Origin of the sequence: Arthrobacter ruber (genome assembly GCF_002954225.1) — a bacterium.
GTDB lineage: Bacteria > Actinomycetota > Actinomycetes > Actinomycetales > Micrococcaceae > Arthrobacter_D > Arthrobacter_D ruber.
In genome coordinates, this window is the sequence record NZ_PPTH01000016.1 from 54761 (window position 1) to 166515 (window position 111755).

General features: G+C 69.2%; 109 protein-coding genes, 1 tRNA gene, 1 pseudogene and 1 riboswitch. Of the genes and pseudogenes, 41 read left to right on the forward strand and 70 right to left on the reverse strand.

Annotation, left to right across the window (positions count from 1 at the left end):
- Positions 1–60: 60 nt before the first annotated feature.
- From mnhG to CI785_RS08820, 6 genes and pseudogenes are all read right to left on the reverse strand, one after another.
- Positions 61–411 (reverse strand): annotated as a pseudogene (gene mnhG / locus CI785_RS08795) (monovalent cation/H(+) antiporter subunit G); the annotation flags it as partial.
- A gap of 4 nt (positions 412–415) precedes the next feature.
- On the reverse strand, positions 416–661 hold the full coding sequence (locus tag CI785_RS08800; RefSeq protein ID WP_420808231.1) for an MrpF/PhaF family protein: 246 nt from the start codon (positions 659–661) through the stop codon (positions 416–418).
- Positions 662–669: 8 nt separating this feature from the next.
- The gene (locus CI785_RS08805) at positions 670–1218 is read right to left on the reverse strand and encodes a Na+/H+ antiporter subunit E (protein WP_105031733.1); all 549 of its coding nucleotides are present in this window, start codon (positions 1216–1218) and stop codon (positions 670–672) included.
- Positions 1215–2825: a Na+/H+ antiporter subunit D gene (locus CI785_RS08810; RefSeq protein WP_105031734.1), complete on the reverse strand. Its 1611-nt coding sequence runs from the start codon at positions 2823–2825 to the stop codon at positions 1215–1217. The genes CI785_RS08805 and CI785_RS08810 overlap by 4 nt, the downstream gene beginning before the upstream one ends.
- The gene (locus tag CI785_RS08815) at positions 2822–3316 is read right to left on the reverse strand and encodes a Na(+)/H(+) antiporter subunit C (RefSeq protein ID WP_105031735.1); all 495 of its coding nucleotides are present in this window, start codon (positions 3314–3316) and stop codon (positions 2822–2824) included. The genes CI785_RS08810 and CI785_RS08815 overlap by 4 nt, the downstream gene beginning before the upstream one ends.
- Positions 3313–6309, reverse strand: a complete 2997-nt coding sequence (locus CI785_RS08820; RefSeq protein WP_105031736.1) for a Na+/H+ antiporter subunit A — start codon at positions 6307–6309, stop codon at positions 3313–3315. The genes CI785_RS08815 and CI785_RS08820 overlap by 4 nt, the downstream gene beginning before the upstream one ends.
- Positions 6310–6464: 155 nt before the next feature.
- Between CI785_RS08820 and CI785_RS08825 the strand changes: the two genes are divergently transcribed.
- A complete protein-coding gene (locus tag CI785_RS08825; RefSeq protein ID WP_105031737.1) occupies positions 6465–7853 on the forward strand; it encodes an MFS transporter in 1389 nt (462 codons plus the stop codon).
- Positions 7854–7857: 4 nt separating this feature from the next.
- Here the strand turns inward: CI785_RS08825 and dcd are convergent, their stop codons facing one another.
- Both dcd and CI785_RS08835 read right to left on the reverse strand, forming a co-directional pair.
- Entirely contained in the window at positions 7858–8433 is a 576-nt protein-coding gene (gene dcd / locus CI785_RS08830) for a dCTP deaminase (RefSeq protein ID WP_105031738.1), read from the reverse strand.
- Between the two features lie 32 nt (positions 8434–8465).
- Positions 8466–9320 (reverse strand): tryptophan 2,3-dioxygenase, encoded by an 855-nt coding sequence (locus CI785_RS08835; RefSeq protein ID WP_105031739.1) that lies wholly within the window; start codon positions 9318–9320, stop codon positions 8466–8468.
- Positions 9321–9411: 91 nt separating this feature from the next.
- Between CI785_RS08835 and CI785_RS08840 the strand changes: the two genes are divergently transcribed.
- The 11 genes from CI785_RS08840 (at position 9412) to CI785_RS08890 (ending at position 19508) form a co-directional block, all read left to right on the forward strand.
- Positions 9412–10458: a M4 family metallopeptidase gene (locus tag CI785_RS08840; RefSeq protein ID WP_105031740.1), complete on the forward strand. Its 1047-nt coding sequence runs from the start codon at positions 9412–9414 to the stop codon at positions 10456–10458.
- Positions 10455–10886: a protealysin inhibitor emfourin gene (locus CI785_RS08845; RefSeq protein WP_105031741.1), complete on the forward strand. Its 432-nt coding sequence runs from the start codon at positions 10455–10457 to the stop codon at positions 10884–10886. The genes CI785_RS08840 and CI785_RS08845 overlap by 4 nt, the downstream gene beginning before the upstream one ends.
- 25 nt (positions 10887–10911) lie before the next feature.
- Positions 10912–10982 (forward strand) — tRNA-Gly (locus tag CI785_RS08850).
- 90 nt (positions 10983–11072) lie between these two features.
- Positions 11073–11501 (forward strand): aspartate 1-decarboxylase, encoded by a 429-nt coding sequence (gene panD, locus CI785_RS08855; protein WP_205753591.1) that lies wholly within the window; start codon positions 11073–11075, stop codon positions 11499–11501.
- A gap of 160 nt (positions 11502–11661) precedes the next feature.
- Positions 11662–12981, forward strand: coding sequence for an extracellular solute-binding protein (locus CI785_RS08860; RefSeq protein ID WP_105031743.1), 1320 nt, complete (start codon positions 11662–11664; stop codon positions 12979–12981).
- Entirely contained in the window at positions 12978–13994 is a 1017-nt protein-coding gene (locus CI785_RS08865; RefSeq protein WP_240615098.1) for a carbohydrate ABC transporter permease, read from the forward strand. Before CI785_RS08860 ends, CI785_RS08865 begins: the two co-directional genes overlap by 4 nt.
- A complete protein-coding gene (locus tag CI785_RS08870) occupies positions 13994–14842 on the forward strand; it encodes a carbohydrate ABC transporter permease (protein WP_105031744.1) in 849 nt (282 codons plus the stop codon). Before CI785_RS08865 ends, CI785_RS08870 begins: the two co-directional genes overlap by 1 nt.
- Before the next feature lie 38 nt (positions 14843–14880).
- Positions 14881–16260 carry an ABC transporter ATP-binding protein gene (locus CI785_RS08875; protein WP_105031745.1) on the forward strand — a complete coding sequence of 460 codons (1380 nt, stop codon included), beginning with the start codon at positions 14881–14883 and terminating at the stop codon, positions 16258–16260.
- 89 nt (positions 16261–16349) lie between these two features.
- Positions 16350–18074: a helicase HerA-like domain-containing protein gene (locus tag CI785_RS08880; protein ID WP_105031746.1), complete on the forward strand. Its 1725-nt coding sequence runs from the start codon at positions 16350–16352 to the stop codon at positions 18072–18074.
- 37 nt (positions 18075–18111) lie between these two features.
- Positions 18112–18498 carry a DUF3592 domain-containing protein gene (locus CI785_RS08885; protein WP_105031747.1) on the forward strand — a complete coding sequence of 129 codons (387 nt, stop codon included), beginning with the start codon at positions 18112–18114 and terminating at the stop codon, positions 18496–18498.
- A gap of 26 nt (positions 18499–18524) precedes the next feature.
- Positions 18525–19508, forward strand: coding sequence for a hypothetical protein (locus CI785_RS08890; protein ID WP_105031748.1), 984 nt, complete (start codon positions 18525–18527; stop codon positions 19506–19508).
- A 75-nt stretch (positions 19509–19583) separates the two neighbouring features.
- Here CI785_RS08890 and CI785_RS08895 read toward each other — a convergent pair whose 3' ends face one another.
- The 12 genes from CI785_RS08895 to CI785_RS08950 form a co-directional block, all read right to left on the reverse strand.
- Positions 19584–20675, reverse strand: a complete 1092-nt coding sequence (locus CI785_RS08895; RefSeq protein WP_105031749.1) for an SDR family oxidoreductase — start codon at positions 20673–20675, stop codon at positions 19584–19586.
- Between the two features lie 70 nt (positions 20676–20745).
- The gene (locus CI785_RS08900; protein ID WP_105031750.1) at positions 20746–22728 is read right to left on the reverse strand and encodes an NHL domain-containing thioredoxin family protein; all 1983 of its coding nucleotides are present in this window, start codon (positions 22726–22728) and stop codon (positions 20746–20748) included.
- A complete protein-coding gene (locus CI785_RS08905) occupies positions 22725–24866 on the reverse strand; it encodes a bifunctional copper resistance protein CopD/cytochrome c oxidase assembly protein (protein WP_420808223.1) in 2142 nt (713 codons plus the stop codon). The genes CI785_RS08900 and CI785_RS08905 overlap by 4 nt, the downstream gene beginning before the upstream one ends.
- 130 nt (positions 24867–24996) lie before the next feature.
- The gene (locus CI785_RS08910; protein WP_104051767.1) at positions 24997–25275 is read right to left on the reverse strand and encodes an HU family DNA-binding protein; all 279 of its coding nucleotides are present in this window, start codon (positions 25273–25275) and stop codon (positions 24997–24999) included.
- Positions 25276–25525: 250 nt separating this feature from the next.
- A complete protein-coding gene (gene rpsN, locus CI785_RS08915) occupies positions 25526–25831 on the reverse strand; it encodes a 30S ribosomal protein S14 (RefSeq protein ID WP_026545363.1) in 306 nt (101 codons plus the stop codon).
- 3 nt (positions 25832–25834) lie between these two features.
- Positions 25835–26002: a 50S ribosomal protein L33 gene (gene rpmG / locus CI785_RS08920; RefSeq protein WP_019481734.1), complete on the reverse strand. Its 168-nt coding sequence runs from the start codon at positions 26000–26002 to the stop codon at positions 25835–25837.
- On the reverse strand, positions 26002–26238 hold the full coding sequence (gene rpmB / locus CI785_RS08925; protein WP_043441573.1) for a 50S ribosomal protein L28: 237 nt from the start codon (positions 26236–26238) through the stop codon (positions 26002–26004). Before rpmB ends, rpmG begins: the two co-directional genes overlap by 1 nt.
- Positions 26239–26542: 304 nt before the next feature.
- Complete coding sequence (locus CI785_RS08930; RefSeq protein WP_105031752.1) at positions 26543–27685, reverse strand: glucose-1-phosphate adenylyltransferase family protein; 1143 nt, start codon at positions 27683–27685, stop codon at positions 26543–26545.
- Between the two features lie 22 nt (positions 27686–27707).
- On the reverse strand, positions 27708–28280 hold the full coding sequence (locus CI785_RS08935; RefSeq protein WP_105031753.1) for a MarR family transcriptional regulator: 573 nt from the start codon (positions 28278–28280) through the stop codon (positions 27708–27710).
- A 178-nt stretch (positions 28281–28458) separates the two neighbouring features.
- The gene (locus tag CI785_RS08940; RefSeq protein WP_105031754.1) at positions 28459–29115 is read right to left on the reverse strand and encodes a M23 family metallopeptidase; all 657 of its coding nucleotides are present in this window, start codon (positions 29113–29115) and stop codon (positions 28459–28461) included.
- The gene (locus CI785_RS08945) at positions 29108–29623 is read right to left on the reverse strand and encodes a putative immunity protein (protein WP_105031755.1); all 516 of its coding nucleotides are present in this window, start codon (positions 29621–29623) and stop codon (positions 29108–29110) included. Before CI785_RS08945 ends, CI785_RS08940 begins: the two co-directional genes overlap by 8 nt.
- A 169-nt stretch (positions 29624–29792) precedes the next feature.
- On the reverse strand, positions 29793–30575 hold the full coding sequence (locus CI785_RS08950) for an SGNH/GDSL hydrolase family protein (protein WP_105031756.1): 783 nt from the start codon (positions 30573–30575) through the stop codon (positions 29793–29795).
- Between the two features lie 83 nt (positions 30576–30658).
- On the opposite strand from CI785_RS08950, the gene CI785_RS08955 reads away from it, so the two are divergent.
- The gene (locus tag CI785_RS08955) at positions 30659–31657 is read left to right on the forward strand and encodes a diacylglycerol/lipid kinase family protein (RefSeq protein ID WP_105032128.1); all 999 of its coding nucleotides are present in this window, start codon (positions 30659–30661) and stop codon (positions 31655–31657) included.
- 28 nt (positions 31658–31685) lie between these two features.
- Here CI785_RS08955 and CI785_RS08960 read toward each other — a convergent pair whose 3' ends face one another.
- The 7 genes from CI785_RS08960 to CI785_RS08990 form a co-directional block, all read right to left on the reverse strand.
- A complete protein-coding gene (locus tag CI785_RS08960; protein ID WP_240615099.1) occupies positions 31686–32654 on the reverse strand; it encodes a M23 family metallopeptidase in 969 nt (322 codons plus the stop codon).
- 385 nt (positions 32655–33039) lie between these two features.
- A complete protein-coding gene (locus tag CI785_RS08965; protein ID WP_240615100.1) occupies positions 33040–34092 on the reverse strand; it encodes a siderophore-interacting protein in 1053 nt (350 codons plus the stop codon).
- Positions 34089–35012: an ABC transporter ATP-binding protein gene (locus CI785_RS08970; protein ID WP_276308021.1), complete on the reverse strand. Its 924-nt coding sequence runs from the start codon at positions 35010–35012 to the stop codon at positions 34089–34091. The genes CI785_RS08965 and CI785_RS08970 overlap by 4 nt, the downstream gene beginning before the upstream one ends.
- Positions 35012–35977, reverse strand: a complete 966-nt coding sequence (locus CI785_RS08975; RefSeq protein ID WP_240615146.1) for a FecCD family ABC transporter permease — start codon at positions 35975–35977, stop codon at positions 35012–35014. The genes CI785_RS08970 and CI785_RS08975 overlap by 1 nt, the downstream gene beginning before the upstream one ends.
- Positions 35978–36081: 104 nt before the next feature.
- Positions 36082–37143, reverse strand: a complete 1062-nt coding sequence (locus CI785_RS08980) for a FecCD family ABC transporter permease (protein ID WP_105031758.1) — start codon at positions 37141–37143, stop codon at positions 36082–36084.
- A gap of 136 nt (positions 37144–37279) precedes the next feature.
- Complete coding sequence (locus tag CI785_RS08985) at positions 37280–38290, reverse strand: glutathione S-transferase family protein (protein WP_105031759.1); 1011 nt, start codon at positions 38288–38290, stop codon at positions 37280–37282.
- Between the two features lie 80 nt (positions 38291–38370).
- Positions 38371–39462, reverse strand: a complete 1092-nt coding sequence (locus tag CI785_RS08990) for a YihY/virulence factor BrkB family protein (RefSeq protein ID WP_240615101.1) — start codon at positions 39460–39462, stop codon at positions 38371–38373.
- A gap of 147 nt (positions 39463–39609) precedes the next feature.
- Between CI785_RS08990 and CI785_RS08995 the strand changes: the two genes are divergently transcribed.
- The gene (locus CI785_RS08995; RefSeq protein WP_105031761.1) at positions 39610–40692 is read left to right on the forward strand and encodes an NAD-dependent epimerase/dehydratase family protein; all 1083 of its coding nucleotides are present in this window, start codon (positions 39610–39612) and stop codon (positions 40690–40692) included.
- Positions 40693–40702: 10 nt separating this feature from the next.
- Here CI785_RS08995 and CI785_RS09000 read toward each other — a convergent pair whose 3' ends face one another.
- The 3 genes from CI785_RS09000 to CI785_RS09010 all read right to left on the reverse strand — a co-directional run bounded on the left by CI785_RS09000 (position 40703) and on the right by CI785_RS09010 (position 44981).
- Complete coding sequence (locus CI785_RS09000) at positions 40703–42772, reverse strand: sensor histidine kinase (protein WP_105031762.1); 2070 nt, start codon at positions 42770–42772, stop codon at positions 40703–40705.
- A 242-nt stretch (positions 42773–43014) separates the two neighbouring features.
- Positions 43015–44058, reverse strand: coding sequence for an NAD(P)-dependent alcohol dehydrogenase (locus CI785_RS09005; protein ID WP_105031763.1), 1044 nt, complete (start codon positions 44056–44058; stop codon positions 43015–43017).
- Between the two features lie 173 nt (positions 44059–44231).
- Positions 44232–44981, reverse strand: coding sequence for a DUF7793 family protein (locus CI785_RS09010; protein WP_157940213.1), 750 nt, complete (start codon positions 44979–44981; stop codon positions 44232–44234).
- 149 nt (positions 44982–45130) lie between these two features.
- Here CI785_RS09010 and CI785_RS09015 point away from each other — a divergent pair, with 149 nt between their 5' ends.
- Positions 45131–46501 carry a dihydrolipoyl dehydrogenase family protein gene (locus CI785_RS09015; protein WP_105031765.1) on the forward strand — a complete coding sequence of 457 codons (1371 nt, stop codon included), beginning with the start codon at positions 45131–45133 and terminating at the stop codon, positions 46499–46501.
- Positions 46502–46570: 69 nt separating this feature from the next.
- Here CI785_RS09015 and CI785_RS09020 read toward each other — a convergent pair whose 3' ends face one another.
- A complete protein-coding gene (locus CI785_RS09020) occupies positions 46571–47182 on the reverse strand; it encodes a GNAT family N-acetyltransferase (RefSeq protein ID WP_105031766.1) in 612 nt (203 codons plus the stop codon).
- A 239-nt stretch (positions 47183–47421) separates the two neighbouring features.
- Between CI785_RS09020 and CI785_RS09025 the strand changes: the two genes are divergently transcribed.
- Entirely contained in the window at positions 47422–47775 is a 354-nt protein-coding gene (locus tag CI785_RS09025) for a hypothetical protein (protein ID WP_157940214.1), read from the forward strand.
- Between the two features lie 95 nt (positions 47776–47870).
- Positions 47871–48140 (forward strand): DUF6480 family protein, encoded by a 270-nt coding sequence (locus CI785_RS09030; RefSeq protein ID WP_105031768.1) that lies wholly within the window; start codon positions 47871–47873, stop codon positions 48138–48140.
- A gap of 79 nt (positions 48141–48219) precedes the next feature.
- Here CI785_RS09030 and CI785_RS09035 read toward each other — a convergent pair whose 3' ends face one another.
- From CI785_RS09035 to CI785_RS09050, 4 genes are all read right to left on the reverse strand, one after another.
- Positions 48220–48549, reverse strand: a complete 330-nt coding sequence (locus tag CI785_RS09035; RefSeq protein WP_105031769.1) for a PRC-barrel domain-containing protein — start codon at positions 48547–48549, stop codon at positions 48220–48222.
- A gap of 78 nt (positions 48550–48627) precedes the next feature.
- Positions 48628–49680, reverse strand: a complete 1053-nt coding sequence (locus tag CI785_RS09040; RefSeq protein WP_105031770.1) for an iron-siderophore ABC transporter substrate-binding protein — start codon at positions 49678–49680, stop codon at positions 48628–48630.
- Between the two features lie 111 nt (positions 49681–49791).
- Entirely contained in the window at positions 49792–50214 is a 423-nt protein-coding gene (locus CI785_RS09045) for a ChaB family protein (protein ID WP_105031771.1), read from the reverse strand.
- 220 nt (positions 50215–50434) lie between these two features.
- Entirely contained in the window at positions 50435–51382 is a 948-nt protein-coding gene (locus CI785_RS09050) for an ATP-grasp domain-containing protein (RefSeq protein WP_105031772.1), read from the reverse strand.
- 232 nt (positions 51383–51614) lie between these two features.
- Between CI785_RS09050 and CI785_RS09055 the strand changes: the two genes are divergently transcribed.
- A complete protein-coding gene (locus CI785_RS09055; protein ID WP_105031773.1) occupies positions 51615–52175 on the forward strand; it encodes a dihydrofolate reductase family protein in 561 nt (186 codons plus the stop codon).
- A 34-nt stretch (positions 52176–52209) separates the two neighbouring features.
- Here CI785_RS09055 and CI785_RS09060 read toward each other — a convergent pair whose 3' ends face one another.
- Together CI785_RS09060 and CI785_RS09065 are read right to left on the reverse strand one after the other, a co-directional pair.
- Complete coding sequence (locus CI785_RS09060) at positions 52210–53778, reverse strand: AbgT family transporter (protein ID WP_105031774.1); 1569 nt, start codon at positions 53776–53778, stop codon at positions 52210–52212.
- Between the two features lie 50 nt (positions 53779–53828).
- Positions 53829–55148 carry a M20 family metallopeptidase gene (locus CI785_RS09065; protein ID WP_105031775.1) on the reverse strand — a complete coding sequence of 440 codons (1320 nt, stop codon included), beginning with the start codon at positions 55146–55148 and terminating at the stop codon, positions 53829–53831.
- Positions 55149–55328: 180 nt separating this feature from the next.
- On the opposite strand from CI785_RS09065, the gene CI785_RS09070 reads away from it, so the two are divergent.
- The 3 genes from CI785_RS09070 to CI785_RS09080 all read left to right on the forward strand — a co-directional run bounded on the left by CI785_RS09070 (position 55329) and on the right by CI785_RS09080 (position 57804).
- Complete coding sequence (locus tag CI785_RS09070) at positions 55329–55544, forward strand: hypothetical protein (RefSeq protein WP_105031776.1); 216 nt, start codon at positions 55329–55331, stop codon at positions 55542–55544.
- A 166-nt stretch (positions 55545–55710) separates the two neighbouring features.
- A complete protein-coding gene (locus CI785_RS09075) occupies positions 55711–57348 on the forward strand; it encodes an ABC-F family ATP-binding cassette domain-containing protein (RefSeq protein ID WP_105031777.1) in 1638 nt (545 codons plus the stop codon).
- Positions 57349–57412: 64 nt separating this feature from the next.
- Positions 57413–57480: riboswitch (guanidine-III (ykkC-III) riboswitch) on the forward strand.
- Between the two features lie 9 nt (positions 57481–57489).
- Positions 57490–57804: a DMT family transporter gene (locus tag CI785_RS09080; protein WP_105031778.1), complete on the forward strand. Its 315-nt coding sequence runs from the start codon at positions 57490–57492 to the stop codon at positions 57802–57804.
- On the opposite strand, the gene CI785_RS09085 is transcribed toward CI785_RS09080, so the two are convergent.
- Positions 57794–58612, reverse strand: a complete 819-nt coding sequence (locus CI785_RS09085) for a GAF domain-containing protein (protein ID WP_105031779.1) — start codon at positions 58610–58612, stop codon at positions 57794–57796. The genes CI785_RS09080 and CI785_RS09085 overlap by 11 nt on opposite strands.
- 232 nt (positions 58613–58844) lie before the next feature.
- On the opposite strand from CI785_RS09085, the gene CI785_RS09090 reads away from it, so the two are divergent.
- Positions 58845–59372: a hypothetical protein gene (locus tag CI785_RS09090; RefSeq protein WP_105031780.1), complete on the forward strand. Its 528-nt coding sequence runs from the start codon at positions 58845–58847 to the stop codon at positions 59370–59372.
- Between the two features lie 2 nt (positions 59373–59374).
- Here the strand turns inward: CI785_RS09090 and CI785_RS09095 are convergent, their stop codons facing one another.
- Positions 59375–60571, reverse strand: coding sequence for a TerC family protein (locus CI785_RS09095; protein ID WP_105031781.1), 1197 nt, complete (start codon positions 60569–60571; stop codon positions 59375–59377).
- Between the two features lie 148 nt (positions 60572–60719).
- Here CI785_RS09095 and CI785_RS09100 point away from each other — a divergent pair, with 148 nt between their 5' ends.
- The 3 genes from CI785_RS09100 (at position 60720) to CI785_RS09110 (ending at position 64535) form a co-directional block, all read left to right on the forward strand.
- On the forward strand, positions 60720–61838 hold the full coding sequence (locus CI785_RS09100) for an alcohol dehydrogenase catalytic domain-containing protein (RefSeq protein ID WP_105032132.1): 1119 nt from the start codon (positions 60720–60722) through the stop codon (positions 61836–61838).
- A gap of 75 nt (positions 61839–61913) precedes the next feature.
- Positions 61914–62777 (forward strand): aldo/keto reductase, encoded by an 864-nt coding sequence (locus CI785_RS09105; protein WP_105031782.1) that lies wholly within the window; start codon positions 61914–61916, stop codon positions 62775–62777.
- 192 nt (positions 62778–62969) lie between these two features.
- Positions 62970–64535: an amino acid permease gene (locus CI785_RS09110; protein WP_105031783.1), complete on the forward strand. Its 1566-nt coding sequence runs from the start codon at positions 62970–62972 to the stop codon at positions 64533–64535.
- Between the two features lie 87 nt (positions 64536–64622).
- On the opposite strand, the gene CI785_RS09115 is transcribed toward CI785_RS09110, so the two are convergent.
- From CI785_RS09115 to CI785_RS09125, 3 genes are read right to left on the reverse strand one after another with little or no spacing between them, the layout of a single operon-like run.
- The gene (locus CI785_RS09115; RefSeq protein WP_105031784.1) at positions 64623–65276 is read right to left on the reverse strand and encodes a cyclase family protein; all 654 of its coding nucleotides are present in this window, start codon (positions 65274–65276) and stop codon (positions 64623–64625) included.
- The gene (locus tag CI785_RS09120) at positions 65263–66678 is read right to left on the reverse strand and encodes a purine-cytosine permease family protein (RefSeq protein WP_105031785.1); all 1416 of its coding nucleotides are present in this window, start codon (positions 66676–66678) and stop codon (positions 65263–65265) included. The genes CI785_RS09115 and CI785_RS09120 overlap by 14 nt, the downstream gene beginning before the upstream one ends.
- Entirely contained in the window at positions 66675–67097 is a 423-nt protein-coding gene (locus tag CI785_RS09125) for a nuclear transport factor 2 family protein (RefSeq protein ID WP_105031786.1), read from the reverse strand. The genes CI785_RS09120 and CI785_RS09125 overlap by 4 nt, the downstream gene beginning before the upstream one ends.
- Before the next feature lie 187 nt (positions 67098–67284).
- Between CI785_RS09125 and CI785_RS09130 the strand changes: the two genes are divergently transcribed.
- Positions 67285–67983, forward strand: a complete 699-nt coding sequence (locus CI785_RS09130) for an SDR family oxidoreductase (RefSeq protein ID WP_105031787.1) — start codon at positions 67285–67287, stop codon at positions 67981–67983.
- A gap of 208 nt (positions 67984–68191) precedes the next feature.
- On the opposite strand, the gene CI785_RS09135 is transcribed toward CI785_RS09130, so the two are convergent.
- The 3 genes from CI785_RS09135 to CI785_RS09145 all read right to left on the reverse strand — a co-directional run bounded on the left by CI785_RS09135 (position 68192) and on the right by CI785_RS09145 (position 70577).
- A complete protein-coding gene (locus CI785_RS09135; protein WP_105031788.1) occupies positions 68192–68548 on the reverse strand; it encodes a VOC family protein in 357 nt (118 codons plus the stop codon).
- Between the two features lie 190 nt (positions 68549–68738).
- The gene (locus tag CI785_RS09140) at positions 68739–69419 is read right to left on the reverse strand and encodes a YqjF family protein (RefSeq protein ID WP_105031789.1); all 681 of its coding nucleotides are present in this window, start codon (positions 69417–69419) and stop codon (positions 68739–68741) included.
- 90 nt (positions 69420–69509) lie between these two features.
- A complete protein-coding gene (locus CI785_RS09145) occupies positions 69510–70577 on the reverse strand; it encodes a spore photoproduct lyase family protein (RefSeq protein ID WP_105031790.1) in 1068 nt (355 codons plus the stop codon).
- A gap of 123 nt (positions 70578–70700) precedes the next feature.
- Between CI785_RS09145 and CI785_RS09150 the strand changes: the two genes are divergently transcribed.
- The 3 genes from CI785_RS09150 (at position 70701) to CI785_RS09160 (ending at position 72290) form a co-directional block, all read left to right on the forward strand.
- On the forward strand, positions 70701–71120 hold the full coding sequence (locus CI785_RS09150; RefSeq protein ID WP_105031791.1) for a DUF1801 domain-containing protein: 420 nt from the start codon (positions 70701–70703) through the stop codon (positions 71118–71120).
- Between the two features lie 9 nt (positions 71121–71129).
- Positions 71130–71819 (forward strand): hypothetical protein, encoded by a 690-nt coding sequence (locus CI785_RS09155; RefSeq protein ID WP_105031792.1) that lies wholly within the window; start codon positions 71130–71132, stop codon positions 71817–71819.
- A gap of 147 nt (positions 71820–71966) precedes the next feature.
- The gene (locus tag CI785_RS09160) at positions 71967–72290 is read left to right on the forward strand and encodes a hypothetical protein (RefSeq protein ID WP_157940215.1); all 324 of its coding nucleotides are present in this window, start codon (positions 71967–71969) and stop codon (positions 72288–72290) included.
- A gap of 52 nt (positions 72291–72342) precedes the next feature.
- On the opposite strand, the gene CI785_RS09165 is transcribed toward CI785_RS09160, so the two are convergent.
- The 4 genes from CI785_RS09165 to CI785_RS09185 form a co-directional block, all read right to left on the reverse strand.
- Positions 72343–72975 (reverse strand): uracil-DNA glycosylase family protein, encoded by a 633-nt coding sequence (locus CI785_RS09165; RefSeq protein ID WP_105031794.1) that lies wholly within the window; start codon positions 72973–72975, stop codon positions 72343–72345.
- A 270-nt stretch (positions 72976–73245) separates the two neighbouring features.
- Positions 73246–74292 carry an L-glyceraldehyde 3-phosphate reductase gene (mgrA, locus tag CI785_RS09175; RefSeq protein ID WP_105031796.1) on the reverse strand — a complete coding sequence of 349 codons (1047 nt, stop codon included), beginning with the start codon at positions 74290–74292 and terminating at the stop codon, positions 73246–73248.
- A 130-nt stretch (positions 74293–74422) separates the two neighbouring features.
- Positions 74423–75550, reverse strand: coding sequence for a Gfo/Idh/MocA family protein (locus tag CI785_RS09180; RefSeq protein ID WP_105031797.1), 1128 nt, complete (start codon positions 75548–75550; stop codon positions 74423–74425).
- Entirely contained in the window at positions 75547–76281 is a 735-nt protein-coding gene (locus tag CI785_RS09185) for a sugar phosphate isomerase/epimerase family protein (protein WP_105031798.1), read from the reverse strand. The genes CI785_RS09180 and CI785_RS09185 overlap by 4 nt, the downstream gene beginning before the upstream one ends.
- 111 nt (positions 76282–76392) lie before the next feature.
- Between CI785_RS09185 and CI785_RS09190 the strand changes: the two genes are divergently transcribed.
- A complete protein-coding gene (locus CI785_RS09190) occupies positions 76393–77415 on the forward strand; it encodes a LacI family DNA-binding transcriptional regulator (RefSeq protein WP_105031799.1) in 1023 nt (340 codons plus the stop codon).
- A gap of 25 nt (positions 77416–77440) precedes the next feature.
- On the opposite strand, the gene CI785_RS09195 is transcribed toward CI785_RS09190, so the two are convergent.
- The 3 genes from CI785_RS09195 to CI785_RS09205 form a co-directional block, all read right to left on the reverse strand.
- Positions 77441–77716: a hypothetical protein gene (locus CI785_RS09195; protein ID WP_105031800.1), complete on the reverse strand. Its 276-nt coding sequence runs from the start codon at positions 77714–77716 to the stop codon at positions 77441–77443.
- 243 nt (positions 77717–77959) lie between these two features.
- A complete protein-coding gene (locus CI785_RS09200) occupies positions 77960–78631 on the reverse strand; it encodes a peroxiredoxin-like family protein (protein WP_105031801.1) in 672 nt (223 codons plus the stop codon).
- 119 nt (positions 78632–78750) lie between these two features.
- Positions 78751–79557: a DNA-formamidopyrimidine glycosylase family protein gene (locus CI785_RS09205; protein WP_105031802.1), complete on the reverse strand. Its 807-nt coding sequence runs from the start codon at positions 79555–79557 to the stop codon at positions 78751–78753.
- Positions 79558–79821: 264 nt separating this feature from the next.
- Here CI785_RS09205 and CI785_RS09210 point away from each other — a divergent pair, with 264 nt between their 5' ends.
- Positions 79822–80073 carry a hypothetical protein gene (locus CI785_RS09210; protein ID WP_170068227.1) on the forward strand — a complete coding sequence of 84 codons (252 nt, stop codon included), beginning with the start codon at positions 79822–79824 and terminating at the stop codon, positions 80071–80073.
- 101 nt (positions 80074–80174) lie between these two features.
- The gene (locus tag CI785_RS09215) at positions 80175–80621 is read left to right on the forward strand and encodes a YtxH domain-containing protein (RefSeq protein ID WP_157940216.1); all 447 of its coding nucleotides are present in this window, start codon (positions 80175–80177) and stop codon (positions 80619–80621) included.
- Positions 80622–80746: 125 nt separating this feature from the next.
- Here CI785_RS09215 and CI785_RS09220 read toward each other — a convergent pair whose 3' ends face one another.
- The 4 genes from CI785_RS09220 to CI785_RS09235 all read right to left on the reverse strand — a co-directional run bounded on the left by CI785_RS09220 (position 80747) and on the right by CI785_RS09235 (position 85793).
- Complete coding sequence (locus CI785_RS09220) at positions 80747–81751, reverse strand: NAD(P)/FAD-dependent oxidoreductase (RefSeq protein WP_105031804.1); 1005 nt, start codon at positions 81749–81751, stop codon at positions 80747–80749.
- A gap of 37 nt (positions 81752–81788) precedes the next feature.
- Positions 81789–83939 (reverse strand): 4-alpha-glucanotransferase, encoded by a 2151-nt coding sequence (gene malQ, locus CI785_RS09225; RefSeq protein WP_105031805.1) that lies wholly within the window; start codon positions 83937–83939, stop codon positions 81789–81791.
- 271 nt (positions 83940–84210) lie between these two features.
- Positions 84211–84684, reverse strand: coding sequence for a MarR family winged helix-turn-helix transcriptional regulator (locus CI785_RS09230; RefSeq protein WP_105031806.1), 474 nt, complete (start codon positions 84682–84684; stop codon positions 84211–84213).
- A 68-nt stretch (positions 84685–84752) separates the two neighbouring features.
- A complete protein-coding gene (locus CI785_RS09235; RefSeq protein WP_240615102.1) occupies positions 84753–85793 on the reverse strand; it encodes an MBL fold metallo-hydrolase in 1041 nt (346 codons plus the stop codon).
- 239 nt (positions 85794–86032) lie between these two features.
- Between CI785_RS09235 and CI785_RS09240 the strand changes: the two genes are divergently transcribed.
- A complete protein-coding gene (locus CI785_RS09240) occupies positions 86033–86749 on the forward strand; it encodes an EAL domain-containing protein (protein ID WP_240615103.1) in 717 nt (238 codons plus the stop codon).
- A gap of 173 nt (positions 86750–86922) precedes the next feature.
- On the opposite strand, the gene CI785_RS09245 is transcribed toward CI785_RS09240, so the two are convergent.
- Together CI785_RS09245 and CI785_RS09250 are read right to left on the reverse strand one after the other, a co-directional pair.
- Positions 86923–87693, reverse strand: a complete 771-nt coding sequence (locus CI785_RS09245) for a GAF and ANTAR domain-containing protein (protein WP_240615104.1) — start codon at positions 87691–87693, stop codon at positions 86923–86925.
- Between the two features lie 335 nt (positions 87694–88028).
- Positions 88029–88460 (reverse strand): DUF7793 family protein, encoded by a 432-nt coding sequence (locus CI785_RS09250; RefSeq protein ID WP_105031809.1) that lies wholly within the window; start codon positions 88458–88460, stop codon positions 88029–88031.
- 343 nt (positions 88461–88803) lie between these two features.
- Here CI785_RS09250 and CI785_RS09255 point away from each other — a divergent pair, with 343 nt between their 5' ends.
- Complete coding sequence (locus CI785_RS09255; RefSeq protein WP_105031810.1) at positions 88804–90255, forward strand: glycoside hydrolase family 6 protein; 1452 nt, start codon at positions 88804–88806, stop codon at positions 90253–90255.
- Between the two features lie 147 nt (positions 90256–90402).
- Here CI785_RS09255 and CI785_RS09260 read toward each other — a convergent pair whose 3' ends face one another.
- From CI785_RS09260 to CI785_RS09275, 4 genes are all read right to left on the reverse strand, one after another.
- Positions 90403–91386, reverse strand: a complete 984-nt coding sequence (locus tag CI785_RS09260) for a glycoside hydrolase family protein (RefSeq protein ID WP_105032135.1) — start codon at positions 91384–91386, stop codon at positions 90403–90405.
- Between the two features lie 89 nt (positions 91387–91475).
- On the reverse strand, positions 91476–92156 hold the full coding sequence (locus tag CI785_RS09265; protein WP_105032136.1) for a DUF305 domain-containing protein: 681 nt from the start codon (positions 92154–92156) through the stop codon (positions 91476–91478).
- 160 nt (positions 92157–92316) lie between these two features.
- Positions 92317–92874, reverse strand: coding sequence for a hypothetical protein (locus tag CI785_RS09270; protein ID WP_105031811.1), 558 nt, complete (start codon positions 92872–92874; stop codon positions 92317–92319).
- Positions 92875–92948: 74 nt separating this feature from the next.
- The gene (locus CI785_RS09275; RefSeq protein ID WP_105032137.1) at positions 92949–95183 is read right to left on the reverse strand and encodes a copper-translocating P-type ATPase; all 2235 of its coding nucleotides are present in this window, start codon (positions 95181–95183) and stop codon (positions 92949–92951) included.
- Positions 95184–95759: 576 nt separating this feature from the next.
- Here CI785_RS09275 and CI785_RS09280 point away from each other — a divergent pair.
- The 3 genes from CI785_RS09280 (at position 95760) to CI785_RS09290 (ending at position 98201) form a co-directional block, all read left to right on the forward strand.
- Positions 95760–96104 (forward strand): ArsR/SmtB family transcription factor, encoded by a 345-nt coding sequence (locus CI785_RS09280; protein WP_105031812.1) that lies wholly within the window; start codon positions 95760–95762, stop codon positions 96102–96104.
- Positions 96104–96871: a cation efflux transmembrane domain-containing protein gene (locus CI785_RS09285; protein ID WP_105032138.1), complete on the forward strand. Its 768-nt coding sequence runs from the start codon at positions 96104–96106 to the stop codon at positions 96869–96871. The genes CI785_RS09280 and CI785_RS09285 overlap by 1 nt, the downstream gene beginning before the upstream one ends.
- A gap of 457 nt (positions 96872–97328) precedes the next feature.
- The gene (locus CI785_RS09290; RefSeq protein ID WP_105031813.1) at positions 97329–98201 is read left to right on the forward strand and encodes a GAF domain-containing protein; all 873 of its coding nucleotides are present in this window, start codon (positions 97329–97331) and stop codon (positions 98199–98201) included.
- 110 nt (positions 98202–98311) lie between these two features.
- On the opposite strand, the gene CI785_RS09295 is transcribed toward CI785_RS09290, so the two are convergent.
- The 3 genes from CI785_RS09295 to CI785_RS09305 form a co-directional block, all read right to left on the reverse strand.
- Entirely contained in the window at positions 98312–99349 is a 1038-nt protein-coding gene (locus CI785_RS09295) for a hemolysin family protein (RefSeq protein ID WP_105031814.1), read from the reverse strand.
- Positions 99346–100713: a hemolysin family protein gene (locus CI785_RS09300; RefSeq protein ID WP_105031815.1), complete on the reverse strand. Its 1368-nt coding sequence runs from the start codon at positions 100711–100713 to the stop codon at positions 99346–99348. The genes CI785_RS09295 and CI785_RS09300 overlap by 4 nt, the downstream gene beginning before the upstream one ends.
- Before the next feature lie 142 nt (positions 100714–100855).
- Positions 100856–102073, reverse strand: coding sequence for a beta-ketoacyl-[acyl-carrier-protein] synthase family protein (locus CI785_RS09305; protein ID WP_420808224.1), 1218 nt, complete (start codon positions 102071–102073; stop codon positions 100856–100858).
- Between the two features lie 260 nt (positions 102074–102333).
- On the opposite strand from CI785_RS09305, the gene CI785_RS09310 reads away from it, so the two are divergent.
- Positions 102334–103125: a ZIP family metal transporter gene (locus CI785_RS09310; protein WP_105031816.1), complete on the forward strand. Its 792-nt coding sequence runs from the start codon at positions 102334–102336 to the stop codon at positions 103123–103125.
- Positions 103126–103159: 34 nt separating this feature from the next.
- Here the strand turns inward: CI785_RS09310 and CI785_RS09315 are convergent, their stop codons facing one another.
- Positions 103160–103912: an ANTAR domain-containing protein gene (locus tag CI785_RS09315; protein WP_157940217.1), complete on the reverse strand. Its 753-nt coding sequence runs from the start codon at positions 103910–103912 to the stop codon at positions 103160–103162.
- Between the two features lie 335 nt (positions 103913–104247).
- On the opposite strand from CI785_RS09315, the gene CI785_RS09320 reads away from it, so the two are divergent.
- Positions 104248–104961, forward strand: a complete 714-nt coding sequence (locus tag CI785_RS09320) for a GAF and ANTAR domain-containing protein (RefSeq protein ID WP_105031818.1) — start codon at positions 104248–104250, stop codon at positions 104959–104961.
- Positions 104962–105015: 54 nt separating this feature from the next.
- On the opposite strand, the gene CI785_RS09325 is transcribed toward CI785_RS09320, so the two are convergent.
- The gene (locus CI785_RS09325) at positions 105016–105885 is read right to left on the reverse strand and encodes a GAF domain-containing protein (protein WP_157940218.1); all 870 of its coding nucleotides are present in this window, start codon (positions 105883–105885) and stop codon (positions 105016–105018) included.
- A gap of 784 nt (positions 105886–106669) precedes the next feature.
- Between CI785_RS09325 and CI785_RS09330 the strand changes: the two genes are divergently transcribed.
- Together CI785_RS09330 and CI785_RS09335 are read left to right on the forward strand one after the other, a co-directional pair.
- Positions 106670–106966 carry a hypothetical protein gene (locus CI785_RS09330; RefSeq protein ID WP_105031820.1) on the forward strand — a complete coding sequence of 99 codons (297 nt, stop codon included), beginning with the start codon at positions 106670–106672 and terminating at the stop codon, positions 106964–106966.
- An 86-nt stretch (positions 106967–107052) separates the two neighbouring features.
- Positions 107053–108699, forward strand: a complete 1647-nt coding sequence (locus CI785_RS09335) for an alpha/beta fold hydrolase (RefSeq protein WP_276308022.1) — start codon at positions 107053–107055, stop codon at positions 108697–108699.
- A 61-nt stretch (positions 108700–108760) separates the two neighbouring features.
- Here CI785_RS09335 and CI785_RS09340 read toward each other — a convergent pair whose 3' ends face one another.
- The 3 genes from CI785_RS09340 to gdhA form a co-directional block, all read right to left on the reverse strand.
- Positions 108761–109357: a TetR/AcrR family transcriptional regulator gene (locus CI785_RS09340; RefSeq protein WP_105031822.1), complete on the reverse strand. Its 597-nt coding sequence runs from the start codon at positions 109355–109357 to the stop codon at positions 108761–108763.
- A gap of 352 nt (positions 109358–109709) precedes the next feature.
- Positions 109710–110162, reverse strand: a complete 453-nt coding sequence (locus tag CI785_RS09345) for a DUF7793 family protein (RefSeq protein WP_105031823.1) — start codon at positions 110160–110162, stop codon at positions 109710–109712.
- Positions 110163–110342: 180 nt separating this feature from the next.
- Positions 110343–111683 carry an NADP-specific glutamate dehydrogenase gene (gene gdhA / locus CI785_RS09350; RefSeq protein ID WP_105032140.1) on the reverse strand — a complete coding sequence of 447 codons (1341 nt, stop codon included), beginning with the start codon at positions 111681–111683 and terminating at the stop codon, positions 110343–110345.
- Between the last annotated feature and the right edge of the window lie 72 nt (positions 111684–111755).

The following is a 111755-nucleotide window of genomic DNA, read 5'->3' on the forward strand; positions in this document are numbered from 1 at the left end:
TACCGGGCCGCCGATGGCCGGGGTGCCGGCTGCCGGGTCGGGTTGCGGTGACTCGTGGGCCTCCGCCTCCCCGGCCGCCGCCCGCGCCACGACGTCATCGAGCTCGTCGAGGGTGAGCAGGTCGCGTCGCAGGTGCCGTGTGCGGTAGCCTGCCCGGCCCACCATGTGCGCGGACACCGGACTGGTGAGCAGCTGGAACACCCAGCACAGCACGAGCACGGGTACCAGGAGCCAGGTCCCGTTCTCGACGGCGAGCGCCAGCAGGAAGAGCAGCAGTCCGAGGACCTGCGGCTTCGTGGCGGCATGCATGCGCGAGAGGAGGTCCGGGAAACGTGCGAGGCCGATCCCGGCGGCGAGGGACATGAGGGCCCCGCCGATCATCAGGACGGCGACGACGACGTCGGTGGCCATGGCGCTACTTCCTGTCCGTGACGAAGCGGGCCACCGTGACGGAGCCGATGAAACCGATCAGGGAGATCGTGACGAGCAGGACCAGGTTGTCGAGGTGCCGGTTCGCCACCATGTTCACGACGAGCGCGGCGCCGATGATGGCGAGGACGACGTCGAGCGCCAGCACGCGGTCGAGGATGGACGGGCCCCGGACCGCCCGGAAGAGCGCGAAGGCGAGAGCCACCGCGAGTATTCCTCCTACGACATACATAACGACGGTCATCGGCGCACCCCCTCGGCCCGCAGTGCTGCGAGGTCGTCGCGGCTACCCATGATCCGGATGAGCCATGCCTCCGTGGCGCGGACGTCACGGCGGATCGCGGCGGCGTCGTCGGCCGAGGCGACGTTGAGGCAGTGCAGGTAGAGGGTCGACGTGGAGCGGTCCACCTCCAGGACGAGCGATCCCGGGATGAGGGAGATGGCGTGGCCGGTGGCCGTGACCAGGAAGTCCGAGTGGCTGCGCAGTGTCACGGCGACGACGGCATTGCGGAGTCGCGACCCCCGGGTGAGAGCCAGCCAGAACACCTCGGCGCTGGCCGTGACGAGTTTGAGGAAGAAGCGCCCGAGGAAGGGGATCAGCCACAGGACGTTGAACCGGCCCGTCAGTTCGACGGGCGGCAGGTAGAAGAAGTTCACGACGACGTAGGCGAGGATCGCCCCGAACGCCAGGTTCCCCACCCCGAAGTCCTGCCAGAGGGCGCCCCAGACGAGGACGAGCCAGACGACCAGGGGCAGTTCGGTGATGAGGGGGATGCGCTGGCGGCTCATCGGTCGGCTCCCGGTCCGAGGACTGCCTCGATGTAGGGGGTGCGGTCGAGCATCTCCTGGGCCGCGTCGTCACTGAGGGCGAAGAGCGGGCCGGCAAGGACCGTCAGGGCGAGTCCGAGGACCACCAGGCCGATCGTGGGACCGGTCATGGTGCGGGGCAGCAGGGTGACCGGGTCCTTGCCGGCGAACTTCCCGGTGTCCTCGCCGGTCACGTGGCGGGACGTGCCGATGCTGGTGCCGTCGGCCTTGCTGGCGAGCAGGATGGGGTCCGGGTCGTCGGCATCGGCGGGGCTGCGCCAGAACGCGCGGTTCCAGACGCGCGCCATGACCAGGAGCGTCAGCAGGCTCGTGGCCACCCCACCCGCGACGAGGAGGTAGGCCAGTGGTGTGCCGAGGTCCACGCCGGCCTGGATGAGCCCGAGCTTGCCGAGGAAGCCCGAGAAGGGCGGGATCCCGGCGAGGTTCATGGCGGGCAGGAAGAACAGCACGCCGAGCAGCGGGGAGAGCCGCGCGAGTCCGCCGAGCCGGTCCATGTTCGCGGTCCCACCCCGACGCTCGATGAGTCCCGTGACGAGGAACAGGCTGGTCTGCACGGTGATGTGGTGCGCCACGTAGTAGACGGCCGCCCCGAGCCCGATCCGCGTGGAGATGGCCAGACCGAAGACCATGTACCCGATATGGCTGACGAGCGTGAAGGACAGCAGCCTCTTGATCTCCGACTGCGCGAGGGCGCCGAGGATGCCCACCACCATGGTCAGCAGGGCCACGACCATCAGGAGGGAGTTGATGCGGTCACCGGGGAAGAGCAGCGTCTCGACCCGGACCATCGCGTACACGCCCACCTTGGTCAGCAGGCCCGCGAACACGGCGGTCACCGGCGCCGGCGCCGTCGGGTAGGAGTCCGGGAGCCAGAAGGAGAGCGGGAACACGGCGGCCTTGATGCCGAACGCCACGAGCAGCATCAGGTGGAGCACCATCTGCGTGGCAGGATCGACGTCCTCGAGCTTCACCGCGAGGTCCGCCATGTTGACGGTGCCCGTGGCTCCGTAGATCATCGCGATCGCGATGAGGAACAGCATCGAGGACACCACGCTCACGACGACGTAGGTGACACCCGCGCGGATGCGCGGCGCGGTCCCCCCGAGCGTCATCAGCACGTAGCTCGCGGTCAGGAGGATCTCGAAGCCCACGTACAGGTTGAAGAGGTCGCCGGTGAGGAAGGCGTTGGACACCCCGGCGACCAGGATCAGGTAGGTGGGGTGGAAGATCGAGACCGGGCCGTCCTCGTCACCGTCGGCCATGCCCTGCCCCGCCGCATAGATCAGCACCGAGAGGCTGACGGCGGACGAGACCACGAGCATGAGCGCCGAGAACTGGTCCACCACGAGCACGATCCCGAACGGCGGTTCCCAGCCGCCGAGCTTCACGGCGTGCGTCCCGGCGGCCGGCGCGGCGAGGAGCATGACGACCTCGATCAGCAGGGTGACGCTGAGCGTCGTGATGCTGACGGCCCGCTGGGCGCGCGAATGCCGGATGAGGAGGAAGGTGACGGCGGCCCCGAGGAACGGCAGGACGACGGCGAGCGGCGCGAGGTCGGCGGCGATCACCGGGCGTCCCCGGACCGGTCGGCGGAAACCGCCCCGGAAGAGGGCGCGTCCGATGCGTCAGAGGTGTCCGACCCGTCGTCGGAGAATTCGGTGGTGTCTGCGGCGATGTCGGCGTCGTCCTCGTAGTCGTAGCTGGGCTGGTCCGCGACGCGGCGGTCCTCGGGGTCGTCCTGGACGACGTCCTGCCGCCCGAGCACCCACGACCGGTAGATGATGCCGAGCATGAACGCCGTGACGGCGAACGTGATGACGATCGCCGTCAGGATGAGCGCCTGCGGCAGGCTGTCGGTGTAGTCCTCCGCCGCAATCCCGGAGACGTACAGGGGGGATCTGCCCCCGCCTCCGCTCATCGCGAGCAGGAGGATGTTCGCGCCGTTGCCGAGGAGGATCAGACCGAGCAGCACCCGGGTGAGGCTGCGCTCCAGCAGGAGGTAGATCCCGGCCGCGAAGAAGACGGCCATGAGCACGATCAGGGTGATGTCGACGGTCATGGCCTGACCCCCTCGGTGGCGGGCGGGACGAGGGCATCCGCCCCGGCGTCCTCCTCGACGGGATCGTCCGCCTCGCTGCGCTCGTCGATCTCTGAGCCGAGGCTCCGGAGCACGTCGAGCACCAGGCCGACCACGATGATGTACACGCCGATGTCGAAGATCGTGGACGTCACGAACTTCACGTCCCCGAACACCGGCAGCCAGAACTCGAGGATGTAGCTCTCGAGGACCGCCCCGCCGAGCAGCAGCGGCGCCGCGGCGGTCAGGGACACGATCGCGAGCCCGGCGCCCAGCAGGGCGCCGGCGCTGACGGGGCTCGCCTCGGCGAGTTCGAAGCGGCCTCCCGCGAGGTAGCGGATGGCCAGGGCGATCCCGGCGGTGAGACCTCCGGCGAAGCCTCCACCCGGCAGGTTGTGGCCTGCGACGAGCAGGTAGATCGAGAGCACGATCATGGTGTGGAAGATCAGCCTCGTGACCACCTCGAAGACGATCGAGCGGCGTTCGGGCGCGAGGGTCCGCCCGGCGACGAGCCACGGGTCGCGCGGGACGTCGGCGAAGCGGGCCGCCAGTGCCAGCGCGGCGCCCGACCGCCCGCGGGCGTCGAGGAGTTCCTGTCCCCTGTCCACCGACCCGTCCTCGACGCCGTCGGCCCGGCGCCGGTGGTCGCTGCGCCCGCGGATGAAGATGAGGCTGGCGATGCCGGTCGCGGCGAGGGCCAGGACCGTGATCTCGCCGAAGGTGTCCCAGGCGCGGATGTCCACGAGCAGCACGTTGACGGCGTTCGCGCCACCGCCATCGTCGTAGGCCATCTGCGGGTAGGCGAGCGAGATGGGCGCGGCGTTGCGGGAGGCCATCGCCGACATCGCGATGACGGCCATGATCCCGCCGAACGCGATGCCGAGGACGGCACGCAGCAGGCGGTGCCGGCTCTCGGCCCGGTTCCAGAGGCGGGCCGGCAGCGAGCGCAGCGCGAGCACGAACGCCACCAGCACGATCGTCTCGACGAGCATCTGCGTGAGCGCGAGGTCGGGCGCCCCGTGCAGGGCGAAGACGGCAGCCATACCGTAGCCGGTGATCCCGACCATGAGCACCGCCATGAAGCGCTTGTTCGAGCGCAGCGCGGCGATGATCCCTACGATGATGGCACCCACCACCACGACCTGCGCCGGGGACTGCGCGATCCGGAAGCTCGTGGGCAGCGGGGCGTCGAAGATGATGAGCGCGGTCAGCGGGGTGACGACCGCGGTGGCCAGTATGACGAAGAGGTAGAACGCCAGGGAACCGCGCTGCGTCCGTCCGGTGATCCAGACCGCGACGTCGTCGAGCACACCGATCACCGACCGGTACACCACCTCCGCCTCACGCATCGACGGCAGGCGCTCCTGGAACTGCTCGAAGGGGCGGCGGAGGAGATAGAGCGCCCCTCCCGCCGCCAGCGTGACGCCCGAGAGCAGCAGCGGGAGTCCGAAACCGTGCCACAGGGCCAGGTGCGGGGCGGCGTCGTCGGACGCGAAGAGGGCGGCGTACGGCTGGACGAGTGCATCCAGCGGCCCCGGCCAGACACCGAACACCACGGAGGCGACGGCGAGCACGGCCGGTGCCAGCAGGAACGAGGTCCGCACGCGCGGGAAGGCGGTCCGCGGCCCGCCGTGCTTGAGTGCGAAGGCCCCCCAGACGAACCGGGCGCTGTAGGCGAAGGTGAGGACGGAGCCGACCACGATCCCACCGAGCAGGAGTGTCCCGGCCGCGCCGTCCTCGGCACGATGCGCGAAGGCCTCGAAGACGGATTCCTTGGCGACGAAACCCAGCAGCGGCGGCACGCCGCCCATGGACCCCGCGGCCACGAGGGCGACGGCGAAGAGCACCGGCGACGTGGCTCCCACACCGGACAGGACCCGGAGGTCGCGGGTGCCGGCCTGGTGGTCGATGATGCCGACCACCAGGAAGAGCGTCGCCTTGAAGAAGCCGTGCGCGAGGAGCAGGCCCAGACCGGCCACCGCGCCGTCGCGTCCGCCGAGCCCCACCACCATGGTGAGGAAGCCGAGCTGGCTCACGGTGCCGTAGGCGAGGACGAGCTTGAGATCGAACTGCCGGAGCGCCCGCCACCCTCCGAGCAGCATCGTGGCCATTCCGAGGACGAAGATCACCGGGTGCCAGAAGGCCGTCTCGCTGAAACCGGGGGCGAAGCGCGCCACGAGGAACACCCCGGCCTTCACCATCGCCGCAGCATGGAGGTAGGCGCTGACCGGGGTCGGCGCCGCCATCGCGGCGGGCAGCCAGAAGTGGAAGGGTACGAGCGCCGATTTGGTAACGGCTCCCACCAGCACCAGGGCGATGGCGACGTCGACCAGCGTCCCCCGTGCCGCGAGCGCGTCGGCATCCGCGAGGATCTCCGAGAGGCGGTAGGTCCCGGCCTCCTGCCCGAGCATCACCAGTCCCACGAGCATGGCCAGGCCGCCGAAGGTGGTGATGATGAGGGCCTGCAGCGCGGAACGGCGGGCGGAGAGCCGGTGCCGCGAGTAGCCGATGAGCAGGTAGGACAGGATCGTGGTCAGTTCCCAGAAGATGAACATCAGGATCAGGTCATCGGCGAGGACGAGCCCGAACATCGCGGCGGCGAAGGCGAGGAGCTGCGCCCCGAAGGCCCCGACGTCGGGGTCGTCGTTCTTGAAGTAGCGCGCGCAGTAGAAGAGCACGAGGGCCCCGACGCCGAGGATCAGGATGCAGAGGACGGCTGCCAGGGCATCGAGCCGGAAGGCGAGCTCGAGCTGCAGGCTGGGGATCCAGGGGATGACGAGCGACGGCGGCGCACCGGGCGCACCGTTCGGCGCGGCCTGATCGGCGGCGAGGACGCCGGGGAGTTCGACGAGGAGCCACACGAAGGCCGCCGCCGGGGCTGCGGCGAGGACGAAGAAGGCGGACCTGCCGAGCCGGGAGAAGAGAACGGGCGCCACTAGTGCCAGCGCGAACATCGCGATCAGCACGGTGAGCATGGGAGTCTCGATCTTCCACTGGGGGATGGTCGGGCTCCATCCAGTCTACCGAAGGAATTACTTCAACCTTCCACCGATACGGAGCCGGTCGTCGACCCGACGCTGCCGGAGCGGCCCGGACGTGACGTGCGTCATGCGGCGTTAGCATTTCCCCTATGAGTACGCACCAGCAGCTACCTCCGCCCGCGGAGGCCCCTGCACCGCTGCCGACCGCGGGCTCCGGCCGCATCTTCAGCAAGCCCGTCCTCGCGTGGGCCTCCTGGGACTGGGGCTCGGCTGCGTTCAACGCCATCATGACCACGTTCGTCTTCACGGTCTACCTCACGTCGGAGGCCTTCGGCGGAGAGGAACGGACGTCGCAGGTGCTCGGCTGGGGGCTCGCCGCCGCGGGCCTGCTGATCGCCCTCCTCGCGCCCGTCACCGGCCAGCGTTCGGACAGCGGTGGGCGGCGGAAGCTCTGGCTCGGCGTGAACACCCTCATCGTCGCCGTCCTCACGGCCCTGTGCTTCTTCGTCTTCCCGAGCCCGGGGATGCTGATCCTCGGTGTCGCACTGATCGCCGCCGCGAACATCTTCTTCGAGTTCGCCGGGGTCAACTACAACGCGATGCTGACCCAGATCTCGACGCCGGCGACCATCGGCCGGGTCAGCGGCTTCGGCTGGGCCATGGGCTACGTGGGCGGGATCGCGGCGCTCGTGGTGGTCCTCGTGGTGTTCATCCAGCCCGTGGTCGACTGGGCCGGTGCCTCGAGCGAGGACGGGCTGAACATCCGCCTGGTGGCCGTCTTCTCGGCGCTGTGGTTCGCCGCCTTCGCGCTGCCGGTGATGTTCGCGGTGCCCGAGGTGCCGCGGCGCGCCAGGGCCGCGCAGCTGAACTTCCTGGCCTCCTACGGCCTGCTGGCGCGCCGCGTGAAAACCATCTACCGCGAGAGCCCGCACACCATCTTCTTCCTGCTCGCGAGCGCCATCTTCCGCGACGGACTCGCCGCCGTGTTCACCTTCGGCGGCATCCTCGCGGCGGGCGCCTTCGGCTTCTCGGCGAGCATGGTGATCGTCTTCGCGATCGCCGCCAACGTGGTCGCGGCGATCGGCGCGGTGATCGGCGGCTTCCTGGACGACCGCATCGGGCCGAAGCGCGTCATCATCGCCGCCCTCGTGGGCCTGCTGGTGGCCGGGACGGCGATCCTCCTGCTCGGCACCCGAACGCATTCCTTCTTCGGCATGGAATGGACCTCGGACACCACGTTCTGGGTCTTCGGCCTGCTGCTGACCCTGTTCGTCGGTCCGGCCCAGGCGTCGTCGCGCGCCTACCTCGCGCGCCTCGCCCCGGTGGGGGACGAGGGCGAGCTGTTCGGGCTGTACGCGACGACGGGCCGGGCCGTGAGCTTCCTGGCCCCGACCCTCTTCGCGCTGTGCATCGGGATCTTCGGGTCCCAGCTCTACGGCGTGATCGGCATCCTCGTGGTCCTGCTCGCCGGGCTCCTGGTCCTGCTGCCGGTCAAGCCGCCCGCGCGCGTGACGCGCGCCGTCGTGCCGGAAGCCTGATCCCCTAGATCTCGGTGCGGTGGAAGTTCAGGTGGCTGCGCGACGCCGTCGGCCCCCGCTGGCCCTGGTAGCGGTTCCCGTACTCGCCCGAGCCGTAGGGGTGCACGGCGGGCGAGGTGAGCTTGAAGAAGCACAGCTGCCCGATCTTCGAGCCGGGCCAGAGCTTGATCGGCAGCGTGGCCATGTTGGACAGCTCGAGCGTCACGTGGCCGGAGAACCCCGGGTCGATGAACCCGGCCGTCGAGTGGGTGAGGAGCCCGAGGCGGCCGAGCGAGGACTTGCCCTCGAGGCGCGCTGCGATGTCGTCGGGCAGCGTCACCGTCTCGTAGGTGGAGCCGAGCACGAACTCGCCGGGGTGCAGGATGAACGGCTCGTCGGGGGCCACCTCGACCAGGCGCGTGAGGTCCGGCTGGTCCTCGGCGGGGTCGATGTGCGCGTACTTGTGGTTGTCGAAGAGCCGGAAGTAGCGATCGATGCGCACGTCGACGCTGGAGGGCTGCACCATCGCGGGATCGTGCGGGTCGAGGACGATCCGCTGGGCGTCGAGTTCTGCTCGGATATCGCGGTCTGAGATCAGCACCGTCCCAAGCTACCAGCCCTGCTGGACCCGCCTCAGCGCCCGATCTCGGTGCGCACGGCGAAGAGTTCGGGGAAGAAGGTCAGCTCGAGGGCTCGCTGGAGGAAACCGACGCCGGACGAACCGCCCGTGCCCGCCTTGAACCCGATGGTCCGCGCGACCGTCTTGAGGTGCCGGAACCGCCAGAGCTGGAAGTTGTCCTCGAGGTCCACGAGCTCCTCGCACGCCTCGTAGATGTCCCAGTTCCCCGCGGCGTCCTCGTACACCTGCTTATACACGGCGACCAGCGCGGGCGTGAACTCGTGGGCCACGCCGACATCGCGCCCGAGGAGGTCCGCCGGCACGGCATAGCCGCGCCTCGCCAGCAGAGCGATGAACTCGTCGTACACGCTGCTCTGCCCCAGGAGTTCGATGAGCAGCGCCCGCGCCACCGGATCGGCGTCGAACACCTCGATCATGGCCGCGTTCTTGTTGCCGAGCAGGAACTCCACAGCCCGGTACTGGTAGGACTGGAAACCGCTCGCGGAACCGAGGTCACCGCGGAACTCCGCGTACTCGGACGGCGTGAGGGTGGCCAGCACGGACCACTGCTCCGTCAGCGAGCGCTGGATGTGCTTGATCCGGGCGATCCCCTTCATCGCGGCCCGGAGGTCGTCCGCGCGCAGGTGCAGGCGGACGGCGCGCAGCTCGTGCAGCACGAGCTTCAGCCACAGCTCGGAGGTCTGGTGCTGGATGATGAAGAGCATCTCGTCGTGGTGTTCCGGCGAGCTCACCGGGTGCTGCGCGTCGAGCAGCCTGTCCAGGTCCAGGTACGAGCCGTAGCTCATCCTGTCCGAGAAGTCCCGCTCGATGCCCTGTTCCAGCCTGCGGGTGTTCCGCTCCACGCTCATGCGGCAAGCCTACGTGGGGCGATGATCGGCCGCCCGAACGGCAGAGTGTCGGCCGGCGGGTCTACCTTGGGACCAACCGAAGGAGGCCCTCATGCACATCCGCTGCAGCATCGTCCCGCCGCACCTGCTCACCCGCCTCGCCGCCCTCCGGGATCCGCGGTTGTCCGTCGCCTCGGACGCCGCCCGGCACGCGCTGCTGGAGCTCGATCCCCTCCTGCAGATCCGCGCGGAGGCACTCGGTGCGCCGGTGCGCCGCGGCTCTGCCGTCGTCGGCACCCTGACCCGCCGCGTGTACGACGCCGGCAGCCGTGAGGAGCTCCCGGGGAACCTCGTGCGGGGCGAGGGAGCCCCCGCCACGGGTGACGCCGCCGCGGACGAGGCGTACGACGGCCTCGGTGCCACCTACCGGCTCTTCAGCGAGGAGTACGGGTGGTCGTCGATCGACGGCGCGGGCAAGCCCCTCGAGGCGACCGTGCACTACGGCTCGAACTACGACAACGCCTTCTGGGACGGCGAGCGCATGGTCTTCGGCGACGGCGACGGCGAGATCTTCGGACGCTTCACCGCCTCCCTCACCGTGATCAGCCACGAACTCACCCACGGTTTCACGCAGTACTCCTCCAACCTCGAGTACCAGGGCCAGTCGGGGGCCCTCAACGAGTCGCTGTCGGACGTCTTCGGCGTCCTCGTGGAGCAGCGCGAACTCGGCCAGGACGCCGCGGACGCCTCCTGGCTCGTGGGGGCCGGCATCTTCACGACGGCGGTGGAGGGCACCGCCCTGCGCTCGCTGAAGGCTCCCGGCACGGCCTACGACGACGACATCCTCGGCAGGGACCCCCAACCGGCCACCATGGCGGACTACGTGGAGACGGCCGCGGACAACGGCGGCGTCCACATCAACTCCGGTATCCCCAATCACGCCTTCTACCTCGCGGCCACCACCCTCGGCGGCCCGGCGTGGGAGGGGGCGGGCCGCATCTGGTTCGACGCCGTCCTCGGCGGGGGCATCCCGCCGCAGTGCGATTTCCGCACGTTCGCCGCAGCGACGAACGAGGCGGCCGAGAAGCGCTTCGGGACCGACAGCCGCGAAGCCGGCGCGGTGGCCGAGGCCTGGGTGCAGGTCGGCGTGCTCCCGTGAGGATCGAGATCACCCGTTCGGGCGGCTTCGGCGGCCTCACCCGGACCTGGAGCCTCGAGGTCAGCCGGACGGAGGCCGAGCAGCGCTGGCTCCCGCTCGCGGAGGCCGCGGCGGACGAGGGAGCAGGCGGAGCGCCGTCCGACGGCAGTGCGGCGGGTGGGGGCGCCGGCCCGCGGGGTCGGGGGCCGGCGCGGGACCGCTTCACCTACCGGATCGCGATCGGCTACACGGAGGTCGACCTCCCCGAGAGCCGCCTCGGGGATCCGTGGCGGGAACTGATCGACCGCGCGCGGGCGGCGGGGACGGACGACGGCGCGGGCACGGGCACCGGCACCGGCACCGGCACCGGCACCGGCACCGGCCTGCGTGACGCCGGTCCGGCACGGAGCAGCAGTGCGGATCCCGGGAAGCCGGAAGAACTGTTGTAAGGTGATGGAGCGGTTCAAGCACCGTGCGGGCGTAGCTCAATGGTAGAGCGCTAGCTTCCCAAGCTCGATACGCGGGTTCGATTCCCGTCGCCCGCTCTTGCTCCCCTCGGGGAGGACCATGCGGTGTGCCCAAGGACACCTTCCCCTCCCGGCTCCGGGCGCGGAATCGGCAGTATTCTTGAGGCGATGAATCGCACAATGTTCAAGTCGAAGATCCACCGCGCCACGGTCACCCACGCCGACCTCCACTACGTCGGTTCCGTGACCGTCGACCTCGATCTGCTCGAGGCCGCGGACATCCTGCCCGGCGAGCTCGTCTCGATCGTGGACATCACCAACGGCGCCCGGCTCGAGACCTACACCATCGCCGGCGAGCGCGGCTCCGGTGTCATCGGCATCAACGGCGCCGCCGCGCATCTCGTGCAGCGCGGCGACCTCGTCATCCTCATCACCTACGCGCAGCTGACCACCGAGGAAGCGCGCGCGTTCACGCCCGTCGTCGTGCACGTGGACGCGGACAACCGGATCGTGGAGCTCGGCTCCGATCCCGCGGAGGCCGTGACCGGCGACGTCGAACGCCCCCCGTTCGCCCTGGACAATTCCGCCGTCTCCTGACGTCCTGCCGGCACGCGTCCGCGCGTTGCGGGATCGTAAGCAGCCTGTCTAGCGATTTACCGCGCCAAGGCATAGGGTCGAAAAAGCAAGGTCGCTCAGGCTGACGGCCCGACCGGGGCGTCAGCCGGGTTGTCTACAAAGATGTGGAGGCTCGGTACGAATGCCCAGTAGTCGACGAACACGCACCCCCGTGAGAACCCGTCCGAGAGGCACCGTCCTGGCGGGCCTCGTCATGGGAACGCTGGTCATGAGCGGCTGCGGCCCCGCGGAGGCGGACAACACCCTCACCTGGTACATCAACCCGGACGCCGGCGGCCAGGCGGCCATCGCCGAGAAGTGCAGCGAGGAGTCCGGCGGCCGCTACAGCATCGAGACCTCGCTCCTCCCGAACGACGCCGCCTCGCAGCGTGAACAGCTCGCACGCCGCCTGGCTGCGAGCGACACCTCGCTCGACATCATGAGCCTCGATCCGCCCTTCATCCCCGAACTCGCCGAACCCGGCTTCCTGGCACCGGTGCCCGAGGACGTCGCCGAGGCCACCACGGAGAACGTCGTCGAGGGCGCCATCGCCGGGGCCACCTGGAAGGACGAGCTCGTCACCGTCCCGTTCTGGGCGAACACGCAGATCCTCTGGTACCGGAAATCCGTGGCGCAGGCGGCCGGGATCGACACGACGAATCCCGTGACCTGGGAGCAGGTCATGGAGGCGGCCCGCACCCAGGAGAAGACCCTCGGGGTGCAGGGCGCCCAGGCCGAATCGATGACGGTCTGGCTCAACGCCCTCATCGAATCCGCCGGCGGGTCGATCATCGTGGACCCCGAGGCCACGGCGGACACCGTCGAACTCGGACTGGACACCGACGCCGGCATCGCCGCAGCGGAGGTCATCTCCACGATCGGCAAGGACGGCCTCGGAGGCCCGGGGCTCCCCACGCAGGACGAGAACGCCTCCCTCATCGCCTTCCAGGGGGACACCGGATCCTTCATGGTGAACTGGCCGTTCGTCTACCCCGCCACCGTCGCCGCCGTCGAGGCGGGCACCCTCGACCAGGCGGTCCTCGACGACATCGGCTGGGGCATCTACCCGAGGATGTCGGAGGACCAGGAGGCGGCCCCGCCGCTCGGGGGCATCAACCTCGGCGTGGGAGCGGCGAGCGACAATCCCGAGCTCGCCTACGAGGCGATCGAGTGCATCGTCTCGGTCGAGAACCAGTCGGAGTACTTCGTGACCAACGGCAACCCGCCGGCGAACACCGAGGCCTACGAGGACCCCCGGATCGAGGAGTCCTTCCCCATGGCCGAGACCATCAGGGACTCCCTCCAGGTCGCGGCTCCCCGTCCGCAGACCCCGTTCTACAACGAGGTCTCCACCGGTATCCAGCAGCGCTGGGCGCCACCCGCCGCCGTCGACCCGGACAGCACGCCCGCGTCGTCGAGCGACTTCATCACATCGGTCCTCAGAGGGGAGCAACTCCTGTGACCTCCGCCATCCCAGCGAAGACGACGACGGCGTCACCCGCCGAAGCCGGCCCGCGCCTCGAGGCAGGCAGCGGCAACGGCAACCGCACCAAGACCGGCAGGGCACCGAAGCAGTACAGCGACCGCACGCGTGCGGAGCGGCGGCTCGGCTGGATCCTCGCCGGCCCGGCGTTCATCATCATGCTGCTCGTCACGCTGTACCCGATCCTGCAGGCCATCTACGAGTCGCTGTTCCGCTTCCGGCTGACGGCGCCCGACGAGCGGGCGTTCATCGGCCTCGAGAACTACCTCGTGATCCTGTCGGATCCGGTCTGGTGGTCAGGCCTGTGGACGACGGTCTTCATCACCGTCGTCACCGTCCTCGTGGAGCTCGTGCTCGGGTTCGCCCTCGCGCTCGTGATGCACAAGGCGCTCAAATCGGTCCGGGGGTTGCTGCGCACCGCGATCCTCGTGCCGTACGGCATCATCACGGTGGTCTCCGCGTTCGCCTGGTTCTACGCCTTCGACATCAACTCGGGCTACGTCAACAGCTGGTTCGCCTGGCTGCCGGGCATCGACGAGAACCTCAACTGGTTCGCCCAGGGCCCCACGGCCCTGTTCGTCATCATGGCCTCCGAGATCTGGAAGACCACGCCGTTCATCTCGCTGCTCCTCCTCGCCGGCCTCGCACAGGTTCCGGACGAGCTCAGCGAGGCGGCGAAGGTCGACGGCGCCACCTGGTGGGAGCAGATGCGCAAGGTCATCATCCCCAACATGAAGGCCGCGATCATGGTCGCCGTCCTGTTCAGGGCCCTCGACGCCTTCCGCATCTTCGACAACGTGTTCATCATGACCAACGGTGCCTACGGCACGGAAGTGCTCTCGCTGCTCGCCTACCGGCAGTCCATCAGCAGACTGGAGATCGGACTCGGCTCGGCCGTGTCCGTGCTCCTGTTCCTCTGCGTCCTGCTGATCTGCTTCGTGGCGATCAAGCTGTTCAAGGTCGATCTCGCCGGAACGCAGGGAGGAAAGTAATGACGAACACCAGCACCAGGAACAAGGTCCTCTGGGCGATCGCCACCATCCTCGTCCTCGTCTACGCGCTCTTCCCGGTGGCCTCGATCCTCGCCACGTCCTTCAAGTCCCCGAGCGACCTGACGAGCGGCAAGTTCCTCCCCTCGTCGGGCACGGCCACTACGAGCAACTACGAGCAGATCCTCGTGGGCGACGCCCAGGGACTGTTCCTCTCGGCCCTGCGCAACTCCATCGGCATCTCGCTCATCGCGACGTTCATCGCCGTGGTCCTCGCGACGCTGTGCGCCTACGCGATCGCCCGCCTGGACTTCCCCGGCAAGAAACTCATCCTGACCACGGCGCTGGCCGTGTCGATCTTCCCCGTCATCTCGATCGTGACCCCGCTGTTCAACCTGTGGCGCACCATCGGCCTGTACGACACGTGGCTGGGGCTCATCATCCCGTACCTGTCGCTCACGCTCCCCATCTCCATCTGGACCCTCGCCGCGTTCTTCCGGCAGATCCCCTGGGAACTGGAGCAGGCGGCCCAGGTGGACGGTGCGACGACGTGGCAGGCGTTCCGCAAGGCCATCGTCCCGCTCGCCCTGCCGGGGGTGTTCACGACGGCGATCATCGCGTTCTTCATCGCGTGGAACGACTTCGTGTACGGCATCTCGCTGACGTCCACCGAAGCGGCGCGCCCCGTGCCCGCCGCGCTGGCGTTCTTCACCGGGGCCTCGCAGTTCGAGTCCCCGACCGGAGCCATCTCGGCGGCCGCGATCATCGTCACGATCCCGGTGGTCCTCCTCGTCCTCCTCTTCCAACGCCAGATCGTCTCCGGCCTGACCTCGGGCGCCGTCAAGGGCTGACGGCCCTTCCCGGCGCGCTCAAGAAAAGGAATCGCACCATGGCTTCAATCACCCTCAACCACCTGGTCAAGAAGTACGGCGACGGCTTCCCCGCCGTCAACGACATCAGCATCGACATCGCGGACGGGGAGTTCATCATCCTCGTCGGCCCCTCGGGCTGCGGGAAGTCCACGCTGCTGCGCATGATCGTAGGCCTCGAGGACATCACGGACGGCGACCTGCTCATCGACGGCCAGCGCGTCAACGACAAGGCGCCCCGGGACCGCAACCTGGCGATGGTGTTCCAGAACTACGCCCTGTACCCGCACCTCACGGTGTACGAGAACATCGCCTTCCCCCTGCGCCTGGCCAAGGGCAAGCACTCAGAGGACCAGGTGAACAAGCTCGTCACCGAGGCCGCGGCGACCCTCGAGCTCACCGACCACCTGCAGCGCAAGCCCGCAAACCTCTCCGGCGGCCAGCGGCAGCGCGTCGCGATGGGTCGGGCCATCGTCCGTCAGGCGGACGCGTTCCTCTTCGACGAGCCCCTGTCCAACCTGGACGCCAAGCTGCGCGGGCAGATGCGGTCCGAGATCTCCCAGATGCAGCGGCGCCTCGGCGTCACCTCCGTCTACGTGACGCACGACCAGACCGAGGCCATGACCCTCGGCGACCGCGTGGCCGTGCTCAAGAAGGGCGAGCTGCAGCAGATCGCCTCTCCGCGGGAGCTGTACGAGCAGCCCGTGAACCTCTTCGTCGCAGGCTTCATCGGCTCGCCGTCGATGAACTTCCTGCCGGCGACCCTCGAGGGCACCACCCTCAGGACCGCGCTCGGGGACATCAGCATCCCGGAGGACAAGGCCCGCAAGGCGGCCGGCAAGCGGGTGGTCCTGGTGGGCGTCCGTCCGGAGTTCTTCGAGGACGCCAAGCTCGTGGAGGACAGCAAGCGCTCGCACGGCTCGACGTTCATGGCCACACTGACGCACACCGAGTGGCTGGGCAACGAGCAGTACGGGTACATCAACTTCGACCCGGCACCCGAGATGAGGGAGCTGCTCAACAGTCTCGCCCGCGACATGGATGCCGACGAGCTGCGCCCGCAGGTCGTGGTCACCCTGGACGCCGCGAGCCGCATCCGCGGCGGGCGGGAGGCGGAGATCTGGCTGGACACCCGGAAGCTCCACCTGTTCGACGCGGAGAGCGGCGAGAACCTCACGCGGGACGCGGAGGCCGGGGCGCAGCTGACGCGCGAGGCGGCGGAGGACCGCGCGGAGGAGATCACCACCGCCCAGCAGGCCGACCGCGACGGCGGCAGTGCCTTCGGCAGCAACGGCACCTCCGGCAATGGGACGTCGGCTTCCGGGAACGCCACCGTCGACGCCGGGGCCGGCCGTTCCGGGGGTGCGACAGCCGCGGGCGGCAAGCACGCGGCAGGCTGATCCGGTCCGTCCGGCCGCCCCTTCTGGGCAGCACCGCCAGCAGGACCGGCACCGGTTCAGGTGCCGGTCCTGCTGTGTAGTCTGACCCTATGGTCGAACACGACGGCGGCGCGCAGGTCGCCGACATCACCTCCGGTTACACCTTCGAGGGACCGACCCTGCATCTCGGGGCGGCCCTCGTGGACGGCGCACTGCACGCCGACGCGCAGGTGCGCCTGCCCCTCGCGATGATGAACCGCCACGGTCTGATCGCCGGAGCCACGGGCACCGGCAAGACCGTGACCCTGCAGGTCATGGCGGAGCAGTTGTCGGCCCATGGAGTGCCCGTCTTCCTGTCGGACATCAAGGGTGACCTCACGGGCCTCACCATGCCGGGGACAGCCTCCAACCGACTGACGAAGCGGACCGCGAGCGTCGGCCAGGAGTGGACACCCACCGGTTTCCCCGTGGAGTTCCTCACCCTCGGCGGTGGCGGGATCCCCGTCCGCGCCACCATCTCGTCCTTCGGCCCCCTCCTGCTCAGCCGCGTCCTGGACCTCAACGAGACCCAGGAATCGAGCCTGCAGCTCGTGTTCCACTACGCGGACAGGAACGGGCTGGAGCTCTACGACCTCGCCGACCTCCGCGCCGTCATCGGCTTCCTGACCTCGGACGAGGGCAAGGAGGCCCTCGACTCGCTCGGAGGTCTGTCCAGGGCGACGGCCGGTGTCATCCTGCGCGGACTCGTCACGCTCGAGGCGCAGGGCATGGACGCCTTCTTCGGCGAGCCCGAGTTCGACACCGCAGACCTCCTCCGCACCGCACCGGACGGCCGCGGTGTCATCACGGCGCTGGAACTCGTCGCCCTGCAGCAGAAGCCGCGGCTGTTCTCGACATTCCTGATGTGGCTGCTGGCCGACCTGTTCGCCGAGCTGCCCGAGATCGGCGACGCCGACAAACCCCGGCTCGTGTTCTTCCTCGACGAGGCGCACCTGCTCTTCACCGGCTCCTCGAAGGCCTTCCGCGAGTCCATCCAGACCACCGTCCGGCTCATCCGTTCCAAGGGCGTAGGGATCTTCTTCGTCACCCAGACCCCGAAGGACCTGCCCGGCGAGGTGCTCGGGCAGCTCGCCAACCGTGTCCAGCACGCGCTGCGCGCCTTCACGCCCGACGACGCCAAGGCCCTCCGCGCCACCGTCTCCACCTTCCCCACGAGCGCCTACGACCTGGAGGAGGTGCTGACCTCGGCCGGGATCGGTGAGGCCGTGGTCACCGTGATGAACGAGCACGGCGCCCCGACCCCCGTCGCGTGGACGCGGCTCCGCTCCCCCGAGTCCGTCATGGGCAGGGCGCCCGAGGGCACGGTGTCCGCAGTCGTCGCCTCCTCCCCCCTACTCCCCCGGTACGGCCAGGCCGTGGACAGCCACTCCGCGTTCGAGAAGCTGGGCGGCCGGACCGACGTCGCTCCCCCCACCGGCGCACCGGTCGCGGAGCGTTCGCGGGAGGAACGCGACGCCGAGGCCCGCCGCATCGAGGAGGAGATCCTCGGCGTACCGTCCCGTCCGGCACGGAGGCGTGACCGGCAGGAGAACCCCGGCGCCGCTGGGCGTCCCGCCGGCAGCACGGACGGACGGTACGACGACGTCCCCGCTCCCCGCCCTGAGGACCGTGCCGCTGAGTACGGGGCGGAGTACGGTACCGGCCGGACCACCGGCCAGCGCGGCCCGGGCAGGGACGAGATGGCGGATCTGGCCCTGAAGGCCGCCGGGGTGATCGGCAAGGAGCTGGCGCGCGGCCTCTTCGGCACCAAGCACCGCAAGCGCAGATGGTACTGAGGCTGCGGATTCCGGCTACCGCCGAGGACATTCCCCGATGGTCGTGATCGAGTTCGTCTCGGCGGCCCTGACGGCGCTGGGGGTGGGGCTGCTCCTCGCCGCGCTCGTCATCCGCCTGCTCTACGGGTCGTGGACCCGCACGCAGGCCATCACGTACGACCACGAGGGACATCCCTACCTGCGCTGGCACGACCACCGGTTCCGGATCGTCGAGGCCCTCTGGGCCAGCGGCATCCGGCGGCGGCAGCAGGCCCAGGGCCCGCCGCCGCCCCTCGCACCCGGCAGGGACGTCACGATCTTCTACCACGCCCGCAACCCCACCCGCTGGTCCCTGGAGGAGCCGTACGGAGGCACCCGGGTGGTCGCCGTCGTCGGGTTCGTGTGCGCCGTCGCCGGGGTGCTGCTGGGCTTCCTGCCGGGCTGACCGGGCGCACCCGGTACCGTGGAGGGGTGCGAACCACTCCCGTCGTGAAGGTGATCGCGGCCTGGCTGCTATGCGTCCTGGTGGTCGTGGCCGCGTTCCTCGCCACCGTGTCCTTCCTCAACGGGCGGCTCTACGGCCCCGAACACCAGGTGGGCCTGTACCTCGACGCGCTGCGCGAGGGCGATGGCGGGAAGGCGCTGGGCCTGCTCCACGCCTCCGTGCCCGAGGGTTCCGATCCAACCCTGCTCGACGGGGACGCCCTCCGGCGCGCGAGCGCACCCCTCGAGGACGCGACGGTCGGCGAGGCACGCAGGACAGCGCCCGACCGCGTCGAGGTGCCGGTGACCTACACGCTCGACGGCGCCGAGACCACCACCGTGTTCCCCCTCCAGCGCACCGGCACCGAGTGGGGACTGTTCGACGTGTGGGAGTTCGAGCGGACGGCGTTGCCGACCATCGAGGTCTCGGCGGCGAACAGCGTCCAGGCCGTGGTGAACGGCGTCGACGTCGGGCTCCCGGGCGGTGTCACAGCGCTCGCGTCCTTCTACCCGGCTGCGGTCACCGCGCAGTACCAGGGGAAGTACTTCGCGGCGCCCGAGCAGCACGCGGCGGTGACCGGACGCGAGACACCGCCACCCCTGGCCCTCGCCACCGAAGCCACGCCGGAGCTGACCCGCGCGGTGGACGAGCAGCTGCATACCTTCCTGGACGGCTGCGCGGAGCAGACCGTCTTCCAGCCCAGGAACTGCCCGTTCACCTATCCGACCGACGAGCGGCTGGCCGGCGACATCTCCTGGTCCATCGAGGAGTACCCGTCCGCGTCCATCCCACCCGGCGACGGCGGATGGCTCCTGGGGCCGCTGCGCGGAACGGCCCGCATCGACACGAGGCTCCAGGACTTCTTCTCCGGCGCCGTCCGGAACGTCTCCGAACCCGTCCCCTTCGAGTTCGACGCCGAGCTCACGGTGACCGGGGACGCCATCACCGTCACGCCCGTGGTGCGCTACTAGTCCCCGCGGCGCTGGCCGAGGGCCCCGATACTGCCCGGTTCCGCGTCAGGATCAGGTCCTGGCCCGCGCCCCGCGTCAGGGGATGAGACGCTCGGCCCGGTAGCGGTCGAACAGTGTGAAGAAGGCATCCGGGGTCCTCCGGTATCCGGTGAAACCGGCCACGCGGCTCTTGCCCATGTCGGTGACCACCTCGATGTCCCGTCCGAGGTCGCCGTCGGTGTGCCACCAGGAGGCCATCCTGTCCAGCCGGGGCTCGGAGAGCCCGTGGCGCCGTGCGATCCCGGCCCACTGTTCCTCCCGTCCTGCCATGGCCTGCTCGAGCGGCCGCGGCGCTCCGGCGTACCCCTCCCAGACGACACCGAAGTAGTCGGCCAGCTGCGGCCACATCCAGCGCCACCGGAACATGTCACCGTTGACGATGTTGAAGGCCTCGTCGGCGGCGGCGGGCGTGGTACCGGCCCACAGCATGTGCTCGGCGAGGAGCCCGGCATCGGTCATGTCAGTCAGCCCGTTCCACTGGCTCTCGGACCCGGGGAAGACGAACGGCTCCCCCGCCTCCCGGCAGAGGGTGGCCTGCGTGGCGAGCGTGAGCCCCATGTTCATGGCGTTGCCCACCGCGTGGCCGATCACCGTGTGGGCGCGGTGGACCGACCATGTGAAGCCCTGCTCGGCCGCCGCCGCGAACAGCTCGTCCTCCTGCGCGTAGTAGAAGTTCCGGACCGGCAGGCGCGGTTCCTCCTCGTGGAACGGCGTATCCGCCATCTCCCCGGCGGCGTACGCCTCGAACGGGCCCAGGTAGTGCTTGAGCCCGGTCATGAGGGCCACGTGGGCCACGTCCTTGCCGCGGAGGGCGAGCAGCAGGTCGCGCAGCATGCCGGCGTTGACCTCGATGTTCTCCTCCTCGGTGTCCCGGCGGGACCAGGCGGTGAAGAAGACGTGGGTCGGGTGTTCCGGCGCGAGGACGGCGGCGAGCGCCTCCGCCGATGTCAGGTCCGCGGACAGCCAGCGGACGCCGTCGCGCTCGGCACCGGGCCTGCGGGACAGCGCCAGGACCTGCCACCCCTCCGCGGTGAGCCTGTCGACGAGCGCCGAACCGGCGATGCCGGTGGCTCCCACCACGAGGGCCGTCCCCTGGTCCTGTGCTGCTGCTCCGTCGTCGATCGTCATGGTGCGCTCCTCGTCGTGATGCTGCCGACCGTCCGTCGGCGAAGTCCGTGCCGGGGTGGGACCCGGACCGTCAGTCGAGGCCGCGCAGGTCCAGCGTCAGGGCGGTGTCGCCGTCGGCCGTCACGGACACCGGGATGCCCCAGTCCTGCTGGTACAGGTGGCAGGCCGCGTGGTCGGGGATCTCCCCGCCCGGCTCGCCGTCGCAGGACGCCGCCCGCGCGGTGATGTGCAGGACGCCGTCGCCCGCCTCCGGGGACAGGACGAGCTCCCGGGTCAGGCCCGTGGACGTGCCGCCGCCGGACACGAGCAGGGACTCCGGGGAGGCGCTGATCTTCAGCTGGGTGGGATCACCCCAGCGGTCGTCGAGCTTCTGGCCCTTGGGCGCGGTGAAGCGGACGGTCAGCCCGATGGGCCCCGCGGCCATGGGTGTCTTGGGCCGCTGGGTCTGTGACGCACCCTCGTCGACGGCGAGGGCCTCCTTGGGCAGCGGGACGCGGACGAGCTGGTGCCGGTTCGTCTCGACGACGATCAGCAGCGGGTCGCCGCCGTCGGCCACGGGCGTCATGTCAACCAGGACGTCCGACGGCTCGGACAGGCCGCGCAGCAGCGTGGACACCTGGCGGGTGGCCGGGTCGTAGCGGCGGACGGCACCGTTGTAGGTGTCGGCGACGGCGATGGAGCCGTCGGGCAGGGCCGTGACACCGAGCGGGTGCTGCAGGCGCGCCTGGTCGGCGTCGCCGTCACGGAACCCGAAGTCGAAGAGACCGGTCCCGATGGCCGTCTGCACCTGCACCCGGCTGCGCCCGTTGACCTCGAGGAAGGACAGGAGCCGCACGGAGGACGTCTCGGAGTCCGCGACCCAGATGGTGCCGTTGGCGTCCTCGGCGAGGCCGGAGGACTGGGCGAACCAGGCCGTCGAGGCGTCGCCGTCGAGCAGTCCCTCGAGGCCCGTGCCGGCGAGCACCTCGACCGCGTGGCTGCGGGGGTCGTAGGTGAAGATCTGATGGGTGCCGGCCATGGCGATGACCACGCGGTCCAGCACCGTGGAGTAGAGCACGTCCCACGGCGAGGAGAGCGACACGTTGAGGGCATCGGTGCCGAGCCGGGTCTCCGTCAGGCGCGGGGTCTCGCTCTCGGCGCCCACCTCGTGCGCGTTCTCCTGCCGTCCGGTCTTGGTGTGGTTCCCGGCGTCGAGGAGGCGCTGCGTGCCGTTGCCGGCGAGGGTACGCACCTCCCCCGCGGCGAGGTCCACTCCGCGCAGGCGGTGGTTCACGGAGTCGGCGACGACGACGTCGTACCCCACCTCCGCGGCCAGTGCGGCCGGCAGGAGCGCGACGCCCTGGGGCTCGTTGAACTCGGCCTCGTCGGCGCCGCCGTCGCGGAAGCCCTTCGTACCCGAACCGATGGTGCGGCGCACGGTGACGAGGTCCGCCTCGAGCTCCACAAGCCGGTGGTGTCCGGTGTCGCCGACGAGGAAGGTGCCCGTCGCCGGCAGCGCGAGGAGCTTGCCCGGGAACTTGAGGTCCCCTGCGGTGCTCTCGGCCGGGACATAGGGCCCGTCTCCGCGGTGCAGCGTGCCCTTGGCCTCGTGCTCGGCGACGAGTTCCTCGACGAGCGACGTGAGCCCCGCGGCGTGGCCCTCACCGGAGAGGTGCGCAACGATGTAGCCCTCGGGATCGATGACCACGAGCGTGGGCCAGGCACGCGCCGTGTAGGCCTGCCAGGTGCTGAGCTCGGGGTCGTCGAGGACGGGGTGGTGGATGTCGTAGCGCTCGACGGCGGCCGCGAGGGCCACGGGGTCGGCCTCGTGCTCGAACTTCGGGGAGTGCACGCCGACCGTGACCAGGACGTCCGAGTACTGCTCCTCGAGGGGTCGCAGCTCGTCGAGGACGTGCAGGCAATTGATGCAGCAGAAGGTCCAGAAATCGAGGATGACGATCTTCCCGCGCAGGTCCTCGAGCTGCAGCTGCCTGCCGCCGGTGTTGAGCCAGTTGCGGCCGGTCAGGGCTGAACCGCGCACGCGGTAGCCGGTGCGCACGGTGGTCTCGGTCATTCGGTCTCCCCTGCAGGGTCTCCTGCGGTCGTGGTGGCTCGCGCCGGGGACTGCTGCGCAGGACGGCGTGGGTCGCGCGCAGCGAGGTCGGCGAACATGCTGTTGTAAGCCGTGAGGTCGGCGTCGTTATTCCTGTCCGCCGCGCGGTCCTTGCGCTTCGTCTCCCGGGCGTCCGAGCGCGACCACATGACGGCCACACCGATGGCGAGCAGGAGCGTGGGCAGCTCCCCGACGCCCCAGGTGACGGCGCCGCCCACCTGCTGGTCCGCCAGGGCGGAGGCGCCCCATTCGCGTCCCATGTTGCCGAACCAGGACGCCTCGAGCAGCGACGTGGACCCCATGAGCGTCACACCGAAGAAGGCGTGGAAGGCCATGGTCGCGAACAGGAGCAGGATGCGCAGCGGGTAGGGCGCGCGCAGTGGTACGGGGTCCGTGCCGATCATCGAGAGCACGAAGACGTACCCGGTGAGGAGGAAGTGCGTGATCATGAGCTCGTGGCCCACGTGCTCGCGCAGGGCGAACCCGAACAGCGGTGAGTAGTAGAACACGATGATGGAGGCCACGAAGTTGCCGGCCGCGAAGAGCGGGTGCGTGATGATCCTGGATGGCCGGGAGTGCACGATCACGAGGATCCACTCGCGGATGCCACGTGTTCCGTCGCGCCGTGCGCTGAGCGCCTTGAGTGCCAGGGTGACGGGTGCGCCGAGGACGAGGAACAGCGGCACCACCATGGTCAGGGCCATGTGGTCGATCATGTGGGCGCTGAACAGCACCATGCCGTAGATGGCGGGGGCGCCGGAGGTGAAGTAGGTCAGCAGCGCCAGACCCACGAGCCAGCAGATGAGCTTCAGGGGGGACCACGAGTCGCCGCGGCGGTGCAGCTTCACCATGCCGAGGAGGTAGGCGGTGCCGAGGGTCACGGCGACGGTGATCCAGAGCCAGTCCGGCCGCCATTCGGTGAGCCAGCGGGCCGCGGTGGGCTCCGGCGGGAGGTCGTAGCCGGTCAGGATCCGGGCCGGTCCTGCCTCCGTCGGCAGCTCCTCGGCGCGCGGCGGCGCCGTGCGGCCCAGCGCGCCGGCCACGCCGGAGACCGCGGCCATGATCACGAGTTCCACGGTGATGAGCTGCCACAGCACGCGGCGGGCGGAGAGTTTCGATGCGGCGGTGCCCGCCGGGGCCTGGAGCTGCGGGATGATCCACTGCCGGTGCATCCAGCCGATCCCGCCCAGCAGCAGCGTCGCGATGGTCTTGAACGTGACGAGCAGGCCCCACTGCGAGCTGAGCTGCGCCAGGTCCGTGATCCGGAGGCTGGCGTTCACCACGCCGGAGGCCACCACGAGCAGGAAGGCGAAGCCGGCCAGGGCCGAGAAGCGCTTGAGGACCGCCAGCGCCTGATCGCCCAGCGTGCCGCTGACGACGGCGAGGGAGACGATGCCGCCCACCCACAGGCAGACCCCCACCAGGTGGAGAGCGATCGAATTGACCGCCGCATTGTGGTCGTCGCCGCTCGCGGAGTGGCCGATCAGTGCCATGGGCAGCAGGTTCAGGAGGGCGAGCACCATGGCCAGCGCCAGTCCGGTCTGCGAGCGCACCCCGAACAGGACGGTGGCCAGGACCGCGGAGACGATCGACGTCACGAGCCAGGCGCGCCCCGTGGAGAAGTCGGTGAGGAAGGCGGCGAGCCCCTGCGTGTAGGCGGGGTCGGTGCTGAGCGGGAGCCCTGCGGCGTCGGAATAGGTGAAGACCATGACACCGAGCGCACCGAGCGTCCAGACGACCGCGGAGACGGAGGCGAGGAGCATCACGCGGGTGAAGGCCGGGTGCTCGGCGGCGCCGTCGCGGGGCTTGCGCCCCCCGGTGCCGATCTGCCGTGGCAGCATGACGACGGCGAAGACCAGGGCGCCGATGGTGGAGGCCGCTGCGGTGTTGTTGAGCACCTTCGCCACGGGCAGGCCCCACCGGGTCAGGGCGCCGGGATCCCCGAGCTGGCGGGCTGCCGCGGCTCCCGAGAAGAACAGGGCCACCACGAGGGCGGCGAGGACGGCGACGCCGGCGAGGATCAGCCAGGTGGGGCCGATCGCGCGCTCGGAGGAGACGCCGGCACGCGTCTCGCGCGGGTACTTCGCAGTGGTCGACACGTACACCATTCTCTACCCGCAGTAGAAATAGGGCCAATCTCCGCGTGTCCGGCCCTCCGGACGAGGCATGGGCACATGGACGACGGAGGGCCGCTGCCTTCCCGGCAGCGGCCCTCCGATGATCCGCGAACTACTTGGCGGACGCCTTCAGCTTCGATCCGGCGGTCAGCTTGACGCTGTGGCCGGCTGCGATCTGGATGGTCTCGCCGGTCTGGGGGTTGCGGCCGGTGCGCGCTGCGCGGCTGGTGCGCTCGACGGCGAGCCAGCCGGGGATGGTGATCTTCTCATCCTTGGCGATGGACTCGGCGAAGACGTCGAACAGCGCGTCGAGGACGCTGTTGACTGCGGCCTGGCTGGTGTCAGCCTTCGCTGCTACCTCGGAGACAAGTTCACTACGGTTCTTAGCCAATTTAGGTCCTCCTGGACGTACTCTTCGGAACGAGCTTTCCGCGGTATTCGAAAAGCCTCTGTTCGGAAACCTATCAGCTTGCGTGCCGTGTTCCGCGTGTTTACGCGGCTTTTCGGCCCGAACACGGCAATTTCGGGCCCGTTTCGGCCTCTTCGGGGTCCGTGCGACCACCGGAGAACGCAGAAGCCGGCAACCCGAGGGTTGCCGGCTTCCGACGTGCCGTGCAGAAGGCGCTGAGCGCCGGAGGCTGTTACCAGCTCGACTTCGTCACGCCGGGCAGCTCGCCCCGGTGTGCCATGTCACGGAAGCGGACACGCGAGATGCCGAACTTCTGGAGGGTGCCACGGGGGCGCCCGTCGATCTGGTCGCGGTTGCGCAGGCGCACCGGCGAGGCGTTGCGGGGAAGCTTCTGCAGGCCGAGGCGTGCCGCTTCGCGTGCTTCGTCGGTCGCGTTCTCGTCGACGAGGGTCTTCTTGAGCTCGAGGCGCTTGGCCGCGTAGCGCTCGACGATGACCTTGCGCTGCTCGTTGCGAGCAATCTTTGACTTCTTGGCCATGGTTTAGCGCTCCTCTCGGAATTCGACGTGCTTGCGGATCTTGGGGTCGTACTTCATCAGGACCATGCGGTCCGGATCGTTACGACGGTTCTTGCGCGTCACGTAGGTGTAGCCCGTGCCTGCGGTGGACTTCAGCTTGATGATCGGACGTACGTCCTTGTCCTTTGCCATTAGAGCTTCACTCCCCTCGCGAGGATCGACGCGACGACAGCGTCGATGCCGCGGACGTCGATCGTCTTGATGCCGCGGGCAGAGACCTGCAGCGTCACGTTGCGGCGCAGGGAAGGCACATAGTAGCGCTTCTTCTGAATGTTGGGGTCGAACCGGCGCTTGTTGCGGCGGTGCGAGTGCGAAATGCTGTGTCCAAAGCCGGGCTCGGCTCCGGTCACTTGGCAGTGGGCTGCCATAACTCTCCTCCAGATTAGATGAACGTGACGGAATCACTTGTTGGGCGTCCCGCCACCAGTAATGACACCGTTATTACTGCAGCTTTCCGGAGGTTGGCCTGGCAGGGTGAGAACCTGCCGAAGCGCCTCGCCGCGGGGAAGACGGTGAAGATCAGGCAGCACGACCTCACGGCCGATGCAGCCTGGAATTCCAGGTAGTCGCGGGTAGCAGGGCAGACTCCGTCCCGTCCGGAGAAGGGGCGGCGTCGGCCACAGCCAAACGCCCTACCATACTACCGGCAGGATCAGGCCTGGCCAAAACGGGTCAGTCGCGCATCCGGCCGTCCCGGTCGACGACGGCGGGGTCGTCCGGTCCCGCACCTTCGCACGCTCCGGACACGACGGCGTCCGAGTCGACGATCGCGTGCCGGACCACGGCTCCGGAGGTGACCCGCACCCGGTTCAGCAACACCGAGTCCTCGACCACGGCACCGGCCTCGACCGTGGTCCCGGAGCCGACGACGCTCCTGCGGACGGTGCCGCGCACCGTGGCTCCGGGTGCGATGAGCGCATCGGCCACGACGGCGCCGTCGCCGATGAACCCCGGGTTCAGTTGCGGGGGCTCGGTGAGGATGGGCCAGTGCGGATCTGCGAGGTCGAACCCCGTGCCGGCCAGGAGGTCGAGGTGGGCGCGGAGGTAGTTCACCGGCGTGCCGAGGTCGCGCCAGTACCCTTCGAGCCGGTGCTCCACCACGGTTCCCTTCTCCACGAGGCACGGTACCAGGTGGTGCCCGTAGTCGCCGAGTCCGTCCTCGGTGTCCTGCAGCCGTTCGAGCGTGTCGAGCAGCGCATCGGCCGTGTAGAGGAAGATCTCCGCGGCGACGATGCTCGTGGGCGGGTCCTCGGGCTTGTAGGCGAAGTCGGTGACCCGGCCGTCGTCGCCCACGGTCGCCACCCCGTGATGGGATGCGTCCCCGTCGAAGTCGACCGTGACCATGGTGAGGTCGGCGTCCGTGGCGAGATGGGTGTCGACGACGTCGCGGAAGTCCAGGCGGTACAGGTGGTCGGAGCTCAGCACCAGGACCAGGTCCGGCCCGAAATCCTTGATGAACGACGCCTGGCGGAGCAGGCCGTCCGCGTTCCCGTCGGCGAAGCCCTCGCCCTCGTTGCCGCTGAAGGGTGGCAGCACCAGCAGGCCCCCGCGCGTGCGGTCGAGGTCCCACGGGCGGCCGTTGCGGAGGTGGTCGTTGATGGTCTTCGGCTGGTACTGCTCCATGATCCACACATCGGAGATCCTGCTGTGCTGCAGGTTGGACAGGGCGATGTCGATCAACCTGTAGCTGCCGCCCAGGGGCATGGCCGGCTTGGCCCTGTGCTCGGTGAGGGCACCGAGCCGGCCTCCCGCACCGCCCGCCAGGACGATCGCGAGAACGCGCGGTTGATGCCCGAACTGTCCGTGCCGACCCATCTGCCGTCCTGTCCTGCCCGGGTCAGTGCCCGGTGCTGTAGGTGTGCTGCTTGGAGGATGCCGCTTCGGCCTGTTCGGGTGCACGGGCGGCGGACTCGGCCACGTCCTCACCGGCCACCTCGCCGTCGGACAGGATCCAGTGCGCGCTGTCCATGCCGCGGAGGATCTTGCGGCCCACCCGCTCGAGGTCGGCGACGTCCTGCGCGTCGAGCGGGTCGAAGACCGTGGCCCGCACCTGCGCCACGTGCGACACCGCGAGCCCGGTCAGCGTGTCGAAGCCCGCAGGAGTCAGGGCTGCCGTGGTCACGCGGCCGTCGGAGTCCGACGGGAGCCGGGAGACCCAGCCGCGTCCCTCGAGTTTCTTCACCACGTGGCTCAGGCGCGAGAGCGACGCCGTCGAGCGTGCCGCGAGCTCGCTCATGGGCAGGCGCCGGCCCTGCGACTCGGAGAGCATCGCCAGGACGTGGTAGTCGAACAGGGTGATGCGCGCCTCGCGGAACAGGTGCGCGTCGAGGCTCGCGGGGACCAGGGACGTCAGGGCATACAGGGCCAGCCATGCCCGCCGCTCGTCGGAGTCAAGCCACTGCGCCGCCATGGGCCCATTCTGGCACACGGGTTCCCGGGCGCCGCAGCGCCCGGGCCGGTGCCGGGCCGGTTTGCGGGAGCCCACCGGGTGCTGCTTCCCAGGGAGGTCGACGCCCCCGATGCGAGCCGCCCTGCGGTCCGGGATGTCCGAGGCATCGTCGGTGCTTCCCGGGGCGAGGGGCTGCCCGTCACCGGTGGATGATCTGCGACTCCGCCGGAACCTCGGAGCCCGCGGGGGTCCGGAAGGCCAGGGGCAGGCCCCGTGCGGTGGCCCAGTCGGTGCTGTCCGTGACCTGGAGGTGGACATGGGGCTGGGTGCTGTTTCCGGAGTTCCCGCATCCGCCGATGGGTTGGCCCGCAGCGACGTGCTCCCCCACCCGGACCTGGAGCGAGCCCCTGCGGAGATGGGCGATCAGTACGAACGGTCCGTCCCGGTCGATCGCGATGACCACGTGATTGCCCGCGATCGCGCCCGGCCCGTCCTGCAGTCGGCGCGCCTGGCCCGCCATGTAGGGCAGCAGTGCCAGCTGCGACCTCCGCGCCAGGTGGTCCTCCTCGCCGTCGTGCGCCGTGACGACGATGCCGGGATGCGGTGCAAGGACCGGGGCCCCGAAGCCGACGAACCCCTCGGCCGACTCCGAGGCGACGAGGGTTCGCCAGGTCCTGGCCGCTACGCGGCCCCGGGCGTCCACGGGGACGAGGTCGATGGCGTAGGTGGTGCCCATCAGGTGCGTCCCGTGGCTCGGCACCCGCCGTGCCGGGCTGTTCCGGGCGCGGAAGTGCCCCAGGAGCGGGTACTGCAGCACCACCGGAGGCACGGTCGCACCGGCACCCCCGTCAGTCATCGAACACGTTCCAGCAGATGTCGTTGCGCCGCCGCTGGTCCTCGAGGACGAGGTCCTCGAGGTGCTGGGGCAACCGGGCACGCTGCCAGTCGCGTTCGGTCCTGCCCGCTTCGTGGTGCCGTCCGGCCGGAGCTGCGGCGCGGGCGGCCTGGATGGCGTAGGCCGCGGCACCCAGGTCGTGCTCGGGGACATGGGCGACGCACGCGGCCTGCCCCGCGGCATAGGCGGCGAACCGAGGGGCGCCGCGGAGCGGCCGTGCTGCACCCATGGCGTGCCCGCCCGATGCCCTGCAGCTCATCATCGCGAGCTCGCCGCACGCCCAGGCCCGGGCTGCGTCGATCGCCCGGCGCGGCCGGGCATCGGCGGGCCGGACCTGCTCGAAGGAGGACAGGACGTGCTCGGCGCAGTCCGCGGACCACAGGGCGAGCGCCCGGTGGTCCGCGTCCGTCAGCGAGCCACCCCGCCTGATGGTCACCAGGCGGGGGTCCCGGGTACCCGGCAGGATCATGCGTCCTCCCGCGTGGAATGCGTCATGCCACCATCATGCGCGAGGACGTCGTCGTTCCCATGGATCGCCCGTCACGTGCGCCGAGACACGGCCCCCCGAGGCCCCGGACCGGGAGACCGGGCGAGGTCCCCATGGGAGAGCGGACTGCGGCCCCACGTCGTCGGAAACCTCAGGCGGTGACCGAGGCCCCGCGCGGGTGGACCGGTGTCGGGTACTTAGCGGTCAGCTCGTCACCCGACGAGACGCCGCGCAGCCGTCGTCCCACCCACGGCTTCAGGTACTCCCGCGCCCACTGGGCATCGGCCCGCAGCTGCTCGGTCCGCCTGAGGACGGGCCGGGCCTCGAGCTCGGGCAGGTCGATCCGATGGGATTCCTTCAGGGCCTCCAGCACCCGCGCGGCCATGAGCGTGTGCCCTGCCGTGGACATGTGCATCCGGTCCACGTCCCAGTAGCCCCAGTCCTGGAACTCGCGCAGTCGCCAGTAGTCGACGATCGTGGCCCCGCGCTTGTCCGCGATCTCGCGGACCCATTCGTTGTAGACGGCGGTGCGTCCGCGGGTCTTCCCGAAGACGGCGGAACCGGCTGCATCGAAGCCGGTGAAGAGCACCACGGCGGCGCCCGCCTCGCGGAGCCGCCCGATGCCGTCGTCGTAGTGCTTCATGAGGGCGTCGATGTCGATACGCGGCCGCAGGATGTCGTTGGCACCCGCGTAGACGGTGACAAGGGTCGGCTGCAGCACGAGGGCGGCGTCGATCTGCTCGTCGAGGATCTGGCGCATCTTCTTCCCGCGGATCGCGAGGTTCGCATAGCCCCAGGAGGGGTCAGCGAGGACGAGCTGCTCGGCGACGCGGTCGGCCCAGCCGCGCACACCGTTGGGGGACGCCGGATCCCAGTCACCCACCCCTTCGGTGAAGGAATCGCCGAGGGCCACGTATCGCTGGGGAAAGTTCACGTCCCAAAGATTACCCTCAGCGCCCGGGACCGCCGGGATAAGCTCGACGGAGCCATCCGTTGACACCCCGCACGAAGGACACCATGCCCACCGACGCTACAACCGAAGCGGCCCCCGACACCGTCACGGACGCGGGATCGGGCGGCCGTCGCGCCGCGCTCATCGTCAATCCCATCAAGGCCACCACCGTCGACGTCGAGAGCGCCGTCCGGCGCATCTCCGCCGAGGACGGCTGGGAGGAACCCCTCGTGATCGAGACCACCGCGGATGATCCCGGGCACGGCCAGGCGCGCGAGGCGCTCGCCGCCGGGGTGGACCTGGTGATCGCTGCCGGCGGGGACGGCACGGTCCGTTGCGTGGCCGAGGAGCTCGCGGGGAGCGGGACCATGATGGCCCTCGTCCCGCTGGGCACGGGCAACCTGCTGGCCCGCAACCTGGACATCGCCGTCGATGATCCCGACGCCGCCGTCGAGTCCGCGTTCCGCGGCACCGAGCGGACCATCGACGTCGTCCACGTCACCGTGGATCGCGCGCAGGACGCCCACGTGTTCCTGGTCATGGCGGGTATCGGCTACGACGCTGCGATCATGTCGGACACGCGCGACGACCTGAAGGACAAGGTGGGCTGGCTGGCCTACGTCGACGCCGGGATCAGGAACCTGCCCGGCAGGCCCTCGCGCACCACCATCTCCGTGAACGGGGGCAAGCCCTTCGAGCGCCGCCTGCGCAGCGTGATGGGCGGCAACTGCGGCAAGATCATGGGCGGCCTGGAGATCTTCCCGGGTGCCAGGATCGACGACGGCCTCATGGACCTCATGACGGTGGCGCCGAAGGGCAAGCTGGGGTGGCTGGCTGTCGCCGGCAAGCTGTTCACCCGCGGGAAGGGCAAGGACCCCTCGCTCGAGTACTTCCAGTGCAGGACGGCCGAGGTCACGCTGCGCGAACCGCTCGAGGTTCAGCTCGACGGCGATCCGCTCGGCAAGGCGACGCACATGGCCTTCGAGGTCAAGCCGGATTCGCTCCGACTCAGGATGCCGCTCGGCTACAAGGATCCGGCCGTCGTGAGCGAGCCGCTCCCCTGAGCCGCGTCGGCGCTCGTGACGCCCTCGTCTAGAGCCAGGGCTGCGGGTCGGCCTTCTCGTCGTCGACCAGGACCTCGAAGTGGAGGTGGCAGCCGGTGGAGTTGCCGGTGCTCCCCACGGCGCCGAGGAGCTGGCCGCGCTGCACCGTGGTGCCCGCCGGCACCTCGAGCACGCCCAGGTGGTTGTAGGTGGTCTTCAGTCCGTCGCCGTGGTCGATCACGATGCGCTGCCCTCCGCCGTGGGCGTGCCAGCCCGAGTCGACGACGGTCCCGGCGTCCGCCGCGTTCACCGGGGTACCGCAGGCGCTGGCGTAGTCGAGGCCCGTATGGAGCTCAGATCCGGAACCGCCCATGGGATCGACGCGGTACCCGAAGGTCGAGGCCAGCACGGGGTTCTCCACCGGTACTCTGAACGCCGTGCGTTCCTTCGCCGCCGGTGTGAGGGAGCCCGAGAGGGCCCGCGCGTCGGCGATGCTCGGCGCGATGCCCTCGGTTGCAGGACCGGCGGTCTCCAGCCCGAAGTCCACCGTGACGTTCGCGGGCGCGGTGACGGCCTGTGCGACGCCGGTGGCAACTGTCACCTCGGCCCCGTCCGCTGGGGTGGACGTGGCCGACGGCGCGACGGCGCCCATCAGCAGGCCGGCCGAGGCGAGCACGATGCCCGCGGTGGCCGCGTTGTCCCGCAGGCGCACGAACGGCGTCGGACGGCCGGCTACCCGGTGGACGGCCGAGGGATGCGCCGCCGGTCGCCACCGCATCCGGGGCCGGGGCCGCACGGCGGCGGGGCGGGCACTGCGGCGCGACGGCAGGGCGGCGGCCGCCTCGGCGACGGCGCCCGATGTGGGCCGGGCGATGGTACGGTCCGTACGCGCGTGGTCCGTGCGGAGCGCGCGACGGCCCGGAGGAGGGGTCTGTGCAGAGCGGCGCGGGGCCGGAGGGGTATGCTGCGCGCGATCGTCGGACGCGCGGCGGCGCCCGGACATGACCGTCTGGGTCAACTGACTACCTCTTTCTCGACGCCTGCGTCGTCGGCCGTCGGACTCGAGCGGAAGTCGGCGAGCCCCGTCGGCGCAGCCGTGATCGCGGGAGGACCGCGGGATGGGCAGAGCGGATGGACCCTGCGAGGCACTACCGGCGAGGCAACTGGTGCCGCCGGAACCTGGCTCCTCCACCCCTGTCACTGGGTTGTTCTGGCGGTCCGCTGACAGGGTCAGGCGTGCGGACCTGGATCGGATGAACGAGCGTCGACCGCTCAAACACTAGGCGACGGAATGCGGAGTTACAATTCCGTTATCCTGCCTGTGGATCAGATGTGCGACACTGCCTCCCGCTCCAGAAATCCTTCGGAATGCCCAGCGGGACCTGCGTCTCAGCCCGTCCGCGTCAGGACAGCTCGGCGCGCCCCTTGCGCCAGTAGCCCATGAAGGCGACCTGCTTTCGGTCCACGCCGACGTCACGGACGAGATAGCGGCGCAGCCCCCGCACCACGGCCGCCTCGCCTGCGATCCACGCGTAGAAGGGCTGGGTTCCGGGCGGGCGTCCGGGATTGACGCCGGACTGCACGATCGCCGTCTCGAGCAGCTGCGGGGTCTCCCAGAGGATCGCCCGGTCGATGTCGACCTCCTCGGGCTCGCTCCCGCCGCTGGCAGCACCGCGACCGGAGAGCGAGACCCAGCCCGGCACGCGGATGGCGTTCCGGACGGCCGCTTCGAGCAGTTCCCCGTGGGGGCGCTGCCCGCGGGCGAGCCAGGTGATGGTGACCGCGGAGCGCGTCCTGATGGGCTGGACGTCCTGCCCGTCCGGCACCTCGAGGATCGCGTGGCCGCTCATGTCCGCGGGGAGCGCCTCGAGGATGGCGCTGATCGCCGGCACGGCCGTCTCGTCGCCGGCGAGGAGCACGTGCTGGGCGAGTCCGGGGCTCCACTCGATGCCGCCGTAGGCTCCCGCCGTCGTGCACTGCGCGGCGGAGGAGTTGGGGCCGATGATGCACACGCGATCACCGGGCTGCGCTGCGGCGGCCCATTCGGAGGCAGGTCCGCCGCGGCCGTCGCCGTCGAGGTGCATCACGAAGTCCACGTCGATCTCCGGCTGCGGCCCGGTGCAGCGCGACTCGCGGACGGTGTAGGTGCGCATGGAACCGCGTTCCTCGGCGTCCATGCCGAGCCACAGCTGGTACCAGCTGGACGCGGCGCTGCCGCGCATCATCCCGGCGATGTCCGGGCACGCGCGTCCCGCCGTCGGGATGACGATCTTGATCCGGAGGTCCAGGGTGTCCCCCGCGACGCCGAAGGCCTCAAGGCACGCACCGCCGAAGGTGATGCGGCGGAAGTTCGCCGTGAGGTCCTGCACGGCGGTCACGACGACGTCGAACGCGAGCACCATGGGCTCGGTGTCGGCGGCGGTCCGCCGCGCGCTTCGCTGGGTCACGTCGGTCATGATGCCTCCATGCGTGCGGGAACGGTGTCCTGCGGATTGGGCCGGTAGCCCCGTGCCGCCTCGCGGACGGTCGGGGACGGGTCGGGCGGAACGGCTGCCGGGGCACCGTGGTGCCGGCCGACGGGGATCACCATCGGGGTGCGGGACACCGGGTCCTCGATGACGCGGCAGTCGAGGCCGAAGACCCCGGAGACCGTCTCCTCGGTGACCACGGTGGACGGCGCGCCCTCTGCGACGATGCGGCCCTCGCGCATCGCGATCAGGTGGTCGGCGTAGCGCGCTGCGAGGTTCAGGTCATGCAGCACCATGACGACGGTGGTCCCGGAGCGCCGGTTGAGATCGGTGATGAGGTCCAGCACCTCGATCTGGTGCGTGACATCGAGGAAGGTGGTGGGTTCGTCCAGCAGCAGGATCCCGGTCTGCTGGGCGAGGGCCATGGCGATCCATACGCGCTGGCGCTGCCCACCGCTGAGCTCGTCCACGGTGCGGTCCGCGAGGGCCAGCGTATCGGTGGCCTCCAGGGCGTCGGCCACGGCGCCGTCGTCCTCCGGCGTCCACTGACGGAACCAGCCCTGGTGCGGGTAACGGCCCCGGCCCACGAGATCGGCGACGCTGATGCCGTCGGGAGCGATCGGGGTCTGCGGGAGGAGTCCCAGCACGCGGGCCACTGCCTTCGTGGACTGCGTGGAGATGTCCGCGCCGTTGAGGACCACGGTGCCGGCGACGGGTCTGAGCAGACGTGCGAGCCCCCGCAGCAGCGTCGACTTGCCGCACGCATTGGCGCCGACGATCACCGTGACCTTGCCGGCGGGCAGCTGCACCGTGAGCCCGTCCACCACGGTGCGGTCGTCGTAGGCGAGGGTGAGCCCGGCGGCGGACAGCGTGTCCGGCGTCCTCGGGTCCATGGGCTGGACCATCATCAGCCTCCCTGGCCTGACCGGTTGGCGGTGGCGAGGAGCCACAGCAGGAACGGGGCGCCGAGGGCACCGGTGACGACGCCGACGGGCAGTGAGATCCCGGGGACGAGGTTCGCGGCGGCGAAATCCGCGGCGAGCACGATGACGGCACCCACCAGGGCCGCCATGGCGAGGGACGGCCGGTTGCCGAGCAGCCGGCGGGCGATCGGCCCGGACAGGAACGCGACGGAGGCCACGGGCCCGGCGGCGGCGGTGGCGACGGCGGCGAGGGCGACGGCGGTGGACAGAAGTCCCAGCCGCGACGCCTCGACGCGGACACCGAGGCCGGCGGCGGCGTCATCGCCCAGCTCGAGGCCCTGCAGGCTGCGCGAGAGGACGGCCGCGGCCGGGAGCAGCACCACGAGCGCGAGCGCCAGGACCGTCGCACGATCCCAGCTGCTGGAATTGAGGGACCCGCCGAGCCACAAGACGGCCTCGCTCGCCGTCCGCAGGTCCGTGCGCGTGATGAGGAAGCTCACGAGGGCGTGCAGCACCGCGGCGAAGCCGATCCCGACGAGGATGAGCCGGTAGCCCGCCACTCCCCCGCGCCGCGAGACGAGGTAGATCGCCGCGGCGACGGCCAGGGCTCCGGCGAGCGCCGAGAGGGACACCGCGGCACCCGCGGCCCCGAAGAGCACGATCGCCGTCACCGCGGACGCGCTCGCGCCGTAGCTGATGCCGATGATGTCCGGGCTCGCGAGCGGGTTGCGCAGCATCGTCTGGAACACCGAGCCCGCGATGCCGAAGGCGACCCCGATCAGCACGCCGATCACGGCCCGGGGCAGCTTGTTCTCCAGCACGATGAAACTGGCGCCGGGGATGTCGGCGCCGGCGAGGATGCGGAAGAAGTCGGGGACGGTGACGGTGTAGGAGCCGAGGAGGACGTTCACGGCGAACAGCACGACGACGACGGCTCCCGCCGCGGCCAGTCGCGTGCCAGTGCTCCGGCGGCGGCGTACCCGGACGGCGGCGAGAGCGGTCGCGGGACGAACCGGCAGCCGCGGGGCGGGGCGTGCACCCGTCAACGACGCGCTCACAGCTGCGCCATGGTGCGGCGCCGCACGAGCCAAATGAAGAAGGGGGCACCCACGACGGCGGTCATGATGCCCACCTGCACCTCGCCGGGCGGCAGGACGACACGGCCGAGGATGTCCGCGCCGAGCAGCAGCACGGGTCCCAGGAGTGCGGAGAACGGCAGGATCCAGCGGTAGTCGGCGCCGACGACCAGGCGCACCATGTGCGGGATGACGAGCCCCACGAACGCGATCGGCCCGGCTGCGGCCGTGGCGGCACCACACAGGATCACGACGCCGAGCGCCGTGACGCCGCGGGCCAGCCCCACGTTCTGCCCGAGACCACGGGCCACGTCGTCGCCGAGCGCCAGGCTGTTGAGGACCTTGCCGGTGGCGAGCGTCAGCGCGAGGCCGACCACCAGGAACGGGGCGACGGTGCCGATGACGTCCCAGCCGCGCCCGGACAGCGTGCCGACCTGCCAGAACCGGAAGGCGTCGAGCGTCTCCTGGCTCGAGACCAGGACGGCGTTGGTGAGGCTCGCAAGGCCCGCCGCCAGGGCTGCGCCGGCGAGCGCGAGCTTGACCGGCGTCGCACCCTCCCGTCCGAGGCTGGCCACGGCGTAGACCACGACGGCTGCCGTACCGGCCCCGGCGAACGCGCACCAGATGTAGCCGGAGGCGCCGGTCAGGCCGAAGAGGTGGATACCGACGACGACGGCGAGGGACGCACCGGCATTGATGCCGAGGATGCCGGGGTCGGCCAGCGGATTGCGGGCCACACCCTGCAGGGCGGCCCCGGCGCAGGCCAGCGCCGCGCCGACGAGCAGTCCGATCACGGTCCGCGGGACACGGGAGAGCACCACGGCGTGGTCGCCGTTCGACGGGTCGAAGGCGGTGACGGCGTCGAGCATGGTGCCGACGCCGACGGATCGGGCGCCGATGGTGAGGGACGCGAGGCAGAACGCGAGGAGGACCATCGCTGTGAGGACGAGCTTGGCGAGGGTGCGCGGCGTCGAGGAGCGGCGGCGGGGGCGATCGGGGGCGGCGGGACCAGGGCGCAGGGCGGAGGCCTGGACTGCCATGGTGCCTCCCTCAGACGGACGATCGGTCTGAAGTAAGGCTAGCCTACGTTCCGAGCCATTAAGAAACGACTTTGTTCCCTAATGCGGGGTCCGGGAGGGGCCGGGTGGGAGTGCCCGCCGGGCCCCTCCGGAGCGCCTATGCGGCGGCCGGTGGCGTGCCCTCGCCGAAGGGCCGCCCACCGAGCGCCTCCCGTCCGTGCGCCGTGGTCCACCCTGCGAGGTCCGGACCCTTGGGCACGATCCTGGTGGGGTTGATGTCCTCGTGCACGATGTAGTAGTGCTGCTTGATCTGCTCGAAGTCGACGGTGTCCCCGAAGCCCGGCGTCTGGAACAGGTCCCGTGCGTAGCCCCACAGGGCAGGCATCTCGACGAGCTTGTTCCGGTTGCACTTGAAGTGGCCGTGGTACACGGGGTCGAAGCGGACGAGCGTGGTGAACAGGCGGACGTCGGCCTCCGTGATGGTGTCGCCCACGAGGAATCGCCGGGAGGTCAGTCGCTCCTCGAGCCAGTCGAGCGCCGTGAACAGGCGGTCGTAGGCGGCGTCGTAGGCCTCCTGGGAACCTGCGAATCCGCACCGGTACACGCCGTTGTTGACTTCCGTGAAGACCCGCCGGTTCACGGTGTCGATCTCCTCCCGGAGCGCCTCGGGGTACAGGTCGGGAGCGCCCTCGCGGTGGAAGTCCTTCCACTCGCCGGAGAAGTCCAGGGTGATCTGCGGGAAGTTGTTGGTCACCACGGCGCCCGTGGTGGTGTCCACGACGGCCGGCACGGTGATGCCGCGCGAGTAGTCGGGGTCCCGCTTGAAGAAGGCCTCCTGCAGGCGCTCGATGCCGAGCACCGGATCCCTGCCGTCCGGGTCGAGGTCGAAGGTCCAGGACCGGCTGTGGTGCGTGGGGCCGGGGGTGCCGAGGGAGATGGCGTCCTCGAGGCCGAGCAGTCGGCGCACGATGATGGTCCGGTTGGCCCAGGGACAGGCCCGGGCCGCGATGAGCCGGTAGCGTCCCGCCTCCACGGGGTAGCCGTCGGCGCCGTCACGCGTGATCCGCGTCTCGATGTACTGGGTGTCCCGCGTGAACTCCGCGCCGCCGGTCACGTAGGACCCCTTGGTGCTGTGCTCGGACGTCTCGGCCTGCTCGGTGTCGGTCATGGTGCCAGTCTAGGGCGGCGGACGTGCAGGAGGCCCGGCCGAAGAACACGGCCGGGCCTCCTGGCGGACGGGTGCAGGGGTTACCGCTGCGCGGACTCCCGCCCGTACTTCTCGCGGAGCTCCCGCCCTTCGCGGACGAGCTTGAGGTGCTTCTCGGCCTTCTTCTCGGCGGCCTTGCTGTCGCGCGGGGGCAGCTGGATGGTCTCCTCCGCCTCGATCCCGCCCTGCAGCTGGCGTCCACGCTCCATCTCGGCGTCGAACTCGACGCCGAACAGCAGCGAGATGTTCGCGAGCCAGATCCACAGGAGCAGGATGATGACGCCGGCGATGGCGCCGTAGGTCTTGTCGTAGCTGCCGAAGTTGGCCACGTACAGGGAGAACGCCGCCGTGGTGATCGCGAGGACGATGAGGGCGATGAAGCCGCCCAGGCTCATCCAACGGAACTTGGGCTGCTTGACGTTCGGCGCCCCGTAGTACAGCACGGCGATCATGAGGACCGCGAAGGCGACCAGGACCGGCCACTTGGCGATGTTCCAGATGGTCACGGCGGTGCTGCCCAGGCCGATGGTGTTGCCGACGGCCTCGGCCACGGGGCCGGAGAGCACGAGCATCAGACCCATCGCCACGATGAGGACGAGGACGATGACGGTGATGAGCAGCATCTGGGGGCGCAGCTTGATGAAGCCGCGGCCCTCCTCCACCTCGTACACGCGGTTCATGGCGCGGGAGAACGCGTTGACGTAGCCCGAGGCGGACCAGATGGCACCGAGGAGGCCGATGACGAAGGTCAGCCCGGCCGCCTGGTTCGAGGCGAGCCCCTCGATCGTGGGCCTGATGGTGTCGAGCGTGTCCGGCGGGGCGAACTGGCCGACGATCTCCAGCACCTGGTTGGTGGTGTTCTGGGCCTGCCCGAAGAGTCCGAGGAGGGACAGCAGCGCGAGGATGCCGGGGAAGATCGCGAGGACCGCGTAGTAGGTCAGCGCCGCCGCGAGATCGGTGCACTGGTCCTTGCCGAACTCGTTGGCGGAGCGCTTGAGGACGTACTTCCAGGCCGGCTTCTTGACGTCCTTCGGATCGTCCGGCTTGCGTGGATCATTGGGATCGGGTGCGTTCTGGGCCTTCTTGGCCGTGTCACTGCGCGGCTCGCCCTGTACCCTGCTGTTGCTGCTCACGGATACCTCCCGGTCTGGCCCCGACATCCGCGTGGGGCGTGCTTACGACTGTACGTCTGCTTCAACTGCACCATAAGCTTACTTAGTAGTCCAGTAGCGACCGGCACGTAAGCGTGTCCCACCGTTCCCCCGGCCAGGAGTAGAACCATGCGTATCGCAGTCATCGGTGCCACCGGAAACGTCGGCACGGCAGTCCTCTCCCGGCTCCAGCGTGCCGCCGCCGACCGCGAGGCGATCCAGCGCTCGGGCTTCGATACCTCGCAGGACACAGGCGGCCTCTCGATCACCGCGATCGCCCGCACCGTGCCGGACACGTCCCAGGCGCCGTACGACGGCGTCGACTGGCATGCCATCGACATCGGCGCCGACGAGGGCCGCGAGGCCCTGACCGTGGCGCTCGCGGGCACCGACGCCGTCGTGCACCTCGCGTGGGCCATCCAGCCGAACCGCGACGAGGCGGCCATGCACAGGACGAACGTCACCGGCACGGCCAACGCCCTCGCCGCTGCAGGCGCCGCCGGCGTGCGCCACTTCGTGTGCGCGTCCTCGGTGGGCGCCTACTCCCCCTCCGACAAGGACACGCGCAAGGACGAGTCGTGGCCCACCGGTGGCATCGACTCCTCCCACTACAGCCGCCACAAGGCCGAGCAGGAGCGGCTGCTCGATGCCTTCGAGCACGACTTCCCCGAGATCGCCGTGGCACGGCTGCGGCCCGGTCTGATCTTCCAGGGCCGGGCCGGCAGCGAGATCGGGCGCTACTTCCTGGGCCCACTCGTGCCGAAGGTCCTGCTGGGAGGCCTGCCGCTGCCGCTGGTGCCCATCCCGGCGTCGTTCGTCTTCCAGGCCGTGCACGCCGACGACGTCGCCGACGCCTACTGGCGCGTGGTGGCACGCCGCGCTTCCGGCGCCTTCAACATCGCGGCAGAGCCCGAGCTCACGCCGGAGCGCGTCGCCGACCTCCTGGGCGCCCGGCGGGTCATCGGCTTCCCCGCGCGTCTCCTGCGGTGGATCGTCGGCGCGAGCTGGAGCCTCGGCCTCCAGCGGACCGACCCGGGCTGGATCGACATGGCCGCCCTGTGTCCCGTCATGGACACCTCGAGGGCACGGGAGGTCCTGGGGTGGGAGGCCGGGCACTCCTCGCGCGAGGCGATGGCGGAGGTCCTGGCGGGCCTGCGGGGAGGCCGGGGGCTCGGCGGGTCGCCCAAGCTGTACCCGCGCTCCGGGGAGTAGGCCCGGGGCGTCAGGGTGCGGACACGCGGGGGGTGCGCTCGTCGCTGACCAGCGGGATGCCCTCGGGCAGCTGGTCCGGTGCGCCCGGCAGGCCGACGGTGAACTCCGCGCCGCCCTCTGCGAGGTTCCTGACGCTGATGGACCCGCCGTGGCCCTCGGCGATGCGACGGCAGATGGCCAGCCCGAGGCCCGTCCCCGTCGCCTGTCGGAGGCCGTTCTCGGAGCGGTGGAACTCGTCGAAGACGCGCTCGAGATCACCCATGGGAACGCCGATCCCGTTGTCGCGCACATGCACCAGCGTCCGGCCGCTTGCGGCGTCCACCGAGGTGGTCACCGTCACCTCCCCCGTGCCGTCGGTCCTGCCGTACTTCATGGCGTTGCCCACGAGGTTCTCCATGAGCTGCAGGAAGAGCCGTTCATCCGCGTAGACGGGATCAGGCGCGTCCACCGCGAAACGGACCTCGGGCAGCTGCGTGCCCGGCAGGGCGGTGCGCAGGTCGATGATGCCCTCGACCACCCGACCGACATCGATCCTCGACGCGGTGAGCCGCTCCTCCTTCGCGAGGCTGTAGGCGAGGAGGTTGCGGATGAGCGTCCTCATGCGCAGGCTCGCCTGCTGGAGCCGCTCGATGCTGGCCTGCTGTTCGGCCTGCGGCAGGTCCGGGTCCTCGAGGAGCTCGAGCCACCCGTCGAAGACCGTCAGTGGTGTCAGGAGGTCGTGCGCGACCACGGACGCGAAACGGCTGAGGTCGCGCTGGTACAGACGCTCGCCGGTCACATTGCGCATGACGATCACGGCGCCCCGGTCCCCGGGGAGCGGCACCGCGTCGACCGAGAGGTGCACCACCTCCCCCGTCCGGTGGGTGAGGTCGAGGTCCCTGCGCTCGGTGACGGTCCCCTGCAGCGCGAGGGTCAGAGGGTTCTCCTCCTCGCTCAGCGGCTGCCCGTCCGGGGCCGTGACCTCGTACTCGCGCCGCCACGTCTCGCCTGGCCGGGCGGTCCCCGGTCCCAGCCAGCGCTCGCTCGCCGCGTTCTGGAAGATGAGCCGGCGGTCGGGTGCCGCGACGAGGACGCCGTCGTTCATCCTGCCGATCACGAGGTCGCGGAGTTCGGCCGCCGCCTTCGCCTCCTCCGTGGCGCGGTAGAGCCGCGCGATCAGACGGCGCCGCTCGTCCATGCTGAGCGCCAGGACCGCCGAGAGCGAGAAGGCGATGAACATGAAGGACTGGGCCACATAGACGCCGGTCCCGGGGCCCAGCTCCTGGAACGGCCCGAGGCCCGCGAGGGTGAAGAAGAGCAGGAACGCGCCGCTCACCAGGCCGTGCAGCATCGCCCAGCCCGCGCGCAGGCGCAGCCCGGCCCACATGTGCGCCGGGATGGTGGCGTAGGCCACCGGCAGGGCGGCCTCGGCACCGAACGTCGCGACGTACAGGATGACGGAGACCACGACCAGGAGGGCGTACTCGGCGCGGCGGGCGGGGGTGAGCGTCGGATGCGCCTCGCCCACGGCACGCGCCCTGATGCCCGCTGCGACAACGATGCCGAGCGATCCGAGCGCCGTCAGGGACACCGCGTGGCGGACCAGCCAGGGGATGAAGGCCCTGACGGGCTCCGAAATACCGTCGAGGGCGCTGCCTGCCACGATGAACAGGGCGCCGACCGAACAGGCCACGAGGGCCACCGCGCTGAGTCGGAGGTAGTCCCCCACGGACTGCACGGTGAGTTCCGGTACGACGCGCCGGAAAAGGGCGGCGGCCACGGCCGTCTGGGCGGCGCTCCCGAACGCGACCGCGAGCGCGAGCGCCGGGCTGAGGCCGGTCACCAGGTTGACAGCGGCGAGGATGGGCACGGTCGCCGCGAGGGCGACGGCGAGATCCCGCCGGGCGCGCGAGGCCCAGAGGCCCCACAGGAAGGTGATGCCGGCCGCCGGCCAGACGAGGGCGAGCCCGGAGGCCTCGAGGTTGGTGTGGCGGCCGAAGAATGCTGCGGCGGTGAGGAGGACGGCGAACAGGAGGTGGACCGATACCGGGGGAAGCGCTGCCAGCCTCCGCGCGACCACCTGCATGCGCTCCTCGCCCATCCCTATCCGTCCACCGGGAACCCGTGTCCTGCCGCGATCGGACCAGGACCGGAGACGTGGCCGGGAGCGGCCACCGATGGACAGCATACTTGCTGTCGCCCCCGTCCAGCGCTGCCCCGCCGGGGTCGGGCGGGCCAACGGCTCCTGCCATGCGGCGGACGGCAGGCCGGGTGGAGCGGGTGGGTCCATCGGCTTCGGAGCAGGGACGGCCACCGCGCCCCTGCTCCCGTCGGGCCGGCGGACTAGCCGAGCGTCGCCGTGTCGATGACGAAGCGGTAGCGGACGTCGGAGGACAGCACGCGCTCGTAGGCCTCGTTGATGGCGTCGGCGGAGACGACCTCGATCTCGGGGGCGATGCCGTGCTGGGCGCAGAAATCGAGCATCTCCTGCGTCTCGCGGATCCCTCCGATCCCCGAGCCCGCGAAGGAACGCCGCTGGTTGAACAGGGTGAACACGTGCAGGGGGAGGGCGTCGGCCGGAGCACCCACGTTGACCATGGTCCCGTCGAGGCGGAGCAGGGAGAGGTACGCGTCCAGGTCGATCTTCGCGCTCACGGTGTTGATGATGAGGTCGAAGGTGCTCTCGAGCTGCTTGAAGGTGTCCGGGTCGCTGGTCGCGTAGTAGTGCTCGGCGCCGAAGCGCTTGCCGTCGTCCTGCTTGCTGAGGCTCTGCGACAGCACGGTGACCTCTGCGCCCATGGCGGAGGCGATCTTGACGGCCATGTGCCCGAGTCCGCCGAGTCCGACGACGGCGACCTTCTTGCCGGGTCCCGCGTTCCAGTGGGCGAGCGGCGAGTAGGTGGTGATGCCCGCGCACAGGAGCGGCGCCGCGGCCTCGTAGGGGATGCTCTCCGGCACGGACAGCACGAAGTCCTCGACCACCACGATGTGCGTGGAGTAGCCGCCCTGCGTGATCGAACCGTCGCGGTCCACGCCGGCGTAGGTGCCGACGTTGCCGTTCAGGCAGTACTGCTCCTCGCCCGCCCGGCAGTTGGCGCACTCGCGGCACGAATTGACCATGCAGCCGACGCCCACGCGGTCACCGACCCTGTGGCGGGTCACGTCGGAGCCCGCCTCCTCGACCACACCGACGATCTCGTGGCCGACGGTCAGCGGGTACTGCTGCGGTCCCCATTCACCGCGGACGGTGTGGATGTCGGAGTGGCAGATGCCGGCGTAGGCGATCTTGATCAGCACGTCCTTCGGTCCCACGTCACGCCGCTGGATGGTGGTGGGGACGAGCGGCTCCGTGGCGGACGGGGCTGCGTATGCTTTGACGGTTCTCATGGATTCTCCTGAGGGATCGGGGATCGGGGATCGGGGATCGGCGGGCGGGGTCGGACCGGGCCGCCCGCGTGAAGGCTCACTCCCCCAACGGTAGGTCGGATCCGCCGGTGCCGGAGAATCGGTCCGGAACCGGCACAGGCCTCGCCCGCCGCGCCCCGGTCTGCATGTCGCCGTCAGGAAGGCCTCTCCGAGGCGAGCCACTGCCGGGCCTCGGTCTCGGTGGTGAAGAACCTCGTGGGGTAGGGAGGTGCATGGAGCTGCTTGTAGTAGGTGGCGATCGTCCGGTCGCCGGCCGCCCCGACGATCGCCAGCGCCGTCACGTCCAGCCGCTCGGCGAACACGCTCAGTGCCTCGTGCGTGAGCGACACCATGTCGTTGTTGAGCGCGAGCATCGGAAGGCTCCGGGGAGGATCCAGGGCCGCGATGGCGGCGACGAGCGCCTCCGCCGCCTCGGTCGTCACGCTCGTGCCGTGGTCCCAGTCGACCAGCACGATGCCCTCCTCCAGCCGGGCCCTGAACGGATCAGGATCCAGGGCCTCCCGGCTGGTGGCCTCTCCGCCCTCGGCCTTCCCCAGCAGCCACGCGATGGCTTCGTCCTCGACGGTGAAGTACCTGCTCGGGGTCGCGGACCGGTAGTTGAAGGCCGTGAGCACCTTGCCCACCGCGTCGACGCCCACAACGCCCGTGCGCAGGGAACACGTGTCCTCGATGAGGAGGTGACGGGCTTCCAGGGTGATCGCGTCGACCAGACCGATGTTCACCAGGAGGGGCCGCTTGCCCGCGGGGGACGCCGCCGTCACGGCAGCCATCGTGGAGCGTACGTCGTCCGCCTCGATGGTGACCCCCGCGGCCCATCGGAGGCGCAGGAAGGCGCCGTCGTCCGTCAGTGTGTAGCGTGACCGCTCCCCAGCGTCCCCAGGCATCCGCATCCGTTCCCGTCGAGGGTGAGTTCCGATCCTAGGCGCAGGAGTGCCCCCGGTGCACCACCTCCCGTGCCGAATCGCGCGCCGTTGTGGCCCCGGCCGCATCCGTGGAGGATGGGACGAGCCACCCGACCTCCGAAGGAGCCTCCATGGACCACACGTTCGACGTCCTCGTGATCGGTGGTGGGCCTGCCGGCATGGCGGCAGCCACCCGGGCTGCCGAGCTGGGGGCGCGGACCGCCGTCGTGGAGCGCTCGGCCCTCGGCGGCACCTGCGTGAACTCCGGCTGCGTGCCCACCCGTGTACTCGCGAAGACCGCACGGCTCTACCGCGAGGTCCGGACGGCGTACGACTACGGGATCGTCGTGGACGAGCCGTCCGTGGACTGGGACAAGACCGTGCAACGGGTGCGCGCCACGGTGGCCCGCGTCCTCGATGCGAAGGGGTACGGCCCCACGATGGAGCGCCTCGGCATCGAACTGATCGAGGGCGACGCCGAGCTGACCGGGGAGCACTCCGTCACCGTGGACGGGCGCGAGGTCACGGCGGGCTCGATCATCCTGTGCATCGGCGGCAGCGGCCGCCGCCTGCCCATCGAGGGTGCCGAACTCGCCGTCCTTCCGCACGAGGTGCTGAGCCTCGAGAAACTGCCCGGTACGGTGGCGATCATCGGCGGCGGCCACACCGGTGCGCAGATGACCACCATCTTCGACGCGCTGAGCTCGAAGGTCCTGCTGCTGGATCTCGCTCCGCGCATCCTCATGACGGAGGACGAGGACGTCGCCGCGGCCGTCACCGCGAGCTTCACCGGCAAGGGGGTGCAGGTGGAGACCGGCATCGGCGGCGTGGACAGCATCCGCCGGGAGGACGGCGCCCTGAGCCTCACGTGGCAGCGCGACGGGGAACCGCAGTCGCGCACGGTGGACGCCGTCGTCATGGCCGCGGGCTGGCCTGCGAACCTCCCCGGTCTCGGACTCGACGCCGCCGGCGTCCGCACAGCGCGCTCCTTCATACCGGTGGACGAGTACCTGCGCTCCAACGTCCCCCATATCTTCGTGGCCGGTGACGCCAACGGCAGCAGCATGCTCGTGCAGGCTGCCGTCTTCGAGGGTGAGACGGCAGCCGAGAACGCGGTGCTGGGCGCTACCCGCACCACGCCGCACCACCTCCTGCCCGAGGGCGGCTTCACCGACCCGGACTACGCCGGCGTGGGACTCACCGAGGCGAAGGCGAGGGAGCGCGACGCCGAATGTCACGCAGTCACCATGCCCTACGCCGCCGTGGAGCGGCCCATCATCGACGACCGCGAGCAGGGTTTCCTCAAGCTCGTCATCGACCGGCGGCGGGAGCTGATCCTCGGCGCGCACGCGGTCGGGGAGAACGCCGTCGAGGTCATCACCGCGGTGGCCTCCGCGATGGCGGCGGGCACCGATCTCGCGACGCTCGCGCGCGTAAAGTTCGCCTATCCCACGTACAGCGCGGTCATCGGGCACGCGGCGCGGGCGGCCCTGCGCAGCTAGGCCCTGGATTCCCCGCGGGGGATGCTGTGCTCACGTGCACGGATGTGGGCGGGGCCCCCGAGATCGGCATCAGTCCGAGGTGCGCGCCAGCGTCCGGTACTGCGGGTTCTGCTCGAGGAACGCCTGCGCCGAGGGGCACCCGGGCACCACGCTCAGGCGCCGCTTGTGGGCATTGAGCATGGCGCGGCGCATCAGGACCACGCCCAGCCCGCGCCCTTCGAAACCCGCCTTCTCCACCAGGGCCCTGAGGGTGAGGCGGCCGCCGAGCATCGAGTACCGGATGTACGCGGCGAGGTGGCCGTCGAAGTACAGCTCGAAGCGCGAGTTGAAGGGCGAGTCCTTGAACACCTCCCGGATGTCCGCGCGCGCGGCGGCCCGGCGGGCTCGGTCCTCGATCTCCGTGACCAGGGCGGCATAGCGTTCGGCGGCCTGCTGGGGCGGGTGGTCGGTGTCGAGCAGGCGGAACATCCTGTTCGCCAGCACGCGCAGTTCCGCGAGCGGGACGGACGCCAGGTCTCCGGCGTCGAGGGCGGCCTCCATCCAGAGGATCTCGCGCTCCCGCGGCGTCGGCGCGTCCACGGAGGATTCCCGGTCGACGACGAGCGGCGATTGCAGGCCGGGAGGAAGGGAGGTGCCACCGACTGCGTCAGCGACATCGGGAACGGGCAGGGACTCTGTCATAGGGGGGATCCGATGATGGTCAGGAGCCGCAGCCTGCTTCTAGACCCCGGCACGAGGAACAGTAGCCGATGCCACCGACAGGAGACAGGGCAGGAGGAAGGGCGCCCCGGACACCCCCGTTCCGGCACCGAAAGTTCATCCGCGAGCAGGTTCTACCCCTCGGCGGGCGCTGCTACAGTTGCTTCCACCCGAAAGGGCAGGTCTCTAATTCCTCTCCAACGGCAGGGAAGACGATGGCGATGACCGATAGGAAATTCAGCGCTACCGAGGCGTCGACGAGCAAGCACCCGCACGACTGGGGACGCGCCATGTCGGTTGCGATCTGCCGCCTCGCGGACATGGCACGGGAGGCAGGTGACCCGGTGCACCACGAGGCGCTGATCGGCGAGGACCTCCACCTCTTCGTGGAGGACACCGAGCAGGGCGTGAACATCACGATGTCATGGACACCCCGCGAGGAGGCAGTCATGGCATCCGCCGGTGCTGCGGTAGGCAATGGCGCCGGATCGGGCGACGGCAACGACCTCCGGCACAGCGCCGCGGGCCAGAGGTTCGATCCCACCGGCGGCAGCACAGCAGGTCTCGGCCAATAGTCCAGTACGGCGGACGCCACACAACTGATAAGCACACTTACAATCCGCGGGGTAGGGTGAAAAAGACTCACCCGGCCAACCACGCGGAGGACAGCATGAGCGAACGAAAGAACCCCGATCCGTCGAACGCCGGTAATCCGGACCCGGACGAGATGAACCTCACCGGACTCGAACCGGGCGGGGGCGTTCCCCCGGGCGAGACACCTCCGGGCGAAGCCAGCACCACCTGGCAGCAGCCGGACGTCGAGGACAAGACGCAGTCGAAGGGTGTCACGGGTCTCTGGCTCGGCGTCATCGGCCTCATCGTCCTGCTGGTCCTGGTCTTCATCATCGGGAACATCGTCGGCATCTTCCAGATGTTCTGAGCGCTTCCGATCGAAGAAGCCCCCTTCCGCCTGAGCGGAAGGGGGCTTCTTCGTGCAACGCCTCGGGCTTGCTAGGCGGTCACGGCGTCGTCGCGGCGTCGTCACGGAGCCGGTAGTAGTCGATCAGCGCCGACTCCTCCTCGGGAGAGAGCTTCACACTGCTCAGTGCGCCGGGCGCCCCCGTGATCGTGCTCTTCGGCCACGCGAGGTACAGGGCATCACCCTCGAAGCGCGAATTGGCGAGGGGCACGTAGTGCTTGCGCGAGTTCAGCAGCCCGAGTGACACCGTGATCCACGCCGGGATGCCGGATTCCTTCTCGAGGTGCACGTCGTTCACGTCGCCGAGCTTCTTGCCGTTGCTGTCCCAGGCGGTTGCCGCCTGGAGCTTGTTGATTTCCGACTGGGCCATCGGGTTCCCTTCGTAGGACGAGATGTCGGTCCGCTCCCATTCCAGCCCAGATACTGCCGGAGGGCAATCGCACGCGCCTCAGGCCTTGTCCGCCGCCTCACCGAGCATCGGCAGGAAGCGGTCGAGTGCCCAGACCAGGCTCAGCGGGTTGGCGGCCGAGATGGAGAGCGTCAGCGTGTTGTCGCTGTCCGCCACCAGCGCCCCGCGCTCCACGGCGGGGATCTGGCCGAGCAGCGGGTCGCCGGCGATGGCGTCCCTCGTGCCCTCGTCGGGCACCCAGGTGACGAAGATGTCGGACTCGAGCTCGTTGGCTCGCTCCGCGGACCACGGGATGAAGAACTCCTCGGAGCCCGTCGTGTTCTCGGTGACGACGTCCGCCTGGACCATGCCGAGCGACGTCAGGAACCGGGGACGGTTGTCGTTGGCCGTGTAGACATTGACTCCCTCGGCACTGGCGGGCTCGAGGTTGCCGTAGATGAACGTCTTGCCCTCGAGCTGCGGGTACTCCGCCGCGGCGTCGTCGATCGCCTGCTCCGTCTCGGTCACGAGCTGCTCGGCGTCCTCCGTCAGGCCGAGCGCCTCACCGATGATGCGCGTCGAATCCTGCCAGGCGGTGCCGTACGCGATCTCGGGATAGGCGACCACCGGTGCGATCTTGCTCAGGGTGTCGTAGTCCTCCCGGGAGATCCCGGAATAGGCGGCGAGGATGACGTCGGGATTCGTCGCGGCGATGTCCTCGAAGGCGATGCCGTCGGTCTCGGAGTACTGGACGGGCGCGTTCTCCGATCCGATGGTGGCGCCGAGCTCCTCGAGCTTCGCGTCCTTCCACGGGGTGGACTGGTTCTCGTTGCCGCCGTACGTGTCGGCGGGCATCCCCACGGGCACGACACCGAGGGCGAGGGACACGTCCGCGTTCACCCAGGACACGGTGGCCACGCGCTCGGGCTTCTCCGTCAGGGTGGTCTCGCCGAAGGCGTGCTCGATCGTGACGGGGAAGGCCCCGGCATCGGCGGAGGCACTGCTGCCACCGGCGGGCGCCGCGGTGTCGTCGGCAGGGCCGGTCGAGCAGGCGGACAGGGCGAGTACGGCGACGGCGGCGGCAATCAGGCCGCGCAGGCGTGGGGGTGCCATGGGGCTCCTCGGCTTCTATGGGCTTCCATGACCCTCATGGGACCGTGGACGGATAGAAGTAAGGCTAGCCTAAGCAGAGTTTGATTAGGAAATACTTCTGTTGCGTAATGGCTACGACTCGCGCGCCTTCCGCGTCGCCCGGTCGTTCGCCTTCTGCAGCGCGGCCACCAGTTCGTCCTTGGACATCGTGGAGCGGCCCGGGACCTCGAGCTTCTTCGCGAGGTCGTAGAGGTGCCGCTTCGAGGAGTTCGCATCCACGCCGCCCGCCGTCGGGCGCGCGTCCGCACCGCCGCCGGCCGCCTGCTCGTCGGATGGTCCCCTGTGCTCCTTCGGCTCCCAGTGGTCCCCCACCTTCTCGAAGCCGTGCTTGAGGGAGGCGAACGCCGTGCGCCGCGCGCGCTCGCCGTCGCCGTACTGCTCCTCGGCGGCGTCGAGCGTCGCCGCGAACCTGTCCTGGGCCTTCTCGTCGGACCGCTGCAACGTGCTCGGCAGCGTCTCGGCCTTGACCTTGCCGTCCTTGCTGAAACGGGACATCGGCAGCATCCTTTCGCGTCGCGGCAGCCCGCCCGGTCAGGACGGCCGGCCCTACGAGCACGCTACCGCAGCCGGCGCTACCCATCGATGGGGTCGGCCACCGTCCATCCGCGAGGACCGCAGGTACCGGCGATCCCGGTCACCCCGTCATCACCTCGAGTCGACGACGGCGCCTCCGCGGGGCGGGGGCGCCGTCGCGCTGCGATGAACGGGGCACGCGTCAGGCGAGGGTCCCGAGGTACCGGACGAGCTCGCGGGGTGCCGACTTCGGTGCCACGGCCTCGACGGCGGCGTTGTAGTTGGTGTTCGTGTTGACGTCGTAGGTCAGGACCCGTCCGTCCGCGGTCTCGATGAACTCGATGCCGCACACCTCCAGGTTGTTGCGCCGCGCGAACTCCTCGAAGCGGGCGATCACGGGGTGGTCGAACCCCTCGCGGAGACTGAAGAGCTGCTGGTCCGGCTCGGGGGCGATCGTGGCGCCCGGCGGCATGATGGGCCTGCCCGTCGTCGGGTCGATGGCGCAGGCATCGGCGGGGCAGAGCTGGAAGCCGCCCCGCGCCGTGTCGGCCTTGATGGCGTAGACGAACGTGCCGCCCACGATCTCCGCGCGGGTGATGAAGGGCTCGGCGGCCTGGATGTACTCCTGCACCAGGGTGATGCCGTCCTGCGGCTCCTCGAACTCGGCGGAGGCCACGTACTCGGCGAGTTCCTCGTGGGAGTCGAACTTCCGGACGCCGAGGCCCTTGCCGCCCTGGTTGTGCTTGACGATGAACGGCGTGCCGAAGCCCTCGGCCGCCTCGAGGATGCGGTCCCGGCCGACGGCTGCCACCGTGCGGGGCGTCTCGATACCGGCGGCCCTGAGGGCGGTGAGCTGGTCGACCTTGCTCATCTCGAGTTCGAGCACACGCCGCCCGTTCACCGTGCGGCGCCCGTGCGCCTCGAGCCAGGACAGCACCGACCGGGCGTAGTCCTTGGACAGACCGTGGTCGCGCGTGTGGGCCGAGGCGCTGATGCGGGACCAGAAGATGCCCTCCGGCGGGACCGCGTCGAGGTCGAGCACCCCGTCCGTGAGCAGCCATTCGACCACCTCGATCCCTTCGGCCTCGAAGGCTCGGGCGAAGGGCGGGAACCATTCGGGGTTCTCGTGCAGGGCGTAGACCGTGGTCACGGCGATCCTTCCGTCGGGGTGGGGCTTGGTGGGATAACCGGTGTACCCGGGTACCTATTCCGCAGGGAGCCCGGCGACGGCACCGCGGCGCCGTCGCCATGCCGCCCGGCCGGCGGGCGCCGCGCGTCCGATGAGTTCGGCGGGCGGCGTCCGTCTACAGTCTGATCGTGGGTCACGGGCGCATCGAGGCGCCGGTGACCCGGCACCGTCCGAGACCCGGAAGAGGGAGACCATGCGCACACTGATCGTCACCGAGTTCATGTCACTCGATGGAGTCATCGACTCCCCGGGCGGCGGCGACCACCCGCACGCCGGCTGGACCTTCCAGGACATCGAGTTCGACGAGGCCGCCTACGAGATCAAGGGCCGCGAGCAGGAGGAGGCCTCCGCCCTGCTCCTGGGGCGGGTCAGCTACGACGAGTTCTCCCCCGTCTGGCCCACCATGGAGGAGTTCGCCGAGTACAACGAGATGCCGAAGTACGTGGTCTCCAGCACCCTGACGGATCCCCGGTGGAACAACACCTCGGTCCTCCGGTCCCTGGACGACGTCGCACGCCTCAAGCAGGAGGGCGAGGGCGCCATCCTGCTGCACGGCAGCGGCACCCTCGCCAGGGGCCTCGCGGCAGCGGGCCTCGTGGACCGCTACCACCTGCTCGTGTTCCCCGTCCTGCTGGGGTCCGGCAAGCGGCTCTTCGACGACGCGGCGCAGGCCACCAGGACGAAGCTCTCCCTCACCGAGCACGCCGTGTACTCGAACGGGATCTCACTGGCCGTGTACGACGCCGTCCGCTGAGCGGGCGGGTCCGACGGCGGGCGGACCCGCCCGCCTACTGCTCGATGAAGATGTCGTTGCCCGGACCCAGCGGCAGGTCGAGGTAGAAGAACACCGTCAGGATGGCCACCCAGGCGAGCCAGAACGGCACCACGAAGGGCAGCATCCGTGCCATCAGGGTGCCGAGACCGGCCTCCGGCTCGTACTTCCGCAGCATGGTCAGCAGCACGATCATGTAGGGGTTCAGCGGCGTGATGACCTGGGTGGCCGAATCGCCCACCCGGAACGCGCCCTGGATGAAGGCGGGTTCGTAGCCGAGCAGGGCGAACAGGGGCACGAACACCGACGCCATGAGCGTCCACATCGAGGACCCGGAGATGATGAACAGGTTCAGGACGGACGCCAGCAGGATGAACGCGATCACCGCCGGGTAGCCGGTCAGTCCGATCGCCTGCAGGCCCGAGGCGCCGGCGACGGCGATCCAGGAGCCGATGCCGGACCAGTTGAACAGCGCGATGAACTGGCCGAGGATGAACGCCAGCACCAGGAATCCCGCCATGTCCTTGATGGCCTCACCCATGACCCGGGGTATGTCGCGCCCGGTGGTGATGGTGCCGACGATCCGCCCGTAGACGAGCCCCGGGACGACGAAGAGCAGGAACACGATGAAGACGATGGAGCTCAGCAGGGGCGAGCGCGGCAGGAACCCGCCCGTCTCGTTGCGCCAGGGCGAGTCCGGGACGATCACGGCGACGAGGATGACCAGGGCCACGACGCCGCCCGCGATCATCGCCCACCGCAGCCCGCGGGCCTCCCGCGGCTCCAGCTCGGCCTTCAGGACCACCGGGGCCGCGTGCTCGCCGTCCTCGACGAGCTCGTCGACGGGCACGCCCTGCCGGGTGAGCCGCGGCTCGAGCACCCGGTCGATGATGAAGCCGGCGAGGAGGATCAGGATCACCGACGAGGTGATGTTGAAGTAGTAGTTGGACAGCGGCGTCACGGGGGCGCCGGGGTTGGGCAGGTTCTCCGTCACCGCCGTCGTGATGCCGGCGAACAGGGCGTCGAGGCTCGTGACGAGCAGGTTGGTGGAGTAACCGGCCCCCGCGGCCGCGAATCCCCCGAGCAGGCCGGCCACGGGGTGGCGGCCTGCGGCCTTGAACACGAGGGCCGCGAGCGGCGGGATGACGACGAACGCGGAATCCGACATGACGGATCCGACCACGCCCACGAGACCGACCGCGTACGCCAGCGCCCAACGGGGCGCCGAGCCGAAGACACGGCGGATCAGGGCGCCGAGCAGGCCTGACTTCTCGGCCACGCCGACCGCCAGCAGGATGGGCAGCACCGTGGCCAGCGGCGGGAAGCCGAGGTAGTTCGCGCCGAGGTTCTCGGTCAGCCACGTCATGCCCTCCGCGGTGAACAGGCCCTTGATGACGGTGGCCTCCTCGGCGCCGGGCACCTGGACCGTCACGTTCGCGAGCGCCATGCCCGTGGTGAGCACGGCCGTGATGGCGAAGAGGATCAGGAAGAGCATGAACGGATCGGGCAGCTTGTTGCCGACCCTCTCCACGCCCGTGAGGAAGCGGTCCGCCAGTCCAGGGCGGGTGGCTGCGCTGGATGCCATGCGTTCTCCTTCGCGGTTGCTGCGTCGGTCGGTCGGGGGTCGGGCGGGGATCAGTCGAAGTAGGCGGGCACGTCGATCGCGCCGCCCTGCGTCTCGAACTCCTCGTGTACCGCATCCCGGAGGGAGGCATCGAGGAGGTAGTCCAGGGCCGTGAGCGCCAGGCCGACGGCGCCGTCGAGCGCGCCCTGCTCGGCCGCCTCGCTCCCCGCCGCCTCGGCGAACCCGCGCGTGTGCAGCGCGGTGGCCGGCTCGGCGATGCGGATCAGGGGGTGGATGCCCGGCACGCGATAACTGACGTTCCCGAAGTCGGTGGACGCCGCGAGGGTCTCCGAGACCACGCCGAGCGGCAGCGGGGACCGGCCCCGCCGCTGCTGCGCGGCGACCCAGCGGCCGGTCAGCGCACTGTTGGTGCGGATGGGCAGCGAGGGCGGGTGCTCGTCCCACCGCACGTCCACGCTCGTCCCCGTCATGAGGGCCGCACCGCGCGCCACGTCCTCGAGCCGTGCGCTGAGGTCCCGCAGCGTCGCGGGCTGCTGGGACCGCGCGTACAGCTTCATCACCGCGGTGCCCGGGATGATGTTCGGGCTCTCGCCGCCGGTCGTGATGTTCGCGTGCACGCGGTCCGACGGCGGCAACTGCTGGCGGAGCAGCCCGATGCCCTGGTAGGCGAGGTTCGCTGCGTCGAGCGCGTTGCGTCCCATGAAGGGCTGCGCGGAGGCGTGCGCCTCCACTCCCGTGAACGTGAGGGTCAGCAGCCGCCGGCCGAGCCAGACCTGGTCGGCGAGGTCGTAGCCGTAGGGGTGCACCATGATCGCGGCGTCCACGGCGTCGAACGCCCCGTGGCGTGCCATCACCTCCTTGCCGGAGTGGCCCTCCTCGGCGGGGGTGCCGAGGAACACGACGCGTCCCGGCAACCGGTCCTGCACGGAGGCCAGGGCCAGGAAGGCACCGAGGCCGGCCGCCGCGATGACATTGTGGCCGCAGGCATGGCCGATCCCGGGGAGGGCGTCGTACTCGGCGAGGATCGCGACGGTGGGTCCCCCCTCCGCACGGCCCGCCTCGGCGCGCACGGACGTCTCGACGCCGTACTGCCCGAGTCGCGCGTCGATGCCGTGGCGGGTGATCTCCTGGTGCAGGAGCATCGCGCTGGCATGTTCCTGGAACGCGGTCTCGGGGTGGGCGTGCAGGTGCCGGACCACGTGGCGCAGGCGGTCGGCGACGGCGTCCACGCCCTGCTCGACGGTGTCGGTCAGGTCCGACGGCGCTCCCGCGAACGGGGACGGGTCCGGGACGGCGTCGGCCAGGAGCCGTCGTGTCCGCTCGTCGATCGACGTCAGGTAGGCCGTGTCCGGTCGGGTGGGTTGGTCCATTCGAGTAGCTTAGGCAACTGTTCGAGGCCTGTGCAGGCCTCCGAGTACATCCCGGGTAACACTGCGGCCGGCGCCCGGAGAAGATAACCTCCCGGAAACGTTCCCGCAACACCGCTCCAGAATCATGGACGAAGGCGCCCGCCGTCTCAGCGGGCGTCCCTGAACCACCAAGGAGCACCGATGACCATCCTCGCCACTGCCACCGCCCGCATCCTCGACCTCTCCGCCCTCGGCGCAGGTACCGTCATCGAGGCACGCCGCAGGAACGAGGTGCACTACCGCGGGTGCGTCGAGCACACCTCACCGGCCCTCGGCGTCGTCTGGATCCGCGACGAGCTCACCGGCCATCGCGCCATCCTCCACCACGAGGACTACAGCCTCTGGCACGTCGGCTGATCGGAACGTCGGCTGATCGGAACGTCGGCTGATCGGAACGTCGGCAGCCGGACGGCGCCCGGAGCGGCCCTGCCCATCGACCGGGCCGTCCCCGGAGGCACCCGCATCGATACCCACCGACGGGGCCACCTCGATGGGCAGGTGCCGCGACTCCTAGACTGGAGGAATGACTGCAACCCTCGTGGCGAAGGACCTGTCCGGGGGCCACGCCCACCGCACCCTCTTCTCGAAGCTCGACCTCACGGTCGCGCCCGGGGACGTCGTCGGCGTCGTGGGAGCCAATGGGGCGGGGAAGACCACGCTCCTGCGCCTGCTCGCGGGAGCGGACACCCCGCTCGCCGGCACCGTGCGCACCACGCCGCCCGGCGCCTTCGTGGGGTGGCTGCCGCAGGAGCACGAGCGCCTCGAGGACGAGACGGTCGCCGCGTACATCGGCCGCCGCACCGGCACGACGGCAGCGACCACCGCCATGGAGGACGCCGCGGCGGCCCTCGGCAACGGGACGAAGGCCGCCGATGACGCCTACGCGCTCGCCCTCGATCACTGGATGGCGTCCGGCGCCGTCGACCTGGAGGACCGCCTGCCGTCGGTGCTGGCGGACGTCGCCGGGGGCATCGACCCCGTGTCCCTGACCGCCGCCCTCTCGGGTGGCCAGCTCGCTCGGGTTGCCCTGGCGGCCCTGCTGCTCAGCCGCTTCGACGTCGTACTCCTCGACGAACCGACCAACGACCTCGACCTCGCCGGCCTCGAGCGCCTGGAGCAGTTCATCCAGAACCTGCGCGGCGGCGTCGTGCTCGTGTCCCACGACCGCGAGTTCCTCGCCCGCTGCGTCACCACCGTCGTCGAACTGGACCTCGCACAGAACAAGGTGGCCGTGTACGACGGCGGGTACGACGCCTTCCTGGAGGAGCGTGCCGTTGCGCGCCGACATGCCCGCGAAGCCTATGAGGAGTACGCGGACAAGAAGCAGGACCTCGTCTCTCGGGCGAGGACGCAGCGAGAATGGAGTTCGCAGGGCGTGCGGAACGCGATCAAGAAGGCGCCCGACAATGACAAGATCCGCCGGAAGGCGAGCGTCGAGTCCTCCGAGAAACAGGCGCAGAAGGTGCGGCAGATGGAATCCCGCATCGCGCGGATGGACGAGGTGGAGGAGCCGCGGAAGGAGTGGCAGCTGCAGTTCACCATCGGCTCCGCGCCGCGCTCCAGCGTCGTCGTCGCGACCCTCAACAACGCATCGGTGACGCAGGGCTCCTTCACGCTCGGGCCGGTCTCGCTCCAGGTCGACGCCGGCGAGCGCATCGGCATCACCGGGCCCAACGGCGCCGGGAAGTCGACGCTGCTGCGCCTCCTCCTCGGCCACCAGCAACCGGACGACGGCGTGGCCTCCCTCGGTTCCAGCGTTGCCGTCGGCGAGATCGACCAGGCGCGCGGGCAGCTCGACGACGCCCTCCCCCTCGGCACGGCCTTCGAGTCCCTGGTTCCCGAGCTGACGCAGGGTGAGGTCCGGACGCTGCTCGCGAAGTTCGGGCTGAAGGCGGATCAGGTGCGCGCCGTCGTCGGCTCCCTCTCCCCCGGTGAGAGGACGCGCGCAGGGCTCGCCCTGCTGCAGGCGCGCGGCGTCAACCTCCTGGTCCTGGACGAGCCGACCAACCACCTCGACCTGCCGGCGATCGAGCAGCTCGAGGACGCCCTCGATTCCTATACCGGAGCCTTGCTGCTCGTCACGCACGACCGCCGGCTCCTGGAGAACGTGCGCCTGGACGGGCGTTGGAGCGTAGAGGACGGCCGGGTCACCGTCGGCTGATCCCGGTGTCCGGGATCACCGTTCCCGGCTCGGCGGCCCCCGCCGATGCGTGCCACCATGGAGGGTGAGGCGGTCATCCACCGCCTCCCGGACGATGGGTGCCGTACCCGGTGTGCGACAAGACGGCCCAGGGAGAGAATCATGGCCTGGATCGTCCTCGTCGTCTCCGGAGTCCTCGAAGCCGTGTGGGCCACCGCCCTCGGCAAGTCCGACGGCTTCAGCAGACTGGCACCCACGCTCGTGTTCGCCGGTGCCATCGTCGCCAGCATGGCGGGGCTCGCCTACGCCATGCGGACCCTGCCCGTCGGGACGGCCTACGCCGTCTGGGTGGGCATCGGGGCGTCCCTCACCGTCGTCTACGCCATGGCCACGGGCACAGAACCGGCGTCACTCCTCAAGATCGTCTTCCTGCTCATGATCGTCGGCGGCGTCATCGGCCTGAAGCTCATCCACTGACCGGAGGGACCTGCACGCGGATTAGTCCCTGCACGGACGCCGCGAGCATCTGCAGGGACCGGGCGTCCTCCGGGGAGAACCCGCGTGGGGTGGCCGCGACCACGCAGAGGGATCCGATGCGCCAGCCGCCCGGTCCGTGGACGGGTCGGCCGGCGTAGAAGCCGATGGGACGCTCGCCCGCCTTCGCGGGACACGATGCCATCCGCGGGTCCTGCAGGGCGTCCGTGACGACGAACGGGCCCGGACCGTCGAGGGTGCAGCGGGCCAGGAGTGCGCCGCGCGGGCCGTCGGCATGGAAGCCTCCACAGGCCGACCGGACCACCTGCCGCTCGCCCGCCACGAGCAGGAGCGCGGACGAGCATCCCGGGAAGCGGCGCGCGGCCTCCGCCGTGATCGCATCCAACTGCTCCTCGTGGGCGAGGCCCAGGAGCCCTGTCCGCCCGAGCGATTCGACCCGCAGATCCTCTGCCTCGGCGGGACCCACCAGGGGGCCGACGAGATCCGCCGGCTGCACCGCGGAGTCCCCGTAGGACGCGAACGGCTCCTCGGCACCCCGCCAGACCCTCTCGCTCCGCAGTGGTGCCCGCCGCCCGTGCCGCGGCCGCTCGGCCAGGAGAACGTTCACCGCCCGGGCGATCAGGTCCCGGTCGGCCGATGGAGCGGGGAGCAGTCCGTGCAGGTAGCCGTCCACCAGGATGCCGGCGCTCGTGCCGCCGAGGCCGACGTACACGACCCACGACTCGAAGGCGTCGACGTCCGCCTCGACGAGGACCTGCCGGGTCAGCCACTGCTGTGTCACTGCCTTCACTGCGGAACCACCTCACCAGCACCCGCCGCGTCCTGTGACGCGGCTCACGGTGTCGGGGAGAATTCGATGCCGACGGCCGCCCGGATGTGTCGTCCCCGAGCTCTCCCCGTCCTGCCTTGAGGTACCGCGGCGACTTGCGCCAAAACTGAGCAGGGCCAGCCGGTTGAGTTGAGGTGCGTTCGGCAGGATCGGTAGTGGGCTCAGCAGAGGGCCGCGACGAGGAGTTGACGACATGCAGAGCCACGACACCCGCACGGCGATGGAATTCGCCGGACTGTCCGCCTACGAGACGTGGATGCACTACTGCAACATGGGCGGTCTCACCGACTACTTCGAGTTCGACGCCTACCTCGCCGGCCTGTACGCGTTCGACACCGAGGACGCGGACCTCGTCTCCCAGGCCGTGAACGAGCTCATCGACGACACGCTCCCCGACGAGGAGGCGGGCCTGTGCCGCGCACCCTACTCGTGGATCGCGGGGGGCGACGAAGATCTCCTCGACGTCGCGGGCTTCGACGTCGCCCACGAGTCCGACGACGCCTGGTACGTCGACACCGCTCCCCTCAGCCTCGAGGTGGACACCCTCGTGGCCCCGCACGCGGCGGACACCTTCGGCTCACGCTTCCTGGCAGGCCTCGACGCCTGCGCCCACCCCGGCCGTCCGCGCGTCCCCCTCCCGCCCGGCGCTCCCGCCGAGCTCCTCGCCGACATCCTCGACAGTGGCGTGATCGGCCGCACGGTCTCCGGCGAGCGGAAGTAGCCCTACCGGCCCGGCTGGCGCTCGAGGGCGTCGTCGTGCTGCTCGTGGGCCTTGCGGAGCAGCTCCATGAACGCGGTCTCGTTGCGGATCAGGCGCTTGTACTTCTCGGGAAGCCGCCTGAGGTCCTCCTCCTCGGCGCACAACCTGGCGAAGATCTTCTCGCGCTCGGTGATGTCCGTCTCGTAGTTGAGGTCCAGGTACTCGGTGGCATGGCGCTTGGCGCCCGAGATGGCGTTCTTCGCCTTGCCCTTGGGACTGAGGACGGAGGCCAGGACGGTGACGACCAGCACGCCGAGGATCACGCTGAGGGAGAGCCCGGTACTGATCTCGACGACGTTCACGTGCTCGCCGTCGTTGATGAACGGCAGGGTGTTCTCGTGCAGGGCGTGGAGGATGAGCTTCACGCCGATGAACCCGAGGATCACGGCCAGTCCGTAGGAGAGGTAGATCAGGCGGTCCAGCAGCCCGTCGATGAGGAAGAACAGCTGCCGCAGCCCCATGAGGGAGAAGGCCGTGGCGGTGAACACGATGAACGTGTTCTGCGTCAGTCCGAAGATCGCCGGGATGGAGTCCAGGGCGAACAGGATGTCGGTGGCGCCGATGGCCACCATGACCAGCAGCATGGGCGTCAGCACGCGCTTGCCGTCCTCCATGGTGAACAGCTTGTCGCCGTCGTAGTGCTCCGACGCCGGCAGGAAACGCTTGGCGAGGCGGATGATCACGCTCTCACCCTCGTCGTCGTGCCCGCCGGGCTTGAGCAGGTTCCCGGCGGTGAGCAGGAGGATCAGCCCGAAGATGTAGAACACCCACGCGAAGCTGTTGATCAGCGCGGCCCCGAGGAAGATGAAGCCCGTGCGGGCGATCAGCGAGAACACGATGCCGAACAGCAGCACCTTCTGCTGGTCCGCCCGGGGCACCCGGAAGCTCGACATGATGATGAGGAACACGAAGAGGTTGTCGACGGACAGCGCCTTCTCCGTGACATAGCCCGCGAAGTACTCGGTGCCCATGGTGGGGCCGCCGAACACGAGCACGCCGACGCCGAACAGAAGCGCGATCCCCACGTAGATGGAGGACCAGATCGCCGACTCGCGCAGGCTCGGCGTGTGGGCCTTGCGGACGTGGAAGAAGAAGTCGAACAGCAGCAGGCCCACGATACCGATCACGGTGGTGGTCCAGACGTAGAACGGTACTTCCATGCTGCAGCTCTCCTCGGAGTCGTGTGCCGGCCTCGGTCCGTCGTGCTCGCACATCCGGTTGTGCCCGTAACGGTACTGAACGGTCCCGCCCACATCTAGACTGGCGCCGTCCGTACAGCCGTGATGAGGGGATGCCATGAGCCCGATGATGCGCGCCGCAGTGCTTCGCGCCGCCGAACTGCCAGTTCCCTATGCGGGAAGCAACCCCCTGTCCCTGGAGTCGGTTCCCGTGCCCGAGCCCCGCGCGGGCGAGGTGCTGGTCCGCATCGTCAGGGCCAGCCTCTGCCACTCGGACCTGTCCGTCATCAACGGCTCCCGTGTCCGACCGCTGCCCATGGCCCTCGGTCACGAGGCCACGGGCGTGATCGAGGCGGTGGGCGACGGCGTCGACGACGTCGAGGCCGGCGACCGCGTGGTCCTCGTGTTCGTCCCGGCGTGCGGCTCCTGCCGTGCCTGCTCCGCGGGCCGTCCCGCGCTCTGCTACCGGGGAGCGGAGGCCAACGCGAGCGGTGACCTCCTGCACGGGCCAGCCGTGCTGCGGACCGGCGACGGCGAGCGTGTCAACCACCACCTCGGCGTCTCCGCGTTCGCCGACTACGCCGTCGTCGCCCGCGAGTCCGTGGTGCAGATCGACGACGACGTGCCCTTCGACATCGCCGCCATGTTCGGCTGCGCCGCGCTGACGGGGATCGGCGCCGTCCTGAACACCGCCGCGGTGCAGGAGGGGCAGTCCGTCGTGGTGTTCGGTCTCGGCGCCGTGGGGCTCATGTCGGTGATGGCCGCGGCCCAGGTGCCGGGCACGACCGTGATCGCCATCGACCCGCTGGCCTCGAAGCAGGACCTCGCCCTGCGCTGCGGAGCGCACTTCGCGGGAGCGCCCGAGGACGCCGCGGGACTGGTCCGGGAGGCGACCGACGGCGGCGCGGACGTCGTCGTCGAAGCCGTGGGCAGCGCACGCGTGATCGAGGCGGGCCTCGGGCTGCTCGCGCGCGGAGGTGCCCTGGTGTCCGTCGGCCTGCCGCACCCCGACCAGCAGCTCACCACGCAGGCACTGCAGTTCGCGGGGACGGGACGCCGGCTGCTCGGCTCCTACATGGGCGACGCCGTCCCCGAGCGCGACATCCCCGCGTACCTGGACCTCTGGCGGCAGAGGCGCCTGCCCGTCGAACTGCTCCACACCGACACGCGCCCCCTGGCCGACCTGAACGAGAGCCTCGACGCGCTCGCGGAGGGACGCGTGGTCCGCAGGCTGTTCACTCTGGACTAGGACTGTTCCCGGTCGCGGCCCGTTAGGAAGCATGCTTACCATGTGGTCGGCACGTCTATCCCAAGGAGAACGACTATGCAGCAACGCTCACTCGGCGGAATCCCCGTCAGCGCCCTCGGCCTGGGCGGTATGCCCATGTCCATCGAGGGACGTCCCGACGAGGACCGCTCCGTCCGCACCATCCATGCCGCCCTCGACGCCGGTATCACCCTGATCGACACCGCCGACGCCTATCACCGCGACGCCGACGAGGTGGGCCACAACGAGTCGCTCATCGCGAAGGCCCTGGCGAGCTACGGTGCGGACAGCTCCACGGTCCTCGTCGCGACGAAGGGCGGCCACCTGCGCCCCGGTGACGGCTCCTGGACACTGAACGGTCGCCCGGACTACCTCAAAGAGGCGGCGAAGGCATCCCTCCACCGGCTCGGCGGGGACGCGATCGGCCTCTACCAGTACCACCGCCCCGATCCGGACGTCCCCTACGAGGACTCCATCGGCGCCCTCAAGGACCTCCTGGACGAGGGTGTGATCCGCATGGCGGGCATCTCCAACGCCACCGTGGACCAGATCCGCCTGGCCAACGAGATCCTCGGCGACAGGCTGGCGTCGGTGCAGAACCAGTTCTCCCCCGCGTTCCGCTCCAGCGAGGACGAGCTGAGGTACTGCGGCGAGAACGGCATCGCGTTCCTGCCCTGGAGTCCCCTCGGCGGCATCAAGAAGGCGGGCGGGCTCGGCGAGCAGTTCACGCCGTTCCAGGAGATCGCGGACAGGCACGGTGTGAGCCCCCAGCAGGTGTGCCTGGCCTGGGAGCTGGCCCTGGCCCCGACCGTCATCCCGATCCCGGGTTCCTCCCGTCCCGAGAGCATCCAGGACTCGGCGCAGGCCGTGGAGCTCGAGCTCACGGCCGACGAGATCGCGGCGCTCTCGACGACGGACTGACCCCTCCTCGCCCCTCCGGATGCCCGCGCTCCTCCCAGGAACGCGGGCATCCGCGCAGCACCATGCCCCCGGCCCCGTCCTGCGCGGGTGTTACCTTTCGGTAACATTGGTTCGGTTTGCTCGGATCTCCCGAGCGTTCGACCGTCGTCGGAGCATCCCCCGGATGCTCCGACCCTTTGTGATCGGAACACCATGTCAGCTGGTTCGCAGCACATCGTCGCGGGCGCCTCCGGCCCCGGGACCGGCACGGGACCGTCCGCGCCGTCGTTCGAGAGCGAGGAGGCCGGGTACCACAAGACGCTCAAGCCCCGGCAGATCCAGATGATCGCGATCGGCGGGGCCATCGGCACCGGCCTGTTCATGGGGGCCGGAGGACGCCTCAACGGCTCCGGGCCGGCCCTGATCCTCGTGTACGCCGTCTGCGGGTTCTTCGCGTTCCTGATCCTCCGCGCCCTGGGGGAACTCGTGCTGCACCGGCCGTCGTCGGGCTCCTTCGTCTCCTACGCCCGCGAGTTCTACGGCGAGAAGATGGCCTATGCCGCCGGGTGGCTGTACTTCCTCAACTGGGCCATGACCTCGATCGTGGACGTCACCGCGGCCGCCCTCTACGTGAGGTTCTGGGCACAGTTCTGGGAACCCCTGCAGGCCGTCCCGCAGTGGGGCATCGCCCTGGCTGCGCTCGTGGTGGTGCTGGCCCTGAATCTCGTCTCCGTGAAGCTCTTCGGCGAGATGGAGTTCTGGTTCGCGCTCGTGAAGGTGACGGCACTCGTGCTGTTCCTGATCGTGGGCATCATCTTCATCGTCACCGGCGCCAGGACCGACGTCGGCGAGACCGGCCTCACCGTGTGGGCCGCGAACGACGGCATCTTCCCGACCGGCGCCATCGCCCCCATGCTGGCGATCAGCGGCGTCGTCTTCGCCTATGCCGCGATCGAGCTCGTGGGCACCGCCGCGGGCGAGACCGAGAATCCCCGCGAGGTCATGCCGAAGGCCGTGAACACCGTGGTCCTGCGCATCGCCGTCTTCTACGTGGGCTCCGTCCTGCTCCTGTCGCTGCTGCTGCCGTTCACGTCCTACAAGTCGGGTGAGTCGCCGTTCGTCACCTTCTTCTCGCACATCGGCAGCCCCGACGCCGGGGCCATCTCCGCGTCGATCATGAACTTCGTGGTCCTCACGGCCGCCCTCTCGAGCCTCAACGCCGGCCTCTACTCCACCGGACGCATCCTGCGCTCCATGGCCGTCAACGGTTCCGCTCCCCGGTTCACCGGGAAGATGAGCGCCAACGGCGTCCCCTACGGCGGCATCCTGCTCACCGCCGTCGTGACCCTGCTGGGTGTGGGCCTCAACGCCCTCGTCCCGTCGCAGGCCTTCGAGATCGTGCTGGAAATCTCCGCGCTGGGCATCATCGGCGGGTGGGCCACCATCATCCTGTGCCAGATCAAGCTGCACCGCCTCGCACGGCAGGGCAAGCTCGAACGGCCGGCCTTCCGGCTCTTCGGCGCCCCGTTCACGGCCTACCTGACGCTCGCGTTCCTACTCTTCGTCCTCGTGACCATGGGCTTCTCCGAGACCGGCCGCTGGGTGCTCAGCTCCCTTCTGCTGCTGGTCCCGCTGCTGGTGCTCGGCTGGTTCGCAGCGCGCAGGGGCATCTATGCCGCTGCCGAGGAGCGCAACGGCCTCACCGGTCGCTTCCCGGTGCTCGCCGGTCCCGTGCGCTCAGGCAGCACGGCCTACCGGGGTGCGGGCGAGGACAGCTAGGACCCGTCAGGGGCTGGTTCCAGCCCCTGACGGGGCCGTGGCGGGTCCCCCGGGGCCCTGCCACGGGCTCGCGCCGATGCCGTGGATTCAGTCGCCGGCCGGGCCCATCGCCACAGCGCGGACGGGGGCGCCGTCCGCACCCGCGAGCGCCAGCGGGAGCACCGAGACCAGCGGGCGTTCCCAGTCGACGGCACCCAGGTTCGTGAGGTTCTCGACGATCACCCCGCCTGCCCCGAGGAACACGGTGTGGAACGGCAGGTGGCCGCCGTTGTGCAGGGTGGAGTCGGGGTTGAGCGTGTCGACGCCGACCACTGTGATGCCTGCCGCGAGCAGTGCCTCGGCCACCCCGACCGCGAGCACGGGATGCTCGAGGTACCGGGGTGAACCGAAGTACTCGGACCACCCCGTGCGGAACAGCACCATGGAGATGCCCGCCAGGTCGTGCAGCTGGTCGGCCACGTCCTCCCGGTGGATCACCGAGTGCGGGTCCAGGGCGCCACACCCGATGATCCGCGCCGGCCCCACGAGACGTGCCAGGTCGATGCCGTCCACCGCGTCGCCGCCGAGGATCGAGTGGAGGGGTGCGTCGAGGTGCGTGCCGGTGTGGGACCCGGCATGGAGGGACGCCACCTGGTACCCGTCGTCGGCGACGGTCGCCACCGTGGTCACGGTGACCTCCGGATCGCCCGGGTACACCTGCATCCCCGTGCGGATGGGCTGGGAGAGATCAGTGATCCGCATGCGCCTGCGGCGTCTCCGGCAGGTCCAGGAGGTGGACGTGCGGGCGCCGCGTGCGGTCGATCCGCCCGGTGGCCGCCGCCCAGGCGAAGTAGAGCAGGGCGGACAGCACGAAGGTGGGGATGGTGGCCCCGATCGGGCTGGGCACCACGTACGTCAGGAGCAGGGACGCGCCTGCTCCGACGAGCCACACCCCGACGGCCGCCACATTGACGCCCCCGGAGTACCAGTACTCGCCGCCGTGCCCCCGCAGGATGTCCCGGCCGTAGTGGCGTGAGCGCACGAGATAGTAGTCGACGATCATGATGGCGAAGACCGGGATGAAGAGGGCGCCGATCACCGTGAGGAACGCGGTGAACTGGTTCAGGAGGGCCAGCCAGGTGGACCCGAGGATCGAGATCCCGCCGAGGACGATCGCCGTCGGCAGGAACGTGACCCTGCGCGAGGGCGCCATGTTCACCACGGAGGCCACCATCCCGTAGACCACCATGGTGTTGGTCGCCATGACGGACAGGAAGATCACGACGGCCAGCGGGGCTCCGAACGCGGCGACGATCACCGTCGGGTCGAACGGCACGGCTTCGCCGCCCTCGAGCACCACGTAGCCGATGGCGGTGGCGCCCAGGGTCATGGCGAGCACGGTGGACAGCGTGTACCCGATGCCGGATCCGATGATTCCTGCGGACTGCGTCCGGGCGAGACGGTTGAACTCGGCGGACAGGACGGTCCAGGAGATCGCGGTGGCGATGACGACGTCGAGTGCGGCGACGGGCGTCCATCCGGCCGCGGCGTCCTGAGGGATGGCGGAGAAGTCGGCCGGGCCGTGGGCGAGGAACGCCGTGGTGAAGATGTAGGCCATGAACGCGAGGATCACGAGCGCGAGCCACGGCTCGACGCGCGCGATACCCGTGTGGCCGAAGATCGCGAGGCACACGACGAGCAGCTGGCACAGGACGGAGAACAGCACGGGACTCGAGAAACCGGTGGCCTGCTCGACCAGGAAGTTCACCGTGACCCCGGCGAGCATCGCCTGCACCCAGCTCCAGCCCATGAGGGTCACCACGTTGGCGGCGACCGGCAGGAAGGACCCGCGGAGCCCGAAGGACCCCTTCGTGAGGGACATCGTGGGCAGTCCGGTCCGGGTGCCCATGTTGCCGACCAGCACCAGCACCGATCCTCCGATCAGCGTCCCGAGGACGATCATGGCGACCGAGAGCCCCCAGCTCAGGCCGGGGACGAACAGCGTCCCGGTCAGCAGCGTCGTCACAACGAGGTTGGCCGCCAGCCAGATCATCCCCATGCGCGCGGTCCCCAGGGTGCCCCGGAGAGGTCCGTACCCGTCGGAGTGGTTGTCGAGGTGGTCGGACAGGCGTCGGTAGGCCGAGCCCGATCGGATCTCGGTCATGACGCGCTCGTTTCCGGAGAGTCGGTGGGGACCGGGCTGAGGTGCTCGTGGACGGCGACGACGTCGGCACCGGAGCGGCGGAACACGATCGTCTCGCGCTCCCGGGTCGTGGTGGAGACGCCGGCGGCGGCGGTGGTCGTCTCGACGTCGTGGGTGAAGACCGCCGTCTCGCCGAGGAGCTGCACCCGCTGGTTGCTGCTGATGCACCCGGTCACGCGCCAGCCCTCGGCGACCCAGCCGGCCCACAGCTGCTCGTACGCGGCCCGGGTATCGAGCCGATGCTGCTCCGTGTGGAACACGAAGGTCGCGTCCTCCGCGAAGGAGTCGAAGTAGGCGCGGGTGTCCGTGGCACGGAAGGCGGCGACCAGGGCGGTCGCCGCCGTGAGGACGACGTCGTCCGTCAGGTTCTCGTTAGGCATGGAGCCCTTCTCAAATCGTGAGTTGTCCCCCAGTGAACATTTGTTGTCTGGTGATCATGAGTGATGAGCGCCACTGATGTCAACGAACCCGCTCCGCTGCGTTCCGAGCCCACCGCGTTCGGTGCCCTGGCCAGAAACGACGACGACCGCAACCGGCCGGTGCAGCACGCGTTGCTAGGGTTGCACCATGTCCTCGAACCCCGTCGCCCTCATCACCGGTGCGTCCCGCGGCATCGGGCGTGCCATTGCCGATGAACTCGCGCCGACGCACCACCTGCTCCTCGGCGGACGCGACCTCACCGCCCTCGCGGAACTGTCGTCGTCGTTCCCGTCCGCGGAGCCGTTCGCGGCCGAGCTGCGCGACGCCGGCCAGGTGGCCGCTGCTGTCGCAGGGATCCCCCGTATCGACGTCCTCATCCACTCCGCAGGCGTCCTGCGCATGGGCTCGGTGGCGGAACTGTCCGACGACGCCTGGCGGGAGAGCTTCGAGGTCAATGTCTTCGCGGTCGCATCCCTGACCCGTGCCCTGCTGCCGGCGCTGCGTGCGGCCGGTGGCCAGGTCATCGCCATCAACAGCGGATCGGGCTACAGCTCGGGCGCCGGGTCGGCCGTCTACAGCGGCACGAAGTTCGCGCTGCGCGCCTTCACGGACGCCCTGCGCGAGGAGGAGCGGACGAACGGCGTGCGGGTCAGCTCCATCCATCCCGGAAGGGTGGCCACCGACATGCAGGAGGAACTGCACGCGTGGGAGGGCAAGGACTACCAGCCCGAGGCGTGGATCCAGCCCGACCAGGTGGCCAGGGCCGTCCGGCTCGCCGTCGACGCCACCCGTGAATCCACGGTCGAAGCGCTCAGCATCCGCCCATCCGGCATCACGCTCGACTGAGCGGCCTGCCCCGGGCGGTCGCTGCGCCCGGACCGTGCCCCAGCCGCCCCAGCCGTGCCGGAGCCGCGGGTGGACCGGATACCGGGGCTTTCTGCGCACAACGACGGCGGAGCGGCGTGTCGCACACCGCCACAGGACGGACAGCCCCGAAGCCGCAGGTCCTCGTACGCCCTCGACCCCCGGTGACGCCGGGGCGTCCGGGGAGGCGTCAGCTGATGCAGAGGCAGAAGGGGTGGCCGGCGGGATCCAGGAACACGCGGAAGGTCGTCCCGGGCTGATAGTCGTGCTTGACCGCGCCGAGGGCCAGGACGGCCGTCTCGGCGTCATCGAGGTCGTCCACCATCATGTCCAGATGCGCCTGCTGGGGCCGCTCGGCGGAGGGCCATTCCGGAGCGGTGTAGCGCTCCACCTTCTGGAAGCACATGCTCTGCCCGTGGTCAGCCCGGATCTCCGCCCAGTCGTCCTCCACCTCGCTGCTCCAGCCGAGCAGCTCGCCATAGAATGCCGCGAGTACCGCGGGGTCGGGACAGTCGAGGACAGTGGTGGGGGAACGCGCGATAGCCATGGGGCGAACCTAGCGCCTATCGCGGACAACGGCGGTCCTCGAGCCCGGCTGGAAGCCCCACCGTCTCGAGCTGCTGGGACGGTGGGGCCCGACATGGCCTGCAGGACGGCGTACCGGATCGGCGGACGGTCGGGCTGGGGACGCACGCGGTGCCGTTCTCGGCGACGGCGCGGGTACCGCGGCGAGACCGTCAGCGATGCACGACGCGTGGCCTGCCGAACTGCGTCTGCACGCCGGGCGAGAACAGGACCGATGCCGGCGGCCCCTGTACGGGCAGACCCGCGGCGCCGAGGAGGCCGTCGTCGAACTCCGTGAGCGTGGCGGGGTGCAGCAGCCAGGGGGTGTGCGTGTTGGGGATGTAGATCGTGCGGCCGGCGAACGTGCTGTGCAGGCCGAAGCGCGCCGTGAGCTCCAGCGACAGCCGGTCGTCGGCGGTGCTGTCCGTGTCCGGCCGGACCGCGAAGCGGGACACCGCCTGGCGCCGGTACCGCACGACGTCGTACCCGTACTCCCGCTGCCCGCCCTCGCCGCGTACCAGCGGTGTGCACCTGGACCAGACGTACGGGATCCCGCCGGCCCGGGCGGCGAGCACGACGGCGAGGCGCGAGGCGTCGAGCGTCACGAAGACGACGCCGCGGGTGCCGTCCGGGCCCCGCGAGTAGAGGCGGACGTTGATCTCGGTGAAGGAGCCGAAGTACGGCACGGGCAGCCCCCGGCCCAGCCCTGCCCCGGCCATACGGAACCCGATCAGACCCACCCACGATGAGCCGTCCACCTCGTCGGGGAGCACCCCGGGAGGCATGAAGGGGGCCACCGCATGCGCCTCGATTCTCCAGTGCAGGAAGACGGCATCGCCCCAGAACTGGTCCATGATGACCGGGCGTGGCAGCCCTGGGGCACGGTACCCGGCACTCATGGGCGCGCGACCCGGCGGTCGGAGTGCGCGGGGAGGGCCGCCGGATCAGAAGGCATAGCGGATCCGGCAGTACGGCAGGTCCGTCGCGGCGAGGCGCAGGAACTCGTCGAGGTATCCGCGCTTCTCGTAGGCGATGTAGCGCACATTGGTGAAGCCGTTCTGGGACTGCTTGGTCTCCTGCAGGTCCGGGCGCCACAGGATCTCCTCGGCCTGCGGGTGCCACCCCAGATTGACCTCGTGCAGCTGCTGGTTGTGCGTCAGGAAGATGACCTCCGCCGCGAGCTGCTGCTTCGCCGCCGGCGACAGGGCGGCATCGAGCTGCCCGAAGAGCTCCCGCCAGTCGTCCTGCCAGCCGGGCGTGATGATCACCGGCGAGAAGTTCACGTGCACCTCGTAGCCCGCCTCCACGAAGTCGTTGATCGCGGCGATCCGCTCCGCGACGGGCGTGGTGCGCACGTCCACGGTCCGGGCCAACCGCTCGGGCATGAGCGAGAAACGGACCCGCGTGCGCTCCTGGGGGTCCCACGTGAGCATGTCCCGGTTCACGTACTTCGTGGCGAAGGAGAGCTTCGCGGTGGGCAGCTCGCGGTACAGGTCCACGAGGTCCCGCACGTTGTCGCTGACGAGTGCGTCCACGGAGCAGTCGCTGTTCTCCCCGATGTCGTACACCCACGCGCGGTCGTCGCACTGGTTGGGTTCGAGCTTGATGCCCTGGCGCGCGACATGCCGCTCGAGGTAGCCGCTGATCTGGTCGATGTTGGCGAAGACGGTGATGGGGTTGCTGTACCCCTTGTGGCGGGGCACGTAGCAGTAGGCGCACGCCATGGCACAGCCGTTCGCCGTGGACGGGGCGATGAAGTCGGCGGACCGGCCGTTGGGCTTGGCGGTCAGGGACTTCTTGACACCGATGATCAGTGCCTCGGTCTTGATGCGGACCCACCGGCGCACGTTCGCCTCGTCGCCGCTGAGCTCGGGGATCCGCCAGTGGCTGGCGACCTCGACGACATCGGCCTCCGGCCATCGCGCAAGGATCTCCTGACCGCGGGGCAGCGCGGCTGCGGCCGGTTCGACGTAGATCCGACTGATCTGGAGCAACTTGCTGGCCTGGAGCATTCGACCCTTCGGGGTGGCGGTGATAGGTCCAGATTATCGGGCCGGACTGACACTTTTGGCTTGCCCGTTTCGGTTCTACAGTGGTGGCACGAAACCGCACGTGCGCCGGGAAAGGCGACCCCCATGGCCGAACTCAGCACACAGCCGACGGAGCAGGATCCGGCGGCCTTCATCGGCGCCCTGACGCATCCGACCCGCCGCAGGGACGCCGAGTTGCTGCTCGGACTGATGGGTCGGGTGACGCGCCGACCGGCCGTCATGTGGGGTCCGTCGATGATCGGTTTCGGGCGGTACCACTACAGGTACGCCTCGGGTCACGAGGGTGACGCCCTGGCCGTGGGGTTCTCCCCGCGGGCCTCCGCGCAGGCCATGTACGGCCTGCTCTCCGCTCCCGGAGCGGAGCTGCTGCTGCCGCAGCTCGGCAGGCACCGGCGCGGCGCCGGCTGCCTGTACGTATCCTCCCTCGCCACCATCGACCTCGGTGTCCTCGAGGAACTCGTGCAGCGCGGCCACGAGTTCATGGTGACGGAGAACTTCACCTAGGCGGATGTCGTGGCATCGGCCAGTGGACCCGGGACGCCGGGACCCGGCGCAGCCTCCCCGCGGCCGGTCGTCGTGGACCTCGGGAGCCGCCAGGAGGACGGCTCCGCCGATCCGATCCGTTCTGAGCCCCCCGGGCCGGCCCCGCCCCGCCGTCGCCGTGCCGCCTATCTCGCCGGGAGCGTCGCCTCCCTGCTCGTGGTGGTCGCGAACGTCGTGCCCCGCGGGGAATCGTCACCGCCCGGGAAGGCCGTGGAGGTCCGCGACCGACCCCTCAGCGTGTGCAGGGCCGTGACCGTGGCCGGGCAGGACGGTGGGCTGCCGTCGACGCCGTCCGTCCTGCCGCGCCGCGCCACCGGTTACTTCACCGTGCCGGATCGGGCCCGCGGTATCAGCATCACTGTGGGTCTCACCTACGAGGACGGCACGGTCTCGCTCTGCCGGCCCGTCCGGGAGCCCGGCACGGGCAGCCCCGAGCCCCGGCAGCGCGAACTGCCGATCCTCGGCAGGGGCGACACCTACGCCTACGCGATCGGCCCGTCGGGCCTGACGCTCGTGGGTGTGCGTTCCGCTGACGGCACCATCACGTGGCACCGGCCGGACGCCGGCCTTCCCGATCGGGACACAGTGCACTCCGGCCCTCCACAGGGAGCCGGCCCTCCTGACATCCGCCAGAGCCGTCCACCGCAGGCGCTGCCCTGAAGATCGGCTACCGCCCGGTACCTTGCGAGATTCTTGCGCCTGAAGTGGCGAGCAGGGCGCACACCGGATGGCAGACTGTCCTAGACACCGTCTTCTGCCCATGCGATCCAACGGGCGCCGTCCTGACCAGCGAGGGTCTTTTCATCCATGAGTACACAGTGCCAGTCGGTCACGCCCACCGATGCTTCCAGCCTCCACCGCACCAGGCTCATCCCGACGCCCGTGGGTCGAGCTGTGCAGGACGTCCGCGCCGCGGCCGACCACTTCGCCCTCGAGTCGGCCGAACTGCTCGAGACCCTCGAGCAGACCATCGCCCGCCTCGCCCTCGCGCACAGGGCCTGCGCGCCGGCCACCGAGTCCCACAGGGCCGACGAGGAAGCCTTCGCCTGGGTGCAGCAGTCCCTCGAGGACATCTCGGCGACCCTCCGCGGGCTGTCGCTCGGACGGACCACTCAACCGCGCCAGGCCTGAGGACCTTCACGGGGCGTCATACGGCCCCGCGACGGCCCCCGGTGCGGCCCCGCTAGATGGACTGCCGTGCGCGGATGCCCGCGCGGCCCATGGCGTCGGTGTAGGCCACCTGGATGTCCTTGAGCCACTGCTCCTGGTTGGCTGGGGTCCCCTTGAACGCACGCTCGCCCGGCGAGCGCACCTCGTAGATCTTGAAGCCGCGCTTCGAGATGGCCCGGTTCTCCAACTTCATGAGCCGACGTGCCGCCTTGTGGGCGTCGGCACCGTGCGCCACGAGCGCCGAGGCCCGAGGAACCTGCTGCAGGAACGTCAGCAGGGGCTTGACGCCGTCGGAGATCTGCTCCATGGTCAGTGCCCGCTCCTTGCCCTCGGGCAGGAGCCACGGGTAGGCATTCCACGGCATGACCGCGTCCGGTCGCAGGCCCACGGCCTCGTAGATCCCGGCCATGCGGATGGAACTCGGGTCGTCGTTCTCGAACGAAACGAAGCCCGAGGGCAACGATGCTCCCGGGCTTGAGAAGAGACTGACGATCTTGCAGCCGTCCACGTCGTGGATCGGATCGATGTAGGGCACCGTCGATCCCGGTTTCGACTCGGCGAGCGCGTCGCACAGCCGGTTCACGTCCTCGATCTGAGGGTCGTAGCGTTGTTCCCACTGCTGGGCCCGATACGTGGGGTCTGCCATGCGCTGTACCAATTCTGCCTCCTCGCGGACGGCGCCTGAGGTGGCGCGAACGTGTCCGCAGGATTCCAGCCTACGCCAGTGCACCGCGGGCTCCGTGGGCGGGACACTCACCAGTCGTGGACGGTGCCGTCGGAGAGGCGGTTGTAGGGAAGGTAGGCCTGCTGGTACGGGAAGGACGCGGCGGTGCCCTCATCGAACTCGACGCCGAGCCCTGGTCCGTGCCGGGGGTGCCTGCGTCGGCACGCCCGGCACGGTGATCGTGCCTTCCGGCTAGTCCTCGAGGGCACCGGCCCAGAGGTTGATGTCGGATTCGACGGCGAACTCGTCGATGGCGTGCAGCTCCCCGGGCGTGAAGTCGAGGTTCGTCACGGCGGTCAGGCTGTCCTCCAGCTGGCGCACGCTGGAGGCCCCGATCAGTGCCGACGTCACCGGGGTGCCCTTGGTCTGGTCCCGCAGCACCCACGCGATCGCCATCTGCGCCAGGCTCTGCCCCCGACCTTCGGCGATCGCATTGAGGCCCCGGATGCGGTCCAGGTTCTCCGCGCTCAGCTGCTCCTTGTCCAGCGACTTCCCGGCCGCGGCCCGGGAGTCCTCGGGCACCCCGTTCAGGTACCTGCCCGTGAGCAGCCCCTGGGCCAGCGGGGAGAAGGCGATCGAGCCCGCCCCGGCCTGCTCGAGGGCCTCGTAGAGGTTGGGCGTGCCGTTCTCTGTCCAGCGGTTGAGCATCGAGTAGGAGGGCTGGTGGATCAGCAGCGGTGTGCCCAGATCCGCAAGGATCCGCGCTGCCTCGATGGTGCGCTCGGGCGAGTACGAGGAGATCCCGGCGTACAGGGCACGCCCGGACCGCACCGCGGTGTCCAGGGCCCCCATCGTCTCCTCCAGCGGGGTGTCGGGGTCCGGGCGGTGGCTGTAAAAGATGTCCACGTACTCGAGGCCCATCCGCTCCAGCGACTGGTCCAGGCTGGAGAGCAGGTATTTCCGTGACCCCCACTCCCCGTACGGACCCGGCCACATCCCGTACCCGGCCTTCGTGGAGATCACCAGCTCGTCCCGGAAAGGCCGGAAGTCGTCCTTCAGGTGCCGGCCGAAATTCGTCTCCGCGCTGCCCGCCGGAGGCCCGTAGTTGTTCGCCAGATCGAAGTGCGTCACCCCGAGGTCGAACGCCCGCCGCAGGATGTCCCGCTGCACCCCGAACGCCTTGTCGTCGCCGAAATTGTGCCACAGTCCCAGCGACACCGCCGGCAGGTGCAGACCGCTGACCCCCACCCGCCGGTACGGCATCGACTCGTATCGATCATCAGCAGGGCTGTACGTCATCTGGAAGTCCATTCGTAGGGCGCCGGGCAGACCGGCACCGGGGGGGGGGGGGGGGGGGCGNTGGGCGCGACCGTCGCCGTCGCGCCTGGACGGCGGACGCCACGGAGCTGGTCCGAGGCGCCCGCCGGGATCAGGAGAGGGTGGAGGCGTACGGGTCCCAGTCCTCGGGAAGCGGCTCGGCGGCGGTTGCCGTGCTGGTGAGTGAGATGAATTCACCGGTGGCGACGCTCTCGGAGATCGAGACCATGGCGTCGAGCACGTGGTAGGCCATCTCGCCCTGGGCGCGGTGCGGGCGTCCCTCGCGCAGGGCCCGTGCCATCTCGAGCACCCCGCTGCCGCGGGTCGACGTCGCGCCCACGGCGGGGATGACCTCCGGTTGGTCGCTTCCGCGGCGCGTGAGCACGAGGTCTCCGGTGAAGTCGTTCGGGTCGGGGAACGCGAGCGTCCCCTCCGTGCCCGTGACCTCGACGAAGCCGGCCCGCTTCAGCGGGGAGTCGAAGCTGAAGATGCTCTGCGACGATTCCCCGTTGGCGAACTGCGCGATCGCGCTGACGTGGGACGGGACGGTCACGTCGAAGACCTCTCCGGCCTTCGGGCCCGAGCCGATGGTCCGGGTCTCGCGGGACTTCGAGCCGAAGCCGGCCACCTTCGTGATGGCGCCGAAGGTCTGTACGAGCGTCGTCAGGTAGTAGGGGCCGATGTCGAACAGCGGGCCGGCGCCCTCCTGGAAGAGGAAGGCCGGGTTGGGGTGCCACGACTCCGGGCCCGGGGACTGCATGAGGGTCAGCGCCGTCAGGGGGACGCCGATGTCGCCGCGCGCCACGAGGCGCAGCGCGGTCTGCAGGCCGGCACCCAGGAACGTGTCGGGCGCACAACCGAGCCGGAGCCCGGCGGCGTCGGCCGTCTTGAGCAGGCCGATGCCGCTCTCGCGGTCCAACGAGAAAGGCTTCTCGCTCCACACGTGCTTGCCCGCGGCGACGGCGGCGGTGGCCACCTCGACGTGTGCCGCGGGGATGGTCAGGTTGACCACGATCTCGACGTCGGGGTGGTTCAGGGCGTCCTCGACGCCGCCGGAGGCCTGCACGCCGAACTCCGCCGCGCGCGCGGCAGCCACCTCCTCGAACATGTCCGCGACGATGTGCACGGTGACGTCGGGAAAGCTCGTCAGGTTGGTCAGGTACTCCTTGCTGATGACTCCGGCGCCGATGACGGCGACTCCGACGGGACCGGTGCGCCGGGTCTCCGATCGAGCGCTCATTTCTTTCCCTCTTCCAGGTACGCGAGGCTGTCGGCGACGGCGCTGAAGATGTCGCCCTCGAAATCGTCGAGCTCGACGACCGCGGCCTCAAGACCGGGAGCGGCGTCGAGCACGTCCCAGACGCGCATCCTGCCGGATCCGACGGCCACCTGCTCCTTGTCGTTCTTGGTGAGCGGGCCGTCCTTGATGTGGACGAAGCGCACACGGTCGCCGAGCCGGCGCAGCAGGTCGGCGGGGTCCTCGCCGCCCACGGCCGCCCAGTAGGTGTCCACCTCGAGGACCACCTCGGGGTCGAGGTGACCGGCGAGGACCTCGAGGGCGGAGACGCCGTCGATGCGCTCCTCCAGCTCGAACTCGTGGTTGTGGTAGCCGACGGTGATGCCGTACTCGGCACCCTTCTTCGCGGCCTGGTTGAGCGCCTCGGCGGTGGCCCGGATGCCCTCGTCCGTGGTCCAGTGCGAGCGCTCCACGTGGGGATCGATCACGGTGCCGATGCCGAGCTTGCGCGCGGCCTCGAAGATCTCGTCCTGGTTCTCGCGGAGCAGCGGGGCGTGGCCCGACGGGGCGGACAGTCCACTCTCCGAGAGTGCCGCCGCCAGTTCGTCCGCGGTGGCCACGAAGTTGTAGGGCTCGACGGCGGTGTACCCGAGTGCGGCGACGCGCTTGATGGTGCCCGGCAGATCATCCCCCAGTGCTGTCCGCAGTGTGTAGAGCTGGAGTGAATACGTCACAGAGGATTCTCCTCGCTGAGAAAAGGGATCACTGAACCGGTTCAGGTCTCACACGAACCTAGGCGAAATGCCGGGGCGGGTCAAGCAGAACCCCGGGCTATTGTGTAAGCCATGGCCAAGGAAACCATTGCGGGTCTGGCGAAGAGGCTGGGCATCTCGAAGGCGTCCGTGTCCTACGCGCTCAATGGCCAGCCCGGTGTCAGCGAGCTGACCCGGCGCCGCGTCCTGGACCTCGCCGAGGAACTCGAATGGTACCCGAGCTCGTCCGCACGTGCCCTCTCGCGGTCACGGGCCGGAGCCGTCGGGATGGTCCTGTCCGCCGATCCCCTCCTGATCGGCACCGAGCCCTACTACATGGGGATGCTGGCCGGCATCGAGGCCGCCCTCGCCGAGGGCGACATGGCGCTGATGCTGCGGATGGTGGGCAAGGACCCGGCGCAGGAGCGCCGGACCTACGAGCGCTGGGCCGGGGAGGGCAAGGTGGACGGCGTCCTGCTGTTCGACCACCTGCACGACGATCCGCGGCCCGCCCTGCTGGACCGGCTGGGGCTTCCGTTCGTCCTGCACGGCGCCCCTGAGGCGGAGTGGGGAACGCCCTTCTCGGGGACGACGACGGACCATGCGGCCGACGCCGCGACGATCGTGGAGCACCTGCACCAGCGCGGACACCGCCGGATCGCGCATATATCCGGCCCGCGGGCGTTCCTGCACGAGGAGGAGCGCATCCGGGGCGTGCGGACCTCCGCGGATGCACACGGTATGGAGGTGGTCCCGTTCGAGGCCGACTACGCGCTCGACGCCGGCCACGACGCCGTCGTCGCGCTCGTGCAGGGGCCCGTCCACCGGGCGGCGACGGCCGTGGTCTTCGGCAACGACCTCATGTCGATGGGCGGCCTGCTCGCCCTCCGCGAGCTCGGGCTGCGGTGCCCTGACGATGTGGCGGTGGTGAGCTGGGACGATTCGCTGCACTGCCGGCTCGCGTCGCCGTCGGTCACGGCCCTGTTCCGGAACCCGGGCATGCAGGGGCGGGTGGCCGCCGAACTGCTGCTCGCCCTGCTCGACACCGGAGACATCCAGACGCGATCCATGCCCCGGAGCGAACTCGTGGTCAGGGCCAGCACCGCCCCGGACTGAGCCTGTGCCGGGGACCCCCGCAGCCCTACGGCGACGGGTCGTCGCTGTAGGGCGCGCGCGGCCTCGGCGGGAGCTCGTCGATGAGCTCGTTGACCGCGTGGGAGAGGATGTCCGCCTGTTCCACCGGCAGCATCATGAGGCCCTGCAGGTGTGCCTCGAGCTCGGTCTGCCCCGCCACGCCGGTGTACTCGAAGTAGCGGAGCCAGACCTCGTGCAGGGTGAGTCGAGAGCTCTCGATGGCGAGCGCCGTGAGCCGGCGCTGCTGCTCCTGGGTCCCCGGCCCCCTGATGGCCTCCCTCATCCGGGCCTCGGCGGTGTCCGGTGACGGCAGGGGTGGGGCGACATGGATGCGATCTTCACGGCGGCAGCTTCCAACCCCGTTCGGGGCATCTGGAGGTGTGACGGCTGGTGGCTGAACCGCTTCGGGGGCGCGCTGGCTGCGGGCTCCTGGGAGCAGTCTATGCCGGTTCCGCACTCCGCCGCGGGAGCGACTGGGGGTAGCGCATCACGGCCGTGCGTGGATGCCGCGTGGAGGAAGGGGAGGTTACAGGGCGATGAGGGCGTCGATGATGTCACACGTCTCCGTGCGGGTGGTGTAGTCCACCCGCACGTCGATGAGCCGGATGGTGCCGGTGGCATCGGCGACGACCACCGTAGGGAAGGGGATCGCCGTCGTGTGGTCCATGTTGGACCCTGCGACGTCGATGCCGAGGACGGCCCGCGCGCGCATGGACTCCGGGCTGGGTACCGTCACGATGCCCAGGTGCGCGGCGAGGGCGTTGCCCTCGTCCGAGTACAGTGCGACGTGCAGTCCCTCCTCGCGGGCAGCGGTGACCGAGACCCGGGGGACCTGCGGACTGATCGCGATGAGCCGGGTCCCGAAGGCCTCGACGACCGGCCGGAGCTCGCGCTGGTACGTCCTGAGGGCGATGCTGCAGTACGGGCACCACGAGCCGCGGTAGAAGACGATGATGGCCGCCGCGGCGCCGAGCACCTCACGCAGCCGCGTCCGCCGCCCGTCCGAGTCGTACAGGGGAGCGTCGGGGAGCCTGTCACCCGGCTGCGCGATCCCGGCGGGAGGTCCCGCCCGGCGGAGGTCCTCCTGCTCGCGGGCGAAGACCGCGGCCAGCTCCGGGCCGACCTGCGCCTCGAAGGTCGGCGTGAATTCCTCGATCTGCAATGCGATGGTGTTCGTGAATGCCGCTCTCTGTTTCATCTGGTCCCCTCAGCACGACCGCCGCGGCGCCTCAAATCCGTGGCAGGACCATTGTGGTCCAGGGCACGGGAAATTCCCAGCAGGCCAGCGGCCGGCTGGGCCGCCGGCTTCCTGCCGTGTCAGTCCCGGGACCTGGACGGCTGGCAGCGCGGACACCACCAGGTACGACGGCGTCCGGGGTCTCCGGGCACCTCGGCCCGTACGAGTACTGTGGTGCCGCACCGCAGGCAGGGCTTCCCGGCCCGGCCCGCCACCCAGTGCTGCTCACCCTTGCGGGTGTTCCCCGTGGTGACCTGGTGGGCGCCGGGCTGTGTGGCGGAGAAACGCAGGCATCGGGCTCCGAGCGCCACCAGCGCCGGGATGTCGACGTCGGCCATGGCTGTGTCCGGATGCACTCCGCGCAGGAAGCAGAGCTCGTTCGCCCAGAGGTTGCCGAAGCCGGCGACATTGCGCTGGTCCAGCAGGGCCGCCGCCACGCGTTCGCCCGGGCTGCTCCCGAGCCTGCGGACGGCCTCGTCCGCGGACCAGTCGTCCCGCAGCGGATCGGGACCGAGGTGCCCGACGACGTCGCCCTCGGCCCGCGTGGGCAGGAGATCGACGACGGGCAGGTTCAGGCCGTAGGCCGTGGGCCCGTCCTGCACCGCGAGGATCACGCGCGCCTCCGGCAGCAGCCTGCGGGGCAGCACCCTGCCCGGAGCCGTGACCGTCCAGGAGCCCTGCATCAGCAGATGCGTGTGCAGGGTGAGTCCGGCGTCGAACCGGGTGAGGAGGTGCTTGCCGTACGTGACGTGCCCGAGCACCCGCATGCCGTCGAGGTCATCGGTCGCGTGCGCCGGAACGCGCAGATCGCCGCGCTTGAGCGTGCGGTCGTCGAGCGACCTCCTCAGCCGCACGGCCAGTCGGAAGACGCTGTCGCCCTCTGGCATGTGCCTCCCTGACCGATCCGATCTCTCCAGGCAGGCTAGCGCCTGGCACCGACATGCCTGCTGCGTGACTGGAGACCCTCCGCGGACGCGGGTGGGCCGACGCCCACGGCACGGCTATGACCGAGGGTGACGGCACGGCCGTGGCGGTTTTCGTTACCCGCCGCAGGCGGATATCCTTCTCCAGTGCCGGGCTGTGCCCGGCGCCGGGTGGTCTTGCAGTGGGCCCCGATGCCAGTGTCCCTCCGCGTCCACGAACAGGTTCCCATGATCACCAGACTGTCCCCCTCCGAAGACTTCCCGGAAGACCTCCGGGATCTCGACCTGCCCGAGGTCGAGGTGCTGAACAGCAAGATCCACCGTGAACTCGACCACGAGTACGCCCAGGACGGCGAGCCGTCCTTGGAGACGGAGATCCGGCACGAGGAATTGACCGAGGAGCTCGATCGCCGCGACCAGGAGACCGGGCCTGCTTCGAAGCGTCCCGAGGTCTCCGAGTCGGACCGCCGCTCCTCCTGACCTTCCGCGGCCGCAGACGAAGAAGCGTAAATCCCCCCTCGCTCCCGCCACCGCGGTGGTCTAGATTCGAAGGCATCGCAATCCACCGATTGGAGAACGGCATGAAGAACAAACTTGTTTTCACGGCGGGAATGGCCGCCGGCTACGTCCTCGGGACGCGGGCCGGCCGGGAAAGCTACGAACAGCTCCGGGCAAAGGCGCAGAAGCTGTGGAACGACCCGAAGGTGCAGGACAAGCTCTCCTCGACCACCGGCACCCTCAAGAGCAAGGCGCCGGCCGTACAGGACTCCCTGAAGGGCGTCCTGAAGAAGGGCGGCTCCGGCGCTGCAGACGGCGCGAAGGCGCCCAACAAGACCGGCAAGGACGTCGGCGCGAGCGGGGACCTCCCCCTGGACGTGCCTCCGGTCGTGACCGCGATGGACACCGGGAGCGCCGACGTCACGGGCGTCAGCGGCACCACCGGCCCGAGCGGCGGCGATCCGCGCCACGTGGAGGACACCCCGTTCGAGGCGCAGGACGATGACACCCGCCCCGACCTGAAGGGGTAGGAGTTCGGGATGAGGGAAAGGCCCCGGTCCGCCGGGGCCTTTCCCGTGTCCGGGCCTCCTGTGCCGAGTAGCGGAACCTGCCGGGAGAGGCGGGATATGCACCTCCGGGCCGACCCGGCAGTCCGTCAGACGCCCTCGCTCACCACGTCCTCGGCGTCGAGGCACGCCTTGCAGTCCGCGTCGACGAGCAGGGCGTTGACCGCGACAGCCACGCGGTAGGCGTCGCCGGCCGCCGGGACCAGCTGGGCGGCGGGGTCCGCCGCGTTGCCCACGGCCCATACCCCATCCACCGTGGTCCGTCCGACCTCGTCGGTGACCACGCAACCGTCGTCGCGCATCTCGCACCCGAGGTCGTCGATCAGCGGCAGGGCCGCATCGGCTCCGGGCTCGCAGAACACCGCCGTGCAGGGGACCAGGGTGCCGTCGTCGAGCTGGACGCCGCGCAGGGTCCGTGGTGCGTCGTCCTCGGCCGGTTCCAGGGCCAGGCCCTGCACACGGCCCTCGACGACCCGGACGCCGCGCGTGCGCAGGCTCCGGGCGTCGTCGTCGGACAGCGGTTCCAGCATGTGCGGGAAGAATGTGACGTCCTCGGACCACTGGCGCACCAGGAGCGCCTGGTGCAGGGAGGTCGAGGAGGACCCGAGCACGCCGAGGGGCTGGTCCCGGACCTCCCATCCGTGGCAGTACGGGCATTGCAGCAGGCCCCGCCCCCACGCTTCCCTCGCCCCGGGGATGTCGGGGAGGACGTCGCGGAGACCCGTGGCCAGGACGAGGTGCCGCCCCTGCACCGAGACGCCGTCGGCGGTGGTGACGGACCAGCCCTCCGGGACCTCCCGCGCGTTCCCGGCGCTGCCGTCGACGAAGTCCACACCGTACGGCTCGAGGTCCTCACGCGCCAGCGCGACCAGCCGCTCGGGTGCCGTGCCGTCCCGCGTGATGAATCCGTAGGCCGCATCGGCCGGAGCGTTGCGCGGCGTCCCGGCGTCGATGATCACCACGTTCCGCCTGGCCCGTCCGAGGACGAGTGCGGCGCTCAGGCCCGACACTCCCCCGCCCACGATCACGACGTCGTACGTTCCCTGCGTCTCCATCCCTCCATCCGACCACGTGGCGGCTACGGGCTGCGGCATCAGATTGTCCTTGCCATCGGGCGATCGCCCCTGTGCCTCACCGGCCGTCGGACGAGAGACCCAGTGACGCGACGAGCGAGGCGAAGCGCTCGTTCCCGGCGAGATCCTCGACGAGGACGGCCCGGCCGTCGGCGTCGGCGAGCGGGATCCGCCAGTTGGGGTACTCGTTGTTGGTGCCGGGCTGGTTCTGGGTGCGACGTTCCCCGACGGCGTCCGCGAGCGCGACGCCCAGCAGCACCGAGGGGGTCTGCGCGATGAAGGCGTGGAGCGCCTCCACGGTCCGCGGGACGTCCTGCGTGCCCTCCGGCAACAGACCGCGCTCGCGCAGGAGGGCGAGGAACTTGTCCTGGACGGCGCGGTCCTCGGCCTGCTCCTCGGCCACAGGACGGCTGAGCAGACCGAGCCTCTCACGGAGCACCACGTGCTCCCCGGCGAGGTACCCGGCGCTCGGCGGGAGGTCGTGCACCGTCACGGTCGTCAGGCAGCCCTTGCGGTAGGCCTCGGGAGCCAGCGGGCCGTCCTCGTCCTGCTCGAACCAGAGGATCGAGGTGCCGAAGACACCGCGCTCGGCCAGGTACTCCTGCACGCCCGGCTCGAAGACACCGAGGTCCTCGCCGACGACGACGGCGCCTGCCCGCTCGGCCTCCAGGACCAGGATGCCGATCAGCGCCCGGTGGTCGTAGTACACGTACGCCCCGGCGCCCGGCGCTGCGCCCTGCGGGATCCACCACAGGCGGAACAGCCCGAGGATGTGGTCCACGCGGATGCCGCCGGCATGGCGCAGGATGTTGCGCAGCATGTCGCGGAACGCCGCGTACCCGGATGCGGCGAGGCGTTCCGGATGCCATGGCGGCTGGCTCCAGTCCTGGCCGTGCTGGTTGAACATGTCCGGCGGAGCGCCCACGCTGATACCCGACGCGAGCACGTGCTGCAGGGCCCAGGCGTCGGCACCGCTGGGGTGCACGCCCACCGCGAGGTCGTGCACCACGCCGATGGGCATCCCGGCACCGGTGGCCTCGAGCTGGGCCTCCTGCAGCTGCTCGTCCAGGAGCCACTGCAGCCACTCGTGGAACTCGATCCGTGCCGCATGACGTTCCGCGTACTGCAGGGCACCCGGCGAGCCGGGACGGCCGACGTCGTCCCATTCCGGTGCGCCGGGCGGATAGGTCTCGGCGAGCGCCGACCACAGCGCGAAGTCGGTCAGCCCCTGCCCCTGGTGGGCGCGGTACGCGTCGAAGTCGTGCTGGCGCTGCTCGGCGCGCTTCACGGCGAAGACGAGCCCGAGCGCCTCGAGCTTCGCGGCATAGGACGAGTCGCGGTCCAGCATGTCGGTGGCCGTGTTCACCTCCGTGAACCCGGCGGCGAGCGCACCGACGCGCGCGCGGTCGGCGTCGTCCAGCCGTGCGTATTCGGGGATGTCCTCGATGCGCAGGTAGAGGGGGTGGAAGTAGCGGCGCGTCGTGGGCAGGTAGGGGGACGGTTCCACCGGCGGGACGGGCTCGGCCGCGTGCAGGGGGTTCACCAGGACGAAGCCCCCGCCGTGTTCCGCGGCGGCCTGTGCCAGCTGCCCGAGGTCGGAGAGGTCACCGATGCCCCACGATGCCGAGGAGCGGACGGAGTAGAGCTGCGCCATGAGGCCCCAGGTGCGGGAACCCATGAGCGCCGCCGTCGTGCTCAGCCGGTCCGGCGTGACGACGAAAGTGGAAGAGGTCTCCATACCGCCGATACGGGCGTGGACGGTGTGCCAGCCGAGGGGCAGGGCATGCGGGAGGGTGCCCTGCCGCCGTTCGACGTCGTGCCCGTCGATGCTGCGGGTGTCGGTGGCCTCACCGACCGTCCCCGTGTAGTGCACTCCGTCCTCGTCGACCGCCCAGAACTCCACGTCCGCTCCGGCGGGTACATGGAGGACCACGGGCTCCACGTCGCTCTCACGCACCACGACGAGGGCGGGCAGCACCGAGCGCCAGGGTCCGTCCTCGACGTCCCTCCGCGCGGAGTCGATCGCCGTGTCGGACGAGGCATCGACGCCGAGCGCCGCGAGGACGGTGACGAGGGTCTCCGGCGCCACGCGGGCGGGTTCGCCGTCCCATCCCTTGAAGGTGGTACCCACCCGGTGCGCCTCGGCGAGTTGCTCGAGGGGCGTGGGCGCCACCGGTTCTGCTTCTTCGTGCTGCGTCGTGTCGGCCATGGTCCCAATCTAGGCGGGCATCGGGGGGCGTTGCATCCGCTGCCGCCCTCCACCGGCGATTTGACGGGCTTATCGGGGCGCCGGGCGCAGCCAGCAGCCCTGCCATCGGCGCACAACCCGGCGCACGGCCCGCCGGCTGGGGCACCGCCCGCGGTGGCACTGTGGGCCCATTGCTTGTTTCCTCGAGTACGTGGTCCCTGCGGAGAGTGGCGGGCCGGGTAGTGCATCGGGACGTTCCGCGAGGGCGCGGGATGGGATGAGGGCTGAGGCCCTACCAGGTGTCCTTCGTGTAGGTGCTGTTCAACCGGGCGATCAGGAGTCCGAGCTTCTCCACGTCCTCCGGGTTCCAGCTGCGCATCAGCGCGGTGAAGGCCGAGCGCCTGCCGGTCTGGGCCGCGGTGAGTTGCTGCTGTCCGAGCGGGGTCAGCAGGACGCGCTGGGAGCGCGCGTCGGACGGGTCGAGCTGGCGGCTGACGAGACCCAGCCGCTCCAGGCCGGCGAGCTGCCTGCTCACGGACGGCTTCCCTACACCGATGCTCGTCGCGATGTCCGTCGCCCGCAGGGACCCCTCCCGCTGTAGCAGCATCAGGATGCCGTACGCGGCCGGTTCCATCTCCGGGTGCACGTTCTTCGCGAGCGCGTGCGACGTGGTCCGCTCACGCCGCCACAGCACACTCGTCTGCTCCTCCAGCACCTCGATGGCGTGGTCGAAATCGACGCCGTCAGCCCCTCTCGATGCATTCATGGAGGAAGCGTACAGACGCCGGTGGGCTCCGGAGCCATACTCGTGGGGAAGTTCTCAAAGTCGAGTATTCAGGGCAGTGAATGCGTGCTCACGTAGTCCCGATGCATCGCGGTCTGGGTCAGCGCGGACAGCAGCTGGAACCCGTGCAGTCTGTCCCATCCGGCGGTCCAGGTCAGGCGCGACGCGATGTCCCAGATGGTCGGCTCGTCCAGGACCGACGCCACCTCCCGCGCACGCTTCAGCTGGTGGTCGGCGCACTCGGCGGCCCGCTGCCCGAGCCCGGTGAAGCGGTAGCCGTGTCCCGGCGCCGCCTCGTAGTGGCCGTAGGGGCGCAGGGCGTCCACCGAGGAGAGGTAGTCGGCCAGGGGGTTCGACGGCGTCGCTCCCCCGAGTCCCAGGCCCGGGAAGACCGTGGGCAGCACATGGTCCCCGGTGAAGAGGAGCCCGCGGTCGTCGTCCCGCAGGCAGAGGTGGCCGGCCGTGTGGCCGGGCGTGGCCATGACCGACACCCGGAACCCGGCGATCGGCAGGAGGTCCCCGTCGGCCAGTTCCCGGTCGACCGCCAGCACCAGTCCTGCGGGAGACCGGTCCACGTGCTGGATCAGTTCGTCGCGGCGCGCTTCCGGGACACCCCATGCACGGAGCCGTTCGACAGCCTCGTCGGGGTCGAGAGTCCGGGTGTCGTGCTGTTCGAGGGCCCGGCGCTCCACGGCATGCATCGCCAGCTGCGCCCCGGACGCCGCGCGGAGCCTGGCCGCCATGCCCACATGATCCGGATGCAGGTGCGTCCCGGTGATACCGGTGACGGCGTCGGCTCCTGGCGACCCGGTTCCTGGCGATCCGATTCCTGGCGCGCCGGTTCCCGACCTGCCGGGGACGATCTCGCCGAGCGCTGCGACGAGGCGGTCCCAGTTCTCGTCCGAGTCCCACCCAGGGTCGATGACGTGGACACCGCCATCGGCGCCCAGGAGCAGGTAGGTGAAGGAGTAGGCGAGGTGACCGCCCGGCATCGGTTGCGCGAGGGCCCAGACGTCGTCGCGCACACGCTCCAGGGGCGGGAGTTCACCGCGGGCGAGGGCGTCCATCGGTCGGGTACTGGTGGGGTGCATACGTCCTCCCGGGTGTCTTCTCCCACCGTAGCGGTCGCAGCAGTCCCGCCGGCCGAACGGCATCGATGCCACCACAGCCGGCGAAGGAGCCGACGCGGGATCCGGGTTCCCGATCTTCCGCATGGCATGCGGGGTGGTGCCGCCGAGTGTGCCCTATGGTGGACGAGACCATTGAGGGGACCTTCTGCATGACATGCAACGGCTGCGCGACATCTTCGAAACTCGACCTTGATTTCAGCATGGCCTTCCAGCCCATCTACGACGCCGTCGATGAGCGCGTGTGGGGCTATGAGGCGCTGGTCAGGGGCTTGGCGGGCGAGGGGGCATTCGACGTCCTCTCACGGATCCTGCCGGAGCAGAAGTACCGCTTCGACCAGGACTGCCGGGTCAAGGCGATCGAGCTGGCGTCGCGCCTGTTCCCTGCGGGCGAAGAACTGAAGCTGTCGATCAACTTCATGCCGAATGCGGTGTACGAACCGGCCGCATGCCTCCGGGCGACACTGCTCGCGGCCGGGCGATGCAGCTTCCCGACATCGTCGATCATGTTCGAGTTCACCGAGAACGAGGAGGTCGCGGACACCGCCCACCTCACGAACATCATCACGGAGTACCGCAAGCACGGTTTCACCACCGCCATCGACGACTTCGGCGCCGGTCACGCAGGACTGGGGCTCCTGGTCGAGTTCCAGCCGGACCTGCTCAAGATCGACATGAAGCTCGTTCGAGGAATCGATGGCAGTCCTGCCCGCCAGGCCGTCGTCACCGGCATCCTCGGCATCGCCGGGACGCTCGGCATCACCGTGCTCGCCGAAGGCATCGAGACGGAGGCGGAGTTCCTGTTCCTGAAGGCAGCCGGTGTCCGCCTGTTCCAGGGGTACTGGTTCGCGAAGCCGGCTTTCGAGGAACTCCCCGAGGTACGTTTCGGGTCTGTTCCCGGCATCGGCGCAGTCGCCTAGCAGGGCGCGCCCACCTCGTCCGGCCGCGAGTCCGGTCCACCACGCCACGGGTGCGTTTCTCTTCATCCGATACCGGACCCCGGTATGGGCCGGCCTCACCGTACAGCCTGTGCCACCGATGAGGGAGCTGCTCTGCCCCGAACGTCACCAACGGAAACGGCGCGGGACGCGGGTCAGCGCCTGAGGCTCGAGACGCTCTCATCTCCGCCGAGGAGCTCCCCGCTACTGATGAGGTGATCGACGACCTTCCGGAGTTTCGTGTTGGTCCGCTGGCTGGCCGCCGACAGGGCGATGAAGGCCTGCGGGCCGCTGATCCTGTGCCGTTCCATCAGGATGCCCTTGGCCTGGCCGATGAGGTCCCTGGAGTCCACCGCTTCCCTGAGCTGCCGGGATTCCTCGGCCTCGGCGAACGCGACGGCGGCATGGGAGGCGACCAGCAGGCCGATGTTCTCCGATTCGTCGGTGAAGGCATCCGCCTCGTACGAGTACAGGTTCAGGGCGCCGAGATCATCACCGGTCACCCAGATCTGGACCGAGAGCATCCCGCGGGCGCCCGCCTCGCTGGCGCGGCGGGCGAACAGGGGCCAGCGGTCTTCGGTTGCCATGTCCGGGACGCGGACCGTGCGGTGTTCGTACGCCGCCTCCAGGCACGGGCCCTCGTTCGTCTCCATCTGGAGCGCGTCGATGCGCTTGGGAAGATCACTCGAGGGGGCGCGGGAACCGATGTTCTTGCGGCCCTGGACCACGCTGACCGAGCCCTCGTCGGCTCCCGGAACCAGCTCCAGGGCTGCGCGGACGAAGCCTGCGAGGATGGCGTCCCCGTCCGGCTCCTGCTGCAGCGACCGGGCGAGTTCCGCCAATTCGGTGGCGAGATCGCGGTCCCGCTCCACTCCGCCATGGTGGGAGGACGGCATACCCCGGCCCACGGCCGGCTGCCCGCTCATCGGTCGCCCGCCCGAGCCATCGCATCGTCGCCGGCTGCTACTTCCTGCGGTAAAGGCCTCTGCTCGCTCATCCCGCCAGTGTGCCAGACAGTTCGTCACAGGGCGGAGTGTCGAGCTGTGATGCACGACAGGTTGCACACCTCCATGTCGTCGCCACCACGCACTACCGGGCCGCTGGACAGGCACGCCATCGTGGAGCCTGCCCCGACGGTGCCCCACACCGCACCCCTGGCCCTGTAGTCGAGGCGGACGACAGGATGGCCGGGGTGTCCCTCACCGGCTGGTCTGCCGCGCCGGACATCGGTCGGGCGCACATCAGCGACCATGGCGGGCGGTCAGGACGCGTGCGGGCAACCCGTGAGCCAGCGGAGAGCATTGTCCTGGTGCTGGAAGTACCTGGTGGGATAGGGCGGATCGTGGACTTCCGTGAAGAAGTCGGCGATGGCCTTGTCGACAGCGGATGGACCGACGATGGCCATGGCTGCGATGTTCAGGTTCTTGGCGAATCTCAGAAGTGCGTTCCGGGTCAGGGTCACCATTCCGTTGAGTTCGACGAGCATCGGCGGGCATACATCCCCGCTGATGGTGTCGGCACGCTCGATGAGAGAGACAGCATCCGCGTCAGCGACGCTCGTGCCGTCGAGCCATTCGATCCACAGCACTCCATCGCGCATCGTCGCGGTGAATGCCTCCACCGTCTCGTGTGGTTGCTTGCTGATCATCGTCCTGCCCCCCTTGATCGACGTGATCTGTCCATCGTCGCGCATTCCTGGCTCCACGGAGTCATCACGCCGGGTGCGACTGTTGCGGTCAAGGGCTGATGCGGCCCTGCCCTGTCCTCCGTCCGACCCGAGTCGACGCGCTCCGGTCGGACGAATCCCTCCCGCAGGTTCAGGTGTTGTCCATCGCGTCTTCCGAAACGGAAGATCCCCCGGCCGCCCTTGACAGCCGCAGGTTTCTGCCAGTTTTCCGCTTTCACTTCTGAAACACCTGTACCACGTATTACGAATATCTAGTCGTCCCGGGATCGCCCCAGCCAGCTGTCGCCTCGACCCTGCGACTCCACCGGGCCTCAGACCATCCGACCCGCAGCACACGTAAGGAAGCATCATGCCCCTCGAGTTCAAGAAGATCGTTGCACTGGCAGCCGTCGGGGCGATGGTCAGTGCCTCCGGTGCTGCGGCGGCCACCGACCTCAAGGCCCCCGACTTCAGAGTTCCGTGCGCTACTGCCGACGCGACGTGCCTGGCCCAGCGGCTCACCGCCGTCGAAGCATGGATCGAGGCGAACGACAAGGACGCTTCCGCGCCCAGCCCCAGCCCTAGCGCCACCCCCAGCCCCAGCGCCTCACCCAGCGCCCGCCCGAGTCCTGGCCCTTCACCGATCACGGCACCGGCTACCTGGGACACGTCGATCAGCTACGGGTCGGCAGTTGACGGAAAAGCGACTCCACTCACCGTGTCCGTCACTTCACCCTCGGGGTCACAGGCGAACAGGGTCGTCTACGTGGAGGCATGGCAGAACGATGCCAGGAAGGCGGACGTCTTCCTGGAGGGCCGGGACCTTACTGGAACGACGGCCCAGAACCTCACCCTTCCGGCCCTCCCTGCGGGGGTCTACGAACTCCGGGTCATGGTGTTCGACGGACCTCCCGCGGGCTCGTACGCGTGGGGGGCGATGCGGTTCACCTCGATCGAACAGGACCTCACTGTTGCTGCAGGGTCAGTACCGCCGTCCTCGACCGCGCGCGTCCTGTACGACGGCCCTGGACAGGTGGACCAGTTCTCCGGATACGACATCCTGAAAACCACGCCGACGGCACGCTGGTACACAGGCGGCGCGCCTGAGGAGGCTCAGGCCGATATTCGACAGCAGGTGAGCGCGGCGAACGGGAAGGTCGTCAGCCTGCTCGTCTACAACGCACCCATCCGGGACATCGGCAGCTACTCCGCAGGCGGTGCGGCGAACCCCGGCGCCTACAGGGCGTGGATCGACGGCGTTGCTGCTGGAATCGGCACCGCTCCTGTCATCGTCTCCGTGGAGCCGGATGCCCTCGGCCACCTCGGAGAACTCCCAGCCGCCCAGCAGACCGAGCGCGTCGAGTCCATCCGGTACGCGGTACAGAAGCTGAAGGCGAATCCGAACGCGAAGGTCTACGTCGACGCTTCCAACTGGGTCGACCCGGCGGAGATGGCGAACCGCATCAAGCGGAGCATCCCGGCAGGAGTCGCCATCGACGGCATCAGTGTGAACGTGTCCGCGTACAACTCGAACGCCTCCATCATCGACTACGGAAACAAGGTCATCTCGGCCGCGGGGCTTCCGTGGAAGATGATCGTGGATACGAGCCGCAACGGGGTCGCCACGGCAACCACGTGGTGCAACCCCTCCGGACAGGGACTGGGCAAGCTCCCGACCCTCACCCCCGGCGTCCAGAATGTCGATGCCTTCCTCTGGCTCAAGGCTCCCGGCGAGTCGGACGGCACCTGCAACGGCGGACCCGGCGCCGGCACGTTCTTCCCCGAACGGGCTCAGGAGCTCATCAGCAACGCCCGGTTCTAGCCCGGGAGAACCGCCGTTCGCCCGACTCCTCGCCCCAGCAGAAGTGGGCCTCCACCCGGACGGATCGTCTGCGAAGAAGATCGGTGCGCCATGCCCCTCGGGTGGCCCCGGGAAGCTCCTCATTCTCAGATGGTAGCTACGAGGCCGTTATCGAAGCCCACCCGTAGGCCGGTCACTCGGCAGGAGTTCGCCGGCCGGGGACACGTCGAACCAGGCGGCCCGGATATGGCTTCTGCGATGTGCCGTGCCGGTCGCCTCCCCTTCCATGTCCCCCAAATCAGCGCCTGCCCACTGCGGATGGGTGAAGTACACGATGGCGGCACGGTCCTCCTGCACCACCACGTCGGCATGGCGTGCCACGACCGGGAGGCCCTCGAAGGTCTCCGGCATCCTGAGGACGAGGCCGTCGTCGCGCTTCTGCCGTTCCCACCCACCCGCACCATCCAGCGACCGGTACACCGCCAGGCCCCGCCACTCGTCGGTGATCATCCAGTACCACCCCCCGAGCACGAAGACCTTCGGGCCCTCGTGCGGTCTCCCGTCGATCACCAGGCCCTCCACCTCCCAGGTCGACGGCAGACACGGAGTAGCCGTCACCGCGGCATAGGTCCGGGATCCCCTCGTCTCGTCCTTGTACCAGAGCCGATACAGGCCGTCGCCGCACCTCGTGACCGCCGCGTCGATGACCCGCTCCGAATGGAGGTCGAGATACGCCTGGAAGGCCCATGCACGCAGGTCGGTACTCGTGTACTGGGCGATTCTCGCCGGACCGGTCCAGTCGGTCCTGTGACCTCCCAGCAGCGTCAGGAACATGACCCAGCGGTCACCGATCCGGACGACATCGGGCGCCCATCGGGTGACCGGCCGCGCCAGGCCCGGTGCATCGAGGCCCTCGACGACGCCCTCGTAGGACCACGTCATCCCTCCGTCGTCCGACCGTGCGACGCCGATCCCGGTTCCGTGAACCCATGCCACACCGTCGAGACCTGATGCCGCGGCGCGGCGCTGCGTGTAGAACATGAGCCACGATCCAGAGGCCGGATCGGCGACCAGGACGGGGTCGGTCGCACCGTCGTGGACAGGGTCGCGGTACGGAAGTGCAAGAAGCCGGTCCGAGAGGGCGGGATGCATCGTCACATGACCCATCCTGTCACCCGGCAACGGGCGTCCGTGCTGAATCGGGAAGGCCGGCAAGGCCATGCAGGTGATGCCCACGCAGGTCACAGGCCCGCGAGGAGCTCCTCCATCTCGGCGATCTCCGCGTTCTGCGTCTCGATGATCATCTCGGCCATCTCGATCGCCTCGGGGTTCTGGCCGTTGTCGATCTCGTCCTGCGCCATGCCGACGGCGCCTTCGTGGTGGGCGGTCATGGACTCCAGGAACAGGCGGGACGCTTCAGTGCCCTCGGCGGACCCGAGTTCGGACATCTGCTCGTCGCTCATCATCCCTTCCATGGACCCGGAGCCGCCCATCGAGTGGCCTTCCATGCCGCCTTCGGGTTCCACGGGCTCGCCCCAGGCTTCCAGCCACCCGGTCATGGTCCCGATCTCGGGGCCCTGGGCGTCCTCGATCTTCGTGGCGAGTGCGGTGATCTCCGGGCTGATGCCGTCCTTGGCGAGCATCATCTCGCTCATCTCCACGGCCTGCTCGTGGTGCGGAATCATCATCTGCGCGAACATCACGTCCGCGTCGTTGTGCTCGGCCATAGCGTCGTCGGACGTGCCCGATGTCGACTCCGTGCTGGTCCCGGTGGTGGCTTCGGCAGTGGCGCTGGAGGCTGCTGCGGAGCTTTCGCCCATGCCCTCCATGCCCTCCATGCTTTCGCCGGAGGACGGGCCGCAGGCGGACAGGGAGATGAGGGCGGCCACGGACAGGGACGCAAGGGAAAGGGAACGCTTCATGGTGGTCAGGTCCTTCATTGCTCGGATGGGAGTGGTGTCAGCTGGTCGTACCGCGTCAGGCGGCGGGTACGGCGGGAACCAGGTGGGCGCGCAGGGGCGCAGTCCTGGCAGGACAACGGCCCTGCCGCTCCAGGGAGGGGGCGGGTGCGGACCGCGGATCCTATGTCCGGCTGATGCAGAGCTGAGTCAGTGACGGCGCGGGCACAGGTCGGGATGCCCGCGATGGCGCAGGAGGACCCCGCCGGACCGAGGTCGGGAGCAGGACGCGGTCGGCAGGCGTCAGCAGTCCGACGATGCCGACGATCATCGCCAGCACGCACAGGCCCAGCATCATCTCGTCGGAGCAGTCCCCGCCACATCCGACCGGCCCGCCCTCCGAGGCCAGGGCGGAGGCACTGGTCCGGAATGCATCCAGGGCCGGCGCCTCGATCGCTGCCACGGCGCCTGCCGGCGTGATCGTGACATGAAGCTCGGCGTGGACACCGGCGTGGACCTGGCTTACCTCGTCCCCCGCATGCGTGCCGGTGGTCGCACTGGTGGTCGTGCTCGTGGTGGCGGGGGCTGCGATGTGATGGGAGCTGGACCCGTGGCCACCCATCCAGACGTGCATCGCGAGGATCCCGACGATGACGGCTGTCAGACCGACGAAGGTGATGACCGACGGAACGGCGGTACGCAGCAGGGAGAGAACGGCATGGAATGCCCGGTTCCTGGTCAACCTTCCCGTCCCCTCCCTGTCCGTGCCGTCCGCCGACGCTTGTGCACCGCGGGGGTCTCTCGGTGAGCCCGAAGTCATGCCCTGATGGACCCTGCCTCCACTGTCCCATCACTGGTCCGGTCGGTGCTGATGCGTTCCGGGTCCAGATCGATCCGGCGCAGCAGCTGCGCGTTGAGCGCGACGACGATCGTGGACACGCTCATGAGGACTGCGCCGGCTGCCGGGGAGAGCAGGATCCCGGCGAAGGCCAGCACGCCTGCGGCCAGGGGGACGGCGAGCACGTTGTACCCGGTGGCCCAGATGAGGTTCTGAATCATCTTGCGGTAGCTGGCCCGGGACAGGTCGATCAGGGCCAGCACCGAGCGGGGGTCGTTCCCGGCGAGGACGACGCCGGCGGATTCCATGGCCACGTCCGTCCCGGCGCCGATGGCGATGCCCACCTCGGCGCGGGCCAGGGCGGGGGCGTCATTGACGCCGTCGCCGACCATCGCGACCTTCAGGCCACGGGCCTGCAGTTCGGTGACCTTGGAATCCTTGTCCTGGGGCAGGACGTCCGCGAACACCTCATCGATACCCAGCTCAGTGCCGACGACGTCGGCGACCTGCCGGGCGTCCCCGGTGATCATCGCGACCTTCACCCCACGGGCCTGCAGGGCCCTCACCGCGGTCCGGGATTCCTTCCGGACCTCGTCCTCCAGCCTCACCGCACCGACCACTTCACCGTCGCGGACGACGTGCAACACGGACGCGCCGCGGCCCACCCATTCCTGCACGGAGTCCGCGATGCCGGCAGGGGTGCCGAGCCCGAATTCCTTGAGCATGTTCGGCCCGCCCACCATCACGTCGTGGCCGTCCACGATGGCCTGGACGCCGCGGCCGGTCAGTGACCTGAACCCGGTGCCGGCGTACGCGAGGTCCACCGCGTCCGGGTTCAACCGGGCTGCGGCGACGATGGCGCGGGCGACAGGATGCTCACTGTCCTCCTCGGCAGCTCCTGCCAGGGCAAGCAGCTCAAACTCGCTGATGCCATCAACCGTCGTGGTCGCGGTGACGGCGTGCCGACCCTCGGTGAGGGTCCCCGTCTTGTCGAACAGGACGACGTCGACGGTGCGCATGCGTTCCAGGGCGATCCGGTTCTTGATCAGCACGCCGGCCTTCGCGGCACGTTCGGTGGAGATTGCGATCACCAGGGGGATCGCCAGTCCCAGGGCATGAGGGCAGGCGATCACCAGGACCGTGACGGTGCGGATCACTGCATCATCCGGGCTGCCGAGGAGCATCCATGCGAGAAAGGTCAGGATGCCCGCGCCGAGCGCGAAGTAGAACAGCAGGGCCGCGGCCCGGTCCGCGAGGGCCTGTGCCCTGGAGGAGGAGGCCTGCGCCTCGGCGACCAGACGCTGGATCCCCGCGAGCGTCGTCTCGGACCCGACCGCCGTCACCGTCAGGCGGACAGCGCTATCGGTGGCGACGGTCCCTGCGACGACGGCGTCCCCGATCGTGCGGGGCACGGTACGGGACTCGCCCGTGATCATCGATTCGTCGAACTCGGCCGTCCCGTCGATGATCTGCCCATCGGCGGGCACCCGGGCGCCGGAGCGCACGAGCACCACGTCCCCGATGACCAGGGAGCTCACCGGAACCGTCTCGACATCTGCATTCGTGCCGGTGCCGGTGACCCTGTCCGCTTTGTCGGGCAGCAGGGCTGCCAGGGCGTCCAGGGCCCCGGCGGCGGACCCGAGGGCGCGCATCTCCATCCAGTGGCCCAGCAGCATGATGACGATCAGCAGGGCGAGTTCCCACCAGAAGTCCAGGTCGAACCCGCCGATGCGCAGTGTGGTGACCCACGAGGCGATGAACGCGACGCTGATGGCCATAGCGATCAGCAGCATCATGCCCGGCTGCCGGGACTTCAGTTCCGTCACCCCACCTTTGAGGAACGGCGCCCCGCCGTAGACGAAGATCATCGTGCCCAGGACCGGGGCGATCAATGGGGAGCCAGGGAACTCCGGCGGCATGTACCCGAGGAGCATCGTGAACATGGGACTGAACGCTACGACCGGAATTGCCAGGACCAGGCTGATCCAGAACCGATTCCTGAACATCGCCGTCGAATGACCGGCATGCTCCCCGTGGGAGTGCACCTGATGATCATCATCCGCACCCTGTCCCCTATGCCCCGCAGGGTGTTCGTGTCCTCTGGCGTGCGAGGGCGCCTGCCCATGCGAACGGCCCTGGGCGGTACCGGTACTGGCGCGGGGGTCGGGCTGTTCGCTGGTGGACGGCACCGAGTGGGGATGGCCGTCGGGCATGGCCTGACCATGGGTCGGTTCGGCGTCGGACACCCGATGGTTCGGGTGATTGTCCTGCTGGTTGGTGCTCATGGTGACTCTTCCTCCGGCACCCCTTGCATCGGGTACCTGCATCAGTCGTGGTCGCACTGATGTCCCTGAGGGCATCGGGATCCGGGGCGTTGCGTTCATGGTCGCTCTCCTGAAGTTGTGGGCGGCGCCGACGTCATCCGGGCGCAAAGAGACAGTGGCGGAAGCTTGTCCGTCGGAGGCTGCGGCGGTGCGATCGCGCTATCAGACCATCACTGTGTAGGTCCCTGCTGAGGGAGACAACCTTTCAGGTGCCACCAAGTTATACCCCCTGGGGGTATACGTCAAGGCTTCGGCAATGATCACCCCGGCGCAGATTCGCCGAGCGTCCCTGCATGCCCTGACTTCTGCACATCGCCGCCCCAGCCCCGGTAGAACGAGGAGTCTCTGAACCCGCGAGGCGAGGAAGCATCTGCCCATCCACCGACCGCTTCGATTGCGTCCAGTGGCACAGCGCTGTGGCTACATGCCCCGCCATCAGTACACGATCCTCTGTACCATTGGGGCATGGACACTGTTGCCCCTTACTCGGTGCTCGCGCGTTTCGGTTATGCCTTGTCCGACCCGGTCCGTGCCCGGGTTCTGCTGGCACTGCGGGATGCGCCGTCCTATCCGGGGGAGTTGGCCGAGATGGCGGGGGTGAGCAAGCAGCGGCTGTCGAATCACCTGACCTGCCTGCGCGGGTGCGGGCTGGTCGTCGCCGCTCCCGAGGGGCGGCGGGTCCGGTACGAACTCGCAGACCGGAAACTCGGCGACGCCCTGACCGCACTGCTCGACGTCGTGGTTGTCAGCGAGGTCCAGTGCTGCTGCACCACCCGGGAGAACCACGTCGTCGGGGCGGTGTGCTGCTGATGAGCACTCATGCGTCACCCGGATCGGTGCAGCCGGCATCGGCTGTGGAGCGCCGCGCAGTCCTGTCCCGGCGGATCCGACTTCTCGTCGGGGCAACCATCAGCTACAACATCATCGAGGCGGTCGTCGCGATCAGCGCCGGCACGGTAGCGTCCTCGAGCGCCCTGATCGGGTTCGGGTTGGACTCGATCGTCGAGGTTCTCTCCGCGGCCGCTGTGGCATGGCAGTTCGCCGGCCGCGACCCGGAAACCCGCGAGAAGACCGCACTGCGCCTGATCGCGTTCTCCTTCTTCGGTCTTGCCGCGTTCGTGGCCTTCGACGCCGTCCGCGCCCTGCTCGGAGCGTCCGAGCCCCAGCACTCCCTGGTCGGAATTGTCCTCGCCGCGGCGAGCATGGCGGTCATGCCGTTCTTGTCCTGGGCCCAGCGCCGGGCCGGTCGCGAGCTCGGTTCGCGCTCCGCTGTCGCGGACTCCAGGCAGACCCTGCTGTGCACCTACCTGTCCGGGGTCCTGCTGGTGGGCCTGCTGCTCAACAGCACCCTTGGCTGGTCCTGGGCGGACCCCATCGCCGCCCTGGTCATCGCCGCCGTCGCCATCAAGGAAGGCCGCGACGCATGGAAGGGCGACTCGTGCTGCGCACCGACGTTGACCTCCCGACCCACCGGACCCAGTGCCGCTCGGTACACCCCGCACAGCACCACGGAGGATGCGGCGTCGCCGACAGCCGACCCGTCCAGCGACTGCTGCGATTCCTCGGGCGCGGGGTAGGGCATCGTTCCGGCAACCCACCGGGACCATGGAACGCAGCGGGTCCGGCGGAAGTCGATGGCGCTGCGGTCGGGAACGAACTCGGTCCGCAAGACGTCCTTCGTCTGTTCGACCTTTCCACGCATCGCTCGCGCGTTGCATGGGGAAGGGGTGAGGAACGGGATCGCGCTGATGTTTCTTGGGTCGTCTTTCGCCGTGGATGTGTGTCCTACTGGGGAATGTGCCCGATGATCTAGTAGCAGGCCGGGTGTGTGCCGAGGTGGCAGGGCCGCGGTGATGATGCCCGCTCCCCTGCCGCCTTGCTCCCACCATGGAGGTAGTGCAAGGGTGTGGTGCAGCCCGCCCGAGTAGCAACTCATCAGGTTGAACGTGACCATCGGGCCCTAGAATTTCAGGACCAGTGTGAAGCACGACCCGGTACGGCTCAACCGCACCGATCCGAGATGGAAGTGCACCAGTGATCAGCGAGTACCTCCAGCAATGGACAACCATCCAGACGGCCCGGACTGCCGGGTTGTCCAGCACCGATATCTGGGCCACCTACCTGGGCAGCGGCGGGAACCGGGACGAGATGGATGTGACCGGGTACCTCACCGGCATCACCGTCCTGCCCGTCCTCGACCGGGACCTGATCGCACACGCCATCAACGAACTGATCACCGCCCGTGATCTGCCCGTCGACGGCGCCCACTACAGCACCGACCGCGTCGCAGGGGCGTCGGGATACGCCGACACCCTGCGCAGGCTCACCCTCTCCCCCGACGGGTACCGGTTCGACCGCCCCGCCCGCACCGAACCCCACGGAATCGGCGACGACGGCAGCACAGCCGCTACGGCTCAGGACCGCGCGGACGACACCGAATCCCGCCGGTGCAACGCCCTGCTCGAAACCGGGCTGCTGGACACCGGCGCCGAAGCACGCTTCGACCGCCTCACCGCCGAAGCACGCGATCATTTCGCCGTGAGCTCGGCATCGATCGCGCTCATCACCGATGACCGGCAGATCATCAAGTCCGTCACCGGACCCATCGGGCAGGACCTCCCCCGGGAGACCGCGCTCTGCGCCCGAACCATCGAAGCCGATCGGACCCTCGTCATCCCGGATGCTGCCGCGTCCCCGGACTTCCACGATCACCCGCTGGTCACCGGCGCCCCGCATCTGCGTTTCTACGCCGGTCACCCGATCTGCAGCAGCGACGGGTGGCGCATCGGCACGCTGTGCCTGATCGACGACCACCCACGAACCTTCACCGCGACCGACGAACGGGACCTCAGGCTCCGCGCCGCCCGGGTACAGATCGAAATATGGGCCGGGTCCCCCGACAAATAGCACCAGAACAACTGGCCGCGCTCTCAGCGCCATGGAAGGCGGCTGAAAGCACAAGCGGCGCGGCGGAACCCTGGGTTCCACCGCGCCGCTTTCAGCGGTCGTCACCCTGCTCAGGTGCTGGTGGCGTCCTGGACCTCGCCGACGAGTTCTTCGAGGATGTCCTCGAGGAAGAGCATGCCGGTGGTGTTGCCCTTGGCATCGAGGACGCGTGCGATGTGGGCGCCGGTGCGACGCATGGTCGCCAGGGCGTCCTCGAGATCGCTTCCCGTGTAGGCGGAGGCGAGCCGGCGGATCCGCTTGGCCGGTACCGGCTGCACGAAGGACTCGGGTGTCGTGAGGTCCATGACGTCCTTCAGGTGCACATATCCCACGGGCTCGTCGCCGGCGGTGAGGATGTAGCGGGAGTAGCCGTGCGCATCGACGGTCCGTTGGATGTCCGCGGGACTGGCCGTCGCAGGCAGATGGACGATGTCGGCGATGGGCACCTCGACGTCGACCACTGTCTTCGAGGTGAACTCGAAAGCGTTGGTCAGGGTACCGCTGCCGTCGGCCAGCATTCCCTCCTTCGTGGACTGTTCCACGATGGTCGCGACCTCGTCGAGCGTGAACGCGCTGGTCGCTTCGTCCTTCGGCTCGACCTTGAACAGGCGCAGGATGCCGTTGGCGATACCGTTGAGGGTCCAGATGACGGGTTTGAAGACCTTGGACACGAACACCAGCGGTGGGGCCAACAGCAGAGCCGCCCGGGTGGGCACGGAGAACGAGATGTTCTTCGGGACCATCTCGCCGAGCACCACGTGCAGGAAGGTGACCAGCAGCAGGGCCACGATGAACGCGATCACCCCGATGGCTTCGGGTGGAACAGGTGTCAGGGCCAGCGGGTATTCGAGCAGGTGGTGGATCGCGGGTTCGGACACATTCAGGATGACCAGGGAGCACACGGTGATGCCGAGCTGACTGGTCGCCAGCATGAGCGTGGCATGCTCCATCGCCCACAGGGTGGTCTTCGCGGCCTTGCTCCCCGCGTCGGCCTTCGGCTCGATCTGGGATCGCCGGGCGGAGATGACGGCGAACTCCGCCCCGACGAAGAATGCGTTGGCGGCCAGGAGGACGAACAGCCAGATGATGCCGGGCAGGTACTCGCTCATGGGGTCGCGTCCTTCGTCAGGGTGTCGATCAGGCGGTCATGGCTGCTGGTCGGGTCACCGCCGGCGTATGGCTGATCGATGGGCGTGAAGCGGATGCGCTCCACGTGGGAGCCGACGACCCGCTCGACGCGGAGCACACCGGTTCCCAGGTCCACTTCGTCGCCGAGCTCCGGGATGCGGTCCAGTTCGTCGGTCATGTAGCCGGCGATGGTGTCGTAGTCCTCGCCCTCGGGCACGTCGATCCCGGTGCGTTCCTTCAACTCGTCCGGACGGAGCGACGCGTCGAAGGTGATGGATCTACCGGTGCGGACGACGCCGACACGGGTGCGGTCGTGCTCGTCCTCGAGTTCACCGACGATCTCCTCGATCAGGTCCTCCAGGGTGACGATACCCGCGGTGCCGCCGTGCTCGTCGGTGACGATGGCGATCTGCAGTCCCTGACCTCGCAACAACCCGAGAAGGGTGTCGACGCTCATGGATTCGGGCACCCGGAGAGGTTCGATCATCAGCGTCTCGGCCGTCGTGATGGTCCGCGCGTCCAGGGGGACGGCGAAGGCCTGCTTGAGGTGGATGACACCGCGGATGTCGTCGTTGTCCTGACCGATCACCGGGAAACGGGAATACCCGGTGGCAAGGGCAGTCCCGATGATGTCCGAGGCGGTGTCGGTGGTCCTGATCGAAGCCATGCGCACGCGGGGCGTCATGACGTCGTCGGCGGTGTGGTCCGAGAACAGCAGGGTGCGGTGCAGCAGCTCCGCGTGGTCCTGATCCAGGGAACCCTCGAGCGCGGAGCGACGGACCAGGGAGCTCAGTTCCTCGGCACTGCGGGCGCCGGAGAGCTCTTCCTTCGGTTCGATGCCGAAGGAGCGGATGATCCTGTTCGCGGTGTTGTTGAACAGCAGGATGACGGGTTTGAGGACGGTGGTGAACAGGGACTGGAACGGTACGACGAACTTCGCGGTCTGCCGCGGCAGGGCCAGCGCGAAGTTCTTGGGGACCAGCTCGCCGATCACCATGGAGAACACGGTGGCGAGGAAGATTCCCACGACGGCGCCGATCCCGGGCACGAGTCCCTCCGGGACACCGGCACCGAGCAGGGGTTCGCGCAGCAGGGAACTGATGGCCGGCTCGAAGGTATAGCCCGTGAGCAGGGTCGTCAGCGTGATCCCGAGCTGAGCACTCGACAGATGCGTCGATGTGATCTTCAGGGCCTTGATGGTCGGCTTCAGGCCCTTCTCGCCGCGCGCGTCGCGGGCTTCGAGGTCACCCCGGTCGAGGTTCACGAGCGCGAACTCGGAGGCCACGAACATGCCGGTTCCGATGGTGAGGATCAGGCCGACGCCGATCATGACCAACTCATACATGGTGCGCCCCCCATCCTCGATCGGCCGACAGAACGGCGGTCAGGCAGGTGAGGGGCACGGGTCTATGTGATGGGGGGTCGTCCATAATGCCATCCACTCTACTGGAAGAACTCGGGAGAACGACGAGTGCGGTAGGGACCCGTCAGGCAGCGGTGACGACGAGCGCGGTGCTGTGGCCGCCGAATCCGAAGGCATTGGTGATGGCAGCCTTCGAGCCGGCACACCCGGTCGTGGTGCTGATGACATTGAGGTGGATGTCCGGGTCCGGATTCTCGAAGTTGAGGGTGCCCGGAAGTTGTCCCGTCCGGAGGGCCTCGATGGTCGCGATGGCACCGAGCGTTCCGGCTCCTCCCAGCAGGTGCCCGGTCATGGACTTGGTGGAGGTGACAGGCACGTCGTTGCCGACGACCTCGGTGATCGCGCCGGCCTCGAGAAGGTCACCGACGGGGGTGGACGTGGCGTGAGCGTGGACGAAGTCGATGTCCGACCCAGCAAGCCCGGCCGCCGTGAGGGCCTTCTGCATCACCCGGTGCTGGATGGCCTGGTCCGCGGCCACGATGTCCCCGGCGTCGGAGGTGACGGCGGCCCCGGCAATCCGACCGAGGATCCCCGCTCCTCGCGCCCGGGCGAAATCCTCCCGCTCGAGGACGATGATGCCGGCACCTTCGGCCATCACGAACCCGTTCCGGTCGCGGTCGAAAGGCCGCGACGCACCCGCCGGATCCCCCTGGCTCGTCGACAGGGCCCGAAGCTGGGCGAACCCGCTGATCGCCAGCTCGTTGACGCAGGCGTCGACTCCCCCGGCGACGACGACGTCGACCACCCCCGACAGAATCATCTCGACACCCTGGGCGATCGCTTCTGCTCCGGAGGCGCAGGCACTCACCGGCGTCCGCGCACCTCCCTGCGCGCCGATGTCGATCGATACCCAGGCTGAAGGACCGTTGACCATCATCTGGGTCAGCGTGTGGGGGGATACACGGCGCGAACCACCGGCATCCAGGGCCCGGATCTGGGACAGCACCGTACCCAGACCTCCGTATCCGGAACCGATCACCACGGCGAGCCTGTCAGGTTCGACGGCGGGCCTGCCGGCTTGGTCCCATGCCTCGCGCGATGCGACCAGTGACAGGTGCCCGCAGCGATCCATCCTCCGGTACTCCCTGGTGGACAGCGACGCTGCGGGGTCGGCCGTGACGAGCCCGGCGACCCGAACCGGCAGCTCCTGCGCCCACGGCTCGTGCAGGACCTCGATTCCGGACTGCCCGTCGAGAAGACCCTCCCAGGTCCGCGCAACTGTCCCCCCGAGGGGAGTCATCGCTCCCATGCCGGTCACAACCACGCCGAGCGCATTCATCATCAACCCGTCCTTCTCCTGATCCACGACGGGCGTCCCGCCCGCTCGCACCGCTGCCCGACAGCGACCGCAGTACATTCAAGTACCTCACGAAAGCCGACTCGGACCCACGAAAAAGTCATTCCGCCACGCGATGTACATCGGGTTCCGAAGGGTTCGGCCGGTAGAGCCCCCGAGGATGTCCCGCGAGGACCTGGCTGAGCATCTGATGAACTCGTCGACGGACTCCTTTACGTCGTGGTCCTGATTCCTATACTGAGCCCATGATGATGTCGCTGCTGTTCGGTGTGGTGGCTTCCAGTGCGCTGATCATCGGCGCGGTGGTCGGGGCCCGGTTCAATCTGCCCAAGCGGGTGCTGGCGATCCTCCTGTCCTTCGCTGCGGGATCACTCATCACCGCGCTGGCGTTCGAGCTGTTCGAGGATGCCTTCGAACAGGGCGGGATCTGGCGGGCTGCTCTCGGCCTACTCGCGGGCGCCCTCGTCTTCACGGTCCTGAGCGCACTGCTCGACCGGTGGGCCCAGGCCGGTTCCGACACGGAAGCGGCGGACGACTATCAGGGCAGTGCCAAACTGGACACCGATGCCGCGGCGACCGAGGAGACATCCTCCAAAGCATCGACGCGCGGCGCGGCGGGTCTCGCCCTCCTGGCCGCTGTCACCCTGGATGGTGTACCCGAGAATGTGGCGCTGGGCGTGGCGCTCGGAGGGGGGACCGGCGGCCTGGCCCTGCTGGCCGCGATCTTCGTGTCGAACCTCCCCGAAGCCCTCGTCGGGGCGTCGTCCATGCGCGCCCAGGGCCGGTCGATGGGGCGCATTCTCGGTCTCTGGGGCGCTTGCGCGGTACTGCTGGTCCTGGCCGTCGTGATCGGCGCCGGCCCGCTGTCCGGTGCGGACCCGGAAGCCATCTCGTTGCCCCTGGCCTTCGCTGCCGGCGCTGTGATCGCGTCCCTGGCCGACACCCTCATGCCCGAAGCCTACGAACACGGCGGCCCCGCGGTTGCCATGAGCACCGCCGCAGGCTTCGTCCTGTCCTTCGTCCTGTCTCTCCTGTGAACGGTTGCGCCAGGTCCGGACCCGCAGGGCCCGACTAGCCGCCGACCCCTTCACCCCCTGCGTGGATGAGGTCCTCGGCGATGTTCACCAGCTTCGTGCTGCTGCGGGAGCTCTCCTCCTGCAAGATCGTGAACGCGCGATGCGCACTGATCCTGTGTCGTTCCATCAGGATGCCTTTTGCCTGCCCGATGGTGTCCCGACTCCTCAGGGCCGTCTGGAGCTCCTGCAGTTTGTCCACTTTCTGTTGCAGCAGCATCCTGGTAGCAGCTAGTTCGCGACTGAGCGTGGCATCCAGCTCTGGTTCCTGGACGACCTGTGCTGCTTCTTCTGCGATGAGGACCGCCACCGAACTCACCGGGGAACCGGAGAGGGAAGGCTCGGGTAGTGAGCCGAGCAGAGGTTCGGCTGACGGTCCCGTTGGTCCGGGGCCGTCTCCCGGATCCGGTGCGGGTCGATGGGCTGAACCTGCTGGTGCCGGATCGGTCCCTACCGATGCAGTCGGCGCACCGGTGATGGAATGCACTGCCAGGACAGCAGGGGTGAGCTCGGCCACCGAGGACAGCCCGAGCGTCGTGATCGCTTCGTACAGGTGCCCTTGAACGGCGCGTAGCGGAAGAAGCAGATCGGCGGCGATGTCGTGACAGCTGTGTCCGCCGGCGACCATGGCGGCTATGACCGCTTGCCGATCGCTCAGGCCTCCTACCAGCGGTGGGAGATGCAGATTCTGGTTGGCAGCGGGGAACAGCCGCGGCGGAGCATGGGTGGGATCATCGGATACTTGCGGCACAGGGCCCCCTGGTCGGCATGGCAATTACGGCTCTTGCCGGGGTCTGGGGCAATCAGCTCAGCGTCGCTGGTTCTCCAGCCGGCTGTCAAGAAATCACAGGTCACCACCGGGACCGACACCCGCGCCGACCGGTGTGATCGATGCGAGGCAACAGGCCGCAGGTCGTGGGTCAGGGCTTCATCATCCCGGAGGGAAGACCAGGTCACGCCCTGCATGCTTTCGCCCGACGGCAGACCCTGCAGGGGACGGCTCTGACGGTCATCCATAGGAACATCACTTTCACACCACCCAGTGGGCCGGCACCGGCACCTGACGGCCTGACCTAGACTTCTGAAATGGTGACCACTACGCGCCCCGAGAGAATCAGCGCTGCTTTCGTCAAGCTCACCAGCACCCTCGTTGCCCCGTACGACATCCTGGAACTGCTCAACACTCTCGTCGAGCAATCCGTCAACCTGCTGGGCGCTGCCCAGGCAGGGCTGCTGCTGGCGGACCCGAATGGAGAGCTGCAGGTCATGGCCTCCACGAGCGAGGAAAGCCAGATCGTGGAGGTCCTGCAACTGCAGGCCGGTGAAGGACCGTGCATCGATGCCTACAAGACCGCCGGTGTGGTCACCGTCGACGACATCACAACGATGAAGGGCCAGTGGCCGGCCTTCCAGCGAGCTGCCCTCGATCAGGGTTTCCGTTCCGTCCACGCCATCCCCATGCGCCTTCACGGCCGTGCGCTCGGCGCGATGGGACTGTTCGGCGGGACCAGCGGAGCGCTGAGTCAGGAAGACGCCGCGATCGGGCAGGCGCTCACCGATGTGGCGACCATCGCGTTGCTTCAGGAACGCTCGCTCCGCGAAAGCCGGATCGTCAACGACCAACTCCAGCGCGCCCTGAACTCACGCATCACCATCGAGCAGGCCAAGGGCGTCATCTCCCATACCGCTGGTGTCGACATGAGTGAAGCATTCCGGCGGTTACGCAACTACGCCCGGTCCCACAACCAGACCCTGCATGACACCGCCGCGCAGGTCCTCGACCGCACCCTCGACTTCTGAGCGGCTTCATGACGCCCGGGCCGTAGGGATCATCCCCGTGGGATCGGCCGGCCCTCAGGGCGTGCTGCGCAGCCAGATCTCGATCTGGACATCCAGGGTCATGCGTCGGAGGTCCCGCGCATCATCCTCACTGAAGTAGCGCGGCTGCTCGTCGATGAGGCACAGCGTCCCGATCCGCCACCCGTCAGCGGTCGTGATCGGGTGACCGGCGTAGAAGCGGATGTGAGGGCCATCGACCACGAGCGGGTGGTGCCGGAACTCGGGATCCGTGCGGGCATCCATGATGACCAGGGTGCGGGGAGCTTCGATGGTTCGAGCGCACAGGGCGCTTGCGCGCGGGAGGTCCTGCCCGACGGGTCCCGCGACCGACTTGATGACCTGCCGGTCCTCGGCAACCAGGGCGATCGAGGCGGAGCTCACTCCGAAATGTTCACGCGTGCGCCGAGTGATGCGATCGAAACGGGCCTCGGCTCCTGTGTCGAGCAGGCCCGTCGCATGCAGGGCACGGCACCGCCGGTCCTCCGCTTCTGCCGCGCGCTCGTCCGCGTCACCCGCGTCCAGGCCGTCACAGGAGATTCCTCGGGGCGCCGTCACCGCAGGCCTGTCGAACCTGTACCCGTCCGGATCGAGGACCAGAACACGCAGTGCGTCCCGGTATGGTGACCGGTCTGCGATCTGCTGAGAACTGTAATGAGCGCCCTCTGCCAGAAGCCTGAACTCGTCGATCATCTCGTTCAAAGCGTGCGCGACCAGATCCCGGTCCACGATGGGTAGCTGTTCTGCGCCTTGAAGGTAGGCAACCACCTCTGGAAGGTCGCGTTGGCCCCCGAAACTCGCATAGGTGAACCACACCGACGTCACTTCGAGACGCGCGGACCGGAGCGATTGAACAGCCGTCCACTGTTGTACGTTCGGGCTGATCATGATGTCGCTTTCCAGGAACACCTGCAGTGGTCGAGTCCGCCGGTTGGAAACCCCCTTCCCGCCACCATAGCTCCTGCCACTGACAGAACGGTGCGACGCCGGACATCGGACGCACGCGGAACCGCAGTGCCCGACGGACGACCTGAAGCTTCAGTGGAGCGCCCTCTCAGGAGGCCGGAAATCTGGGCTCCAGACCTTGACCTCCCCCTCCTGGTTCATGATCAACTGATCAGTAGGCTTAGTAGTCGGTCATGAAGCCGGCCGGCGCTCGAGCCTCTCGGGCAGGAGCCGGTGCCGTTCAGTGGACGGAACCGGCTCCTGCCCCCGCTCCAGTCCTTCCCGCTTCAAGCTCCAGCGGGGAACGGCCTGATCATGGGCTGCCCGTCGTCGGCGAGGTGCAGGCCCTGTCAGCCACCCGCGGTTCGTGCCATGAGCGGCACCACGGATCCCTGAAGCGACCCCTGATGGTCCTGGGTCGTCAGAGAATCGAGCACCGACCCGTGATGAGCCTCACCGCGTGCACGCATGCCCGTCCTGAATCACGCAGCATGCCCAGAAGGATGGACGTTTCGTCGATGCGACAGGGCACTCCGGTGCCGCCGGCTGCACCGAAGGCACGAAAAGCACGGTTACGGGAGTGCTACTCAGTGCTGATTGCTCGTGGAAGCAGAGGGTAAAATCGACCGTACGAGGTGTCTATCTGGAGCTCGTCCGGTTCTCCAGTGTGTTTTGAAGAGCACAGACACGTTCCACTTCCCGGTCACACGCCCGATTAGGCATTTTCATGACCCAGCAAACCCAACAGCGCAGCGCCTGGCGGGCAGCCCATGCGGCAGGCCTGACGGCCAGTGATCTCTGGCTGCACTACTACAGTGTCGGCGGCGCCCTCGAGCCCCTCGAGTTGGACGCGTACCTGCACGGCATGTACCTGTTGCCCCAGAGCGAACGGAACAGGGTCGCTGTGGCACTCAACGAGCTGATCGATGACCTGCCCCCACGCCCCCGGGCGGACTTCGTGGACGATGTCTCCCCGACCACGGTGTCGGATCACCCGCAGCCTCCACCAGCGTCATCGGAGTGACGGATCGACCGACAGCCGATACGAGCACCGTCCCGACCAGGCGGGAACCGCTGTCGGCTCGGGTGCACCTGTCCCGGCGAACTCCGGTGCCGGATCAGGTTCGGCCGCTTTTCGTGATGGTGCACGGTATCGGGATGTCCCACCGCTATTGGGACAAGCTGGAGCGAAAGCTCATCGAGTACGGGGACACCCTCGTCCTGGATCTGCCCGGGTTCGGCGGAACAACCACGCCCGATCGGCCGCTCGACGTCGCGGACTATGCTGCCGTCATCGCCCACACCCTGGATCAGGAGGGCGCACAGGGGTGCGTGGTGATCGGTCACTCCATGGGTGCGCAGTTCTCGACCGAACTCGCCATCAGCCGTCCTGATCTCGTGTCCCACCTCGTGCTGATCGGCCCTGTTACCGACAGCGAGCATCGGTCGCCCGTGAAGCACACACTCATGCTTGCCGTGGACACGCTGATCGAGCGGCCCGTGACCAACCTGATGGTCGCGACCGCCTACGCCCAGTGCGGGATTCCCTGGTACCTGCAGGAACTGCCCGCCATGTTGGACTACCGCCTTGACGACAGGCTGCCGCTGGTGAGCTGTCCCGTCCTGGTCGTCCGCGGTACGCGCGACATCATCGCCGGTCATGACTGGTGCGACAAGCTCAGCTGCAACGCCCGGCACGGTCACCTCGTCGAGATACCGGGCGAGCCACACGCCGCTCACCGGGGCGGTGCTTCCACCATCGCAACAGCCGTCCTGGATCTCGTCCGCAACCACCCGCCGCTCCAGACCCTACCGGCGCCAAGCGCCCCCGATTCCTCACGGGGCGAGCCCGTCTACAGGAACCGCTCGGTCAGGTCCTATCCCCCGAGCCTGCGCTCTCCGGAGAAGGCCGTCGAACTGCGCAGCATCACCGTCGGGGACCGGCAATGCCGCTCCTACCTGATAGGACGCAGCACCGAAGGCCGCCCAGGTCCGGACGGTGAGGACCCGGCACCGGTCTTCGTGCTCATCCACGGCATCGGCATGTCGCACCGCTACTTCCGCCGGCTCGGCTTCCTCCTGGCCGCCTACGGCGACGTCCATCTCATCGACCTGCCCGGGTACGGGTGGACGCGACGACCGGCACACGCCTCCAGTACGACGGCGACGGCCGAGCTGATCGGGAAACTTCTCGACGAAGCAGGCTCGTCAACCTGCGTCGTGGTGGGGCATTCGATGGGTGTGCAGAGCGCCACTGAACTCGCTCTCCTGCGACCCGATCTTGTGTCACACCTCGTACTGATCGGCGCCGCCGTCGACGTCGAGCGCCGGACCATCCGTCAGCAAGCCCTGACGCTCAGCATCAACTCGCTCCTCGAGAAACCGCTGCTGAGCATGGTGCAGTTCTTCGACGTCCTGCGGTGCGGGCCACGCTGGTATCTCGCTCAACTGAGACTGGCCATGAGCTATCCCCTCGAGGAGCGATTACCACTTGCAGCCCAACCGGTCCTGGTGCTCCGGGGTTCACGCGACCTCGTCGCCGGGACCGCCTGGTCCGAACGGCTCGCCCACCAGTCCCAGCATGGTGAAGCGACCACCATCGACGGGGCGCCTCACGCTGCTCACCACAGCGCTCCCCGAGCCGTCGCAGCCACCGTCATAGGTTTTCTCCGTCGCTCACGGGACATCGTGCGTGTCGAGGCCGGGCCGGGCCCCGAACCGGTGGTCAGCGACATCGCCTCCCCCACCGACGGATAGGCCCCGACCACGCAGCCCATGCCAAGGGTGGCACCTGTAAGGGTTCAGTCTTACAGGTGCGTCAGTGGGCGGCCTTGCCAGGCGTGTGGCTTGCGATGAGCAGTTGCCCGAGTTTCCTGATCCTGGCGGCCGAGGTGTAGCCGGTTCCCATGGCGGCGACGACCGACCCTTGAAGGAGGATCATCCAGCATTCCGCGAAGTCACCCACGTCGAGAAGTCCCATCGCTGCGGCAGTACTCTCGACCTCATCGCGCATGTCCCGCAGGTAGCCGGCGCTGGCCCGACCCACTTCATCATCGGCGCCCAGCTCGACCAGAGCCCTGATGTAGGGGCAGCCGGTGAAGTCCTCCGCCTGGAACCACTCGTCGAAGATGTCGAAGATCGCCAGGAGCTGGTCGTGTGGAGAAGCCCCCCGCTTCCGGGCTTCGGCGCCGAGATAACCGACGGTGAAAAGCTCCTGCCGACGACTCAGGAACGCCATGACGAGGTCGTTCTTGGAGGGGAAGTGGCTGTAGAACGACGCTTTCGCGACTCCCGCGGTGCGGATGATCTCGTTGACACCCACTGCTCGGACGCCTCGCTCAACGAACAGGTCGTAGGACGCGTCAAGGATCCGCTGTCGTGCGTTCGCCGTAGGAAGTTCCCTTACAGGAGACATTCGCCCTCTTCTGCCGGAATCAGGATCGACCGCCATCATACCCGCGGCAGACAGACCGGTCTGTACGGTTAGACTTGGGACGCTCCTCGAGCCCCCCATCGAGGAGGTGGCAGCGGACATGAGACCCCCGCCTGCTGTGGTGGTACTGGTTCCCCTCGGGGAGCTGGTACCACCACGACGCCATCAGCACGGCGTTCCGGTCATCCGGGTGCAGACTGCAGGTGTCCGAGGAGTATCGATGAATGCACATGACCCGCTGCAGAGGTTGGGGAGTACACCTCGGTTCCGGCCGGGTCCACGCCACACCGCATCGTCGCGTAACGCCCTGAACCACGCCCGCTATGTCCTCGGTTCAGCCCACTCGTGATCTCCTCGGGCGGAACGGGTCGAGGTCGACGGTGAGACTCTGGGTGTGTGGAACAGGATCCGCGCATACGAGGTCGTGCATCACGGCGAGCCACCGCAGAGCCATGACTTCGTCCGTGAAGTACTCGCCCGGGTACACGGCACGCAGGTAAGGTGCCGCGAGAACCTCGTCCATCGCTCCCTGACCCAGCATCGCCGCGGCAAGAATGTTCCGTGACGAGGACAACACGTAGCGGGCGTCAGCGGTGATGTCCATGATGTTGTCGACCACGAGCAGGACGACGTACTGCCGGTTGTCCGTCAGTTCGAAGCTGCGCCGGAGGATCATGAGCGCATCCATCTTCGAGATGGAGACGTTCTTCCTGGCACGGACGGAGACGGCGCAGCGCGCGAAGCGGACGACATCGAAGCGGTCGTCGAAAGTGTAGGTCTTGATCACGGGGCTTCCTCGGTCGGATGGGCGCAGCACTGCCGGGGCAGCGTCGGTACACCAACTCAGCGCATCAGCGCTGTGAGACCAGCTGGGAAGGACCAATCCCCGATTCTACCGACGTCCGACTGCGTCCGGTCCGCCCGACACCCTCGCCGCGACGTCCGGGACGCGAGCGCCCGCCGATGATCAGACGACTCCGAGTGCAAGCATGGCGTCCGCGACCTTCACGAAGCCGCTGATGTTGGCGCCCGCGACGTAGTCTCCCGGCAGGCCATACTCCTCCGCGGTCGCCGCGCACCTGTCATGGATACCCACCATGATCTCGGTGAGGCGCTGCTCGGTATGCTCGAAGGTCCAGGAATCGCGGCTGGCGTTCTGCTGCATCTCCAGTGCAGAGGTTGCAACACCACCGGCGTTGGCCGCCTTTCCGGGACCGAACAGGACACCGGCCTGCTGGAAGGCTTCCACTGCTTGAGGGGTACATGGCATGTTCGCCCCTTCTGCAACTGCCAGCACCTCGGAACGAATGAGTGATCCGGCCGCTGCCTCATCGAGTTCGTTCTGGGTGGCACAGGGCAGGGCGACGGTCGCGCCTACGTCCCAGATCGACCCTCCCGCCACGAAATGGGCACCGGAGCCTCGACGCTGCGCGTAGTCGGAGATCCGTCCGCGCTCATTCTCCTTCACGTCGCGCAGCAGGTCGACGTCGATGCCTGCTTCGTCCACGACGTAGCCGGAGGAATCCGAACACGCGACGACGGTCGCACCGAAGTGCTCTGCCTTCGCGATGGCGTGAACCGCGACATTGCCCGACCCCGACACGATGACCCGCTGTCCCTCGAAGTCGAGCCCCCGTGCCCGAAGCATCTCCCGGGCGAACAGGACCGCTCCGTAACCTGTCGCTTCCGGACGAACCAACGACCCGCCCCAGCTGATCCCCTTGCCGGTCAGTACCCCTGATTCATACCGGTTCGTGATCCTCTTGTACTGCCCGAACAGGTACCCGATCTCCCGTCCGCCGACTCCGATGTCGCCCGCCGGCACATCCGTGTACTCACCGATGTGCCGGTACAACTCCGTCATGAAGGACTGACAGAACCGCATGACCTCCGCGTCGGACTTGCCCTTGGGGTCGAAATCCGAGCCACCCTTCCCACCGCCGATCGGCATGCCGGTGAGCGCGTTCTTGAAGACCTGCTCGAAACCGAGGAACTTCACGATCCCCAGGTACACGGACGGGTGGAAGCGCAGGCCGCCCTTGAAGGGCCCCAACGCGGAGTTGAACTCCACCCGGAACCCCCGGTTGATCTGTACGGTCCCGGCATCATCGACCCAGGGGACCCTGAAGATGATCTGCCGCTCGGGTTCGCACAACCGCTCCAATACCGCCGCGTCGACGAACTCGGGGTGTTTCCTCAACACCGGCCCCAGGGAGTCGAACACCTCGACCACAGCCTGATGGAACTCCGTCTCGCCAGGGTTACGCCGGAACACCTGATCGCGCACAGCAGACAACGCCGAATCCATGACACCCACCGCTCTCGAGAATGGAAAACCCTGAGATCTACCTCCCCAGTCTGGCCCAGACGGATCAATGAC

Coding starts and splice junctions, on each gene's coding strand:
- CI785_RS08800 (WP_420808231.1), bottom strand. CDS start 661: ATGTATGTCGTAGGAGGAATACTCGCGGTGGCTCTCGCCTTCGCGCTC.
- CI785_RS08805 (WP_105031733.1), bottom strand. CDS start 1,218: ATGAGCCGCCAGCGCATCCCCCTCATCACCGAACTGCCCCTGGTCGTC.
- CI785_RS08815 (WP_105031735.1), bottom strand. CDS start 3,316: ATGACCGTCGACATCACCCTGATCGTGCTCATGGCCGTCTTCTTCGCG.
- CI785_RS08820 (WP_105031736.1), bottom strand. CDS start 6,309: ATGCTCACCGTGCTGATCGCGATGTTCGCGCTGGCACTAGTGGCGCCC.
- CI785_RS08825 (WP_105031737.1), top strand. CDS start 6,465: ATGAGTACGCACCAGCAGCTACCTCCGCCCGCGGAGGCCCCTGCACCG.
- CI785_RS08835 (WP_105031739.1), bottom strand. CDS start 9,320: ATGAGCGTGGAGCGGAACACCCGCAGGCTGGAACAGGGCATCGAGCGG.
- CI785_RS08840 (WP_105031740.1), top strand. CDS start 9,412: ATGCACATCCGCTGCAGCATCGTCCCGCCGCACCTGCTCACCCGCCTC.
- panD (WP_205753591.1), top strand. CDS start 11,073: ATGAATCGCACAATGTTCAAGTCGAAGATCCACCGCGCCACGGTCACC.
- CI785_RS08860 (WP_105031743.1), top strand. CDS start 11,662: ATGCCCAGTAGTCGACGAACACGCACCCCCGTGAGAACCCGTCCGAGA.
- CI785_RS08870 (WP_105031744.1), top strand. CDS start 13,994: ATGACGAACACCAGCACCAGGAACAAGGTCCTCTGGGCGATCGCCACC.
- CI785_RS08875 (WP_105031745.1), top strand. CDS start 14,881: ATGGCTTCAATCACCCTCAACCACCTGGTCAAGAAGTACGGCGACGGC.
- CI785_RS08880 (WP_105031746.1), top strand. CDS start 16,350: ATGGTCGAACACGACGGCGGCGCGCAGGTCGCCGACATCACCTCCGGT.
- CI785_RS08885 (WP_105031747.1), top strand. CDS start 18,112: ATGGTCGTGATCGAGTTCGTCTCGGCGGCCCTGACGGCGCTGGGGGTG.
- CI785_RS08895 (WP_105031749.1), bottom strand. CDS start 20,675: ATGACGATCGACGACGGAGCAGCAGCACAGGACCAGGGGACGGCCCTC.
- CI785_RS08900 (WP_105031750.1), bottom strand. CDS start 22,728: ATGACCGAGACCACCGTGCGCACCGGCTACCGCGTGCGCGGTTCAGCC.
- rpsN (WP_026545363.1), bottom strand. CDS start 25,831: ATGGCCAAGAAGTCAAAGATTGCTCGCAACGAGCAGCGCAAGGTCATC.
- rpmG (WP_019481734.1), bottom strand. CDS start 26,002: ATGGCAAAGGACAAGGACGTACGTCCGATCATCAAGCTGAAGTCCACC.
- rpmB (WP_043441573.1), bottom strand. CDS start 26,238: ATGGCAGCCCACTGCCAAGTGACCGGAGCCGAGCCCGGCTTTGGACAC.
- CI785_RS08930 (WP_105031752.1), bottom strand. CDS start 27,685: ATGGGTCGGCACGGACAGTTCGGGCATCAACCGCGCGTTCTCGCGATC.
- CI785_RS08935 (WP_105031753.1), bottom strand. CDS start 28,280: ATGGCGGCGCAGTGGCTTGACTCCGACGAGCGGCGGGCATGGCTGGCC.
- CI785_RS08940 (WP_105031754.1), bottom strand. CDS start 29,115: ATGACTGACGGGGGTGCCGGTGCGACCGTGCCTCCGGTGGTGCTGCAG.
- CI785_RS08945 (WP_105031755.1), bottom strand. CDS start 29,623: ATGATCCTGCCGGGTACCCGGGACCCCCGCCTGGTGACCATCAGGCGG.
- CI785_RS08955 (WP_105032128.1), top strand. CDS start 30,659: ATGCCCACCGACGCTACAACCGAAGCGGCCCCCGACACCGTCACGGAC.
- CI785_RS08965 (WP_240615100.1), bottom strand. CDS start 34,092: ATGACCGACGTGACCCAGCGAAGCGCGCGGCGGACCGCCGCCGACACC.
- CI785_RS08970 (WP_276308021.1), bottom strand. CDS start 35,012: ATGATGGTCCAGCCCATGGACCCGAGGACGCCGGACACGCTGTCCGCC.
- CI785_RS08980 (WP_105031758.1), bottom strand. CDS start 37,143: ATGGCAGTCCAGGCCTCCGCCCTGCGCCCTGGTCCCGCCGCCCCCGAT.
- CI785_RS08985 (WP_105031759.1), bottom strand. CDS start 38,290: ATGACCGACACCGAGCAGGCCGAGACGTCCGAGCACAGCACCAAGGGG.
- CI785_RS08995 (WP_105031761.1), top strand. CDS start 39,610: ATGCGTATCGCAGTCATCGGTGCCACCGGAAACGTCGGCACGGCAGTC.
- CI785_RS09000 (WP_105031762.1), bottom strand. CDS start 42,772: ATGGGCGAGGAGCGCATGCAGGTGGTCGCGCGGAGGCTGGCAGCGCTT.
- CI785_RS09005 (WP_105031763.1), bottom strand. CDS start 44,058: ATGAGAACCGTCAAAGCATACGCAGCCCCGTCCGCCACGGAGCCGCTC.
- CI785_RS09010 (WP_157940213.1), bottom strand. CDS start 44,981: ATGCCTGGGGACGCTGGGGAGCGGTCACGCTACACACTGACGGACGAC.
- CI785_RS09015 (WP_105031765.1), top strand. CDS start 45,131: ATGGACCACACGTTCGACGTCCTCGTGATCGGTGGTGGGCCTGCCGGC.
- CI785_RS09020 (WP_105031766.1), bottom strand. CDS start 47,182: ATGACAGAGTCCCTGCCCGTTCCCGATGTCGCTGACGCAGTCGGTGGC.
- CI785_RS09025 (WP_157940214.1), top strand. CDS start 47,422: ATGACCGATAGGAAATTCAGCGCTACCGAGGCGTCGACGAGCAAGCAC.
- CI785_RS09030 (WP_105031768.1), top strand. CDS start 47,871: ATGAGCGAACGAAAGAACCCCGATCCGTCGAACGCCGGTAATCCGGAC.
- CI785_RS09035 (WP_105031769.1), bottom strand. CDS start 48,549: ATGGCCCAGTCGGAAATCAACAAGCTCCAGGCGGCAACCGCCTGGGAC.
- CI785_RS09040 (WP_105031770.1), bottom strand. CDS start 49,680: ATGGCACCCCCACGCCTGCGCGGCCTGATTGCCGCCGCCGTCGCCGTA.
- CI785_RS09045 (WP_105031771.1), bottom strand. CDS start 50,214: ATGTCCCGTTTCAGCAAGGACGGCAAGGTCAAGGCCGAGACGCTGCCG.
- CI785_RS09055 (WP_105031773.1), top strand. CDS start 51,615: ATGCGCACACTGATCGTCACCGAGTTCATGTCACTCGATGGAGTCATC.
- CI785_RS09060 (WP_105031774.1), bottom strand. CDS start 53,778: ATGGCATCCAGCGCAGCCACCCGCCCTGGACTGGCGGACCGCTTCCTC.
- CI785_RS09065 (WP_105031775.1), bottom strand. CDS start 55,148: ATGGACCAACCCACCCGACCGGACACGGCCTACCTGACGTCGATCGAC.
- CI785_RS09070 (WP_105031776.1), top strand. CDS start 55,329: ATGACCATCCTCGCCACTGCCACCGCCCGCATCCTCGACCTCTCCGCC.
- CI785_RS09075 (WP_105031777.1), top strand. CDS start 55,711: ATGACTGCAACCCTCGTGGCGAAGGACCTGTCCGGGGGCCACGCCCAC.
- CI785_RS09080 (WP_105031778.1), top strand. CDS start 57,490: ATGGCCTGGATCGTCCTCGTCGTCTCCGGAGTCCTCGAAGCCGTGTGG.
- CI785_RS09090 (WP_105031780.1), top strand. CDS start 58,845: ATGCAGAGCCACGACACCCGCACGGCGATGGAATTCGCCGGACTGTCC.
- CI785_RS09095 (WP_105031781.1), bottom strand. CDS start 60,571: ATGGAAGTACCGTTCTACGTCTGGACCACCACCGTGATCGGTATCGTG.
- CI785_RS09100 (WP_105032132.1), top strand. CDS start 60,720: ATGCGCGCCGCAGTGCTTCGCGCCGCCGAACTGCCAGTTCCCTATGCG.
- CI785_RS09105 (WP_105031782.1), top strand. CDS start 61,914: ATGCAGCAACGCTCACTCGGCGGAATCCCCGTCAGCGCCCTCGGCCTG.
- CI785_RS09110 (WP_105031783.1), top strand. CDS start 62,970: ATGTCAGCTGGTTCGCAGCACATCGTCGCGGGCGCCTCCGGCCCCGGG.
- CI785_RS09115 (WP_105031784.1), bottom strand. CDS start 65,276: ATGCGGATCACTGATCTCTCCCAGCCCATCCGCACGGGGATGCAGGTG.
- CI785_RS09120 (WP_105031785.1), bottom strand. CDS start 66,678: ATGACCGAGATCCGATCGGGCTCGGCCTACCGACGCCTGTCCGACCAC.
- CI785_RS09125 (WP_105031786.1), bottom strand. CDS start 67,097: ATGCCTAACGAGAACCTGACGGACGACGTCGTCCTCACGGCGGCGACC.
- CI785_RS09130 (WP_105031787.1), top strand. CDS start 67,285: ATGTCCTCGAACCCCGTCGCCCTCATCACCGGTGCGTCCCGCGGCATC.
- CI785_RS09135 (WP_105031788.1), bottom strand. CDS start 68,548: ATGGCTATCGCGCGTTCCCCCACCACTGTCCTCGACTGTCCCGACCCC.
- CI785_RS09140 (WP_105031789.1), bottom strand. CDS start 69,419: ATGGACCAGTTCTGGGGCGATGCCGTCTTCCTGCACTGGAGAATCGAG.
- CI785_RS09145 (WP_105031790.1), bottom strand. CDS start 70,577: ATGCTCCAGGCCAGCAAGTTGCTCCAGATCAGTCGGATCTACGTCGAA.
- CI785_RS09150 (WP_105031791.1), top strand. CDS start 70,701: ATGGCCGAACTCAGCACACAGCCGACGGAGCAGGATCCGGCGGCCTTC.
- CI785_RS09160 (WP_157940215.1), top strand. CDS start 71,967: ATGAGTACACAGTGCCAGTCGGTCACGCCCACCGATGCTTCCAGCCTC.
- CI785_RS09165 (WP_105031794.1), bottom strand. CDS start 72,975: ATGGCAGACCCCACGTATCGGGCCCAGCAGTGGGAACAACGCTACGAC.
- mgrA (WP_105031796.1), bottom strand. CDS start 74,292: ATGACGTACAGCCCTGCTGATGATCGATACGAGTCGATGCCGTACCGG.
- CI785_RS09180 (WP_105031797.1), bottom strand. CDS start 75,550: ATGAGCGCTCGATCGGAGACCCGGCGCACCGGTCCCGTCGGAGTCGCC.
- CI785_RS09190 (WP_105031799.1), top strand. CDS start 76,393: ATGGCCAAGGAAACCATTGCGGGTCTGGCGAAGAGGCTGGGCATCTCG.
- CI785_RS09195 (WP_105031800.1), bottom strand. CDS start 77,716: ATGAGGGAGGCCATCAGGGGGCCGGGGACCCAGGAGCAGCAGCGCCGG.
- CI785_RS09200 (WP_105031801.1), bottom strand. CDS start 78,631: ATGAAACAGAGAGCGGCATTCACGAACACCATCGCATTGCAGATCGAG.
- CI785_RS09205 (WP_105031802.1), bottom strand. CDS start 79,557: ATGCCAGAGGGCGACAGCGTCTTCCGACTGGCCGTGCGGCTGAGGAGG.
- CI785_RS09210 (WP_170068227.1), top strand. CDS start 79,822: ATGATCACCAGACTGTCCCCCTCCGAAGACTTCCCGGAAGACCTCCGG.
- CI785_RS09215 (WP_157940216.1), top strand. CDS start 80,175: ATGAAGAACAAACTTGTTTTCACGGCGGGAATGGCCGCCGGCTACGTC.
- CI785_RS09220 (WP_105031804.1), bottom strand. CDS start 81,751: ATGCCGCAGCCCGTAGCCGCCACGTGGTCGGATGGAGGGATGGAGACG.
- malQ (WP_105031805.1), bottom strand. CDS start 83,939: ATGGCCGACACGACGCAGCACGAAGAAGCAGAACCGGTGGCGCCCACG.
- CI785_RS09230 (WP_105031806.1), bottom strand. CDS start 84,684: ATGAATGCATCGAGAGGGGCTGACGGCGTCGATTTCGACCACGCCATC.
- CI785_RS09235 (WP_240615102.1), bottom strand. CDS start 85,793: ATGCACCCCACCAGTACCCGACCGATGGACGCCCTCGCCCGCGGTGAA.
- CI785_RS09240 (WP_240615103.1), top strand. CDS start 86,033: ATGGCCTTCCAGCCCATCTACGACGCCGTCGATGAGCGCGTGTGGGGC.
- CI785_RS09245 (WP_240615104.1), bottom strand. CDS start 87,693: ATGAGCGGGCAGCCGGCCGTGGGCCGGGGTATGCCGTCCTCCCACCAT.
- CI785_RS09250 (WP_105031809.1), bottom strand. CDS start 88,460: ATGCGCGACGATGGACAGATCACGTCGATCAAGGGGGGCAGGACGATG.
- CI785_RS09255 (WP_105031810.1), top strand. CDS start 88,804: ATGCCCCTCGAGTTCAAGAAGATCGTTGCACTGGCAGCCGTCGGGGCG.
- CI785_RS09260 (WP_105032135.1), bottom strand. CDS start 91,386: ATGCATCCCGCCCTCTCGGACCGGCTTCTTGCACTTCCGTACCGCGAC.
- CI785_RS09265 (WP_105032136.1), bottom strand. CDS start 92,156: ATGAAGCGTTCCCTTTCCCTTGCGTCCCTGTCCGTGGCCGCCCTCATC.
- CI785_RS09275 (WP_105032137.1), bottom strand. CDS start 95,183: ATGCCCGACGGCCATCCCCACTCGGTGCCGTCCACCAGCGAACAGCCC.
- CI785_RS09280 (WP_105031812.1), top strand. CDS start 95,760: ATGGACACTGTTGCCCCTTACTCGGTGCTCGCGCGTTTCGGTTATGCC.
- CI785_RS09285 (WP_105032138.1), top strand. CDS start 96,104: ATGAGCACTCATGCGTCACCCGGATCGGTGCAGCCGGCATCGGCTGTG.
- CI785_RS09295 (WP_105031814.1), bottom strand. CDS start 99,349: ATGAGCGAGTACCTGCCCGGCATCATCTGGCTGTTCGTCCTCCTGGCC.
- CI785_RS09300 (WP_105031815.1), bottom strand. CDS start 100,713: ATGTATGAGTTGGTCATGATCGGCGTCGGCCTGATCCTCACCATCGGA.
- CI785_RS09305 (WP_420808224.1), bottom strand. CDS start 102,073: ATGATGAATGCGCTCGGCGTGGTTGTGACCGGCATGGGAGCGATGACT.
- CI785_RS09310 (WP_105031816.1), top strand. CDS start 102,334: ATGATGATGTCGCTGCTGTTCGGTGTGGTGGCTTCCAGTGCGCTGATC.
- CI785_RS09320 (WP_105031818.1), top strand. CDS start 104,248: ATGGTGACCACTACGCGCCCCGAGAGAATCAGCGCTGCTTTCGTCAAG.
- CI785_RS09325 (WP_157940218.1), bottom strand. CDS start 105,885: ATGATCAGCCCGAACGTACAACAGTGGACGGCTGTTCAATCGCTCCGG.
- CI785_RS09330 (WP_105031820.1), top strand. CDS start 106,670: ATGACCCAGCAAACCCAACAGCGCAGCGCCTGGCGGGCAGCCCATGCG.
- CI785_RS09340 (WP_105031822.1), bottom strand. CDS start 109,357: ATGTCTCCTGTAAGGGAACTTCCTACGGCGAACGCACGACAGCGGATC.
- gdhA (WP_105032140.1), bottom strand. CDS start 111,683: ATGGATTCGGCGTTGTCTGCTGTGCGCGATCAGGTGTTCCGGCGTAAC.